83 protein-coding genes and 1 pseudogene are annotated in these 92,645 nt (G+C 65.4%); 51 read left to right on the forward strand and 33 right to left on the reverse strand.

Features of this window, described 5'->3' with window-relative positions:
- Positions 1–320 precede the first annotated feature (320 nt).
- Entirely contained in the window at positions 321–1,091 is a 771-nt protein-coding gene (locus tag IE083_RS07145; protein WP_189352925.1) for a TatD family hydrolase, read from the forward strand.
- 83 nt (positions 1,092–1,174) lie between these two features.
- On the opposite strand, the gene IE083_RS07150 is transcribed toward IE083_RS07145, so the two are convergent.
- Complete coding sequence (locus tag IE083_RS07150; RefSeq protein ID WP_308426736.1) at positions 1,175–3,037, reverse strand: TolC family outer membrane protein; 1,863 nt, start codon at positions 3,035–3,037, stop codon at positions 1,175–1,177.
- A gap of 244 nt (positions 3,038–3,281) precedes the next feature.
- On the opposite strand from IE083_RS07150, the gene IE083_RS07155 reads away from it, so the two are divergent.
- Positions 3,282–3,908 carry a transglutaminase-like cysteine peptidase gene (locus IE083_RS07155; RefSeq protein ID WP_229799650.1) on the forward strand — a complete coding sequence of 209 codons (627 nt, stop codon included), beginning with the start codon at positions 3,282–3,284 and terminating at the stop codon, positions 3,906–3,908.
- A gap of 11 nt (positions 3,909–3,919) precedes the next feature.
- Positions 3,920–5,833, forward strand: a complete 1,914-nt coding sequence (locus IE083_RS07160) for a bifunctional diguanylate cyclase/phosphodiesterase (RefSeq protein ID WP_189352928.1) — start codon at positions 3,920–3,922, stop codon at positions 5,831–5,833.
- Positions 5,834–5,949: 116 nt separating this feature from the next.
- Here IE083_RS07160 and IE083_RS07165 read toward each other — a convergent pair.
- The 3 genes and pseudogenes from IE083_RS07165 to gcvA form a co-directional block, all read right to left on the reverse strand.
- Positions 5,950–6,421, reverse strand: a pseudogene (locus IE083_RS07165) (hypothetical protein); the annotation flags it as partial.
- Positions 6,422–6,546: 125 nt separating this feature from the next.
- A complete protein-coding gene (kup, locus tag IE083_RS07170) occupies positions 6,547–8,412 on the reverse strand; it encodes a low affinity potassium transporter Kup (RefSeq protein ID WP_189352930.1) in 1,866 nt (621 codons plus the stop codon).
- Between the two features lie 170 nt (positions 8,413–8,582).
- Positions 8,583–9,464, reverse strand: coding sequence for a transcriptional regulator GcvA (gcvA, locus tag IE083_RS07175; RefSeq protein ID WP_189352931.1), 882 nt, complete (start codon positions 9,462–9,464; stop codon positions 8,583–8,585).
- Positions 9,465–9,542: 78 nt separating this feature from the next.
- Between gcvA and IE083_RS07180 the strand changes: the two genes are divergently transcribed.
- The 6 genes from IE083_RS07180 (at position 9,543) to IE083_RS07205 (ending at position 15,321) form a co-directional block, all read left to right on the forward strand.
- Positions 9,543–10,094 carry a chromate transporter gene (locus tag IE083_RS07180; protein WP_189352932.1) on the forward strand — a complete coding sequence of 184 codons (552 nt, stop codon included), beginning with the start codon at positions 9,543–9,545 and terminating at the stop codon, positions 10,092–10,094.
- A complete protein-coding gene (locus tag IE083_RS07185; RefSeq protein WP_189352933.1) occupies positions 10,091–10,615 on the forward strand; it encodes a chromate transporter in 525 nt (174 codons plus the stop codon). The genes IE083_RS07180 and IE083_RS07185 overlap by 4 nt, the downstream gene beginning before the upstream one ends.
- 126 nt (positions 10,616–10,741) lie before the next feature.
- Positions 10,742–12,448 carry a proline--tRNA ligase gene (locus IE083_RS07190; protein ID WP_189352934.1) on the forward strand — a complete coding sequence of 569 codons (1,707 nt, stop codon included), beginning with the start codon at positions 10,742–10,744 and terminating at the stop codon, positions 12,446–12,448.
- An 8-nt stretch (positions 12,449–12,456) separates the two neighbouring features.
- On the forward strand, positions 12,457–13,080 hold the full coding sequence (locus IE083_RS07195) for a lytic transglycosylase domain-containing protein (RefSeq protein ID WP_189352935.1): 624 nt from the start codon (positions 12,457–12,459) through the stop codon (positions 13,078–13,080).
- A 74-nt stretch (positions 13,081–13,154) separates the two neighbouring features.
- Positions 13,155–13,976 carry a class I SAM-dependent methyltransferase gene (locus IE083_RS07200; protein ID WP_189352936.1) on the forward strand — a complete coding sequence of 274 codons (822 nt, stop codon included), beginning with the start codon at positions 13,155–13,157 and terminating at the stop codon, positions 13,974–13,976.
- 298 nt (positions 13,977–14,274) lie between these two features.
- Positions 14,275–15,321, forward strand: coding sequence for a DUF418 domain-containing protein (locus IE083_RS07205; protein WP_189352937.1), 1,047 nt, complete (start codon positions 14,275–14,277; stop codon positions 15,319–15,321).
- Positions 15,322–15,402: 81 nt separating this feature from the next.
- Here the strand turns inward: IE083_RS07205 and IE083_RS07210 are convergent, their stop codons facing one another.
- The 5 genes from IE083_RS07210 to IE083_RS07230 form a co-directional block, all read right to left on the reverse strand.
- Positions 15,403–15,663, reverse strand: coding sequence for a GIY-YIG nuclease family protein (locus IE083_RS07210; RefSeq protein ID WP_189352938.1), 261 nt, complete (start codon positions 15,661–15,663; stop codon positions 15,403–15,405).
- Positions 15,664–15,685: 22 nt separating this feature from the next.
- Entirely contained in the window at positions 15,686–16,867 is a 1,182-nt protein-coding gene (locus tag IE083_RS07215; RefSeq protein ID WP_189352939.1) for an aminotransferase class I/II-fold pyridoxal phosphate-dependent enzyme, read from the reverse strand.
- Between the two features lie 170 nt (positions 16,868–17,037).
- Positions 17,038–18,174: a c-type cytochrome biogenesis protein CcsB gene (ccsB, locus tag IE083_RS07220; RefSeq protein ID WP_373295175.1), complete on the reverse strand. Its 1,137-nt coding sequence runs from the start codon at positions 18,172–18,174 to the stop codon at positions 17,038–17,040.
- The gene (locus IE083_RS07225; protein WP_189352940.1) at positions 18,171–20,192 is read right to left on the reverse strand and encodes a cytochrome c biogenesis protein ResB; all 2,022 of its coding nucleotides are present in this window, start codon (positions 20,190–20,192) and stop codon (positions 18,171–18,173) included. The genes ccsB and IE083_RS07225 overlap by 4 nt, the downstream gene beginning before the upstream one ends.
- A gap of 72 nt (positions 20,193–20,264) precedes the next feature.
- Positions 20,265–20,882, reverse strand: a complete 618-nt coding sequence (locus tag IE083_RS07230) for a c-type cytochrome (protein ID WP_189352941.1) — start codon at positions 20,880–20,882, stop codon at positions 20,265–20,267.
- Between the two features lie 100 nt (positions 20,883–20,982).
- Between IE083_RS07230 and yihA the strand changes: the two genes are divergently transcribed.
- A complete protein-coding gene (gene yihA, locus IE083_RS07235; protein WP_189352942.1) occupies positions 20,983–21,624 on the forward strand; it encodes a ribosome biogenesis GTP-binding protein YihA/YsxC in 642 nt (213 codons plus the stop codon).
- A 174-nt stretch (positions 21,625–21,798) separates the two neighbouring features.
- On the opposite strand, the gene gabP is transcribed toward yihA, so the two are convergent.
- On the reverse strand, positions 21,799–23,202 hold the full coding sequence (gene gabP / locus IE083_RS07240) for a GABA permease (protein WP_189352943.1): 1,404 nt from the start codon (positions 23,200–23,202) through the stop codon (positions 21,799–21,801).
- A gap of 197 nt (positions 23,203–23,399) precedes the next feature.
- Between gabP and pdxR the strand changes: the two genes are divergently transcribed.
- On the forward strand, positions 23,400–24,926 hold the full coding sequence (pdxR, locus tag IE083_RS07245) for a MocR-like pyridoxine biosynthesis transcription factor PdxR (protein WP_229799643.1): 1,527 nt from the start codon (positions 23,400–23,402) through the stop codon (positions 24,924–24,926).
- Between the two features lie 50 nt (positions 24,927–24,976).
- Here pdxR and IE083_RS07250 read toward each other — a convergent pair whose 3' ends face one another.
- From IE083_RS07250 to IE083_RS07260, 3 genes are read right to left on the reverse strand one after another with little or no spacing between them, the layout of a single operon-like run.
- Positions 24,977–25,828 carry a septal ring lytic transglycosylase RlpA family protein gene (locus IE083_RS07250; RefSeq protein WP_189352944.1) on the reverse strand — a complete coding sequence of 284 codons (852 nt, stop codon included), beginning with the start codon at positions 25,826–25,828 and terminating at the stop codon, positions 24,977–24,979.
- 40 nt (positions 25,829–25,868) lie between these two features.
- On the reverse strand, positions 25,869–26,333 hold the full coding sequence (gene trmL, locus IE083_RS07255; RefSeq protein ID WP_189353000.1) for a tRNA (uridine(34)/cytosine(34)/5-carboxymethylaminomethyluridine(34)-2'-O)-methyltransferase TrmL: 465 nt from the start codon (positions 26,331–26,333) through the stop codon (positions 25,869–25,871).
- Between the two features lie 38 nt (positions 26,334–26,371).
- Entirely contained in the window at positions 26,372–27,196 is an 825-nt protein-coding gene (locus tag IE083_RS07260) for a ComF family protein (protein ID WP_229799644.1), read from the reverse strand.
- Here IE083_RS07260 and bioB point away from each other — a divergent pair.
- From bioB to IE083_RS07295, 7 genes are all read left to right on the forward strand, one after another.
- Positions 27,152–28,135, forward strand: a complete 984-nt coding sequence (gene bioB, locus IE083_RS07265; RefSeq protein WP_189352945.1) for a biotin synthase BioB — start codon at positions 27,152–27,154, stop codon at positions 28,133–28,135. The genes IE083_RS07260 and bioB overlap by 45 nt on opposite strands.
- A 113-nt stretch (positions 28,136–28,248) precedes the next feature.
- Positions 28,249–29,400, forward strand: a complete 1,152-nt coding sequence (gene bioF, locus IE083_RS07270; RefSeq protein ID WP_189352946.1) for an 8-amino-7-oxononanoate synthase — start codon at positions 28,249–28,251, stop codon at positions 29,398–29,400.
- A 240-nt stretch (positions 29,401–29,640) separates the two neighbouring features.
- A complete protein-coding gene (locus IE083_RS07275; RefSeq protein ID WP_229799645.1) occupies positions 29,641–32,370 on the forward strand; it encodes a bifunctional diguanylate cyclase/phosphodiesterase in 2,730 nt (909 codons plus the stop codon).
- A gap of 67 nt (positions 32,371–32,437) precedes the next feature.
- Complete coding sequence (gene bioH, locus IE083_RS07280) at positions 32,438–33,202, forward strand: pimeloyl-ACP methyl ester esterase BioH (RefSeq protein WP_189352948.1); 765 nt, start codon at positions 32,438–32,440, stop codon at positions 33,200–33,202.
- Positions 33,199–34,104: a malonyl-ACP O-methyltransferase BioC gene (gene bioC / locus IE083_RS07285; protein WP_189352949.1), complete on the forward strand. Its 906-nt coding sequence runs from the start codon at positions 33,199–33,201 to the stop codon at positions 34,102–34,104. Before bioH ends, bioC begins: the two co-directional genes overlap by 4 nt.
- Positions 34,105–34,115: 11 nt before the next feature.
- Positions 34,116–35,006 carry a patatin-like phospholipase family protein gene (locus IE083_RS07290; protein WP_189352950.1) on the forward strand — a complete coding sequence of 297 codons (891 nt, stop codon included), beginning with the start codon at positions 34,116–34,118 and terminating at the stop codon, positions 35,004–35,006.
- Positions 35,007–35,045: 39 nt separating this feature from the next.
- Complete coding sequence (locus IE083_RS07295) at positions 35,046–35,693, forward strand: glutathione S-transferase family protein (protein ID WP_189352951.1); 648 nt, start codon at positions 35,046–35,048, stop codon at positions 35,691–35,693.
- A 61-nt stretch (positions 35,694–35,754) separates the two neighbouring features.
- Here IE083_RS07295 and dinB read toward each other — a convergent pair whose 3' ends face one another.
- The 3 genes from dinB to IE083_RS07310 all read right to left on the reverse strand — a co-directional run bounded on the left by dinB (position 35,755) and on the right by IE083_RS07310 (position 40,200).
- Positions 35,755–36,825, reverse strand: a complete 1,071-nt coding sequence (gene dinB, locus IE083_RS07300; RefSeq protein WP_189352952.1) for a DNA polymerase IV — start codon at positions 36,823–36,825, stop codon at positions 35,755–35,757.
- 18 nt (positions 36,826–36,843) lie between these two features.
- Entirely contained in the window at positions 36,844–37,143 is a 300-nt protein-coding gene (locus tag IE083_RS07305) for an Rdx family protein (RefSeq protein WP_189352953.1), read from the reverse strand.
- Positions 37,144–37,467: 324 nt separating this feature from the next.
- Positions 37,468–40,200, reverse strand: coding sequence for a bifunctional diguanylate cyclase/phosphodiesterase (locus tag IE083_RS07310; RefSeq protein ID WP_189352954.1), 2,733 nt, complete (start codon positions 40,198–40,200; stop codon positions 37,468–37,470).
- Positions 40,201–40,342: 142 nt separating this feature from the next.
- On the opposite strand from IE083_RS07310, the gene IE083_RS07315 reads away from it, so the two are divergent.
- On the forward strand, positions 40,343–41,503 hold the full coding sequence (locus IE083_RS07315) for a glycerophosphodiester phosphodiesterase (protein ID WP_229799646.1): 1,161 nt from the start codon (positions 40,343–40,345) through the stop codon (positions 41,501–41,503).
- Positions 41,504–41,568: 65 nt separating this feature from the next.
- Here the strand turns inward: IE083_RS07315 and IE083_RS07320 are convergent, their stop codons facing one another.
- Together IE083_RS07320 and IE083_RS07325 are read right to left on the reverse strand one after the other, a co-directional pair.
- Positions 41,569–43,179 carry a methyl-accepting chemotaxis protein gene (locus tag IE083_RS07320; RefSeq protein ID WP_189352955.1) on the reverse strand — a complete coding sequence of 537 codons (1,611 nt, stop codon included), beginning with the start codon at positions 43,177–43,179 and terminating at the stop codon, positions 41,569–41,571.
- Between the two features lie 181 nt (positions 43,180–43,360).
- On the reverse strand, positions 43,361–43,822 hold the full coding sequence (locus tag IE083_RS07325) for a copper chaperone PCu(A)C (protein ID WP_189352956.1): 462 nt from the start codon (positions 43,820–43,822) through the stop codon (positions 43,361–43,363).
- Positions 43,823–44,009: 187 nt separating this feature from the next.
- Between IE083_RS07325 and IE083_RS07330 the strand changes: the two genes are divergently transcribed.
- The gene (locus IE083_RS07330) at positions 44,010–44,732 is read left to right on the forward strand and encodes an AzlC family ABC transporter permease (RefSeq protein ID WP_189352957.1); all 723 of its coding nucleotides are present in this window, start codon (positions 44,010–44,012) and stop codon (positions 44,730–44,732) included.
- Positions 44,729–45,049: an AzlD domain-containing protein gene (locus tag IE083_RS07335; RefSeq protein WP_189352958.1), complete on the forward strand. Its 321-nt coding sequence runs from the start codon at positions 44,729–44,731 to the stop codon at positions 45,047–45,049. Before IE083_RS07330 ends, IE083_RS07335 begins: the two co-directional genes overlap by 4 nt.
- On the opposite strand, the gene IE083_RS07340 is transcribed toward IE083_RS07335, so the two are convergent.
- The 6 genes from IE083_RS07340 to IE083_RS07365 form a co-directional block, all read right to left on the reverse strand.
- Positions 45,006–45,455 carry a putative zinc-binding protein gene (locus tag IE083_RS07340; RefSeq protein WP_189352959.1) on the reverse strand — a complete coding sequence of 150 codons (450 nt, stop codon included), beginning with the start codon at positions 45,453–45,455 and terminating at the stop codon, positions 45,006–45,008. The two genes, IE083_RS07335 and IE083_RS07340, sit on opposite strands and share 44 nt — an antisense overlap.
- Before the next feature lie 70 nt (positions 45,456–45,525).
- On the reverse strand, positions 45,526–46,623 hold the full coding sequence (gene rodA / locus IE083_RS07345; RefSeq protein ID WP_189352960.1) for a rod shape-determining protein RodA: 1,098 nt from the start codon (positions 46,621–46,623) through the stop codon (positions 45,526–45,528).
- Positions 46,604–48,556 (reverse strand): penicillin-binding protein 2, encoded by a 1,953-nt coding sequence (mrdA, locus tag IE083_RS07350; protein WP_189352961.1) that lies wholly within the window; start codon positions 48,554–48,556, stop codon positions 46,604–46,606. Before mrdA ends, rodA begins: the two co-directional genes overlap by 20 nt.
- Positions 48,557–48,561: 5 nt before the next feature.
- On the reverse strand, positions 48,562–49,065 hold the full coding sequence (mreD, locus tag IE083_RS07355; protein WP_189352962.1) for a rod shape-determining protein MreD: 504 nt from the start codon (positions 49,063–49,065) through the stop codon (positions 48,562–48,564).
- Between the two features lie 67 nt (positions 49,066–49,132).
- Entirely contained in the window at positions 49,133–50,029 is an 897-nt protein-coding gene (mreC, locus tag IE083_RS07360; protein ID WP_189352963.1) for a rod shape-determining protein MreC, read from the reverse strand.
- Between the two features lie 44 nt (positions 50,030–50,073).
- Positions 50,074–51,117 carry a rod shape-determining protein gene (locus tag IE083_RS07365; RefSeq protein WP_189352964.1) on the reverse strand — a complete coding sequence of 348 codons (1,044 nt, stop codon included), beginning with the start codon at positions 51,115–51,117 and terminating at the stop codon, positions 50,074–50,076.
- 482 nt (positions 51,118–51,599) lie between these two features.
- On the opposite strand from IE083_RS07365, the gene gatC reads away from it, so the two are divergent.
- The 19 genes from gatC to lpxC all read left to right on the forward strand — a co-directional run bounded on the left by gatC (position 51,600) and on the right by lpxC (position 72,917).
- The gene (gene gatC / locus IE083_RS07370; protein WP_189352965.1) at positions 51,600–51,887 is read left to right on the forward strand and encodes an Asp-tRNA(Asn)/Glu-tRNA(Gln) amidotransferase subunit GatC; all 288 of its coding nucleotides are present in this window, start codon (positions 51,600–51,602) and stop codon (positions 51,885–51,887) included.
- Positions 51,888–51,960: 73 nt separating this feature from the next.
- Positions 51,961–53,412 (forward strand): Asp-tRNA(Asn)/Glu-tRNA(Gln) amidotransferase subunit GatA, encoded by a 1,452-nt coding sequence (gatA, locus tag IE083_RS07375; protein WP_189352966.1) that lies wholly within the window; start codon positions 51,961–51,963, stop codon positions 53,410–53,412.
- 67 nt (positions 53,413–53,479) lie between these two features.
- Positions 53,480–54,907, forward strand: coding sequence for an Asp-tRNA(Asn)/Glu-tRNA(Gln) amidotransferase subunit GatB (gene gatB / locus IE083_RS07380; RefSeq protein WP_189352967.1), 1,428 nt, complete (start codon positions 53,480–53,482; stop codon positions 54,905–54,907).
- A 243-nt stretch (positions 54,908–55,150) separates the two neighbouring features.
- Positions 55,151–55,597: a division/cell wall cluster transcriptional repressor MraZ gene (mraZ, locus tag IE083_RS07385; protein WP_189352968.1), complete on the forward strand. Its 447-nt coding sequence runs from the start codon at positions 55,151–55,153 to the stop codon at positions 55,595–55,597.
- Positions 55,594–56,553 carry a 16S rRNA (cytosine(1402)-N(4))-methyltransferase RsmH gene (gene rsmH / locus IE083_RS07390; RefSeq protein ID WP_189352969.1) on the forward strand — a complete coding sequence of 320 codons (960 nt, stop codon included), beginning with the start codon at positions 55,594–55,596 and terminating at the stop codon, positions 56,551–56,553. Before mraZ ends, rsmH begins: the two co-directional genes overlap by 4 nt.
- Entirely contained in the window at positions 56,550–56,828 is a 279-nt protein-coding gene (ftsL, locus tag IE083_RS07395; RefSeq protein ID WP_189352970.1) for a cell division protein FtsL, read from the forward strand. Before rsmH ends, ftsL begins: the two co-directional genes overlap by 4 nt.
- On the forward strand, positions 56,825–58,579 hold the full coding sequence (locus IE083_RS07400) for a peptidoglycan D,D-transpeptidase FtsI family protein (RefSeq protein WP_189352971.1): 1,755 nt from the start codon (positions 56,825–56,827) through the stop codon (positions 58,577–58,579). Before ftsL ends, IE083_RS07400 begins: the two co-directional genes overlap by 4 nt.
- Complete coding sequence (locus tag IE083_RS07405; protein ID WP_189352972.1) at positions 58,576–60,066, forward strand: UDP-N-acetylmuramoyl-L-alanyl-D-glutamate--2,6-diaminopimelate ligase; 1,491 nt, start codon at positions 58,576–58,578, stop codon at positions 60,064–60,066. Before IE083_RS07400 ends, IE083_RS07405 begins: the two co-directional genes overlap by 4 nt.
- Positions 60,050–61,420, forward strand: a complete 1,371-nt coding sequence (locus tag IE083_RS07410) for a UDP-N-acetylmuramoyl-tripeptide--D-alanyl-D-alanine ligase (protein WP_189352973.1) — start codon at positions 60,050–60,052, stop codon at positions 61,418–61,420. The genes IE083_RS07405 and IE083_RS07410 overlap by 17 nt, the downstream gene beginning before the upstream one ends.
- Before the next feature lie 5 nt (positions 61,421–61,425).
- On the forward strand, positions 61,426–62,508 hold the full coding sequence (gene mraY, locus IE083_RS07415; protein ID WP_373295177.1) for a phospho-N-acetylmuramoyl-pentapeptide-transferase: 1,083 nt from the start codon (positions 61,426–61,428) through the stop codon (positions 62,506–62,508).
- A 10-nt stretch (positions 62,509–62,518) separates the two neighbouring features.
- Positions 62,519–63,883, forward strand: a complete 1,365-nt coding sequence (gene murD / locus IE083_RS07420) for a UDP-N-acetylmuramoyl-L-alanine--D-glutamate ligase (RefSeq protein ID WP_189352975.1) — start codon at positions 62,519–62,521, stop codon at positions 63,881–63,883.
- Complete coding sequence (ftsW, locus tag IE083_RS07425; RefSeq protein ID WP_189353003.1) at positions 63,883–65,046, forward strand: putative lipid II flippase FtsW; 1,164 nt, start codon at positions 63,883–63,885, stop codon at positions 65,044–65,046. The genes murD and ftsW overlap by 1 nt, the downstream gene beginning before the upstream one ends.
- A 182-nt stretch (positions 65,047–65,228) precedes the next feature.
- On the forward strand, positions 65,229–66,320 hold the full coding sequence (murG, locus tag IE083_RS07430) for an undecaprenyldiphospho-muramoylpentapeptide beta-N-acetylglucosaminyltransferase (protein WP_189352976.1): 1,092 nt from the start codon (positions 65,229–65,231) through the stop codon (positions 66,318–66,320).
- 37 nt (positions 66,321–66,357) lie between these two features.
- On the forward strand, positions 66,358–67,752 hold the full coding sequence (gene murC / locus IE083_RS07435) for a UDP-N-acetylmuramate--L-alanine ligase (RefSeq protein ID WP_189352977.1): 1,395 nt from the start codon (positions 66,358–66,360) through the stop codon (positions 67,750–67,752).
- A 50-nt stretch (positions 67,753–67,802) separates the two neighbouring features.
- Positions 67,803–68,714, forward strand: coding sequence for a D-alanine--D-alanine ligase (locus tag IE083_RS07440; protein WP_189353004.1), 912 nt, complete (start codon positions 67,803–67,805; stop codon positions 68,712–68,714).
- Positions 68,704–69,432, forward strand: a complete 729-nt coding sequence (locus IE083_RS07445) for a cell division protein FtsQ/DivIB (protein ID WP_189352978.1) — start codon at positions 68,704–68,706, stop codon at positions 69,430–69,432. The genes IE083_RS07440 and IE083_RS07445 overlap by 11 nt, the downstream gene beginning before the upstream one ends.
- A 42-nt stretch (positions 69,433–69,474) precedes the next feature.
- Complete coding sequence (ftsA, locus tag IE083_RS07450; protein WP_229799651.1) at positions 69,475–70,686, forward strand: cell division protein FtsA; 1,212 nt, start codon at positions 69,475–69,477, stop codon at positions 70,684–70,686.
- A 48-nt stretch (positions 70,687–70,734) separates the two neighbouring features.
- A complete protein-coding gene (gene ftsZ / locus IE083_RS07455; protein ID WP_189352980.1) occupies positions 70,735–71,907 on the forward strand; it encodes a cell division protein FtsZ in 1,173 nt (390 codons plus the stop codon).
- 98 nt (positions 71,908–72,005) lie between these two features.
- Positions 72,006–72,917 carry a UDP-3-O-acyl-N-acetylglucosamine deacetylase gene (gene lpxC, locus IE083_RS07460; protein ID WP_189353005.1) on the forward strand — a complete coding sequence of 304 codons (912 nt, stop codon included), beginning with the start codon at positions 72,006–72,008 and terminating at the stop codon, positions 72,915–72,917.
- 68 nt (positions 72,918–72,985) lie between these two features.
- On the opposite strand, the gene asd is transcribed toward lpxC, so the two are convergent.
- The 3 genes from asd to IE083_RS07475 all read right to left on the reverse strand — a co-directional run bounded on the left by asd (position 72,986) and on the right by IE083_RS07475 (position 75,288).
- Entirely contained in the window at positions 72,986–73,831 is an 846-nt protein-coding gene (gene asd, locus IE083_RS07465; protein ID WP_189352981.1) for an archaetidylserine decarboxylase, read from the reverse strand.
- A gap of 147 nt (positions 73,832–73,978) precedes the next feature.
- A complete protein-coding gene (locus IE083_RS07470) occupies positions 73,979–74,518 on the reverse strand; it encodes a CNP1-like family protein (RefSeq protein ID WP_189352982.1) in 540 nt (179 codons plus the stop codon).
- A complete protein-coding gene (locus IE083_RS07475; protein WP_189352983.1) occupies positions 74,515–75,288 on the reverse strand; it encodes an NRDE family protein in 774 nt (257 codons plus the stop codon). Before IE083_RS07475 ends, IE083_RS07470 begins: the two co-directional genes overlap by 4 nt.
- 88 nt (positions 75,289–75,376) lie before the next feature.
- Here IE083_RS07475 and IE083_RS07480 point away from each other — a divergent pair, with 88 nt between their 5' ends.
- The 7 genes from IE083_RS07480 to oppF all read left to right on the forward strand — a co-directional run bounded on the left by IE083_RS07480 (position 75,377) and on the right by oppF (position 82,509).
- Positions 75,377–75,607 (forward strand): sulfurtransferase TusA family protein, encoded by a 231-nt coding sequence (locus IE083_RS07480; RefSeq protein ID WP_189352984.1) that lies wholly within the window; start codon positions 75,377–75,379, stop codon positions 75,605–75,607.
- Positions 75,608–75,652: 45 nt separating this feature from the next.
- A complete protein-coding gene (gene pyrC / locus IE083_RS07485) occupies positions 75,653–76,684 on the forward strand; it encodes a dihydroorotase (protein WP_189352985.1) in 1,032 nt (343 codons plus the stop codon).
- Between the two features lie 228 nt (positions 76,685–76,912).
- A complete protein-coding gene (locus tag IE083_RS07490; RefSeq protein WP_229799647.1) occupies positions 76,913–78,520 on the forward strand; it encodes a peptide ABC transporter substrate-binding protein in 1,608 nt (535 codons plus the stop codon).
- A gap of 145 nt (positions 78,521–78,665) precedes the next feature.
- A complete protein-coding gene (locus IE083_RS07495) occupies positions 78,666–79,586 on the forward strand; it encodes an ABC transporter permease subunit (RefSeq protein WP_189352987.1) in 921 nt (306 codons plus the stop codon).
- Between the two features lie 20 nt (positions 79,587–79,606).
- Entirely contained in the window at positions 79,607–80,521 is a 915-nt protein-coding gene (locus tag IE083_RS07500; protein ID WP_189352988.1) for an ABC transporter permease subunit, read from the forward strand.
- A gap of 10 nt (positions 80,522–80,531) precedes the next feature.
- On the forward strand, positions 80,532–81,530 hold the full coding sequence (locus IE083_RS07505; protein WP_189352989.1) for an oligopeptide/dipeptide ABC transporter ATP-binding protein: 999 nt from the start codon (positions 80,532–80,534) through the stop codon (positions 81,528–81,530).
- Positions 81,523–82,509, forward strand: coding sequence for a murein tripeptide/oligopeptide ABC transporter ATP binding protein OppF (oppF, locus tag IE083_RS07510; protein WP_189352990.1), 987 nt, complete (start codon positions 81,523–81,525; stop codon positions 82,507–82,509). Before IE083_RS07505 ends, oppF begins: the two co-directional genes overlap by 8 nt.
- 252 nt (positions 82,510–82,761) lie before the next feature.
- On the opposite strand, the gene secA is transcribed toward oppF, so the two are convergent.
- The gene (gene secA / locus IE083_RS07515) at positions 82,762–85,470 is read right to left on the reverse strand and encodes a preprotein translocase subunit SecA (RefSeq protein WP_189352991.1); all 2,709 of its coding nucleotides are present in this window, start codon (positions 85,468–85,470) and stop codon (positions 82,762–82,764) included.
- 230 nt (positions 85,471–85,700) lie between these two features.
- Between secA and IE083_RS07520 the strand changes: the two genes are divergently transcribed.
- Complete coding sequence (locus IE083_RS07520) at positions 85,701–86,129, forward strand: DciA family protein (RefSeq protein ID WP_047965945.1); 429 nt, start codon at positions 85,701–85,703, stop codon at positions 86,127–86,129.
- 30 nt (positions 86,130–86,159) lie between these two features.
- The gene (locus tag IE083_RS07525; protein WP_229799648.1) at positions 86,160–87,563 is read left to right on the forward strand and encodes a DUF3422 family protein; all 1,404 of its coding nucleotides are present in this window, start codon (positions 86,160–86,162) and stop codon (positions 87,561–87,563) included.
- A 244-nt stretch (positions 87,564–87,807) separates the two neighbouring features.
- Here IE083_RS07525 and IE083_RS07530 read toward each other — a convergent pair whose 3' ends face one another.
- A complete protein-coding gene (locus IE083_RS07530) occupies positions 87,808–88,356 on the reverse strand; it encodes a YfaZ family outer membrane protein (RefSeq protein ID WP_189352992.1) in 549 nt (182 codons plus the stop codon).
- A gap of 27 nt (positions 88,357–88,383) precedes the next feature.
- Entirely contained in the window at positions 88,384–89,016 is a 633-nt protein-coding gene (locus tag IE083_RS07535; RefSeq protein ID WP_189352993.1) for a YceH family protein, read from the reverse strand.
- A gap of 126 nt (positions 89,017–89,142) precedes the next feature.
- On the opposite strand from IE083_RS07535, the gene IE083_RS07540 reads away from it, so the two are divergent.
- Positions 89,143–89,907 carry a TlyA family RNA methyltransferase gene (locus IE083_RS07540; RefSeq protein WP_189352994.1) on the forward strand — a complete coding sequence of 255 codons (765 nt, stop codon included), beginning with the start codon at positions 89,143–89,145 and terminating at the stop codon, positions 89,905–89,907.
- A 4-nt stretch (positions 89,908–89,911) separates the two neighbouring features.
- On the opposite strand, the gene IE083_RS07545 is transcribed toward IE083_RS07540, so the two are convergent.
- Entirely contained in the window at positions 89,912–90,397 is a 486-nt protein-coding gene (locus IE083_RS07545; protein WP_189352995.1) for a universal stress protein, read from the reverse strand.
- A 169-nt stretch (positions 90,398–90,566) separates the two neighbouring features.
- Here IE083_RS07545 and IE083_RS07550 point away from each other — a divergent pair, with 169 nt between their 5' ends.
- Positions 90,567–90,896 (forward strand): hypothetical protein, encoded by a 330-nt coding sequence (locus tag IE083_RS07550; protein ID WP_189352996.1) that lies wholly within the window; start codon positions 90,567–90,569, stop codon positions 90,894–90,896.
- Between the two features lie 61 nt (positions 90,897–90,957).
- On the opposite strand, the gene IE083_RS07555 is transcribed toward IE083_RS07550, so the two are convergent.
- Together IE083_RS07555 and IE083_RS15790 are read right to left on the reverse strand one after the other, a co-directional pair.
- The gene (locus IE083_RS07555; RefSeq protein ID WP_189352997.1) at positions 90,958–92,310 is read right to left on the reverse strand and encodes a glutamine synthetase family protein; all 1,353 of its coding nucleotides are present in this window, start codon (positions 92,308–92,310) and stop codon (positions 90,958–90,960) included.
- A 48-nt stretch (positions 92,311–92,358) separates the two neighbouring features.
- Positions 92,359–92,645, reverse strand: a 287-nt coding sequence (locus IE083_RS15790) for a hypothetical protein (RefSeq protein ID WP_229799649.1), incomplete at its 5' end; no start/stop codon positions are given.

Here is a 92,645-nt window from a genome sequence, read left to right on the forward strand (position 1 = left end):
CTCATCTCACCCCCATCCTCCAGACCTGCCCGCCGTTGCACTTACTCCCTGAATTCGCCCGATAGAGGCCACGCCACGAAAAAGTCCAGAGCAGTTCAAGGAAGTCCAGAAACCCGCACAGCGCAAGGCTATGCGGGTTTTTTGTTGTCCGCTTTTCGCCGTGCGGTACTGGCCTTCTCCAATATGTGGCCGCTTACGGTCGGCTATAAACACAGCGCAGGGTGCGGATTGCGGCCACGCCCCGATGAGGCTACGCGGCTCGCGCCCCGCTGCGGACGTCGCCGCGGCGGCGTGCTTATCCATCCGGAACAGGATTCCCCATGTCACTTGTCGATACCCACTTGCATCTGGATGCGGCGGAGTTTGCGGCCAACCGTGCGCAGCTGTGGCAACAGGCGCGCGCCGGCGGCGTCAGCCATGCCATCGTGCCGGCGGTGATGGCGGACACCTTCGACGAGGTGCTGGCGATGCGGGAACAGTTCGGCGTCGATGTCGCCTTCGGCCTGCATCCGCTGTATCTGGCGCAGCATCGGGACGAGCACCTGGCACTGCTGGCCGACTACCTGACGCGGCAGCGTCCGGTCGCGGTCGGCGAGTGCGGGCTGGATTTCTTTGTGCCGGGGCTGGATCCGCAGCAGCAGGAATACTGGCTGCAGGCACAGCTGAAGCTGGCGCGCCGCTTCGAGTTGCCGGTGATCCTGCACGCGCGCCGCTCGCACGACCGCATCCTCAAATACCTGCGCCAGCATAAGGTGCCCGGCGGCGTGGTGCACGCGTTCAACGGCAGCGTCCAGCAGGCGAATGCCTTCATCGAGCTGGGTTTCTGCCTCGGTTTTGGCGGCGCGATGACCTACCAGGGCTCGCAACGCATCCGCAGGTTGGCCGCAACGCTGCCGCTGTCGGCGATCGTGCTGGAGACCGACGGTCCGGACATCCCGCCGGAGTGGGCACCGGCGGTGCCGAACACGCCGGACAACCTGCCTCGCATTGCGGCGGTGCTGGCCGCGCTACGCGGCGTGCCGCTGGCCGACATCGCCGCCGCGACGGCAGCGAATGCGGCACGGGTGTTCCCGGCCATGCGGGTCCCGTAGCGCCCGCGCCGACCGCCCGCGCGGCGGACGTAAAAAAAGTGGCCGGATGAACCGGCCACTTTGCGTTGGGCGTACTACCTTACTTATGGTTTCGGCTTGGCGACGCGACGCTTGATGGCGGCCTTCGGCTTCACCGCACCCATCGGCGCCTGTTCCTGGAAGGTCACCACCACGCGGCGGTGGCTCGGATCGGTCGGGGCCAGGTTAGGCAGCAGCTTGCTGCTGCCGTAGCCGACGCTGTCCAGACGGTCCGCCGGCACCCCCTTGGTGATCAGGTAGTCGCGTACCGCGGCGGCGCGGCGCTGCGACAGCGGCAGGTTGTGGCTGGCGCCACCGGTGGTGTCGGTGTGGCCTTCCACCACGAAGCGCTTGCTGCCCAGTTCCGGCATCAGCAGGGTGCTGGCCAGCTGGTCCAGGGTCGCATTGCTTTCCGGACGGATGCGCGCCGAATCCAGGTCAAACTGGACCTGCACGTTCACCGAGACATTGCGCTCGATGGCCGACGGGGTGGTCTTGGCGACGATGGTGTCGTCGGTGAAGGACTTGGCGGCTATCTTGCTCTTGTCCAGCGGCGAGGCCGGGGTGTAGTCGGACGGGCAGGCCGGCACGGTCAGGTCGTCGACGCTGGCCAGCGAGCTGTCCTGCGGCTTGATCTGCAGCACCTCCAGCAGGCGGCCGGATTCGCCCAGCACGCGGTAGATCGCCAGCTGCTGGTTCAGCTCGGCGTTGAGCAGCTCGCGGCGGGCGTCGAACAGCTCGTTTTCGCTGTCCAGCAGGTCGAGCAGGGTGCGCTGGCCGATGTCGAACTGGCGGCGATAGGCGTCGCGCGCCTTTTCGGTGGACAGCTGGTGCTGGCGCAGCGCGTCGAGCTGGCTGCTCAGCTTCGATACGTCGTTGTAGGCGATGCTGACCTGCTGGCGCATGTCGCGGCAGGCCTTGATGCCCAGTGCCTCGGCTTCGCTCTGGCGCTCGGCGGAGGAGGCCAGACGGGCGCGGTCGGCGCCGCCACGGAACAGGTTCATGTTCAACACCAGTTCCACCGCCTGCTGCGAATTGCGGCCGCTGATGCCGTCCTCGTTATTGGTGACGTCCTTGGTGGCGCGCAGGTCCAGTGTCGGCGAGAAGGCGCCGCGACGGACGCGGACATCCGCTTCGGCCGCTCGGTAGAAGGAACGGGCAGCCAGCAGCATCGGGTTGTGCTTGTCCGCCAGCAGCATCAGCTGGTCGCCGGCCGGCAGCAGGCTCAGGTCCAGCACCGGCAGTTTCAGCTCGGCCGGCGGTGCCGCACCGATGATGCGGGCGTAACGTGCCGAGACATCGTGCAGGTTGGAGATCTCGTTGATCAGGTTGGATTCGGCCAGGCCGAGACGGCCATTGATCTGTTCCAGGTCCACGCGGCGGCCGACGCCTTGCGTCACGCGCTGCAGGATCTGTTCGTAGATGCCCTTGTGGATGGCGTAGTTGTCTTCGGCGATCTCGACCAGCTTGCTGTAGCGCACCACGTCGATGAAGGCGCGCGACGCTTCCAGACCCTGCTGTTCGGTGGCGGCCAGGTACTCGAAATAGCGGGCGCGGCTGGTATAGTCCATCTGCTTGACCTGGTTCACGGTCATGAAGCCCTGGAACAGGTTCTGGTTCAGCGTGGCGGTGTAGCCGTGGCGGCTGAACGAGCTGCTGGCGACGGAGCCGTCTGCCAGTGGTTCGCGCAGGCGTTCACGGCCGGTGTTGTAGCTGAGGTCGACGGTTGGGAAGAAGCCGGCGCTGGCGATGCCCTTCTCTTCCGCGGTGGCGCGGAAGTTGTACCACTTCATGCCGACTTCCGCGTTGTTCTGCACCGTTTGTGTGATGGCATCCTTTAATTCGAGTGCAAAGGATGTGGAAGGGATAACCATGGTCAATAATGCGGCCAGGGTACAACCGTAGAGGTGGTTGCGGCAGAAGTTCATGATAGCCTCGACATGCCAGTAATTATTAATCGGACAGTTGCAAGTAATTCAATATTACTTGTAAGACAATGTATTGTCGGAAGTGATTTAAGCAGTGTCAAGGGAAACATAGTTCACCATTGACGATATAGATAGGCGGATTTCCACACAGGTCACGGCCCGCATGCTTGGCAACAGCTCCATTCACAAGATCGCAGTCTGTGCGGCGACGCTGCTCCGGTGTTGGCGGAAAGCCTTGCTGGCAGTGCTTTTGCTGCCGGCTCTGGCCGGACTGGTGCTGGCGGAGCTGAGCGCGGAGCGGGTGCAGCAGCTGTACGGCATTCAGGCGCTGCGCGTTTACCGCGACTGGCAGCAATTGCTGTTGCAACTGCGTCGCGATGGCAATGAGATCAACCGGATACAGAGTGTAAATCAATTCTTTAATCAGAAGTTGAAATACATTGAAGATGCGGAGCTGTGGCGGCAGGCCGACTACTGGGCGACACCACTGGAAAGCATGGCCAAGGGTGCCGGCGACTGTGAGGACTTTGCGCTGGCCAAGTATTTCACCCTGCGTGAGCTGGGCGTGGCGCCGCAGAAGCTGCGCATGGTCTATGTCCGTGCCCGTATCGGCGGTCCGGCCAGTCCCATCACCCAGGCGCACATGGTGTTGACATACTATGCCGAACCGACGGCCGAGCCGCTGGTGCTGGACAGCCTGATTTCCGGCATCAAGCCGGCCTCGCAGCGCGGCGACTTGCAGCCGGTGTTCAGCTTCAACGCCGACGGCATCTGGGTCGGTGCGGGTGCGGCCCCCAATTCCAGTGTCGACCGGCTGACCCGCTGGCGACAGTTGATCGACAAAATGAAGGCCGAAGGCTTCATTACCTGAAAGCGGCACCGATGAAACGCGTTTCCCTGATTCAACAGCTCTGGTTTCTGGTGGTGGCGGCGGTGGTGCTGGCGGCGGCGGGCAGCCTGACCGCCAATCTGTTCAACGCCCGCAACTATCTGCAGCAGCAGCTGGCGGCGCAGAGTGCCGATGCGGCCAACTCGCTGGCGCTGCTGATCACCCAGAACCAGGCCGATCCGGCGATGGGCGAGACGCTGATCAACGCCGCCTTCGATCAGGGCCACTTCCGCCGCATTTCCTGGGTCGGCGCCGACGGCAAGCCACGGGTGCAGCGCGTCAATGCCTACCAATCCGGCAGCGCACCGGCGTGGTTCCGCAATATCTTCACCCTGGCGCCGACACCGGCGCGGGCGATGGTCAGCAGCGGCTGGATGCAGGCCGGCTCCATCGAGGTGGAGAGCGAGGCCGGCTACGCCTACGCCTCGCTGTGGGAAGGCGCGCTGCAGGTGTCGTTCTGGGTGCTGATCGCCGGGCTGGCGGTGGGCGCCATCGGCTCCTTCGGCGTCAATACCATCCGCAAGCAGCTGCTGGGCGTGGTCAACCAGGCCAAGGCGATTACCCAGCGCCGCTTCGTCACCATCCCCGAGCCGCCAGGCCCGGAAATGGGGCGGCTGGCACAGGCGATGAATGCGATGGTGACCCGCGTCAAGATGATGTTCGAAGAAGAGGCCGCGCGGCTGGAGGTGTTGCGCCGCCAGGTTAACTTCGACAGCGTCACCGGGCTGGCCAACCGCCAGTTCTTCATGGGGCGCCTCGGTACCGGCCTGCAGGAAAGTGAAGACGAGCGCGGCGTGCTGCTGCTGATGCGCATCGAGGCGCTGGCCGACATCAACAGCAAGCTGGGCCGGCCGTTGACCGACGAGATGCTGGGGCAGTTCGGCGCCGTGCTGCGCGATGCGCAGCGCTTCGGTGTCGACAGCCAGGCCGGGCGCCTCAACGGCGCCGATTTCGCGCTGCTGTTGCCGGCGAGCCAGGCCGAGGCCGCCAGCCTGCAGCAGCTGCACGACGAGCTGCACGCGCTGCTGAGCAGCTTTGCCGCACAGCCAGTCGCCCTGGCGATGGCGGCAACCGACCTGCGCGACGGCGACACCGTGCGCGACATCATGTCGCGGCTGGATCAGGCGCTGGCGCAGTCCGAGTTTGCCGCCGGCGTGCGTATCGAGATGGCCGGCAGCAACGTCGACAAGCCGCTGGCGCCGACCGCGGAAGTGTGGGGCGGCATGCTCGATCAGGCGCTGCAGGGCGACGGCTTGTGCCTGGTGCGTTTCGCGGTGCGCGACCGCCATGGTGCGCTGTTGCACGAGGAGGCGCCGCTGCGCCTGCGCCAAGGTGAGGTATGGCTGCCGGCTGGCCAGTTCATGCCGATGGCGATCCGTATCCGGCGCGTGGCGGGGCTGGATCTGGCGGCGGTGGCGATGGCGCTGCGGCAGCTGGCGACCGAGCCGGACTGCCCCGGCATCGCCGTCAATCTGGCGGCGGAATCGCTGGCCAGCGAGGACTTCCTGCGCCAGCTGGTGGCGCAGATCCGCGAGCACGGCCACAGCGCCGCACGGCTGTGGCTGGAGATGCCAGAGGCCGGTATCGTGCCGCGCTTCGATGCGTTCCGTGCGCTGTGCCTGGCGCTGGCCGAGCTGCCGTGCAAGCTGGGTATCGAGCACTTTGGCCGCCAGTTCAGCCTGATCGGGCAGCTGCACGACCTGGGTATCGACTATCTGAAGGTCGACGGCAGCTTCGTGCAGGACATCCACCAGCATGCTGGCAACCAGGTGTTCCTGAGGGGGGTGTGCAATATTGCGCACAATATCGGCCTCGGTGTGATCGCCGAAGGGGTGATGCAGGAGCAGGAGCTGCAGGTACTGTTCGGGCTGGGCTTTGACGGCATCACCGGCCCGGCAATCCGTTAGAACCACCCCTTGCAAGGTCTTGATTTCGAGGCCTTGAGAATCCTGGCGGTTGCCACGCGCGTGCGCGATGCTGCCCTCTACGTAGCTTTTGGGTGCGCTGAGTTTGGACCCACGCTTTTGGAGTACGCACTCCAGGCGCCGGACTCGGCCAGTCTGGGATGGCGCGCGTGTTCGCGCACGATGAAGCTCGCGCCGCGCATGCTCAGGCCCTGCAGGATGGTCTGGGTACAGAATGCCGATTGCCGATCCATACTTGCTGTGTCTGGGCGCTCTGAATCAGCGCCGCCACCCCCATGCGCACGCTTTGATGCGCATCCTCGCAGGCGATGATATTCGCACACCAACTCGCTGTCGGGGTCGTAAACCACCAGGGTGTGGCCCGGCAAGGCTGCACCACGAAGGCAGTTGTTCGTGCAGTTTGCGGGCGGCGGCGTGCAGTGATGGGCGCAGCCCCAGCACCACCAGCATCATTAGCTCGACCACGGTGGAAAACAACAATTCGCGTGGATACTGGCGCTGGCGATGCTGCTCGAATACTTCATCGGTCCAGCCTGCGGGCAGTGCCTTGTCCAGCAGCAGGTGTGCCATCACGCTTGCTGGTGCTTGTTGCTCGAACCTTTCCACGACTGCTTGCCAGACCATCCTGCCCCCTGATTTCAGAAAACCAGGAGATTACCCGACTTGGCTTGCAAAGACCTTGAAAGGGGTGGTTCTTACAGCTCGACCTGCGCGCCCATCTCCACCACGCGGTTGGTCGGGATCTGGAAGAAGTCGGTGGCGCGCAGTGCATTGCGGCTCATCCACACGAACAGGGTTTCGCGCCACGGCGACAGGCCTTCGCGTTCGGTCTGGATCAGCGTCTCGCGCGACAGGAAGAACGAGGTGTCCATCAGCTCGAAAGCCAGGCCCTGCGCCGCGCACAGGTCGAGGATCTGCTGCACGTCCGGCGTTTCCTTGAAGCCGTAGTAGGCCATCACCCGCCAGAAGCTGTCGGACAGCTGCAGGACTTCCACCCGTTCGTCTTCCTCGACATAGGGGATGTCCTCGCCGCGGATGGTCATCAGCACCACGCGCTCGTGCAGCACCTTGTTGTGCTTCAGGTTGTGCAGCAGCGCGTGCGGCACGCCGTGGGTGGAGTTGGTGAGGAACACCGCGGTGCCCTGCACCCGCTCCGGCGGGTAGGCTTCCATGTTCTCGACAAAGCCGTCCAGCGGGATCGCCATCTCGTTCAGGCGCTGCATCAGCAGCTTGCGGCCCTGTTTCCAGGTGGTCATCAGGATGAAGGCGCCGATGCCGATCAGCAGCGGCAGCCAGCCGCCGGCCAGGATCTTCACCACGTTGGCGAGGAGCAGCGGCAGGTCGATCACCAGCAGCGCGACCAGCAGCGGCGCCACCAGTGCCAGCGGCCAGTTCCAGCCGCGCCAGGCGACGGTGCACACCAGGATGGAGGTGATCACCATGGTGCCGGTGACGGCGATGCCGTAGGCACCGGCCAGCGCACTGGAATTCTGGAACATGATCACCACCATGATCACCGCTGCCAGCAGGCCCCAGTTGATCAACGGGATGTAGATCTGGCCGATCTCGTTGTCGGAGGTGTGGGTGATTTCCATGCGCGGCAGGTAGCCCAGCTGCACCGCCTGGCGGGTCAGCGAGAACACGCCGGAGATCACCGCCTGCGACGCGATCACCGTGGCGCAGGTGGACAGGATCACCAGCGGCAGCAGCGCCCATTGCGGCGCCAGGTGGAAGAACGGGTTGGCGCGCGCCTCCGGGCTGGCGAGGATCTCGGCGCCCTGGCCGAAGTAGTTCAGCAGCAGTGCCGGCAGCACGTAGAAGAACCACGCCAGCCGGATCGGCCTGGCGCCGAAGTGGCCCATGTCGGCGTACAGCGCCTCGGCGCCGGTCAGCGCCAGCACCACCGAGCCCAGCGCCAGGAAGCCGATGGCGCCGTGGCTGAACAGGAAGTCGATGCCCCACAGCGGGTTCAGCGCCGCCAGCACCTGTGGATTGCGCAGGATGCCGAGCACGCCGAGCGCGGCCAGCGCCGCGAACCACAGCATCATCACCGGGCCGAACAGCTTGCCGACACTGGCGGTGCCATGCTTCTGGATCAGGAACAGACCGATCAGCACCGCCAGCGCCAGCGGCAGCACATAGGGCTTGAACGCGGGGGTGATCACCTCCAGCCCTTCCACCGCCGACAGCACCGAAATGGCCGGCGTGATCACCACCTCGCCGTAGAAGAAGCCACCGCCCATCAGGCCGATGGCGGCCAGCATCCAGCCGCGCGGGCCGACGCAACGCCGCGCCAGCGCCATCAGCGTCAGGATGCCGCCCTCGCCGCGGTTGTCGGCGCGCAGCACGAAGCTGAGGTATTTCAGCGACACGACCAGGATCAGGCCCCAGACGATCAGCGACAGGATGCCCAGCACGTTGGCCGGCGTCACCGCCAGGCCGAGGTGGGGGCCGAAGCATTCTTTCAGGGTGTAGAGGGGGCTGGTGCCGATGTCCCCGTACACCACGCCCAGCGCCGCCAGCGTGATACCGGCCAGCGCCTGTTTATTTTGAGCCTGCATGATTTTGTGTGTTTTTTGGTGGGTGACGCCGCCACGGATGTTGCAGCGCAGTATCGCGAACCGCGGGTGAGCGCGAAGCTTACTCTTGTGCCCTGCAATGTGCCACGCGGCGCCCGCTTTTGTAGCGCAATTGTGGGCGCAGTGTAGAGCCGATGCGACAGGCGGCAAGGTTAATTGCCGCCTTCTTCCTCCAGCCAGGCGCAGAAATCGGCGCACAGCGGGTCTTCCGCCAGCGTCAGCGGCAGCACCCAGGAATAGCCGCGCGCCTTCACCCGCGGCCCGTCCAGCGGCGCCACCAGCTTGCCGCTGGCGATCAGCGCGTCGGTCACCGGCTGCGCGCTGAGCGCCACCCCCAGGCCATCGACCGCCGCCTGCAGCGCCAGATAGTAGTGGTCGAAGTGCTGGTGCGCCGCCGCCTGCAGCGCCGGGCTGCCTGCCGCCGCCAGCCAGCGCTCCCACGATACCGGCCGCGTTTCCGAGTGCAGCAGCGTGTGCCGCGCCAGGTCGGCCACCGTCGCCAGCGGCTTGTCTGCCAGCAGCGCCGGGCTCAGCAGCGGCTGTTCGTGCTCGGTCAGGAACGGGTGCGACACGAAGCCGTGCCAGTGGTCATGGCCGCGGCGCAGGGCGATGTCGAAATCGGCATGCTGGTCGTGGATGATGGTGTCCGAGGTCGCCAGCCGCAGCTCGACGCCGGGATGGCGCAGCTGGAAGCGGGTCAGCCGCGGCAGCAGCCAGTGCATCGCCAGCGTCGGCGTGGCGTTGATGCGAAACTGCCGCGTGCGGCCCTGGGTCAGCCGCTCGGTGGCGGTGGCGATGCTGTCGAACGCGGTCTGCAACACCGGCAGGTACTGGCGGCCGTTGTCGGTGAGCAGCACGCGCTTGCCGACGCGGTCGAACAGCGCCAGCCCCAGCCATTCTTCCAGCTGCTTGATCTGGCGGCTGATGGCGCCGTGGGTCACATGCAGCTGCTCCGCCGCGGCACTGAAACTGCCGCAGCGCGCCGCGGCTTCAAAGGCGCGCAAGGCATTGAGAGGGGGAAGTCGCCGGTTCATGCTTGTGAGCATAGCGCACAAGCGAAGTCGGAAAAACTCGTTTGTCGCCACCTCCGCTTCCGCACTACGCTACCGGTCATGGAAACACACAACATCCCCACCCGCCGCGAGCTGTTCACCGGCTTTTTCGGCATCGGCATCATCGGCTTCGGTGGCGTGCTGCCGCTGGTGCACCACATGCTGGTGCTGCGCAAAGGCTGGCTGAGCGACGCCGAATTCACCGAGCTGCTCGGTCTCGGCCAGATCCTGCCCGGCCCCAACGTGGTCAACCTCAGCGTCGCCGTCGGCGGCCGCTTCCACGGCGCCAGTGGTGCGCTGCTGGCGTTCAGCGGCCTGCTGCTGGCGCCGTTCTGCATCGCCATGCTGCTGGTGTCGCTGTACCAGCAGTACCGCGGCCTGCCGGCGCTGCAGCAGGTGCTGGCCGGGCTGGCACCGGCGGCCACCGGCCTGATCTTCGGCATGGGGCTGCGACTGGCCGCCAGGCTGGAGCGCAGCAGCTGGTGCATCGCGCTGGCGGTGGCCACCTTTGTCGCCATCGGCCTGCTGCACTGGCCGCTGTTGCCGATCTTGCTGGTGATGGTGCCACTGGCGGTGACGCTGGCCTGGCACCTGCAGAAGGAGCCGACATGAGCGCGATGCTGCTTGCCCTGTTCCTGGTATTCGGCCAGCTGTCGCTGATGGCGGTCGGCGGCGCCAACGCGGTGGTGCCGGAAATGCTGCGCATGGTGGTCAACGAGCACGGCTGGATGACGGCGGCGGAATTCACCGCGCTGTTCGCCATCGCGCAGTCGGCACCGGGGCCGAACGTGCTGATCGCCAGCCTGGTCGGCTGGCAGATGGCCAGCCTGCCCGGCGCCGCCATCAGCCTGATCGGCATCTGCGGCCCGTCCTCGATCCTCAGCTTCTACGTCGCCAGACTGTGGCAGCGTTTCCGCGATTACAAGCTGTGCCACGCCATCCAGCGCGGCTTCGCGCCGCTGTCGATCGGGCTGGTGCTGGGCGGCGCCTGGCTGCTGGCCGGCATCGCCAACACCGGCTGGAGCGCGTGGCTGCTGTGCGCCGTCAGCGCGCTGATCGCCTGGCGTACCAGCCTGCACCCGCTGTGGCTGCTGGGCGCCGGCGCCGTGGCCGGGCTGCTGGGCTGGGTGTAGCCGTCCGGCGCATCACCGGTAGCGCAATTGCAAGGTTGGCCGCAGCTGCGGCCAACCTTTCCGCCGTCTGCCCTAAACGGCTACAATCAGCGCTATTTCGCCGAAATCTCAAGGATAACCAACACCATGCGCGCCTCGCAGTTTTTCATCTCCACCCAGAAAGAAGCCCCCGCCGACGCGGATATCGTGAGCCAGAAGCTGATGCTGCGTGCCGGCTTCATCCGCAAGGTCGCCGCCGGTGTCTACTCGTGGATGCCGATGGGCCTGCGTTCGCTGAAGAAGGTCGAGAACATCGTGCGCGAGGAAATGAACCGCGCCGGCGCCATCGAGATGGTGATGCCGGTGGTGCAGCCGGCCGGCCTGTGGCAGGAAACCGACCGCTTCGACAGCATGGGTGCCGAGCTGCTGCGCTTCAAGGACCGTCACGACCGTGATTTCGTGATCCAGCCGACCTCGGAAGAAGTGGTCACCGACATCGCCCGCGCCGAGCTGCGCAGCTACCGCGCGCTGCCGAAGAACTTCTACCAGATCCAGACCAAATTCCGCGACGAGCGCCGTCCGCGCTTCGGCGTGATGCGCGGCCGCGAGTTCACCATGAAGGATGCCTACTCCTTCGACCGCAGCGCCGAAGACGCCGGCAAGAGCTACGACAACATGTTCGCCGCCTACTGCCGCATCTTCGACCGTCTGGGCCTGACCTACCGCGCGGTGGCGGCCGATACCGGCGCCATCGGCGGTGACCGTTCGCACGAATTCCAGGTGATCGCCGAAACCGGCGAAGACGCCATCGTCTACTGCCCGACCTCCGACTACGCCGCCAACATCGAACTGGCGGAAGCGGTAGCCCCGGCCGGCGAGCGTCCGGCTGCTGCGGCCAAGCTTGAGAAGGTGCACACCCCGAAGGTGAAGACCATCGCCGAGCTGGTGGCTTTCCTGAACATCGACATCACCGCAACCGTGAAGGCGGTGGTGGTGGAAGGCGAAAAGGGCGAGGCGGTGCTGATGCTGGTACGCGGCGACCACGAGCTGAACGAAGTGAAGGCAGAGAAAATCGCCGGCATCAAGAAGCCGCTGACCTTCGCCGCGCCGGCCGTGATCAAGGACGCCTTCGGCGCCAACCCTGGCTCGCTGGGCCCGGTGGGCTTTAGCGGCCGCGTGATCGCCGACCGTACCGTGGCCAAGATGGCCGATTTCGTGATCGGCGCCAACGAGGACGACCAGCACTACACCGGCGCCAACTTCGGCCGCGACTGCGCCGAGCCGGAAGTGGCCGATCTGCGTAACGTGGTGGTCGGCGACGTGTCGCCGTGCGGCAACGGCGTGCTGGACATCCAGCGCGGTATCGAGGTCGGCCACGTGTTCTACCTCGGCACCAAGTATTCCAAGGCGATGAACGCTACCTTCCTCGACGAAGACGGCAAGCCGAAGCACTTCGAGATGGGCTGCTACGGCATCGGCGTGAGCCGCATCCTCGGCGCCGCCATCGAGCAGAACTACGACGACAAGGGCATGATCTGGCCGGACGCGATCGCGCCGTTTGCCGTGGTGATCTGCCCGGTCGGCTACGACCGCTCCGAGGGCGTGAAGGCCGCCGCCGACGCGCTGTACGCCGGCCTGCAGGACAAGGGCGTGGACGTGATCATCGACGACCGCGGCGAGCGCCCGGGCGCGATGTTCGCCGACTGGGAGCTGATCGGCGCACCGCACCGCGTCACCATCGGCGATCGCGGCCTGAAGGAAGGCAAGGTCGAGTACCAGCATCGCCGCGATGCCGAATCCACGCCGGTGGCGCCGGACGCGGTGCTGGACTTCGTGCTGGGCAAGCTGGCCTGATTGCGGCCATGAACGCGCCGCGCCTTGCCTGCCTGCTGCTGTTCACGTTGGCCGCCGTGCCGGCGTGGGCGGGCGCGCAGCGCGAAGAGGCGCTGGCGGCCAACGTGGCGTCGGCGATGTCGCGCAGCATTGCCGACATCAACGCGCCACGGCTGGTGTTCGACAACCCGCACGAGGGCGCGGCGTGGCTGGCGGAGATGTCGCGGCGGCTGCAAAAACGCATCCCGGATCAATGGCTGCGTGAGCGGCTGCTGACCGCAGTGCAGTACGAGGCGACGCGCGCCGGACTCGACCCGCAGCTGGTGCTGGGGCTGATCCAGGTCGAGAGCGGCTTCAAGAAGTACGCGATCTCGCCGGTCGGTGCGCGCGGCCTGATGCAGGTGATGCCGTTCTGGGTGCGCAGCATCGGCGCCAGCGGCCACAACCTGTTCGAGCTGACGCTGAACCTGCGCTACGGCTGCACCATCCTGCGCCATTACCTCGACATCGAGCGCGGCAACCTGTTCCGCGCGCTGGGGCGCTACAACGGCAGCCTCGGCCGCGCCGAGTATCCCAATCTGGTGGTCGGCGCCTGGCGCAGCCACTGGCAGTGGACGCCGCCGGCCGGCCTGCAGCAGACCGCCGGCCACTGAACCGGCCGCGCCTGGCGCCATGCTTCCGGCCGCAAGCCCGTGCTTGCGGCCAACCTTTTTATACGGACACCGCGATGAGCCTGATCCCCGAAATCAAACCGCAGCAGTCGATCGAACTGCTGAAAGAACTGCACATCCTTACCCGTGACGGCAAGATCAACCAGGACACCCGCCGCAAGCTGAAGCAGGTGTACCACCTGTACCAGTTCATCGAGCCGCTGATGGCCGACGTGCTGGCGGAGAAGGGCAGCCTGACGCTGGCCGACCACGGCGCCGGCAAATCCTACCTCGGCTTCATCCTCTACGACCTGTTCCTGAAGGACAAGGCCGCCGCCCACGTCTACGGCGTGGAAACGCGGCAGGAGCTGGTGGACAAGTCGGTGGAGCTGGCGCAGCGGCTGGGTTTCGAGGGCATGAGCTTCCTCAACCTCACCGTCGAGCAGTCCATCACCTCCGACGCGCTGCCGCCGCAGGTGGACATCATCACCGCGCTGCACGCCTGCAATACCGCCACTGACGACGCCATCCGCTTCGCGCTGGCTAAGGACGCCAAGTACATCGTGCTGGTGCCGTGCTGCCAGGCCGAGGTGGCCGCCGTGCTGCGCCGGAAGAAGAACGAGACCTTCGGCAAGACCGCGCTGTCCGAGCTGTGGCGCCACCCGATCCACACCCGCGAGTTCGGCAGCCAGCTCACCAACGTGTTGCGCTGCCTGCAGCTGGAAGCGCGCGGCTACCAGGTCACCGTCACCGAGCTGGTGGGCTGGGAGCACTCGATGAAGAACGAGCTGATCATCGCCAAGAAGGTCGGCGGCGCGAAAAAGAGCGCGCGCGAACGGCAGGAAAGCATCCTGCGCGAGCTGAACCTGGAAGAGCTGCGCCAGCGCTTCGCGTATTGAGTCCGGGCTTGCGGCCAACGTTGGCCGCAATCAAATGTGCAAGGGCAAGCCGGTGGCTTGCCCTTTTTGCCGTGGTGCGGGCACGGCGATGCGCGGCTACCACGGTATGCAATGCCGGAATGGATACAAGGCGAGCATGAGCTGCGGCCGGTAGGCCAGGCAGGTCTTTTTATTTTACTGTCATGGCGTTAGCATGGCTGTCGCTGCATGAATGTTGTTCCCTGCCGCACGGCGCCGTGTCGGGTTACGCTGCGGCAGCTATCCGGCAAACTGCCGGGCGCGAACTGGAGAGGTGACGATGCGCAACACAACGGCACGACTGGAGGGGCTGGATCTGGCGCGCTGCCTGGCGCTGATTGGCATGGTACTGGTCAATTTCCGTATCGCCATGGGTGTGGAGCAGGGCGGGCCGGACTGGCTGCAGCTGGCTTTCGACGCCCTGCATGGGCGGGCTGCGGCGACTTTCGTGGTCCTGGCCGGCATCGGCCTGGGGCTGGCCACGCGCCATCTGGACTGGTGGGCGGCACAACGGCAGACCGTACGCCGTGCCGCTTTCCTGCTGGTGGCCGGCCTGCTCAACGTGATGCTGTTTCCGGCCGATATCATCCATTACTACGCGGTGTATTTCGTGCTCGGTGCGCTGTGCCTGCGTTTGCCGGGATACGCGTTGTGGGGGCTGATTGCGGCATTGGCGACCGGCTTCATTGCCTTGCTGTTCATGCTTGATTATGACCGTGGCTGGCACTGGGCAGACTACAGCTATCCCGATTTCTGGCTGCCGGCCGGCTTTCTGCGCAACCTGTTGTTCAATGGCTGGCATCCGGTATTGCCGTGGCTGGGCTTCGTGCTCTACGGCTTGTGGCTGAGCCGCCAGCCGCTCGCCGAGACCCGCGTGCAGCGTTATCTGGTGCTGGGTGGTGTGCTGGCGGTCCTGGCCGGCCACGCGCTGTCATGGGCCCTGCGTACGCTGTGGCCGCAGCCGGCCCTGGCACCGCTGTTCGGGGTAATGCCGGTGCCGCCGGTGCCGCTTTACCTGGTGGCGGGCGGCGGCGTGGCCAGCATGGTGATCGGAGCGGCGCTGTGGCTGGCGCAACGTTGGCCGCAAGGTGCGCTGCTGGCTTGGCTGGCCCCGGCCGGGCGGCAGACGCTGACACTGTATATCGCACATATCCTGCTTGGCATGGGGGTGATGGAGGCCACGGGCTGGTTGCAGGGCCGTTCACTGGCACAGGTGCTGCTGGCCGCAGCGCTGTATTGCCTGGCCGCGCTGCTGTTTGCCCGGCTCTGGTCGCGCCGCTTTGCCCGCGGCCCGCTGGAGGCACTGATGCGGCGCTGTTGCGGCTAGGGTCTGTTAATACTTGTTTTTCGCTGCGATAAAACAAGTGTTAACAGGCTCTGGAGCGTTTGGTGCTCAGTGAAGCAGACGTCAACAAGTCCTGGGCAGCTGTGCCGCCAGCCAGGCGCGCTTCTGTGCCGTGCTCATCGCCTTTACCGCCAGCTCGGCGCGCAGCGCGGCGCCCTTGTCGGCAAATTCCAGTACCAGCGCGATGCGCTCGGGCGGAAAGCTGCGGGTGTAGCGCGCGCCCTTGCCGGCGACATGGGCGGCGTAGCGCCTGGCCACGTTATTGCTGATGCCGGTGTACAGGCTGCCGCCGCGGCATTCCAGCACGTACAGATACCAGCTCATCGCTTGCGGCCAACCCTGGTGCTCACTCGGCCAGCGCCTGCTGCAGGTCGGCGATGATGTCGCGGATGTCTTCGATGCCCACCGAGCAGCGCACCAGCCCGCCGGGAATACCCAGCGCGATGCGTTCCTGTTCGCTGCACTCCACGTGGCTGGTGGTGCTGGGCACCCCCAGCAGGGTATCCACCGTGCCCAGCGTGGCGGCGCGGATCAGCAGCTGGCAGCGCGGCAACAGGCGGCGCACGGCGGCAAAACCGCCGGCCAGCTCGAAGCTGAGCACGCCGCCGAAGCCTTGCATCTGCGCGCGGGCGATGGCGTGCTGCGGGTGGTCCGGCAGGCCCGGGTAGTTCACCTGCGCCACCGCCGGCTGCTGTTGCAGCCACTGTGCCAGCGCCAGCGCGTTGTCGTTGTGCTGGCGCATGCGCAGCGCCAGCGTCTTGATGCCGCGCAGGATCAGGAACGCGCTCATCGGGTCGAGGCAGGCGCCGTGGATCTCGCGGTAGTGGCGGATGCGGTCGGTCAGCGCCTGGCTGCCGCAGACGATGCCGCCCATGGCATCGGCGTGGCCGCCGAGGAACTTGGTGGCGCTGTGCAGCACCAGGTCGGCGCCCAGCGCCAGCGGATTCTGATTCACCGGGGTGGCGAAGGTGTTGTCGATCACCACCAGCGCGCCGGCGGCATGGCCGGCGGCGGCCAGGCGGCGGATGTCCTGCACCTTGAGCAGCGGGTTGGTGGGCGACTCCAGGTACAGCAGTTCGCAGCCGCCGGCCAGCGCGGCCTCGAAGGCGGCGGCGTCGGTGGTGTCGCACAGCGTCACCTGCACACCCCATTGCGGCAGGGTGTGCTGCAACAGGTAGTGGCTGCCGCCGTAGGTGTCCTTGCCGGCCACCACCCGCGCGCCGGGCTTGAGCAGCGCCATCAGCGTGCTGCTGATCGCCGCCATGCCGCTGCCGAAGCTCACCGCTGCCGCCGCGCCTTCCAGCGCCGCCAGCTTGGCTTCCAGCGCCAGGCTGGTGGGGTGGGCGGTATTGCGCGCGTACAGCGGGCCGGGCACCTCGCCGCGCGCCACCTGCTCCCAGCTGTCCACATCCGGGTAGCCGTGGGCGATACCGAACTCGATGGGCACCGCCAGTGCGGCGTGCGGGCGGAAATCGTCTTCGCCGGCGCGGACGGCGAGGGTGGCGGGGTGCAATGGTGGCTGGGTCATCGGTGCTTCCTGATGGTGGCGTCGCCGGTGTTGTCCGGCGGCGAAGGGTTGAGCGTGGCAGTGTGCAACGATTGGCGGCCACGGTAAAGCCGGTCGCCAAACGCCACGACCCGGCACAGGGCCGGGTCGCGGGGGTGACCAGGTTGGCCGCATGCGGCCAACCTGGTGTGTTACAGCGTGCCGTAGGAGTGCAGGCCGGACAGGAACATGTTGACGCCGATGAAGGCGAACGAGGTCACCAGCAGACCGACCACCGCCCACCATGCCAGCGGTTCGCCGCGCCAGCCCTTGACCAGGCGCATGTGCAGCCAGGCGGCGTAGTTCAGCCACACGATCAGCGCCCAGGTTTCTTTCGGGTCCCAGCTCCAGTAGCCGCCCCAGGCGTCCGCCGCCCACATCGCGCCGAGGATGGTGGCGATGGTGAAGAACAGGAAGCCGACGGCGATGGCCTTGTACATCACCTCGTCCAGTATCTCGGCCGAGGGCAGGCGGCTGGCGAGGATGCCGCGGCGGATCAGCAGCTGCGCCACGCCTATCATCGCCGACATCGCGAACGCGCCGTAGCCGACGAAGTTGGCCGGCACGTGGATCTTCATCCACCACGATTGCAGCGCCGGGATCAGCGGCTGGATCTCGTGCGCCTGGCGCTCGAAGGTGTACCACAGGATGAAGCCGACCGCGGCGCTGATCACCAGCAGCACGAAGGCGCCAACCTGGCGTACCGCGAACTTGGCCTCGTAGTACAAATACATCAGCGCGGTGATCAGACAGAACAGGATGAACACTTCGTACAGGTTGGAGACCGGGATGCGGCCAACGTCCGGCGCGATCAGGTAGCTCTCGTACCAGCGGGTGAACAGCCCGGCCAGCGCGAACACCGCCGCCGCCCAGGTCAGGCCGCGGCCCATGCGCATCAGCAGGCCGGCGCGGGAGAGGGTGCCGGCCCAGTACAGCACGGTGGCGAGAAAGAACAGCGTGCACATCCACATGAACGACGACTGGCTGGACAGCAGGTACTTCAGGCCGAAGCTTTCCGCTGCGCGCGCCAGGTTGTGGTCATACAGCTGGATCGCCAGCAGCGACACCGCCCCGGCCAGCGGGAAAAACCAGCGCCAGCTCGGCCAGAACCAGCCCAGTGCCACCAGCCCGATGCTGCTGCCCACCAGGATCAGCTGTTCGTAGTAGTCCATCGCGCTGCCGTACAGGCTGAAGCTGTAGCCGGCCGCGACGATGATCAGCAGCGCGTACAGCCAGTCACCGGCGGCCAGACGCTTGTACAGCGGTTGTTGCAACACCATTTCCATCATGCTTCTCCAGCCTGTTTGTTCAGATAGCCGAGCATGTGCTCGAAGTCCTGGTCCAGATCGCGGTTGTGGCGGTTGGAGGTCATCGCCAGACGGGTGTCGTCGCGCTGCAGCAGCAGCCAGACGCGCACTTCGCGCACGTAGAACATCAGGATGATGCCGATCACCAGCAGCAGCGAACCAAGGTAAACCACGTTCTTGCCCGGCGAGCGCGTCATTTGCAGGCCGGAGGCCTGCACCTGCTCAAAGCCGCTCATTTCCAGGTACACCGGCGCCGCGTAGTCCTGCAGCGCGCTGGCGCTGACCAGGCTGTCGAGCAGGAAGCGGTAGTGCTTGGCGTCCTGCGGCCACGCTGGCAGGCCGGCACGGGCCTGTGCCACGTCCATCACATCGACCACCGCGCCCTGCAGGATCTTGATGTAGGTCTGCGCGATCGCCTGGCGCTTGTCGGCCGGCACCTTGTCGTCGAGGAACTGCTCCAGCGCGCCAAAGCCGCCCTGGGCAAAGCGCGACAGCACCCAGCGCACGCTGTCGGAGAATTGCTGCTGCATCGCCGGGCTGATCGCCTGGCCCTGCATCGCCTTGGCGGTGGTGCGCGCGCGGATCTCGTCGTACAGCGCCGGGTTCTTCAGCGCCGCGTACAGGCGCATGAAGCTGGCGATGCTCATGTCCTTGTCCAGCGGAATGCGCAGGTACTGGAACGGTTGCGATACCTCGCTGCGCACGCCGGCCACCTGGTACCACGCGCCGTCCTGCTGTATCGGTGCCATGTAGTGCTGGTATTCGCGCGCCTGGCCGTGCTGATCGCGCAGCTTGAAGCTGATCGACGGACCGATGTTCTTCAGGTCCTTGGTGTCCTGCCGCACCGAGCGCACATCGTTGAGGCGCTGCGCCAGCGACTTGTCGCCGCTGCTCGGCGTGCCGGTGTTCTCCACGTTGAATACGCGCAGTTCGCCGAATTCCAGCCGGTAGTCGCGGCCGTTGACCTTCAGCGGCTGCGCGCCCAGCGAGTTGCCCTTGATCTCGGTCGGTGCCGCCTGCGGGGTCTGCAGGTTCCATGCCTTCAGCTGCAGCGGCGAACCGCCGTCGCCGAAGCTGGCCTGGTAAATGGCCACGCCGTCGACCACCAGCGGGTGGTTGACCTTGATGGTGTGCTCGGAGGTCTTGCCGCTGTCCTTGTCGGTGATGACCAGGTCACTGGCAAACAGCTTGGGCATGCCGTTGCCGTAGTAGTCGACGTGGAATTTCTTCAGCGTGACGATGAACGGCAGCTCCTGCACCAGGTAGCCGTTGCCGCTGTTCATGAAGATCACGTCGGCACTCTTGCCCTCCGGCACCGTCACGCTGCCGCGGAACGACAGGTTGGCCGCAGTCAGCCGGCTTTGCTGTGGAACCTGCGCCTGCGGCAGGTCGCGCGTTTCCGGCGTGATGCTGCCGGTCAGCTCGCCAAGCTTGAGCGGCAGGTTGCCGTCCATCAGGCCGCCGATGCAGATCACCACCATTGCGATGTGGGCGAAGAAGTAGCCCAGCTTGTTGGCGCTCCCCTTCTTCGCCGCCAGCAGTACGCTGCCGTCGTTGCGCGCCGCGCGCTTCACGCGCAGGCCGTGGCCTTGCAGCAGGCGCATCGCTTGCGGCTCGTCCAGCGTCAGCGCCAGCTGCCGGCTGTGGCGCATCGCGCGCAGCGAGTTATCGGTGGCATGCTCGCGGAAGCTCTTCATCTCGCGCAGGAAAGTCGGACCATTGCGGATGATGCAAAGCGTGGTGGACAGCACCAGGAAGGCAAGGATCAGCAGAAACCACGACGAGTGGTAGACGTCGTACAGGCCCAGCTTTTCGAAGGCGACAAACCAGAACTGGCCGAATTCGAAGGCATAGTTGGGGTAAGGCTCGTTCTGCTTGAGCACGGTGCCGATGATCGAGGCGATGGCCAGAATGGTCAGCAAGCCGATGGCAAAGCGCATCGAGCTGAACAGCTCGTAGGCATGGTAAAGATTTGATGCTGAAGGCTTATTGGGTTTCATGTGTTTTGACGTACGACAAAGGGGGGCATGAAGGCCCCCCTTTTGGAACGTGACAGCAGCAAAAAGTTGCGCTTAACGCAGGCCGGAAATGTACTCTGCTACCGCTTTCATGTCGGCATCGGACATGCGCATGGCGACATCCGCCATCACCGAATTCTTGCGCATGGTGCCGGCCTTGAAGTCGTTCAGCTGCTTGACGATGTAGGCCGCATGCTGGCTGCCCAGGGCCGGGTACTGGGCCGGGAAGCCCTTGCCGGCAGGGCCGTGGCAGGCCATACAGGCCGGAATGCGGGTTACCGGATTGCCGGCCTTGTACAGCTTCTGGCCGGCCGGCAGCAGGGTTTTGTCGCTGGCCTGGCGTGCCTTGAGTTTTTGCGTGCTGAAATACTCGGCCACGTTTTTCATGTCGGCATCGGACAGGGCGGCAGACATGCCCATCATGATCGGGTCGTTGCGTTGGCCGCTCTTGAAGGCCTTGAGCTGGCTTTCGAGGTATTGGGCGTGCTGGCCGGCCAGCGACGGATTGGCGGAGGCCACGCTGTTGCCGTCGGCACCGTGACAGGCGGCGCACACCTGCTCGGCAATCACTTTGCCTTTGGCGGCATCGCCACGGCTCACAGCTGGGGTGGCGGCCAGTGCGCTACCGGCAAGGGTAGCGGCAGCGATCGCCAACAGCATCTTACGTTTCATGGTCACTCCTCAAGAGAGATTGCGTAAATATCTGTAAAGTCTGTAAAGATGGCAATTTCAAACCTGCTATTCTATATCAACCGACTTTGCACTTACTACTATGACGATCTTTCAGAACGCCCGCTTTTTTACCACCGTGAATCACCTCAAGGATTTGCCGCCGACCCGTGCCGAGATCGCCTTTGTCGGGCGTTCCAATGCGGGCAAATCCAGTGCCATCAATGCCCTGTGCAACCGTACCCGGCTGGCCTTCGTGTCCAAGACACCGGGGCGGACGCAGCACATCAATTTCTTCGACCTGGGCCAGGAGCGCTATCTGGTCGACCTGCCCGGCTACGGCTATGCCGAGGTACCGGAGGCGGTGCGTGCACACTGGGTGGAACTGCTGGGACAGTACCTGCAGTCGCGCACCAGCCTGATCGGCCTGTTACTGATCATGGATTCGCGCCGGCCGCTACGCGATCTGGACTGGAAGATGATCGAGTTTTTCCGTGAAACCGGCCGGCCGGTACATATCCTGCTGTCCAAGGCCGACAAATTATCGCGCCAGGAGCAGCAAAAAGTCTTAGCCTCGGTCAAAAAAGAACTGCATGACTACCCGCAAATCAGCATTCAGCTGTTTTCCGGCTCAAAAAAGACGGGTATTGCCGAAGTAGAGCAGCAGGTACAGGGCTGGTTTGCTGCCGGAGCCGGAGCCGCCGCTGAAGAAAATGGTGGTGAGGCCGGAACTTTGCCCGGGTAGACCGTCAAACCAGGCAGGTGTTCACACCGTCCTGCTTCACCTCCCTGAGCAGGAGCCTGCAAAGGTATTGACCCCGGCCCGTGCCGGGGTTTTTTCTTGCCGGCGCCGTGTGCTGGCAGCATGAAAAAAGCCCGTCTGCAGCGGGCAGACGGGCAAGCGTGGACAAATGCAGGTTCAGCCGGCGTTGGCCGCAGCCAGTGTCGGGCTGCTGTGGCGCCAGCCGGTGCCCAGCAGGCGCGAGCGGACCCAGCCTACCAGCAGCAACAGCATGGTCAGTACGCCGGTACTGAGCACCTCGATCTGGTGGTCGGGGCGGAAGGCCATGATCACCAGCACCGCGGCGATGAACAGGATCACCGCCCAGGTCAGCCACGGGAACAGCCACATCTTGAAGGCCGGGCTCTCGCCGCGGGCAATCAGCTGCTTGCGCATGCGCAGCTGGGAGATGGCGATCGCCATGTAGACCAGCAGCGCAATGGCGCCGGAGGTGGCCAGCAGCACGTTGAATACCGCTTCCGGTACCAGATAGTTGGCGATCACCATCAGGAAGCCCACCACCATCGAGCCCAGCACCGCGTTTTGCGGCGTGCCGTTGCCGGCGGTCTTGTTGAACATCTGCATCGCATCGCGACGGGTGGCCAGCGAGTACAGCATGCGCGAGGCGGTATACAGCGCCGAGTTCAGGCAGCTGGCTACCGAAATCAGCACCACCACATCGACGATGGCCTTGGCGTTGGGGATGCCGATCAGCTCCAGCGTGCGCTGGTAGGAGCCGGACGAGGCCAGCAGCGGGTCGTTCCATGCCACCAGCGACGTCACAACGAAGATCGAGCCGAGGTAGAACAGGCTGATACGCCACACCACCGAGTTGGTGGCCTTGGTGATCTGCTGCTGCGGGTTGTCGGACTCGGCTGCCGCGATGGTGACGATTTCGGTACCGAGGAAGGTGAACATGGTGGTCAGCATTGCGCCCAGTACCGCACCGAAACCGTTGGGCATGAAGCCGCCGTGGGCAAACAGTCGCGACACGCCGCTGGTCTGGCTACCCGGAATCAGGCCCATGATGGCGGCGGCGGCAATGGCAAGGAAGGCGACGATGGCGACCACCTTGACCAGCGCGAACCAGAACTCGAATTCGCCGTAGTTCTTGACGCTGAACAAGTTGGTGATGGTCAGCAGCACGGTGATACCCAGGGCAAACGCCCATAGCGGCACGCCGGCAAACCAGGCGTGCAGGATGGTGGCGGCGGCGGTGGCCTCCAGCGGGATCACCAGCACCCAGAACCACCAGTACAGCCAGCCGATCAGGTAACCGGCCCAGTGGCCGATGGCGCGGTCGGCATAGGTGGAAAACGAGCCGGTATCGGGCGAGGCCACGGCCATCTCGCCGAGCATGCGCATGACCAGGATCACCAGCAGGCCGGCGATGGCGTAGGCGATCAGCACTGCCGGGCCGGCTTCGGCAATGGCGTGGCCGGAGCCGACAAACAGGCCGGCGCCGATTACGCCGGCGATGGACAACATGGTGACGTGACGTTCCTTGAGCCCGTGGCTCAGTCCTGGGGATGAAGCACTCATTGAATCAGATTCTCCGTTGGCGGCTGCCTGGTGACCGTGCGCGGACGCGCCGATACCGTTATTGGGTTGCTGGGGAGTGCAGGGCAGCCGTGATTGTTGTTGCAAGCAAAAGCCGGCGGCAGTGTAAGCGCTGATTGGTGATAAAATTAGACCCAATCCTGTTTTTTTAATAGAACCAATCTGCGCGGTTTCCTGTCATGGCGTCCCCGTCCTCCCCTTTCCAGATCGCGCGGCAGCAAATGCTGGCCGACCTGCTGCTACAGCACTTCCGCCGCGACAGCGCCGAATCCAACACCCTGCAGCTGTACCGCCTGCTGCGCGACGGCATCCTGCAGGAGGTGCTGCCGCCGGGGCTGCGGCTGCCCTCGTCGCGGCAGTTGGCGCAAGATCTGGGCGTTGCGCGCAACACCGTGATCCACGTCTACGAACGGCTGGTGGTGGAGGGCTATCTGGCAGCCGGGGTTGGCCGCGGCACCTTCGTACTGGATACCGGGCCGGAGCTCCTGCCCGGGCGCGAGCCGGCGGCGGCCAGGGGTAGCGCCGACAGCCTGGCCGAGATCTCGCGGCGCGGCACGCAGCTGGTGGCGCAGGCCGGCGCCGGCGACAAGCAGTGGGGCGCCTTCATGCCGGGGGTGCCGGAGGTGCGCACCTTTCCGTCGCGCACCTGGATGCGGCTGCACAACCGCCAGTGGCGCAAGCCGCAGCCGGACTTGCTGACCTACTCCGTCGGCCCCGGGCTGCCGGCGCTGCGCAGCGCGCTGGCCGACTACCTGCGCAGCTCGCGCGGCGTGATCTGCACGCCGGAACAGATCATCGTCACCAACGGCTCGCACGCGGCGTTGCAGCTGATCGCGCTGCTGCTGGGCGATGTCGGCGATAGCGCGTGGGTGGAGAATCCGGGTTACTGGGGTGTGCACAGCGTGTGGCGCAGCAGCGGGCTCGACACGCAGCCGGTGGCGGTGGACGGTGACGGCCTGCAGGTGGAGGAGGGCGCGCGGCTGGGGGCGCCGAAGCTGATCTACGTGTCGCCGTCACACCAGTACCCGCTGGGCGCGGTGATGAGCCTGGCGCGGCGGCGGCGCTTGCTGGCCTATGCCCGCCGCCACGACAGCTGGATCGTGGAGGACGACTACGACAGCGAATTCCGCTACGGCCGCTCGCCGCTGCCGTCGCTGCAGGGGCTGGACCGCCACGGCCGCGTCATCTACCTGGCTACTTTTTCCAAGGTGATTTACCCCGGTCTGCGGCTAGCCTACATGGTGGTGCCGGAAGCGCTGGTCGCCAGCTTCCAGACCGGGCTGTCGGAGCTGTTCCGCGGCGGGCAGTACCTGACGCAGGCGGTGCTGGCGGATTTCATCGCCGAGGGCCACTTCGTGTCGCACATCCGCCGCATGCGCCATCTCTATGCGCTACGGCGCGAGACGCTGCTGGCGGCGATCGCCGCGCATTTTGGCGCGCGGCTGCCTATCCATGACGGCGCCGCCGGCCTGCATCTGGTGCTGGGCCTACCCGATGGCTGCGACGATCACGCCATTGCCGAGGCCGCGTTGCAGCAGGGCATCCTCACCCGGCCGCTGAGCGCCTATTACCGCGGCGCGGCGCCGGCGCAGCAGGGCCTGCTGCTGGGCTATGCCCACGTGCACGAGCAGGATATCGCCGCCCATTTCGCCACCCTGGCCGCGGTGATCAAGGCGGCCGGCATCAGTCTGCCGTCGTCGCCATGAAAAACCGCCCGGCTACGCGGGGGTAGGCAGGCGGTGCTGGCACAGCGGGCTTAGCGGGTGATCACCGGCGCCACGCTGAGTGCGTTGGCGACGGCCAGCGCTTCGTGGTCGCCCTGGAACGGGCCCATGCGGATGCTGTAGATGCCCTCGTGATTGACGATAGCCAGCTTGTCGTCGTGCAGGCTGTCGTCGGCCAGCAGCTTTTTCAGCTCGGCCTCGGCACGGGCCAGCCGCGAGAAGTTGCCCAGCTGCAGGTACAGCGGATCGCTGGCGGCGGCCTGCATCGCCGGCGGCTTGGTGGCGATGCGCTCGCTGCCGGTGACCGGAAACACACGCTCGATCAGCACCTCGGCCGAGCCGCGGTTGATGTAGCCCAGGCGATGGGCGGCAGCGTAGCTGAGGTCCATCAGCCGGCTCTTGTGGAACGGGCCGCGGTCATTGATGCGCACGATCACCGATTCGCCATTGCTGACATTGGTGACGCGGGCATAGCTCGGGATCGGCAGCGTCGGATGCGCCGCGGTCATCGCGAACATGTCGTAGCGTTCGCCGGAGCTGGTCTTGCGCCCGTGGAACTGTTTGCCGTACCAGGAGGCGCGGCCGGTCTTGCGGTAAGGCTTGGCGCTCTTGTCCGGGCGGAAGCTCATGCCCAGCGCGGTGTAGGGCAGGTTGGCCGCAGCGATCAGCGGTTCTGCCTGGGGAACGGCGTCCGGAACCAGGTCCAGGTTAACCGGGATGTTGCTGCCCGGGCCGTCATTCTGAAAGTAGGCGCCTGTGTTGGCAGGCGATTTTTTGGTCGTGACCTTGGCTGTCTGGGTGGCAGTTGCCGGTCTGACGGTGGTACAGGCCACCAGTACAGCACTGATGAACGCAAGCCACAGCCATCGGTAAAAAGGTCGCATGAACCTCTCCTATGCTGTTGCGCCAACTCAGTGAACTGGCTCAGATCCCTCCGGCAAAACCGTGTTGACGCCAGGCCTCGAACACGAGGACGGCGACAGCGTTAGAGAGATTGAGACTGCGTGATTCGGCCCGCATCGGCAACCGCACCCGCTGGGCAGTCGGGAGACTGTCCAGGATTTCCTGGGGCAAGCCGCGTGATTCAGGTCCGAACAGCAAAACATCGCCGGGTTGGAAGGCGATGCGGTCGTGCCGCGTGGCGCCCTTGGTGGTGGCCGCGAAGATGCGGCGCGGGCCAAGGTGGGCCAGACAGGCTTCCCAGTTCTCGTGGACCACCATGCGGGCGTACTCGTGATAGTCGAGTCCGGCGCGTTTCAGTTTGGCGTCTTCGAGCGGAAAACCCAGCGGTTTGACCAAGTGCAGTTCACAGCCGGTGTTGGCACAGAGTCGAATAATATTGCCCGTATTGGGCGGTATTTCCGGCTGGTAGAGAACAACAGTAAACATCGTTGCGGGGTGAATAATCCGGTAAATCAACAGGTTGGTCAAATTTTGTGGTCGGAGGCCCTGGCAAGCACCCAGGCTTCGACCCGTTTTGCGCCCGCTTTTTGCAGCGCCTTGGCCAGCGCATCGAGGGTGGCGCCGGTGGTGGCGACGTCGTCGACGATGGCGATGGAAAGCCCGTCACAGCGGCGCTTTACGCAAAAAGCATCGCGTACATTGCGCAGCCGATGACGACGGTCGAGCGCGGCCTGTGGCGCAGTGTTGCGTTTGCGCACACACAAGTCGTGGGCGATGCGGCCGCCGATTGTAGCAGCGACTGCCTGCGCCAGGGCATCCGGCAGGTTAAAACCGCGTTCCGCCAGCCGTGCCGGCGCCAGCGGCACCGCGACCACCAGGTCGATTTCCGGCCGCTCGTGCGTGCTTTGCAGCTGCTGCCGTAACAGGTTGGCGAGCGCGCCCTGCAATGCCGGCTGGCGGCCGTATTTGCAGGCGCCGATCAGGCCGTCGAGCGGGTAGTCGTAGCCGTAGGCGGCGTGCAGGCGCACAAATGCCGGCGGCCTGCGCAGGCAATGGCCGCAGGGCACCAGGCTGCTGGCCGCCGCCGCGGCGCACACCGGGCAGCGCGTGGCGGCGGGGCTCGCCAGCGCGGCGGCACAGGCCGGACAGACGCCACCGGCACACGGACGTTGGCCGCACAGCTGGCAGTGCTGCTCAAAAACAAGGCAATTGTTAAGTAACGACGCAATCGCGTTTGACAGCATGGTCGGCCCTCGCGCAAGATTCGCCCAGTTTTGACTCTCAGACAGTGACGATAGCCCACCATGACCCAGGCCACCATCCAATTCCAGTGTTCCGCCACCCCGCATCCCGAATCCGCACTGTGGGGCCGGCAGGAAGTCGAGGCGCTGTACGACCTGCCGTTCATGGAACTGGTGTTCCGTGCCGCCGAGGTCCATCGCCAGCACTTCGACCCCAGCCGCGTGCAGCTGTCGACGCTGGTGTCGATCAAGACCGGCGGCTGTCCGGAGGACTGCGGCTACTGCCCGCAGTCGGTACACCATGAAACGGCGGTGGAAAACCAGCCGATGATGACGGTGGACGAGGTGGTGGACGCCGCGCGCCACGCCAAGGCCAACGGCGCCGGCCGTTTCTGCATGGGTGCCGCCTGGCGCGGCCCCAAGGATGCCGACCTGGAAAAGACGCTGGACATGGTGCAGCGGGTGAAGGCGCTGGGCCTGCAGACCTGTGCCACCTTCGGCTTGCTGAAAGACGGCCAGGCCGAGAAGCTGAAGGATGCCGGCCTCGACTACTACAACCACAATCTGGACACCGCGCCGGACAAGTACGCCGACATCATCCAGACCCGTGACTATGAAGACCGTCTCGCCACGCTGGGCAAGGTGCGCGGTGCCGGGCTGTCGGTGTGCTGTGGCGGCATCGTCGGCCTCAACGAGACCCGCGAGCAGCGCGCCGGCTTGATCCTGCAACTGGCCAACCTCGACCCGCAGCCGGAGTCGGTGCCGGTAAACAATCTGGTCAAGGTGACCGGCACGCCGCTGGACGGCGCCGAGTCGCTGGACTGGACCGAGTTCGTGCGCACCATCGCCGTGGCGCGGCTGACGTTGCCGAAGAGCTATATCCGCCTGTCGGCCGGACGCCGCGAGATGCCGGAAGCGATGCAGGCGCTGTGCTTCCTGGCCGGTGCCAACTCCATCTTCTACGGCGACAAGCTGCTGACCACCGGCAACCCGGACGTCGACGCCGACCGCGCGCTGATGGAGAAGCTGGGCCTGCAGCCGCTGTAAGAGCCTGTTCTCGATCGGCTGCGCCTAGGCGATACTGCCGTGGCATCATCGAAAAGCACCTTGCCGCCGGCGGGTGCTTTTTTCATCAATCAAGCTAAGGAAAGGTTGGCCGCATGCGTCCCGATCAACTCGCCGGCGCGCTGTCGCAACTGCAGGCCGGACACTGTCTGCGCCAGCGTGCGGTACTGGACAGCCCGCAGGGGCCGCGCGTCAGCATCGGCGGCCGCGACTATCTGGCCTTCGCCAGCAACGACTACCTGGGCCTCGCCAATCATCCGGCGCTGAAGGCGGCGATGTGCGAGGCGATCGGAAGGTGGGGCGTCGGCGGTGGTTCCTCGGCACTGGTGGCCGGCCACTTCGCCATCCAGGAGCAGGCGGAGCGGGCGCTGGCCGAGTTTGTCGGCTGCGAGGCGGCGCTGCTGTTCGGCTCCGGCTATGCGGCCAACCTTGGTGTGGTCGGCAGCCTGGTCGGTCGCGGCGATGCCATCTTCGCCGACAAGCTCAACCACGCCTCGCTCAACGACGCCTGCCAGCTGTCGCGCGCCGAATTCAAGCGCTTTCGCCACAATGATCTGGCGCATCTGGCGCAGCTGTTGCAAAACACGCCTGCGCAATCGCGGCTGATCGTGGTGGATGCGGTGTACAGCATGGAAGGTGACGAGGCACCGCTGGCGGAACTGCTGCAGCTGGCGGAGCGCTATGATGCATGGCTTTATATCGACGATGCACACGGTTTCGGCATCCTCGGCGACGGCTGCGGCGCGCTGGCCCTGCACGCGCTGCAGCATCCGCGCGTGGTGTACATGGCCACACTGGGCAAGGCGGCCGGGGTGGCCGGCGCCTTCGTCGCCGGTAGCCGCCAGCTGATCGACTGGCTGGTAAACGCGGCGCGTACCTATATTTTTACCACCGCCCATCCACCGGCACAGGCGGCTGCGGTGCTGGCCAGCCTGCAACTGATCAGGCAGGAATCGTGGCGCCGCCGCGTGCTGCAACAACATGTTTCGGCACTGCGCACCGCGCTGGCGGAAACTTCTTTCCGGCTCTGCCCTTCCCGTATGCCAATTCAAGCGATTATCATTGGCGGCAACGAGGCTGCCGTGCAGGTGGCAGGAGCATTACAGGATTTGGGGATTCTGGTTCCCGCCATCAGGCCTCCCACGGTGCCGGCAGGAAGCGCGCGTTTGCGTGTGTCGCTGTCGGCGGCGCATTCCGGACAGGATGTTTCACAACTGGCACAGGCGCTGGTCAGGCTGTTGCGCTGACCCGGCCGCTGTCGTTGCCCTGCCCGGTGTGCCCCATAACAATAAAATCGCGGTTGCGATGCGTGGCCGCGTAGTGGGCTCAACCAAAATCGTATGAATAGCACGGCTGATATTCTGTTTCCGCCCGAAGACGCCGCCGAAGCTGCCCTGGATTTCCTGTTTTGCTGGCAGCAACCCGTCGGGGCAAGCATTTGGGGAAAACCGGGAGAAGTGTGGCGTTGCCTGGCGCAGCGGGGGGATGTGTCCGCCCTGCCGACGCCCAAGGCGGATGCCCCGCTCCCGCTGCTGGATGCTGCGATCTGCTGCCAGGTACTGGGCAGTCATGAGCAGCCGCTCGGCTTTCTGTTCTGGCATGGCGGTACCGTCAACAGGCGTACCGCGCAGCTGGCGCTGCTGCTGACCGGACACCTGACCAGCGCCCGCCTGCGCAACGACCTGAGTGCGGCGCGCGTCACCCACAACATCCTGCTCGACATCAACCGTCTCGCCAGCGAGTCGCAGAACGTCGAACACTTCCTGTCCCGTCTGCACCGCGCCGTGAGCCGGCTGATGCCGGCCGACAACTTCTATATCGCACTGCTGGACGAGGACGGCGGCACGCTGCGCTTTCCCTATTTCGCCGACGTAATGGAGCCGCGGCCGCCGCGGCCGGACGAGGTGTTTCCCTGCGGCGGGCAGGCGCTGTCGCTGACCGCCTGGCTGTGCCGCCAGCACGCCTTCATGCTGCTGTCGGGCGTCGAGATCGACAAGCTGCGCCGGCAGTACGGCGTGGTGATGTCCGGGCTGATGCCGGCGTGGTGGATGGGGGTGCCGCTACTGGATGCCGCCGGCAAGGCGGTTGGCGCGGTGGTGGTGCAGAGCTATGACGTGCAGCAGCGCTTCGATGCTGCGGCACAGAATGCCTTCCTGTTCATTGCCCACCATATCGCCAGCGCGCTGGAGCGGCTGGCGCACCGCGCCGAGCTGGAGCACAAGGTGTGGCTGCGCACCGCCGAGCTGGAAGGCATCAATATCCGTCTGCATGCCGAGGTGGCCGAGCGCAAGCGTACCGAGCAGCTGCAGAGCGTGCTGTTCCGTATCGGCGACATCTCCAATACCAGCCTGTCGATGGAGGCCTTCTTCGTCGGTCTGCACCGGCTGCTGTCCGAATTCATCGACGCCAGCAACTGCATGGTGTGTCTGCACGACAGCGTGCGCAACGAGCTGAGCTTTCCCTATTGTTCCGACCTGTACCTGACCGACCCGCTGCCGCAGCGCCCCGGTCGCGGCCTGCTGGAACAGGTACTGCACAGCGGCCGGCCGCTGCTGCTGGCCGAAGCGGCCGGCCACACGTTGCTGGCCGGTGACGATCACGACATCGCGGCGCCGGTCAGCTGGCTGGGCGTGCCGCTGTACAGCGGCAACGAGCTGCGCGGCGTACTGGCGGTGCAGAGCTACGAGCCGGGCGTGCACTACTCCTACCGCGACCAGGAACTGCTGGAGTTCGTCGCCAACCACATCGGCAGCGCGCTGGCGCGGGTACAGGCACTGGACGACCTGCAGCGCGCCTATGCCGATCTGGAACAGCGCGTGCTGGAGCGCACCAACGAGCTGGATGCCGTCAACGCCCAGCTGCAGCACGACAGCCTGCACGACCCGCTGACCAAGCTGCCCAACCGCAGCTACTTCTCGCGCGTGCTGAAGCGCAACTGGGACCAGTTCCAGCTCGATCCGGCGCAGCGCTTCGCGGTGGTGTTCATTGACCTTGACCGCTTCAAGCTGGTCAACGACACCCTCGGCCACCTCGCCGGCGACCACCTGCTCACCGAGGCCGGGCAGCGCATCCGCAGCTGCCTCGGCTACGCCGACTTTCTCGCCCGCCTTGGCGGCGACGAGTTCGCAGTGCTGCTGTCCGGCATCGATTCGCTGGAAGAGTGCGAGCGGCTGGCGCGGAGCCTGGTTGGCGAGTTCGAGCGCCCGATCATGCTGTCCGGGCGCGAGCTGTTTACCACCGTCAGTGTCGGCCTGGTGCTGGCCGACAAGGAACACTACTCGCGCGCGGAAGACCTGCTGCGCGACGCCGACCACGCGATGTACCGTACCAAGCAGCGCGGCCGCCACGGCTATACCCTGTTCAACCACGAGTTGCGTCGTGACCAGGCCGACCAGCTGGCACTGGAAGCCGAGCTGCGCCACGCGCTGGAAAACCGCCACGAGCTGGTGCCCTACTACCAGGCGATCGTGGACAGCCACAGCGGCAGGCTGGCCGGTTTCGAGACCCTGGTGCGCTGGCACCACCCGCAACGCGGCCTGATCGCACCCGGCGTCTTCCTGCCGATGGCGGAGGAAAGCGGCCTGATCCTGAAGCTGGACCGCTACATGATCGAGCATGCCTGCGCACAGCTGGCGCAGTGGTATGGCAGCGGCCGTATCGACCATGCGGTATGCCTGCACATCAACCTGTCCTCGGCGCACTTCCACGATCCGGGGCTGGTCGGCTGGCTGCAGGAGCTGATGCAGCAGCACGCACTGCCGGTGGGCACCCTGCACCTGGAAATCACCGAAAGCGCGCTGATCGACGTGCCGGACGTGGCGATCGAGGTGATGCGGCAGCTGAAGGAGCGCGGCATCTGCCTGGCACTGGACGACTTCGGCACTGGCTACTCGGCGCTGTCCTACCTGCACCGCTACCACTTCGACGTGCTCAAGATCGACCAGGCCTTCGTGCGCGACATCCACTGCCACGAGGAATCCTCCGCCATCGTGCGCGCCATCCTGGCGCTGGCGGCGGCACTGGGGCTGGAGGTGGTGGCGGAAGGGGTGGAAACCATGCTGCAGGTGCAGACCTTGCGCCAGCTCGGCTGCCCGCGGCTGCAGGGCTACTACTTTGCGCGGCCGGCACCGGCGGCGGAGCTGGACTGGCCGCGGCTGGCCGGCATGCAGCAGGAGCTGGCCCATGCCGGCGACGGCTTGCTGCCGCAGCCGGCATGAGTGCAACGGGCTTTCTTTCCCGGTGCGCTATTGCGAAAATCGGGTTTTGCCCCATTTGCACTAGTCGATGACCCTGTTTATAGAATCCCGCGGCCGTGGCCCGGACCTGGTGCTGCTGCACGGCTGGGGGCTGCACGGCGGCGTGTTCGAGCGCGTTGCGGCCAACCTTGAAGCCGACTTCTGCCTGCACCTGGTCGATCTGCCCGGCCACGGCGCCAGCGCCGCGGCCGCACAGTTTGACGCGGCGGCGATTGCCGACGCGCTCGCCGGCCACTTTCCGTTGCCGGTGCATGTGCTCGGCTGGTCGCTGGGCGGCCTGATCGCGCAGCACTGGGCGGCGCAGCATCCGCAGCAGGTGCGCAGCCTGGCGCTGGTGGCCACCAGCCCGCGCTTCGTGCGCGACGACGCTTGGCCGCATGCGCAGGCGCGCGCAGCGATTGAGGGCGTCGGCGCCAATCTCGACACCGCGTTCGAGCTGACGCTGGAGCGCTTTCTCGCACTGCAGATGATGGGCGCGCCGGCGGCCCGCGACACGCTGAAGGCGCTCAAGGCGCAGCTGTTTGCCCACGGCCGGCCGCAGGGCCTGCTGCCGGCGCTGCACTGCCTGCTGCACGCCGATGCGCGCGCGCTGGCACCGGCCATCGCCTGTCCGGTCGGCCTGTTCTACGGCGCGCGCGACGCGATCACCCCGATCGGGGCCGGGCGCTGGCTGGCTGAGCAGCTGGCCGACGCCACTTTTTACGACTTTCCCCAGGCTTCGCACGCGCCGTTTCTGTCGCATGAAACGGACTTTGTCGAAGCCCTGCGACTACACCTGGAACAGCACGCATGAGCGAAGCGTTTTACACCGACAAAGACCGCGTTCGCGCCTCGTTCGAGCGGGCGGCCACCAGTTACGACTCCGCCGCGGTGCTGCAGCGCGAGGTGTCCGACCGCATGGCCGAGCGCCTCGACTACATCAAGCTGCAACCGGCGGTGATCCTCGACGCCGGCAGCGGCACCGGCTACGGCGCGGCGATGCTGCGCCAGCGTTATCCGCAGGCGCGGGTGCTGGAGCTGGACCTGGCGCATGGCATGCTGTGCGCATCGCGCGAGAAGCAGCGCGACGGCCAGGGCATGCTCGGCCGCCTGTTCCGCCGCCAGGCACCGTGGCAGCTGTGCGCCGATGTCGAGCGCCTGCCGCTGGCCGATAACAGCGTCGACATGATCTGGTCCAATCTGGCGATCCAGTGGGTCAACGTGCCGGACCGCGTGTTCGCCGAATTCCGGCGCGTGCTGAAGCCGGAGGGCATGGTGATGTTCTCGACGCTGGGGCCGGACACGCTGACCGAGCTGCGTGCCGCCTTCGGCGCGGTGGACGGCGCCACCCACGTCAACCAGTTCATCGACATGCACGATCTGGGCGATGCGCTGATGCACTGCGGCTTCTCCGAGCCGGTGATGGACATGGAAAAGATCGTGATGACCTACGACAGCGTGCGCGAGGTGATGCACGATCTGAAGGCGATCGGTGCCCACAATGCAACTGCCGGCCGCAATCGCGGTCTGATGGGCAAGCACACCTGGCAGCGGATCTGCGACGCCTACGAAACGCGGCGTCGCGACGGCCTGCTGCCGGCAAGCTATGAAGTGCTGTACGGCCACGCCTGGAAGGCGCAGCCGAAGAAAAAACCGACTATCCTGGCGGACGGCAGCCAGGTGATCGAGTTCACCCGTTCCCCACCCAAGCAGTGAGAGCCTTGCCCATGTGGTCTGTATCCAGAATTGCAGCCAGTGCTGCAATTTTTTTATTGGCGGCGTGTACCACGCCGACCCCGCCGGTTTCGGTGCCGAAACCGGCACCGAAACCAAAAATCGCGCTGGCGCTGGGCGGCGGCGCAGCCAAGGGCTTCGCCCACGTCGGCGTGATCCGCGTGCTGGAGCAGAACGGCATCGTGCCCGACATCATCACCGGCACCAGCGCCGGCAGCATCGTCGGCGCCATCTATGCCTCCGGCGTCGACGGCGAAGCGCTGCGCTACCGTGCGCTGCGCATCAACGAGAGCGACCTGCGCGACTTCACCTTTTCCACCTCCGGCTTCCTGAAGGGCGAGAAGCTGGCGGCGCTGGTCAACCAGCAGGTGGACGGCAAGAAGATCGAGCAGCTGTCGCGCCGCTTCGGCGCGGTGGTCACCGATCTGGACAGCGGCGCGCGGGTGGTGCTCAAGAGCGGCGACACCGGCACCGCGGTGCGCGCCTCGGCGGCGATACCCAACGTGTTCCAGCCGGTGACCATCAACGGCCGCCGCTATGTCGACGGCGGGCTGACCAGCCCGGTGCCGGTGATTGCCGCCCGCGAGATGGGTGCCGACATCGTGATCGCGGTCGACATCTCGGCCAAACCCAGCGGCAAGAGCGCGCTCGGCTTCCTCAGCCTGCTCGACCAGAGCCTCAACATCATGAGCCAGGCGGCGCTGGCGCAGGAGTTGAAGCAGGCCAACGTCACGCTGCGGCCGCGGGTATTGCACATCGGCTCCGCCGATTTTGACGAGCGCGGCGCGGCGATGCTGGAAGGCGAGAAGGTGGCGCGCGAAGGGCTGCCGGTGATCCGCCAGGCCATCGCGCGCTGGGCGACGGCGCGCAGCGCGGCCAAGTGATGCCATAATGCCGCCACCGGCAATCACTGGAGTTTCCGCATGATCACCCTGTACGGTTCCACGCTGTCGCCCTGGTACAACAAGGTCAAGGTGGCCTTGCTCGAAAAGGGCGTCAACTTCGAGGAACGGCTGCAGCGCCCGTCGCAGGACGAGGCGGTGCTGGCGGCCAGCCCGATGGGCAAGATTCCCTACGTCGACATCAACGGCTTCAGGCTGGCCGAATCCGGCGCCATCGTGGAGTGGCTGGAGGACGCCTACCCGACGCTGTCGTTGCTGCCGCCGTCGACCAACGGTCGCGCCCGCGCCCGCGAACTGGCGCTGCTGATCGAGCACTACCTGATCGCCCCCAGTGCGCCGCTGGTGCGCCATGTGCTGTTCGGTGCCCCGCTGACGGAGCAGGACAAGGCCGAGGTTGCGGCCAAGCTGGCACGCGGTGCCGCCGCACTGGCGCGGCGCATGGTGCCGGAGGGCAACTGGCTGTGCGGCGACGATTTCAGCGTCGCCGACATCGCGCTGGCGGTGGCGCTGCCGCATCTGGGCGATCTCGGCAGCACGCTGCTGGGCCACGACCCGCTGGCCAGCCTGCCCTTGCCGCCGCAGTACCACGAGCGGCTGGCGCAGCGCGCCAGCGTGGCGCGCATGTGGCACGACCGCGAGCAGGCACTGCGCAAGTTCCTGCCGCACTGAGCGACCGCGGCGGTGTCACCCGGCAGCCATCCAGCCTCGCGGCGGATGGCTGTTTTGCCGTCTACGGCAGCCCTTCTTCGAACAGCGGCAGCTGCTGCGCCGCCGGGCTGTCCTCGCGCAGGCGCACGCCGACGCCGAGCAGGCGCACCGGCTTGTTGCCGCGGGCGAAACCGGTGTGCAGCAGCTGGCGGAATACGTCTGCGGCCAACGTTTGGCCGGCCAGCTCGACCGTGGTCTGGCTGAAGTCGGCAAACTTGATCTTGACGTTGAGGCCGCGAAACGGCGGCGAGCCGATGCGCTGCAGGCGCTGCGCCAGTCGTGCCAGCAGTGGTTCCAGTTCGGCCTCGCAGCTGGCGAGATCGGGCAGGTCGCGGGGATAGGTCTCCTCCACGCTCACCGATTTGCGCTCGCGCGAGGGTTCCACCGCGCGGTGGTCGATGCCGCGCGACAGGTCGTACAGGGTTTTGCCGAACTTGCCGAAGCGCTGCAGCATCTCCAGCAGCGGCAGCCGCTGCAGGTCGCCGCAGCTGTGCAGGCCCTGTGCCTTCAGTTTGGCGGCGGTGACGGCGCCGACGCCCCAGATCTTTTCCACCGGCAGGGTCTCGACGAAGGCGGCGACGTCCTGCGGCCGGATAAGCCATTGCCCGTCCGGCTTGTTCCAGTCGCTGGCGATCTTGGCCAGGAACTTGTTGGGGGCGATGCCGGCGGAGGCGGTGATGCCGACCTCGTCGCGGATGGCGGCGCGGATTTCTGCCGCCATCAGGCTGGCGCTGCCGTGGCAGTGCGGCTGGCCGCTGACGTCGAGATAGGCCTCGTCCAGCGACAGCGGCTCGACCAGTTCGCTGTAGCGGTGGTAGATCGCCTGCACCGCGAGGCTGGCCTGTTTGTAGCGGGCAAAGTCCGGCGGCACGATCAACAGCGCCGGGCAGCGGCGCAGCGCCAGCGACGACGGCATCGCCGAGTGCACGCCGTAGCGGCGTGCCTCGTAGTTGCAGGTGGCGATCACGCCGCGCTGCCCCGGCTGGCCGCCGACGGCGAGCGGGATGTCGCGCCACGCCGGGTTGTCGCGCATCTCCACCGCGGCGAAGAAGCAGTCGCAATCGATGTGGATGATCTTGCGCTGGGTGCTCACCTTGCGGCCAACCTTGTGTCAGCCGCCGCGCTCGCTGTGGCCGAGACCCTTGTCCGGTGCGATGCGGTCGCGCAGCAGCTGTTTCAGCTGCTTGATGTCGGGAAAGCCGCCGTCGCAGGCGCGGTCCCACAGCAGCTCGCCGTCGACGCGGATCTGGAACACGCCGCCGCTGCCGGGTTGCAGCGCGACTTCGCCGAGTTCCTTTTCGAAGGTGGTCAGCAGTTCCTGCGCCATCCAGGCGGCACGCAACAGCCAGCGGCAGCCGGTGCAATAGCGGATGGCGACAACGGGCAACAGCGGGGAAGTGTCAGGGGTCATGAAGGTTGGCCGCAAGCAAAAAGGCCATGGTAATGCCGAATACGGAAGGGGGAAACCCGAAGGGACGCTGCACCGCTGCCTTGCTTCGCAAATCTCTGTGTTGTTGTGTCGCGGCTCTTTGAAGAGCTGTGTTTTCTCCTCCATCACCCGGCTAGCTGTGTAAACCTGGCGCTGTGCGTGGAGGCAGCGGTGCAAGCGCAGGGCCAGTGTGCATCAAGCCGCTACCTTGGGGAAGCATGGTGCGTGATTGTCCGACAATGCTGCTTTGCACCATGTTACATCTTTACAACGTTTGCTTACATTTTTTGATAGTGCCGCCTGCGGCTACAGTTCCAGCGCCGGATTATCGATCAGGAAACGCTCCATGTCGCCCGCCGGCAGCGGCCGGCTGATCAGGTAACCCTGCGCGTAATCGCCGCCATGCTCGGCCAGAAAGCGTGCCTGGCGGATATTCTCGATGCCCTCGCCGGTGACCGAGGCGCCGAGGGTGTGCCCCATCGCCACGATCATGCGCACCAGATTGCTGCTGCCGCTGCTGTCCGGCACCTGGTCGAGGAACTGCTTGTCGATCTTCAGCTTCTCGGCGGGGAAGCGGCGCAGGTAGCTGAACGAGGCGTAGCCGGTGCCGAAATCGTCGATGGCGATGCCGATGCCCTGCGCGCGCAGTTTGTGCAGGTTGCTGTCGATGGTCGGCGTGTTGCGCAGTGCCAAGCCCTCGGTCACTTCCAGTTCCAGCGCGTCACCGGGCAGGTGGTGGGTGGCCAGCTGGCTGGCAACCACTGCGGCAAAGCGCGCGTCCTCCAGTTGCACCAGCGACACGTTGACCGAGATCACGAACTGGCTGAGGTAGCGCGCGCGCCACTGCACCGCCTGGCGGATGGCCTCGCCCAGCACCCACTCGCCGATGTCCTTGATCAGCCCGGTTTCCTCGGCCAGCGGGATGAAGTCGCCCGGCGGGATGCGGCCCAGATCGGGATGTTCCCAGCGCACCAGCGCCTCGGCGCCGGCAACGCGGCCGTTCTTCAGCGATACGTAAGGCTGGTAGTGCAGGCTCAGCTCGCCGCGTGCCACCGCCTGGCGCAGATCGTTCTGGATGTGGTGACGGCGGCGCCAGTTGTCGTTCATCTCTGGGCGGAAGCGCACCCAGTTGCCGGCCGGGTCGTTGCGCGAGACCTGCAGCGCCAGTTCGGCGTGCTCCAGCAGGCTGTCGGCATGGATGGTGTCGTGCGGATAGATGCTGAGGCCGGTGCTCAGGCGCAGGAACAGCTGCTGCTCCTGCAGCAGCAGCGGTTGCCGCAGTTGGTCGCACACCTCGTCGGTGCGGCGGCTGATGCCGAGTTCGTCCTCGTCCAGCAGCAGCATGGCAAAGCGGTTGTCGGCGTGGCGCGCCACCATCTCGCCGTTGCGCGCCAGCTTTTCCAGGCGCTCGCCGAGCAGGCGTATCAGCTGGTCGCCGCTGTCGCGACCGTACAGCTCGTTGATGTTGGCGAGGCCTTCCAGCGACAGCATCATGCAGCCGACCGGCCGCTGGCGTGCCTGGCTGTTTTCGCGCTGCTGGATCAGCTCGTCCAGCTGCATCTGCAGCCGCGTGCGGTTGGGCAGGCCGGTGGCGCGGTCATAGTAGAACTGGCGGTACAGCTCGCCCTCGGCCTGCAGCCGGGCTGAGGATTCCATCACCAGTGCGATGATGTCGGCGGCAGAACAGATGAAATTGATGTCTTCCTGCTGCCAGGCGCGGTGGCGGGTGCGGCTCTCGGCACAGATGATGCCGTGCCGCAGACCGCCGACCATGATGCTGGCGTCGAGCAAGGCCCTGATGTCGCGCTCCGCCAGATGGGCGCGCAGCGACAGCAGCCGCTCGTCCTGTAGCGGCTGCACGCTATTGAGGTAGCGCTGTTCGCGCAGCGCGCCGAAGTAGTCGGGGTGCTGCTCCAGCTGCAGCACGTCGCCGCTGAAACGCAGGCTGTCGCCGGTATCGACACCGGCAAGGCAGAGCAGGCTCTGCTGGTCGGCACTGAACTGCCACACGCTGACACGGCTGGCGCCGAGGGTCTGCGCCAGCAGCGGCAGGATCTCGTCGATGTATTCCTGCAGCACCTGCGTTTCGCCATGCCGTGCCGCCACCAGCTGTTGCAGCGCGCGGCCTTGCTGCTCCAGCCGCTGCGAACGGCGCACGTTGGCCTGCTGTTGCAGGTAGCCGGCACGCACGATCAGCGCGGCCAGCAGCAGCATGGCGGCCAGCAGCAGCAGGCTCTGCGGCAGCAGCCGCTGCAGTACCGCGTCGCCGGGGCGTTCATTGTCCCACTCCAGCAGCCCCAGGACCTGACCCTGGCTGTTTTCCAGCGCCAGCGCCGCACTGTGTTGCTGCGTGGCAGAGAAGTTCAATGACAGCCGGTGCAGCGAGTTGTTGGCCGCCATTTCCTGCAGCAGATGCGAGTCCAGCGCACGCGCAAACAGCAGGTAGCGGGCGCGGCCGTCGGGTGAGGCGCCGGACTCCAGCGCGATGCGCTGGATCGCCACCAGATAGATGACGCTTTGCGGCTGGCCGCTCAGGGCATTGCCGCGCTGCAGGCGCAGCAGCAGATTGGGGCCGGTATCGGTCCGCTTGCGATCATAGCGGTCGGCCTGGCGCAGCAGGCTCCGCCACTGCCGTGTTCCCAGTGCCAGCAGCTGCTGTGGCTGCTGGCTGGCCACGCCGCGGTCCAGCGCGTACAGCACGCCGCCGCCGGCGTCGATCAGCAGCGCCAGATCGACATCCAGATTCTGGTACACCGAGCCGGTAAGGTTGGCCGCAAGCCAGGTCTTGTCCATTTGCGGCGCCTGGCTCTGGCGGTACATCTCGTCCCACACCGCGTAATCGTTGAGTGTCTGACTCAGCGTCTTGCGCTGGCGCAGCAATTCCCGCTCCAGGCTCTTGCGGGTGAGGGTGGCGATTTCCTCGTCGACCTTGTCGGCGGCGTTGTTGGCCAGTTGCCACAGTCCGGCCAGACCGACCAGCAGGATGACCACCAGCAACAGGCCGGGGCGCAGCTGGAATCTTGTCAGGAATGGATGCATGTCTTGGCAGTATCGGGTGCCGGCGCGGGCAGGGTGGTAGCCGAGTCATCGCCGTTACATATTTCGGTCAATAAAATGTCATGTTGTTCTGTCACGCTGGCAGCCGCGATTTCACATAGACGCTGTTCAGGGAGTGTAGTCAATGAAAACCATGTCTTTGCGCCTGCCGTTGCTGGTCATCCTGCTGTCGGGGCCGGTGCTGGCCGCCGCCCCGTCCCCGTTTCCGACACTGGACGGCAAGCCGCCGCTGGTGGTGGCGCACCGCGGCGCCTCCGGCTACCTGCCGGATCACACCCTGGAAGGATACGCCAAGGCGATCGCGCTGGGCGCCGATTATATCGAGCCGGACCTGGTCAGCACCAAGGACGGCGTGCTGATCGCGCGCCACGAGCCGAACCTGAAAGACACCACCGACGTCGCCCGCCATCCGGAATTCGCCGCGCGCAAGCGCACACTGAAGGTGGATGGTAATGAAGAAGAAGGCTGGTTTGCCAGCGACTTCACCCTCGCCGAGATCAAGACCCTGCGCGCGGTGCAGCCGCGCGGCGACCGCAGCAAGGCCTTCGACGGCCAGTTCCTGATTCCGACCTTCGATGAAGTGCTGGCGCTGCGTGCGCAGAAGTCGCAGGAGCTGGGCCGCGACATCGGCATCTATCCGGAAACCAAGCACCCGACCTGGCACCGGCAGCTGGGCCTGGCGCTGGAAAAACCGCTGGTGGCGATGCTGGCCAAATACCGGCTGAACCGCAAGAATGCGCCGGTGTTCATCCAGTCGTTCGAGGCGGCCAACCTCAAGGAACTGCGTCAGCTGACTCCGAACAAGCTGGTGTACCTGCTCGACGCCAACGACGTGCGCCCGGACGGCAGCATCGATACTGTCCGTCCCTATGACCATGTGGTCGCCGGCGACGCGCGTACCTACGCCGACATGCTGACCCCGGCCGGACTGAAGGAAATCCGCACCTTCGCCGACGGCATCGGCCCGTGGAAACCGTATCTGATCAGCTGGCAGGCGATGACCGGCAAGGCCGGCAAGGCGGTGGACGTCAACGGCGACAAGGTGATCGACCAGCGCGACATGACACTGCTGGAGCCGAACAGCGTGATCCGCGACGCGCACAAGCTGGGATTGGTGGTGCATCCCTACACCTTCCGTAACGAGGCCAAGCACCTTGCGGCCAACTTCATGGACCGGCCGGCGGAAGAGTACCGCCTGTTCTTCGCCGCCGGTGTCGACGGCGTGTTCACCGACTACGCCGACACCGCGCTGGCTACCCGCCGCCTGATGCAGCAAGGCCAGTAAGCATAGCGCCGGTAATGACAAGGGCCGCCCGACCGGGCGGCCCTTTTGCATTGTGCGCTACCGGCTCAGACGCGGTACCGCGATACTTCGTGCTCCATGTCCTGCGACAGCTCCTGCAGACGGTTGGCCAGTTCGGTGACGTGGCTGGCGGCGGCGGAATTCTCCTCCGCCATCTGCGCCACGGTTTCCACCTGCTGCGAAATGCTGTTGGCGGCGCTGCCCTGCTCGCGGATGGCGCTGCTGATTTCGCCGACCAGATGCCGGTTGCGGCCGGCGACATCGGAAATCGACTGCATGGTGCTGTGTGCCTTGATTGCCTCGCCGACGCCGCTTTCCACATTGAGCACGACGCCCTGCATCCGTTCGGCGGCGGCGCCGGACACGCTCTGGATCGCGTTGATGATCTGCGCGATTTCCTGTGTCGACAGCGAGGTGCGCTCGGCCAGCTTGCGTACCTCGTCGGCGACCACGGCAAAGCCGCGGCCCATCTCGCCGGCACGGGCGGCCTCGATGGCCGCATTCAGTGCCAGCAGGTTGGTCTGGTCGGCGATATCGCGGATCACGCTGATCACGGTGGCGATTTCGCGGGTACGCTCCGCCAATTGCTCCATTTCATCGGAGGCGCTGCCGACGGCCCCGGCGATGCTTTCGATGGATTGCGTAGTGCCGCCGATCACCTGCTCGCCCTGCTGCGCGCGCTCGCCGGTATCCTGCGCCAGGTTGTTGGCCTCGTGGGCCCGCTCGGCAACATGGTTGATGCTGACGGTGACCTGCTCCAGTGCCGCCGCCATGGTGGCGGCGGATTCGCTCTGTGCGGTAGAGCCGGAGGCAACCTGTTTGGCGGAGCCGGCCAGCTCGGTGGCCGATTGCGATACCTCGCGCGTGGCGCTGATGACGGTACGCAGGCTGTCCTGCAGCCTGGCGACCAGCCGGTTGAAGGCGGTCAGCATCTGCGCGATTTCATCCTTGCCCTGTACCTCGCAGCGGGTGCTGAAATCCAGTGTTTTGGCCAGATGGCCGATGCTCTGCTGTGCACGGCTGACGCTACCCACTACCTGGCGGTAGATGCGCCAGCCGACAATACAGAGCAGCAGGATGGCTGCCGCGGCCACTGCGGCGGCAATCAGCCCGGCCTGCCGGTTGATCTCCATGGCCTGCTGCTTGGCGTTGTCGGCCAGTTGCTGGTTGAACTGGATATGCTGTCTGGCAAGGTCGTTGATGCGCAGGGCGGTTTCCCGCACGTCGCGTACCAGCTGCTGTGCTTCTTCCTTGCGGTTGTTGCGCGAGGCGTCCAGGATCGGCGCATAGGCACGGTTCAGCTCGGCGAGGCCTTCCTTCAGCTTGCGGTGATAGTCGCGATCCTGCTCGTTGACGATCATCGGCGCGTATTTGTCCAGCGCGGCGGCGGCTTGCTGGCTGCTCTGGGCAAAGGCCTGTGCGATCTCGCTCATTCTGCCATCGTCGTTGCTGACGATATGCGCCAGCAGCGAGATACGCTGCTCCTTCAGTGCGCTGTCGAGGGTGGCCAGGGTTTGTATGCTCGGTACGGCGTTGTCGCTGATGTTTTCCAGCTCGGCATGGAGGCGGTCGAGTTGCAGCAGGCTGGTGGCGGCGAGGCTCAGCAGGCCGGCGATGGCCAGTGCGATCAGCAGGCCAAGTTGTTGCGATATTTTCATGAACAGTTCCCACGGGTTGGAGTTATTGCTCCAGTGTATGGGGATGTAATATGAAAAACAATTATGCCAATGGCAATGTTGCGCTTTGTTGACAGTGCCGGAGAAAGTCTGCGGCCAACCCTGGCTGAGCAAGGTTGGCCGCAAGGACGGGCGGGGCGGGTGGTGCGTGATGGCGGGCGGCTCAGTGGCCGGCAGGATGGACGGGGGCCATGCCGCTTTCCACCTTCACTTCCACGGTGACCTTGCCGGCCTTTTCAAACTGCAACTGCAGCGGGAAGCGGTCGCCGCTGACCGCCTGTTTCGGTACCTGCAGCAGCATCACGTGCAGGCCACCCGGTGCCAGCGTGACGGTGCCGCCGGCCGGCAGCGCGATGCCGCCGGCAACTTCGCGCATGCGCATCACGCCGTTGTCGTTGATGTGCTGATGCAGTTCGGCGCGTGCCGCTTGCGGCGTGCTGGCCGCCAGTAGCCGGTCGGCGCCGCCGCTGTTGCTGATGGTCATGAACACCGCCGCAGTCGGGCTGCTGGCCGGCATCGCGCGGCTGTAGGGGTGGCCGACATTGAGCGGGCCGACGCTGTAATCGTGGGCGAGGACGGGGAGCGACAACAGGCCGGCAAGGGCGGCAAGGGCAAGTTTTTTCATGATGTCCGGGTAGTGGTTACGGTGGCGCCGAGCGTAGCATGCAGTTGCCGTGGCCGGCTGCGGCAAAATGTCGCAGGGCCTGATTGCGGTGCCGTGATACGGGTGCAAGGTTGGCCGCAACATCGTTCAAGACGCCGCCGCGGGCGATGACCCTATAATGCGGCCAACCTTTTACTGTGGAGCAAGCATGTCGCCACGACTTCCCCCGCTGCTGGCCGGTGCCCGCGATTCGCTGCCGATGCTGGTCGGCGCCGCACCGTTCGGCGTCATCTTCGGCACGCTGGCGATCGCCACCGGCATTCCGGCGTGGGCGACGCTGGCGCTGTCGGCGCTGGTGTTTGCCGGCTCGTCGCAGTTCGTCGCCGTCAGCCTGATCGGCAGCGGCGCGGCGCTGCCGGTGATCTGGCTGACCACCTTTGTCGTCAACCTGCGCCACGCGCTGTACAGCGCCACGCTGCTGCCCTATGCCCGCCACCTGCCGGCGCGCTGGCGCTGGTCGCTGGCGTTCTGGCTCACCGACGAGACCTTCGCCGTGGTCGAGCACCAGCTGCGGCAGCAGGACAACGAGTTCGACGGTGCCTGGTACTGGCTGGGCTCGTCACTGGCGATGTACGGCAACTGGCAGCTGTGGACCATCATCGGCGTGCTGCTGGGGCAGAGCGTGCCGGGCCTCGCCGATCTGGGGCTGGATTTCGCGATGGTGGCCACCTTTGCCGCCATCGTCGCGCCGCAGCTGAAAAAGCGGCCGGTGCTGGTGGCGGCGCTGCAGGCCGGGGTGGTGGCGCTGCTGGCGCGTGAGCTGCCGTTCAAGCTGGGGCTGATGCTGGCGGCGCTGGCCGGGGTGGCCGGCGGCGTGCTGGCCGAGCGGCTGGCGACGAGCAGCAAGTCTGAGATGAAGGAGACGACATGAGCCTGCAACTGCTGCTGACCATTGCCGGCATGGTCGTGGTCACCTACGGCATCCGGCTGAGTTTTCTGGTGTTCGGCCACAAGCTGAGCTTTCCGGCCTGGCTGTCGCGTGCGCTGCATTATGTGCCGGCGGCGGTGCTGACTGCGCTGATCGTGCCGATGGCGCTGGCGCCGCAGGGCGCCATTGACCTGTCTCCGGGCAATGCCTACCTGCCCGGCACGCTTGCCGCGGCGGCGGTGGCGTTCTTCAGCCGCCATACGCTGGCGGCAATCATCAGTGGCTTCGTGGTGTATGGCTTGTGGCGCTGGCTGTCTTGATGCGGCCGGCCTGGGCGGGGGCCTGCCCGTCTGCATCCTGCTGCAGTGCCTGTGCTGCCGTCACCATCAGCGGCCACAGCCGCTCGGCATCGGCGTTGTCGAAATCGGCATGCTTGCGCTTGATCACGCCGTGGTCGGACAGCTCGATACTGTGGTCGGCCTGCAGCCCGGCCTGGCGCAGACAGCCTTGCACGCAGCGTAGCGGACAGCCATCCAGCGCCAGGATGCGGCGGCCGCTGCGTGCCTGCCGCAGCAGTGTCGGCACCTGGCCGCCGACGCCGGCGATGCAGGACATCTCGGCATGGCCGGCGCGGGTGAGACGCAGGGCAAAGTGGTTGGCCAGCTGTGCGGCACTGGAACAGCCGGAACAGGCGTAGACCAAGGGCAACGAGGGATCGGGTTTCATGGCGGCCAGCGTAGCATGCCGCGCCCGGGTGTGCCATCGGTCATGTGGCTTAGAACAACTTGCGGCCAAACTAGCGGCGTTGCAGCTTGCCGATGCCCATCAGCATGCCAAGGCCGATGGCCAGCGATACGGTGGCGGTACCGCCGTAGGAGAAGAACGGCAGCGGTACGCCGACCACCGGCAGGATGCCGGCAACCATGCCCATGTTGACGAATACGTAGACGAAGAACGACAGCGTGATGGCGCCGGCCAGCAGCCTGCCGTACAGCGTCGGCGCGCGCGCGGTGATCAGCAGGCAGCGGCTGATGATGCCGAGGTACAGCGCCAGCAGCAGCAGGTTGCCGGCGAGGCCGAACTCCTCGGAATACACCGCGAAGATGAAGTCGGTGGTGCGCTCCGGGATGTAGTCGAGATGGGTCTGGCTGCCGGCCAGCCAGCCCTTGCCCCATACCCCGCCGGAGCCGATGGCGATCATTGACTGGATGATGTGATAGCCGGCGCCGAGCGGGTCTTCCATCGGGTCGATCAGGGTCAGCACCCGCTTGCGCTGGTAATCATGCATCAGGTTCCATACTACCGGCAGGCTGGCGAGGAAGGTGATGCCGCCGCCGATGATGACTTTCCACGACAGCCCGGCGAAGTACAGGGCAAAGAAGCCGGCGCCCATCACCAGTGTGGCGGTACCGAGGTCGGGCTGTTTCAGGATCAGCAGGCCGGGAATCACGATCAGCACCGCGGCCACCACGTAGTGGCGCCAGTTCAGCGTGGTTTCGTATTTCTGGAAGTACCACGCCAGCATCATCGGCAGTGCGATCTTCATGATTTCGGATGGCTGGATGCGGGCGATGCCGATATTCAGCCAGCGGGTGGAGCCGTTGACGGTGATGCCGAACAGCTCGACGCCGACCAGCAGCAGTATGCCGGTCGCATACAGCGGCAGCGCCATGTGCATCACCGTCTGCGGGCTCAGCCGTGCCAGCAGCCACATGATGATGAGCGACAGCACGGTATAGACCAGCTTGTTGTCGATCTTGGCCCAGCTCTGGTTGGAGGCGGAAAACAGTGCCACCATGCTCAGCACGAACACGCCGGCGAGCAGCGCCAGCAGCCAGCCGTCGAGCGGGTCCATGATGGTGCGGCTGAGGCGCTTAATGAGCGACACTTGCATCTTGCTTTCCTGTTACCGAGGGCGGGAAGGTTTCCAGCTGGCTGCGGATGTCGTCCGGCAGCTTGCCGGTCAGGTAGTAGTCGAACAGCGCGCGCGTGATCGGCGCCGCGGCAGCGGCGCCGAAGCCGGCGTTTTCCACGATTACCGCCACCGCGATCTTCGGCTGTTCCACCGGGGCGAAGGCGATGAACCATGAGTGGTCGCGGTGCTGCTCGGCCAGTGCGCCGGCATTGTACTTGGCGCCCTGCTTGATCTGTACCACCTGCGCGGTGCCGGTCTTGCCGGCCATCGAGTACTGCAGGCCCTGGCCGAGGCGGGCGCCGGTGCCGCCCGGCTGCATCACTGCCTGCATGCCTTGCTTGATGTAGTCGTAGTGCTGCTGCCTGAACGGCAGCTGCTTGTACGGTGCGGCCTCGATCAGGCGTGTCCTGCCGTTGCGCGCGTCGGTGATGCTCTGTACCAGGTGCGGGTGGAAGGCACGGCCGTTGTTGGCCAGGACTGCGGTGGCATTGGCCATCTGCAGCGGGGTATAGGCGTTGAAACCCTGGCCGATGCCGATGCTGACCACGTCGGCCGGCAGCCAGCGGCGGTGTTCGTTGCGGTAGCGCGGGCCGGCAAAGCGCCGCGCTTTCCACTCCTTTGACGGCAGCACGCCGACCGCCTCGCCATCGAGGTCGATGCCGGTACGGCTGCCGAGACCGAACTGCGCCAGCAGCGGGTGGATGCGGTCGATGCCCATGTCCCATGCCAGCTTGTAGAAGAAGGTGTCGCTGGATACCGCGATGGCGCGGGCCAGGTTGGCGGAGCCGTTGCCGCGCGGGTTGGAGTCGCGGAACTGGTGGCTGGAGCCGGGCAGGGTGAAGTAGCCCGGTGCCGGACGGACTTCGTTCGGGCCGATGGCGCCGGCGTGCAGTGCCGCCATGCCCATGAAGGGCTTGAAGGTGGAACCGGGCGGATACATGCCGCGGATGGCGCGGTTGATCAGCGGCCGCTGCCAGTCTTCGTTCAGGCTTTGCCAGCTCTGGCTGTCGATACCGTCGATGAACAGGTTGGGGTCGAAGCTGGGCTTGGACAGCAGCGCCAGTACGCCGCCGTTCTGCGGGTCGATGGCGACCAGTGCGCCGCGACGGGCGCCGAACAGCTTGTCGGCGACATCCTGCAGGTGGATGTCCAGCGCCAGCTGCAGCGTGTTGCCGTGCACCGGCGCGGTGCGCCGTAGCGAACGCACCGCGCGGCCGGCGGAGTCGGTCTCGATCTCCTCGAAGCCGTTCTGGCCGTGCAGCTCGCCCTCGTACACCGCTTCCAGCCCCAGCTTGCCGATGTGGGTGGCGCCGCGGTAGTTGGCCGCATTCTCGTCTTCGGCCATGCGTTCCTTGTCGCGCGGGCCGATGCGGCCGATGTAGCCGAGCACGTGGCTGGTCAGCTCCTTGTACGGGTAGTCGCGGTACAGCCGCGCCTTGACCTCGACGCCGGGGAAGCGCCACAGGTTGGCCGCAACCCTGGCCGCCTCGATGTCATCCATTTTCAGGCGCAGCGGCACCGGCTCGAAGTCCTTCGATTCGGACTGGAATTTCTGGAAGCGTTTCAGGTCGCGCGGTGTGATGGTGACAATCCGGCCCAGTGCCCTGATGGTGGCATCCAGGTTGTCGATCTTGTCCGGGGTCAGCTCCAGGGTATAGGAGGCGTAATTGCGTGCCAGCTCGATGCCGTTGCGATCGACGATCAGGCCGCGGTTGGGTTGTACCGGCACCAGCGAAATGCTGTTGTTTTGGGCGAGGGTGGTGAAGTGCTCGTACTGGAATACCTGCAGCCAGACGAAACGCGCCACCAGCAGCAACAGCATCAGCACCATGAACAGATAGGCGACCAGCAGCCGCCAGTACAGCTGACGCTCTTCGGTTTGCGGGTCTTTCAGGCGTGCGGCTTGTTTCATGGCGCCTAATGCCGTTCACTGCGGTAGGGCAGCAGCATCAGCTTGGTCAAGAGCGGCCACAGCAGCGCGCCGATCAGTGCCGGCAGGAAATAGCCGAGGCCGGGCAGTGCGGCGCCGACGCTCCAGCGTGCAATCGCCATCAGCAGCTGGATCAGCAGCATCAGTACCAGGATCACCAGTGTCTGCTGGCCGAGGTTGAACATCACCAGCTGTTGCTGGCGCAGCAGGATCAGGTAGGCGCCGACGGAATAGGCCAGCGCATGCTGGCCGAACATGCCGGTGGATACCACGTCGGCTAGGAGGCCGATGCCGAAGGCCATGCCGATGCCGATGCGGCGCGGCTGGTTCATGCTCCAGTACAGGATCAGGAGCGCGACAAAATCGGGCAGCCAGCGATTGGAGCCTTGCGGCAGGGGCAGCAGCTCCAGCACCAGTGCGACGGCAAAGGTCAGCGTGATGAAGTGGCGCTTGACCGGTTTGAGCAGTTCTTGCGGGCGGTCGTAGTTCATGATGGTCGGGCCTGCTGGCGACAATGGCGCAGCCAGGCATGGCCGCCGGAGTGGAGGGTGTCACGCATCATGGTGATTTCTTGTCGGCCTTGGCGGTGTCGGCAGGGGCTTCCGCCACCGGTGGTGCCACCGGCAGGTGCCGGTTGGGCATGATCACCACGAAGCGGCTGGACTGCACGCCGGCGATCACCTCACTGCGCACGCGGGCAAAGGCGGCACCGCCAAGACGGTCGATCTGCTTCACCCGTGCCACCGGAATGCCCTGCAGATAGACGCCGTCTATGCCGGAGGTGACCAGCAGGTCGTTCTCGCGGATGTCGGTGCTGATCGGCAGGTAGCGCACTTCCACTCCGCCGCCGAAGCCGTACAGCAGGGCGCGATGGCCGGTGCGCTGGATCATTACCGGCACGATGTAGTGGCGGTTGATCACCTGGGTGACTTCTGCGCTTAGCGGCTGCACGCGCGTCACCTGGCCGATGAGGCCGTTTTCGTCGATGACGGCCTGGCCGCTGGCGACACCGCTGCTGCTGCCCTTGTCGATGATCAGGCGATAGGCAAACGGATCGCGCCCGGTGTACAGCACTTCGGCCACCACGCCGGCATGCGACGGCTGCGCCGCCAGTGCATTGAGCTGGCGCAGCTGCTGCAATTCCTTTTCCAGCGACGACATGCGCATCAGGTGCGAGGACTGGATCAGGTCGCGTTCGCGCAGCGCGTCGTTCTCGCGCTTCAGTGCCGCCTGTGCGGTAAAGAAGTCGCCGACCTGCATGGTGAGGTTGAGCGGCACGTTGGCCGCACGCTGCAGCGGGTACAGCACCACGGAAATGGCATCGCGCGCCTTTTCCATCAGGCCGTACTGGCTGTCGCCGACCAGCAGCGCCAGCGAGGCGAGCACGCACAGGAACAGGCGACCGCCGGGGGGCAGTCCCTGGTTGGCAAAGCTGGGGGTGTTGGCAAAATTCATGCAGCACAATGTCACCCCTTGCGGGGTGACGTCTGGTCAGGAAATCAGGGAACGCTGGTGAAAATGGTGCCGACCTTGTCCATCTTTTCCAGCGATTTGCCGGAGCCGCGCACCACGCAGGTCAGCGGTTCTTCGGCGATGAATACCGGCAGACCGGTTTCCTCGGCCAGCAGACGGTCGATGTCCTTCAGCAGCGCACCGCCGCCGGTCAGCACCATGCCCTTGTCGGCGATGTCGGCGCCCAGTTCCGGCGGGGTCTGTTCCAGCGCGATCTTCACCGCGGACACGATCTGGTTCAAAGGCTCGGTCAGCGCTTCCAGGATCTCGTTGCTGGACACGGTAAATGCACGCGGGATGCCCTCGGCCAGGTTGCGGCCCTTGACTTCCATTTCCTTCACTTCGGCGCCGGGGAAGGCGGAGCCGATGGTTTTCTTGATTTCCTCGGCAGTGGCTTCGCCGATCAGCATGCCGTAGTTGCGGCGGATGTAATTGATGATGGCTTCATCAAACTTGTCGCCGCCGACGCGTACCGAATTGGAGTACACCACGCCGCCCAGGCTGATCACGCCGACCTCGGTGGTGCCGCCGCCGATATCCACCACCATCGAGCCGGTCGGCTCTTCCACCGGCAGGCCGGCACCGATGGCGGCGGCCATGGTTTCCTCGATCAGCTCGACGCGGCGGGCGCCGGCGGCCAGCGCCGAATCCTTGATTGCACGGCGCTCGACCTGGGTCGAGCCGCACGGTACGCAGATCACGATGCGCGGACTGGCGGTAAAGAAGCGGTTGGGGGTGACTTTTTTGATGAACTGTTTCAGCATCTGCTCGGTGACGGTGAAATCGGCAATCACGCCGTCCTTCATCGGGCGGATGGCCTGGATGCTGCCCGGCGTGCGACCCAGCATCTTCTTGGCTTCGAGGCCGACGGCAAGGATGGATTTCTTGTTGCTGGGAGCATCATTGTGAATGGCAACCACGGACGGTTCGTCCAGCACGATGCCCTTGTTGTGCATGTAGATCAGGGTGTTGGCCGTACCGAGGTCGATAGCCAAGTCGTTGGAAAAGTATCCGGTGAGCGAGCGGAGCATGGGGGTCGGTCCTGAAATGTTTTTGAACGTTGCCTTATCGAAAACGGCGGCACGCGTAATTAAATCGTGTTTGGGACCGGGCCGACAGGTAAAGATTCACTGCCGGTTGCGGCCCCGGTTGCCAAGCAGGCCTGGCCCCTTGGTTCTTGGGCCAGGGCCTGTTAACACTTGTTTTGTCGCAGCGCAGGCTGGAGAAGCCTTCAAATGCAAGGCGGAGGGTGCCGCGCCTGGTTATTCCAAGTGCAAACCCGACAACGCCGCAGTTGATGGCTGATCCAGCCTGCCCTTCGGGGCCGGTTTTGCCCGGCGCATCGCTTTGTCAAACGGCCCTGGCAGGGAATGACCCTGCGGCGGGCCGTTTTTCGCGCGCTGCATCCGGGCAAAACCGGCCGCTGCGATAAAAGCAAGTGTTAACAGGCCCTAAGTAACCAATTATGATACCCTACAAAGCTTGAAATATTAAGGATTTTGACGAGGACGCCATGTCGTTGAGCCATCAGGATGTTGCACGCATTGCGCGCCTGTCCCGCATCGCGGTGACGGACGCCGAAATCGACGCGGTAAGCCGCCAGTTGAACGGTATTCTCGGCCTGATCGAACAGATGCAGGCGGTCGATACCGACGGTATCGAGCCGATGGCGCACCCGCAGGATGTCAGCCTGCGCCTGCGCGAGGACGTTGTCACCGAGCCGAGCCGGCGCGAGGCGTGCCAGGCGGTGGCGCCGCAGGTGGAAAACGGCCTGTTCCTGGTGCCGAAAGTCATCGAATAAGCCGCTGCGGCCAACCTTTGCCGTATCTGCCCTGCCGCCGAGGCAGGCCCTCTCTACGGAAGCTCTCTACACGATGATTCACGCTACGCTAAAACAATTGTCGCAACAGCTGGCCGACAAGCAGGTTTCTGCCGTCGAGCTGGCCACCGGATACCTGCAGCGTATCGACGCGCTCAACCCGCAGCTCAATGCCTTCATTACCGTTGACCGTGACAAGACCCTGCTTGAAGCCGCCGCCGCCGATGCGCGCCGTGCCGCAGGCCTGGCCGGTGTGCTGACCGGCGTGCCGATCGCGCACAAGGATATCTTCTGCCAGCAGGGCTGGAAGACCAGCTGCGGCTCGAAGATGCTGGACAACTTCGTGTCGCCCTACGACGCGCACGTGATCGAGCAGTGCCAGGCCGCCGGGCTGGTAACGCTGGGCCGCACCAATATGGACGAGTTCGCGATGGGCTCATCCAACGAGAACAGCTACTACGGCGCGGTGCGCAATCCGTGGGATCTCGCCGCCATCCCTGGCGGTTCCTCCGGCGGTTCCGCCGCTGCCGTCGCCGCGCGGCTGGCACCGGCGGCGACCGCCACCGATACTGGCGGCTCCATCCGCCAGCCGGCCAGCCACTGCGGCGTGACCGGCATCAAGCCGACCTACGGCGTGGTGTCGCGCTTCGGCATGGTCGCCTACGCCAGCTCGCTGGACCAGGGTGGGGTGATGGCGCAGACCGCCGAGGACTGCGCGCTGATGCTGAGCGTGATCGCCGGCTTCGACGAGCGCGACTCCACCAGCCTGGAGCGCGCCCGCGAGGACTACAGTCGTGATCTGGCGCAGCCGCTGGCCGGCCTGCGCGTCGGCCTGCCGCGCGAGTACTTCGCCGACGGCCTCGCCGCCGACGTTGGCCGCATCATCGACAACGCGGTGAGCGAGCTGAAGAAGCTGGGTGCCGAGGTGGTGGAGGTCAGCCTGCCCAACACCCGGCTGTCGATTCCGGCCTACTACGTGATCGCGCCGGCGGAAGCCTCCGCCAACCTGTCGCGCTTCGACGGCGTGCGCTATGGCCACCGCGCCAGCGAGTACAAGGACCTGGTCGACATGTACGAGAAGTCGCGCGCCGAAGGCTTCGGCAGCGAGGTGAAGCGTCGCATCATGGTCGGCACCTACGTGCTCTCCCACGGCTACTACGACGCCTACTACATCAAGGCGCAGAAGATTCGCCGCCTGATCGCCGACGATTTCAAGGCCGCCTTTGCCGGTTGCGACGTGATCCTGGGCCCGGTGGCGCCGACCGCCGCCTTCAATCTGGGCGAGAAGTCCGGCGACCCGGTGCAGATGTACCTGTCCGACATCTACACGCTGTCGGTGAACCTCGCCGGCCTGCCGGCGATGAGCGTGCCGGCCGGCTTCAGCGACAACGGCCGTCCGGTCGGGCTGCAGATCATCGGCAACTACTTTGCCGAAGCCAAGATGCTGAACGTGGCGCACCAGTTCCAGCAGGTCACCGACTGGCACGGCAAGGCCCCAGCCCTGTAATTACGCGATCAACAAAGGTTGGCCGCAGCCTGCGGCCAACCTTTAAAACAAGAAGGATTTTCCAAACATGAAATGGGAAGTCGTTATCGGTCTTGAGGTGCACGTGCAGCTCAACACCGTTTCCAAGATTTTCTCCGGCGCCAGCACCGCCTTCGGCGCCGAACCGAACACCCAGGCCTCGCTGGTGGAACTGGCGCTGCCTGGCGTGCTGCCGGTGCTGAACAAGGCGGTGGTGGAGAAGGCGATCCGCCTCGGCCTGGCGCTGGATGCCACCATCAACCAGAAGAACGTGTTTGCCCGCAAAAACTACTTCTACCCCGACCTGCCCAAGGGCTACCAGATCAGCCAGATGGAGCTGCCGATCGTCGAACACGGCAAGCTGAACATCCTGGTCGGCGACGAGGAGAAATCCATCCGCGTCACCCGCGCGCACATGGAAGAAGATGCCGGCAAGTCGCTGCATGAAGACTTCCACGGCATGACCGGCATCGACCTCAATCGCGCCGGCACGCCGCTGCTGGAGGTGGTGTCCGAACCGGACATGCGTTCGGCGGAAGAGGCGGTCGCCTACGCCAAGGCATTGCACACGCTGGTGACCTGGCTGGGCATCTGCGACGGCAACATGCAGGAAGGCAGCTTCCGCGTCGACGCCAACGTGTCGGTGCGCCCGTTCGGCCAGGCCGAATTCGGCACCCGCCGCGAGGTGAAGAACCTGAACTCGTTCCGCTTCCTGGAGCAGGCGATCAAGTACGAGACGCAGTGGCAGATCGAAACCATCGAAGACGGCGGGAAGGTGCAGCAGGCGACGGTGCTGTTCGATCCGGATTCCGGTGAAACGCGCATGATGCGCAGCAAGGAAGACGCGCACGACTATCGTTACTTCCCGGACCCGGACCTGCTGCCGGTGCGCATCAGCAACGAGCAGATCGCGCGCGTTCGCAGCGAGATGCCGGAGTTGCCGGCGCAGATGAAGGCGCGTTTTGTCGACGCTTTCGGTGTCACCCCGTACGACGCGGCGGTGCTGACCGGCAGCCGCGCGCTGGCCACCTATTTCGAGTCGGTGGCGACGGCCTCCGGCCAGGGCAAGCTGGCCGCCAACTGGCTGGGCGGCGACGTCGCCGCGCGCCTCAACCGCGAGGGCAAGGACATCGCCGAGCTGCCGATCAATGCCGAACGCTTGTCCGGTCTCTTGGTACGCATTGCCGACGGTACCTTGTCCAACAAGCTGGCCAAGCAGGTATTTGATGCGATGTGGGACAGCGAGCTGTCTGCAGACGTCATCATCGAGCGCGATGGCCTGAAGCAGGTGTCCGATGTCGGCGCCATCGAGAAGATGGTGGAAGAGGTGCTGGCCGCCAACCCGAAAGCGGTGGAAGAATTCCGCGCCGGCAAGGAAAAGGCGCTCAACGCGCTGGCCGGACAGGTGATGAAGGCGTCCAAAGGCAAGGCAAACCCGGCGCAGGTGCAGGAAATCCTGAAGCAGAAGCTGGCGTAAGCCCGTAAAAACAGCGGGCGCCCCGTATTTGGNTTGACACTCTGCCTGCAGAGGATGCTGTAAGCCGCTGATTTCTCTTGTTTTCCCTTTGCTTTGACCTGCTCTAAGTCTTTGTCGCGAAAGGCGAAATGCCACAAATCAATATTGACCGGCTGATGTCGTTTCCCTATAGTGGCGAAAAGTGGGGCAATGTGGGTAATTGTGGAGTGTCAGCGCATTAATTTCAGGTGATGTGACAACAAAATGATCGGCGGCGTAAGCATTGTCTCTCTCGATAGCAAGGGGCGTCTGGCCATTCCGGCCAAGCACCGGGAGACACTGTTGTCCGCGTTCGGCCATCGCCTGGTGATCACGCTGGAATCGTCCGAGCACCTGCTGTTGTACCCCGAAGCCAACTGGAAACCGGTGGAAGAGCGCTTGCTGAAGCTGCCGGCCGCCAATCCGGCCCTGAAGCGCTACCAGCGCCTGATGCTCGGCCACGCCGACCTGCTGGAGATGGACGCCGCCGGCCGCATCCTGCTGCCGGCGCGGCTGCGCGAGCTGGTCAAGCTGGACAAGGAAGTGGCGCTGGTGGGGATGGGTAACCGATTTGAATTGTGGGATGCCGCCCAGTGGGACGAGCAGACCAATGCTGCGCTGGCGCTTGATCCGGCCGAACTGGCGCAGCACCTTGGAGATTTCACACTTTGACCGACGCAGTTTTTGTTCACCGCACGGTGCTGCTCGACGAAGCCGTAGAGGCGCTCGCCATCCGCAAGGATGGCGTTTACGTTGATTGCACCTTCGGGCGCGGCGGCCACAGTCGCTTGATTTTGTCGCAGCTGGGCCCGACGGGCCGGCTGATCGCCTTCGATAAGGACCCGGAGGCGATTGCGGTCGCCACCGCACTGGCGGCCAGTGATGGCCGTTTTACCATCGTGCACAACGGCTTTGCCGCCTTTGCCGCCGAGCTGGACGCGCTGGGCGTGGCCCAGGTCGACGGTGTGTTGATGGATCTGGGGATTTCGTCCCCGCAAATTGACGACGGACGCCGCGGTTTCAGCTTCCGTTTTGACGCGCCGCTGGACATGCGCATGGATACCACCCGCGGCCAGACGGCCGCGCAGTGGCTGGCCACGGCTGACGAGGCGGATATTGCAGAGGTTATCAAGACTTATGGTGAAGAGCGGTTTGCTCGCAAGATCGCAGCAGCCATTGTTGCGCACAGGGCTGAACGTCCCCTCGAAACGACGCGTGAGCTCGCTGTGCTCGTTGGGAAAAACGTCCGTACTCGCGAACAGGGTCAGGACCCCGCGACGCGAACCTTCCAGGCGATCCGGATCTACATCAACCGCGAGCTGGACGAGCTGAAGGAAATCCTGCCGCAAACGGTGGCAAGGTTGGCCGCAGGCGGCCGCCTGGCGGTGATCAGTTTTCACTCGCTGGAAGACCGCATCGTGAAGAATTTCATCCGCGATGCCAGCACCACCGACAAGCTGCCCTCGTGGGTACCGGTGCGTGCCTGCGACATTCCCGAGGCGGCGATCAGGCCGGTGGGCAAGGCAGTCCGCTGCGGCGAGGCGGAAGTGGCCGCCAATCCGCGCTCGCGCAGCGCAATCATGCGCGTGGCCGAGCGCATCGGCGGGCAGTGGCAGGGCGCAAAGTGAGCCTTAACAAGCTGAATGCAGTACTGCTGCTGCTGCTGGTCCTGTGTGCGATATCGGTGGTGAGTTCCACCCATGTGGCGCGCAAGCTGTATTACGAGCTGGAAAAAGAACAGAAGCTGGCGCGCCAGCTGGATGTGGAGTACGGGCAGTTGACGCTGGAACAGAGCACCTGGGGCGCGCATGCGTTGATCGAAAAGACTGCCGCCGCGCGCCTGCAGATGCTGACGCCGAGCCAGCGCCAAGTGCATGTGATCACGCCTGAGGGCGTGCGATGAGACGGGTGTACACGCCGCGCTACCAGCAGAACCTGAAGCCGGCGATGCGACTGGCGCCAGGGCGGGTCTCCGTGGTGCTTTCCTTGCTGGGGCTGCTGCTGCTGGCCTTGCTGGCACGGGCGATCTACCTGCAGGTGGTGCAGCAGGATTTCCTGCAGAACCAGGGCGATGCGCGCTTCCGCCGCACGCTGTTGCTGGAGGCCAATCGCGGCGAGATTGCCGACCGCAACGGCGAGCCGCTGGCGATCAGCACCCCGGTGCAGTCGATCTGGGCCAGCCCGGTAGACATGGATCTGCGCACGGTGCCGGCCGCCAAGCTACAGCAGCTGGCGCGGCTGCTGGAAATGCCGCTGGATGAAGTGAAGCGCAAGCTGTCGGACAACAAGCGCGAGTTCGTCTACCTTAAGCGCCAGATCAGTCCGGCGCTGGCGCAGCAGGTGATGGCGCTGGAGATCCCGGGGGTGGCGAAGCAGCAGGAATTCCGCCGCTACTATCCGGCCGGCGAGATGCTGGCGCACGTGGTCGGCTTTACCGGCGTGGACGGCAAGGGACAGGAAGGTTTCGAGCTGACGCGCGAGAAGATGCTCGCCGGCCGGCACGGCAGCCGCACGGTGCTGAAGGACCGCCGCGGCCACATCGTGGAAGACCTGGCGGTGATCGAGCCGCCGCGTGACGGCCAGACGCTGCAGCTGTCGATCGACAAGCGCATCCAGTACCTCGCCTACCGCGAGCTGAAGGCGGCGATGGATGTGAACAAGGCGAAAGCCGGCGGCGTGGTGGTACTGGATGCCCGTACCGGCGAGGTGCTGGCACTGGCCAACACCCCGTCGTACAACCCAAACAACCGTGCGGTGCTGGAGCCGGAAATGCGGCGCAACCGCGCGGTGGTGGACATGTTCGAGCCCGGCTCGACCATGAAGCCGTTTCCGATCGCGATGGCGCTGGATGCCGGCAAGGTGACGCCGGACACGGTGTTCGACACCCAGACCTACCGCATCGGTCCGGCCACGGTGCGCGATACGCACCCGAAGCCGGTGATGACGGTGACGCAGATCATCCAGAAATCGTCGAACGTGGGTTCGTCGAAGATGGCGGCGATGTTCTCGCCGGAGGAAATGTGGACGTTTTACCGGCAGGCCGGCTTCGGGCAAAGCCCGCAGACCGGTTTTCCGGGGGAAAGCGCCGGTCGCCTGCGCGACTGGCAGAACTGGCGCCCGATTGAGCAGGCCACCATGTCGTTCGGTTATGGCGTGTCGGTCAGCCTGTTGCAGCTGGCGCGTGCATATACGGTGTTCACCAATGGCGGTGCGCTGTTGCCGGTGTCGTTTACCCGCCTGAGCGTGCCCTTGCCGGGCAAGGGCCTGATCAAGCCGGGCACGGCTAAAAAGATGCGCGACATGATGGTGACCGTGACCGAAGAGGGCGGTACCGCGGTGCGCGCGCAGGTGCTGGGCTATCACGTTGGCGGCAAGTCCGGTACCGCGCGCAAGCTGGTCGGTGGCGCCTATGCGGCCAACAAGCATATCGGCCTGTTTGTCGGTTTTGCGCCGGCGACCACGCCACGGCTGATCGTGGCGATGATGATTGATGAACCGGGTGCCGGTGCCTACTACGGTGGCGCGGTGGCCGGGCCGGCGTTTTCCAACATCATGGCCGGCAGTTTGCGAATCCTGGGGGTCGAGCCGGATGCTCCCTCCAACAATACATTGATTCCGGAACACCAGATTTCGGAAGTGCGGGAAGAAACATGAAAACAAGCTTGATCGACTTGCCTGACTGGGACCCTGCCGTGTTGCAGGGTTTGGGCGTCGCCATCTCCCGCGTCGAGGCGGACAGCCGCCGCGTATTCCCCGGCGACGTGTTCCTTGCCTGCCGTGGCGAGTACAGCGACGGCCGTGACTTCATCGCCGCCGCGCTGGAAAAGGGCGCCGCCGCGGTGCTGTGGGACGATGCCGACGGCTTCCAGTGGAATCCGGCGTGGCAGGTGCCCAACCTGGCGGTGCCGCAGTTGCGCGAGCGTGCCGGTATCGTCGCCGCCCACGTCTATGGCTACCCCAGTCGCGACATGGCGGTGATCGGCATCACCGGTACCAACGGCAAGACTTCGATTTCGCATTGGCTGGCGCAGGCCTATGCGCTGCTGGGCGAGAAGGCGGCGCTGATCGGCACCGTCGGCAACGGTTTTTACGGCGAGCTGACGCAGGCCACCCATACCACCCCCGATCCGGTCACCGTGCAGCAGAAGCTGGCGGAATACCGTCGCCAGGGCGCCAGCGTGGTGAGCATGGAAGTGTCCAGCCACGGCCTCGACCAGTTCCGCGTCAACGGCGTGGCCTTCCGCAGCGCAGTGTTCACCAACCTGACCCGCGACCACCTCGACTACCACGGCACCATGGAGGAGTACGGTGCGTCCAAGGCCAAGCTGTTCCACTGGCAGGGGCTGCAACACGCGGTGATCAATGCCGACGACGCCTTCGGTCGTACCCTGGCCGCCGGCATCGACGCCAGCAAGACCCGCGTGATCAGCTACGGCCTGGAGCAGGGCGACGTTCGTCCGCTGAGCCTTGCGGCCAACCTTGACGGCCTGCAGCTGACCGTGACCACGCCGTGGGGCGAGGCCGAGATCAAGAGCCCGCTGCTGGGGCGTTTTAATGCAGCTAACATGCTGGCTTGCCTGGCGGTGCTGTGTGCCAACGGCGTGACCCTCGACGACGCCGCGCGCGTGCTGGGCAAGATCCAGCCGGCACGCGGCCGCATGCAGCGCATCGGCAGCAGCCTGGAACCGCTGGTGGTGGTCGATTACGCCCATACCCCGGACGCGCTGGACAAGGCGCTGGCTGCCCTGGCCGAGATCCGCCCTGCCGACAGCAAGCTGTACTGCGTATTCGGCTGCGGCGGCGACCGCGACAAGGGCAAGCGCCCGCTGATGGGCGGCATCGCCGAGCGCATCGCCGACGTGGCGGTGGTGACCAGCGACAACCCGCGCAGCGAAGACCCGCAGGCCATCATCAATGACATCCTCGCCGGCATGCAGGCACCGGGCCATGTCGAAATCGACCGCGCCGCCGCCATTCACTGGGCGGTGCTGCAGGCGCGCGTCGGCGATGTGGTGCTGATCGCCGGCAAGGGCCACGAGGAATATCAGGACATTGCCGGCGTGAAGCAGCCGTTCTCCGATTTCCGCGTTGCCGAAGATGCGCTCACTGCCTGGGGGGCCCACAATGCTGACGCTGAGTGAGGCCGCCCGCATCCTGTCCGGCACACTGGCCGGCAGCGACGCCGTGTTCAACCGCGTGGTCACCGACAGCCGTGCGGCGCAGGCCGGCGACCTGTTCGTGGCGCTGAAGGGCGACAACTTCGACGCGCACGACTTCGTGCCCGAGGTGCTGGCCCGCGGCGCCTACGCGCTGGTGCGCCGCGACTTCGCGCCGGCCGCCGGCAGCGTGATCCGTGTCGATGACACCCGTCTGGCGCTGGGCACCCTGGCCGCAGCCTGGTGCGCGCGTCTGGACGTGAAGCGCATCGGCATCACCGGCTCCAACGGCAAGACCACGGTCAAGGAAATGGTGGCCGCCATCCTGCGCGTCCATGCCGGTGACGCCGCGGTGCACGCCACCGCCGGCAACTTCAACAACGACATCGGCCTGCCGCTGACACTGCTGGCGCTCACCGCCGCACACCGCTACGCGGTGATCGAGATGGGCATGAACCACCACGGCGAGATCCGCTACCTCACCAGCCTGGCGCGGCCGCAGGTGGCGCTGGTCAACAATGCGCTGCGCGCGCACGCCGGCCACTTTGCCGGCACCGCCGACATCGCCCGCGCCAAGAGCGAGATTTTCGAGGGGCTGACTGCCGACGGCGTCGCCATCATCAACGCCGACGACAGCGAGCGGGCGCTGTTCGCTGCTGCTGCTGGCCGCCGCCGTTGCGTGCGTTTCGGGCTATCGGCCGGTGCCGATGTCCGCGCGCGCGATATTGTTCTGCTGCCGGATGCCAGCCGCTTCGTGCTGGTCTGCCCGCAAGGCGAGCAGGCGATCGAGCTGCCAGCCGCCGGCGAGCACAATGTGCGCAACGCGCTGGCCGCCGCTGCGGTGGCGCTGGCGCTGGAGGTGCCGCTGCTCACCATTGCCGCCGGTCTTTCCGCCTTTGCCGGTGTCAAGGGCCGCCTGCAGCGCAAGCGCGCCGCCAACGGTGCCACCGTGATCGACGACAGCTACAACGCCAATCCGGATTCGATGAAGGCCGGCATCGACGTGCTGGCCGCCTATCCGGCACCGCGCATCTTCGTGATGGGACAGATCGGCGAGCTGGGCGACACCGCACCGGCACTGCACGCCGAAGTCGGCGCCCACGCCCGTGCCCGCGGCATCGAGCAGCTGCTGTGCCTGGGCGAGCTGAGCCGCCATGCGGCCAACGCCTACGGTGCCGGCGCCGAGTATTTCGACGACATCGCCGCGCTGCTGGCGCGGCTGGATGCCGTGGTGACCCCGGCCAGCACGGTGCTGGTCAAGGGTTCGCGCTTCATGCGCATGGAACGGGTCGTTGCCCATCTGGTAACCCCACAACAACAAGAAAACGGGAAGGGCTAAACGTGCTGCTGTTACTGGCTGAACTGCTAAAGGACCACATCCGGGCTTTCAACGTCCTCAACTACGTCACGCTGCGTGCGGTGATGGCGGCGTTGACGTCGCTGGTGATCTCGCTGTGGCTGGGGCCGTGGGTGATCGCCAAGCTGACCGAACTCAAGGTCGGCCAGGCGGTACGCAGCGACGGCCCGCAGACGCACCTGGTGAAGACCGGCACCCCGACCATGGGCGGCACGCTGATCCTGCTGGCGATGAGTGTCACCACCCTGCTGTGGGCCGACCTGTCCAACCAGTACGTGTGGCTGCTGCTGGCGGTGACGCTGGGCACCGGCGCGCTGGGTTTCTACGATGACTGGCGCAAGGTGGTGTACAAGGACCCGAACGGTGTCTCCGCCCGTTTCAAGATGGCGTGGCAATCGACCATCGCCATTGCCGCCGGCGTGTTCCTGATCACCACCGCCAAGCTGCCGGCCTCCACCGAGTTCATCATCCCGTTCTTCAAGAACGTGATCTATCCGCTGGGCGGCATCGGCTTCTGCGTGCTGACCTACTTCGTCATCGTCGGCACCTCCAACTCGGTCAACCTCACCGACGGCCTCGATGGCCTCGCCGCGCTGCCGGTGGTGATGGTGGCCGCCGGTCTGGCGATCTTCGCCTACGTTGCCGGCCACGCCGTGTTCTCCAAGTATCTGGGCATGCCCTTCGTGCCGGGTGCGCACGAGGTGGTGGTGTTCTGCGCCGCCATCTGCGGCGCCTGCCTCGGCTTTCTGTGGTTCAACGCCTACCCGGCGCAGGTGTTCATGGGCGACGTCGGCGCCCTGGCGCTGGGCGCCGCGCTGGGCACCGTCGCGGTGATCGTACGGCAGGAGATCGTGCTGTTGATCATGGGCGGCCTGTTCGTGATGGAGGCACTGTCGGTGATGATCCAGATCGCCTCGTTCAAGCTCACCGGCAAGCGCGTGTTCCGCATGGCGCCGCTGCATCACCACTACGAGCTGAAGGGCTGGAAGGAAACCCAGGTGGTGGTGCGCTTCTGGATCGTGACCATGATGCTGGTACTGGCCGGCCTCGCCACCCTGAAACTGCGGTGAGGACTACGTGATGCGCTTCGATAACCGTCACATCATCGTCGTGGGCTGCGGCGACACCGGCGTCTCCGCCGCGCACTGGCTGATCGCGCACGGCGCGCGCGTCACCATCGCCGACAGCCGCGAGGCACCGGCGGGCGCGGCGGCGCTTGCGGCCAACCTTGGCGTGGATATCCGCCTCGGCGCCTTCGGCGACGCCACCTTCCGTGACGCCGACATGCTGATGGTCAGCCCCGGCGTTAGCGTGCGCAGCCCGGCCATCGCCGCCTTTGCCGCCGCCGGCGGCGAGGTGGTCGGCGACGTGGAACTGTGGGCACGCGCCATTGCCGGCAGCGGCGCCCGGGTGATCGCCATCACCGGCTCCAACGGCAAGAGCACCGTTACCAGCCTGGTCGGCCACCTGTGCGCGGCCGCCGGCCTCGACACCGTGGTGTGCGGCAACATCGGCCTGCCGGTGCTTACCGCGCTGGCCGAGCGCGAAGCCGGCGGCAAGCGGCCGGATGTGTGGGTGGTCGAGCTGTCCAGCTTCCAGCTGGAAACCACGCGCAGTCTGGCAGCCGACGCCGCCGCCGTGTTGAACATTTCCGAAGACCACCTCGACCGCTACCACGACCTGCTGGATTACGCGCACAGCAAGACTGCGATCTTCAACGGCGGCGGCGTGCAGGTGCTGAACCGCGACGACGCCTTCTGCCGCGCCATGGCACGCGCCGGGCGGCGGGTGGTGTGGTTCTCGCTGCGCGAAGACGCCGATTACGCACTGCAACAGACGGCCGGCCGTTACCGACTGGCCATTGCCGGGCAGGCGGTATTCGACTGCGCCGACATGTCGCTGCAGGGCCTGCACAATGCGGCCAACGCGCTGGCGGCACTGGCGCTGTGCGAGGCGATCGGCCTCGCGCGCGAACAGCTGTTGCCGGCACTGAAAACCTTCCGTGGCCTCGCGCACCGGGTCGAGTTCGTTGCCGAGTTCGGCGGCGTGATGTACATCGACGACTCCAAGGGCACCAACGTCGGTGCCACCGAAGCGGCGCTGAACGGCATGACCCGCAAGGTGGTGCTGATCGCCGGTGGCGACGGCAAGGGCCAGGACTTCGCGCCGCTGGCTGCCGCCTGCGCCCGCATCGCCCGCGCCGTGCTGCTGATCGGCCGCGATGCGCCGGCCATCCGCGCCGCGCTGGCCGACTGCGGCGTGCCATTGACCGATTGCACCACGCTGGAGCAGGCAACGCGCGAGGCGGCAAGGTTGGCCGCAAGCGGCGACGTGGTGCTGCTGTCGCCGGCCTGCGCCAGCCTGGACATGTTCAAGAACTACGCGCATCGCGCCCAGGTATTTGTCGATACCGTCGCGCAGCTGCAAGCGGAGTGCCTGTCGTGATGAACGCCGTGCGCCGCCGCTACCAGCACAGCACCGCCATCACCGTGATGGACGAGGCGCTGATGTGGGCGATTGCGCTGTTGCTGTCGGTCAGTCTGGTGATGGTGTACTCGGCGTCGATTGCCTATGCCGAGGCCGATCCGGATATCAACAACCGCTATCACTACCTGTTCCGCCACATGGTGTACATGACCATCGCGCTGGCGGGGGCGGGGGCTACCTTTCTGGTGCCAACCGCGAGGTGGCAGCACTATGCTGGCGAGTTTTTCCTGCTTGCCTGCCTCTTGCTGATCCTGGTGCTGATTCCGGGCATCGGCAAGGTGGTCAACGGTTCGCGGCGCTGGATCAACCTGTTCTTGCTGAACCTGCAGCCGTCCGAGGTGATGAAGCTGGCGGCAGCCATCTACGCGGCCGACTATACGGTGCGCAAGGCGGCCAAGCTGCACAGCTTCCGCCAGGGTTTCCTGCCGATTCTGGTGGCCATCGTGTTCGTGGCCATGTTGCTGCTGCTGGAGCCGGACTTCGGTGCGCTGATGGTGGTGATGAGCATCACCATGGGCATCGTGTTCCTCGGCGGCATCAATATGCGCATCTTCGCCGGCCTGGCCGGCATGGCGGTGGTGGCCATCGCACTGCTGATCATCACCTCGCCGTACCGGCTGAAGCGGGTGCTGGGCTTTCTCGACCCGTGGGACGATCCGTACGGCAAGGGCTACCAGCTGTCGCACTCGCTGATCGCCATCGGCCGTGGCGAGTGGTTCGGTGTCGGCCTCGGCGGCAGTGTGGAAAAACTGTTCTACCTGCCGGAAGCGCATACCGACTTCATCATGGCGGTGATCTCGGAGGAGTTCGGTTTTGTCGGCATCTGCATGGTGCTGGGGCTGTACGCATGGATCGTGCGCCGTGCTTTCCATATCGGCACCGAGGCGAAAAAGCTGGAACGCTACTATCAGGCGCTGGTGGCACAGGGTATCGGCATCTGGCTGGGCATCCAGACCTTTTTCAACGTCGGCGTGAACATGGGCCTGCTGCCGACCAAGGGCCTGACCCTGCCGCTGATGTCGTTCGGCGGCTCGGCGATGTTGTGCAACCTCGCCTCGCTGGCGGTGCTGCTGCGCGTGGATTATGAAAACCGCCGCCTGATGCGCGGCTTCAAGGTTTAAGGCCGCGTATCAGGCTGCCGCAAGGCAGCAAGCCGCGTAGCGGCGCAGCCGGCGGTTTGTCCGAGCGGCGGTAGCCGCGAAGGAAAAACGGACAGCAAGGTTTAAGCAATCACGCTGCGGCCAACGTTGGCCGCAGCCAAACGGAATAACGGGCTACGGTCCGGAGCAAGAGAAAGCAAGAGATGACTAAACGCACGGTGATGGTAATGGCGGCAGGCACGGGTGGACACATCGTCCCCGGCATCGCCGTTGCCCGCGAGCTGCAACGGCGCGGCTGGCAAGTGCTGTGGGTCGGCACCGAGCGTGGCATGGAAAACAGGCTGGTGCCGCCGACCGGCATCCCGCTGATCCGGCTGGCGTTCCACGGCGTGCGCGGCAAGGGTTTGCCGGGCTCGGTAAAAGGCGTGCTGCAGCTGGGCGCCGCCTTTGTGCGCAGCCTGAAGCTGATGTTCGAACACCGCCCGGACGTGATTCTGGGCATGGGCGGCTACGTGTGCCTGCCGACCGGTCTCGCCGGCGCGCTGCTGTGGAAGCCGCTGGTGATGGTCAACGCCGACGCCGGCCTGCTGCTGAGCAACAAGGCGCTGTTGCCGTTTGCCGACCATCTGGCCTGCGGCTTTGACGGCGAGGCCGCCCGGCTGAACAAGGCGGTGGTCACCGGCAACCCGGTGCGCGCCGAGATCGAACAGATGACGCCGCCGGCCGAGCGCTTTGCCGGCCGTACTGGCCCGCTGCGGGTGCTGGTGGTGGGCGGCAGCCTGGGCGCCAAGGTGCTGAACGACACCCTGCCGCAGGCGCTGGCGCTGCTGCCGACCGGGGCGCGGCCGCTGCTCACGCACCAGACCGGCGACAAGAATTTCGACGCGGTGCAGCAGGCGTATGCCGTTGCCGGGCTGAAGGTTGGCCGCGACGTTACCCTGCTGCCGTTTATCGACAATATGGCCGCGCTGCTGGCCGACTGCGACGTGATCCTGTGCCGTGCCGGCGCGATCACCATCAGCGAACTGTGCGCCGCCGGCGTGCCCAGCATCCTGGTGCCGCTGGTGGTGTCCACCACCTCGCACCAGCGCGACAACGCGGCGTGGATGGCGGCCCATGGCGCGGCCATCCATCTGCCGCAACAAGACATGAATCCGCAGCAACTGGCCAGCCTGCTGGCGGGGCTGACCCGTCCGCAGCTGCTGCAGATGGCCGAACAGGCACGCCTGCTGGCCAAGCCGGCCGCGGCGGCCAGAGTGGCCGACCTGTGCCAGGCGCTGGCGGATACCGAATAGGACTAGGCCCGACGGGGCCCGAGCAAGAGAAGACACCATGAAACATCGCGTCAAACACATACACTTTGTCGGCATCGGCGGCGTCGGCATGTGCGGCATCGCCGAGGTGCTGCTGAACCTGGGCTACACCGTGTCCGGTTCCGACATGGCCGACAACGCCGCCACCAAGCGCCTGACCGAGCAGGGCGCGCGCATTTTCTTTGGTCATGACGCCACCTACATCCAGGGTGCCGACGTGGTGGTGACCTCCACCGCGGTGAAGGCCGACAACCCGGAAGTGCAGGAAGCGCAGGCCAACCATGTGCCGGTGATTCCGCGCGCGATGATGCTGGCCGAGCTGATGCGCTTCAAGCAGGGCATCGCCATCGCCGGCACCCACGGCAAGACCACCACCACCAGCCTGACCGCGTCGGTGCTGGGTGCGGCCAACCTGGATCCGACCTTCGTGATCGGTGGCAAGCTGACCGCGGCCGGCACCAATGCCCGCCTCGGCAGCGGCGACTACCTGGTGGCCGAGGCCGATGAATCCGATGCCTCCTTCCTCTACCTGCAGCCGGTGATGTCGGTGGTGACCAATATCGACGCCGACCACATGGACACCTACGACCACAGCTTCGATAAGCTGAAGCAGGCCTTCGTCGACTTCATCCACCACCTGCCGTTCTACGGCCGTGCCGTGCTGTGTGTCGACGACGAGCACGTACGCAGCATCGTGCCGCAGCTGAAAAAGCCTGTGACCACCTACGGTCTGGATGACAGCGCCGATGTCTACGCCGAAAACGTGGTCGCCGATGCCGGCCAGATGCACTTCGACGTGGTGGTCAAGGCCGATGGCCTGCGCTTCCCGGTGACGCTGAACATGCCGGGCCGCCACAACGTGCTCAATGCGCTGGCGGCCACCGCCATCGGTCTGGAGTGCGGCGCCGAGGTGGAGGCGATCCAGCGCGGTCTGGCCGAGTTCGCGGGTGTCGGTCGCCGCTTCCAGCGCTACGGCGAACTGCCGGCCAAGGATGGCGGCAGCTACACCCTGATCGACGACTACGGCCACCATCCGGTGGAAATGGCGGCGACGCTGGCCGCGGTGCGCGGCGCCTTTCCGGACAAGCGGCTGGTGCTGGCGTTCCAGCCGCACCGCTACAGCCGCACCCGCGACCTGTTCGAGGACTTCGTCAAGGTATTGAACGGCGTGGACTGCCTGCTGCTGGCCGAAGTGTACGCCGCCGGCGAGGCGCCGATCGTGGCGGCCGACGGTCGCGCACTGGCGCGGGCGGTACGGGTCGGCGGCAAGGTGGAGCCGGTGTTCGTCGAGCAGATCGCCGACATGCAGCAGACCATCAGCGACATGGTGCGTGACGGCGACGTGGTGATCACCATGGGCGCCGGTTCCATCGGCGGCATCCCGGCCCGGCTGGTCGCGGCGAGCAAGGCATAACCCAGGACAAGGTTGGCCGCGTGCGGCTCACGCGGCAGCAAGGAAACATGATGAAGCAATTTGGCAAGGTGGCAGTGGTGATGGGCGGCAGCTCCGCCGAGCGCGAAGTGTCGCTGATGAGCGGCAACGGCGTGCTGGCCGCGCTGCAGAGCAAGGGCGTCGATGCGCACAAGTTCGACCCGTCGGAGAAGCCGTTGTCGGCGCTACAGACAGAAGGCTTTGCCCGCGTGTTCAACATCCTGCACGGCCCGTTCGGCGAGGACGGCACGCTGCAGGGCGCGCTGGAGAGCATGGCGATTCCCTATACCGGCTGCGGCGTGATGGCATCGGCGATCTGCATGGACAAGTGGCGCACCAAGCTGCTGTGGAAGGGCGCCGGCCTGCCGATCCCGGATTTCGAGCTGCTGAGCGACGACAGCGATTTTGACGCCATCGAGGCCCGCCTCGGTCTGCCGATCTTCGTGAAGCCGTCCACCGAGGGCTCCAGCATCGGCGTCACCAAGGTGAAGGAACACGGCGGCCTGAAGGCGGCGTACGCCGAGGCGCACCAGTACGACGAGATCGTGATCGCCGAGCAGTTCATCGGTGGTGGCGAGTACACCTGCGCCATCATCGACGGCAAGGCCTACCCGACCATCAAGATCGAGCCGGCCACCGAGTACTACGACTACCAGGCCAAGTATTTCCGCGACGACACCGTGTATCGCTGCCCGTCCGGCCTTGCGGCCAACGTCGAGCAGCGTGCGCGCGAGCTGGCGCTGCAGGCGTTCCGCGTGCTGGGTTGCCGCGGCTGGGCGCGCATCGACTTCCTGATGGACGAGGCCGGCGGCATCTACCTGCTGGAGGCCAACACCAATCCGGGCATGACCAGCCACAGCCTGGTGCCGATGGCGGCGCGGGTCGAGGGACTGTCCTACGAAGATCTGTGCCTACAGGTGCTGGCGGCAGCTCATGTGGGATAACCATGCGGTACTGCGCGCGCTGGCGAACATGCTGTTGCTGGCTGCGCTGCTGATGTTGCTGTACAGCGCCGGGGTGTGGTTGACGCACTCGCCGCTGTTTCCGGTCAAGCGGATCGCGATTGGCGGCCAGTTCGTGAAGGTGACACCGGTGCAGTTGAAGTACATCGCGCAGCACGAGCTGTCCGGCACCTTTTTCACGCTGGACATCAACAAGACGCGCGGTGCGTTCGAGAAGCTGCCGTGGGTGCGCGAGGCGCAGGTGCGGCGCACGTGGCCGGACCGCCTGCAGATCACCATCGCGGAACACGTCGCGGTGGCGCGGTGGGGCGAAAGCGGTCTGATCAGCAAGGAAGGCCGCTGGTTCGATGCGGCCAGTGACCAGCCGCTGCCGGTGCTGTTCGGGCCGGCGGGCAGTGAAAAGGAAATGGTACAGGCCCTGCACGCGTTCGGGTCGGTACTGGCACAGGCCAGGCTGAAAGTGCGGCAATTGTGGTTGAGCGAGCGCCGCGCCTGGAAGATGGAACTGGATAACGGGGTAATGCTGGAACTGGGACGCGGCCCGGTGACGGAGCGGCTGGCGCGGTTTGTCGAATACTGGCCGCGCAGCCTGGCCGCCATGCCGTATCGCATCGAGTACATCGACCTGCGTTACCCCAATGGATTTGCCGTGAAGATGCCGGAATACCAGGCAAGCACGGCAACAGCAAACAAGCTTTGAGTGTTGGAGCGACAGGTGAGCAAACCTAAAGAAAGCAAGAACATGCTGGTCGGTCTGGATATCGGGACCTCGAAGATCGTCGCGATCGTCGCCGAGGTGCTGGAAGAGGGCCAGATCAACATCATCGGCATGGGCCAGGTGCCGTCGCGCGGCTTGAAGCGCGGCATGGTGGTCAACATCGAATCCACGGTGCAGGCGATCCAGCGTGCGCTGGAAGAGGCCGAGCTGATGGCCGACTGCAAGATCCACCAGGTGTTTACCGGCATCGCCGGCAGCCACATCAAGAGCGTCAATTCGCACGGCATGGTGGCGATCAAGGACCGCGAGGTGACGCCGATGGACATCGAGCGTGTGATCGAAACCGCGCGCGCGGTGACCATTCCGCCGGATCACCAGGTGCTGCACATCCTGACCCAGGAATACAGCATCGACGGCCAGGAAGGCGTGCGCGAGCCGCTGGGCATGAGCGGCGTGCGGCTGGAGGCCAAGGTGCACATCGTCACCGGCGCGGTATCTGCCGCGCAGAACGTGGCCAAGTGCGTGCGCCGCTGCGGGCTGGAAGTGTCCGACCTGGTGCTGCAGCCGATGGCGTCGGCGATGGCGGTGCTGTCCGAGGACGAGAAGGAACTCGGCGTCTGCCTGATCGACATCGGCGGCGGCACCACCGACATCGCGGTATACACCAACGGCGCGATCCGCCACACCGCGGTGATCCCGATCGCCGGTGACCAGATTACCAACGACATCGCGATGGCGCTGCGCACCCCGACCAAGGAAGCGGAAGACATCAAGATCCAGCACGGCGTGGCGCTGGTGGCGCTGGCCGACGCCGCGCAGATGATCGAGGTGCCGGGCGTCGGCGAGCGCGGCCCGCGCCAGATGTCGCGCGCCACGCTGGCCGAGGTGATCGAGCCGCGGGTGGAAGAACTGTTCCAGCTGGTGCAGCAGGAGCTGCGCCGCAGCGGTTTCGAGGAAGTGTTGTCCTCCGGCATGGTGATTACCGGCGGCGCCAGCCTGATGCCGGGCATGGTCGAGCTGGCCGAGGAAGTGTTCCACATGCCGGTGCGTATCGGCGTGCCGAAGTATGTCGGCGGTTTGTCGGAAGTGGTGAAAAATCCGCGCTTCTCGACCGGCGTCGGCCTGTTGCAGTACGGCAAGGACCAGATGACTCCGCGCGCCCACCACAAGGTGGACGATGGCGGTGTAGGACAGATGTTTCAAAAAATGAAAGCCTGGTTTGCCGGAAATTTCTGAGCCTGACCAGGGTCTCGGGTTCGCTCATCTTTTAACAGGAGAGAAAAAATGAGCATGGTATTCGAAGTAATGCAGGAAACCGCCTCCGAGGCGGTGATCAAGGTGATCGGTGTCGGTGGTGGTGGCTGCAACGCCATCGACAACATGATCGACAATCTGGTGAACGGCGTGGAATTTATCTGCGCCAACACCGACGCCCAGGCGCTAAAGCGCAACAAGGCCGCGCAAAAGCTGCAGCTGGGTAACAACCTGACCCGCGGTCTGGGGGCCGGTGCCAATCCGGAGGTTGGCCGCAGCGCCGCGCTGGAAGACCGCGAACGCATCGCCGAGATGCTGCGCGGCGCCAACATGGTGTTCGTGACCGCCGGCATGGGCGGCGGTACCGGCACCGGCGCCGCGCCGGTGGTGGCGGAAGTGGCCAAGGAAATGGGCATCCTCACCGTCGGCGTGGTGACGCGTCCGTTCGACCACGAAGGCAAGCGCATGCGCGTGGCGGGCGACGGCATCGAGCTGCTGAAGAAGCACGTCGATTCGCTGATCGTGATCCCGAACGAGAAACTGATGGACGTGCTGGGTGACGACGTATCGATGCGCGATGCCTTCCGCGCCGCCGACGACGTGCTCAAGGGCGCCGTGGCCGGCATCTCCGAGGTGATCACCTGCCCCGGCCTGATCAACGTCGACTTTGCCGACGTGCGCGCGGTGATGGGCGAGATGGGCCTGGCGATGATGGGCTCAGCCTTCGCCTCCGGTATCGACCGCGCCCGCGTCGCCGCCGAGCAGGCGGTGGCCAGCCCGCTGCTGGACAACATCACGCTGGAAGGCGCCCGTGGCGTACTGGTGAACATCTCCACCGCGCCGGGTTGCCTGAAGATGAGCGAATACCGCGAAATCATGTCCATCATCCGCCAGTACGCCGACGACGATGCGCAGGTGAAGTTCGGTACCGCCGAAGTGGAAGACATGCCGGAAGACACCATCCGCGTGACGCTGATCGCGACCGGCCTCGGCCAGAAGCCGCAGACCGGCCGTGACGAGCGCCCGGAGTACATCAAGATCGTGAAGACCGGCACCGACAATATCGCGATGGAAGTGGACTACGACATTCCGCCGGTGATCCGCAACAACCGTCGTCGTGCAACGGGCCCGGCCGACTTCTCCGATCCGTCGGTCAGCGAGTCGTTCGATATCCCGGCCTTCCTGCGCAAGCAGGCAGACTGATAGCGCAGACCTATAGTCGGTATCCGGTCAATCAATAAAGCACTAGCGCGAGCTGTGCTAGAATCGGTGTCACTGTAACGGCTTGAAAGCATGTGATGATTTTGCAGCGCACCTTGAAAAAAGCGATCAGCGCGACCGGCGTCGGCCTGCATTCGGGAGAAAGGGTGAAGCTGACCCTGAACCCGGCGGCGCCCGATACCGGCATCGTGTTTCGCCGTACCGACCTGCCCGAGCCGGTCAGTGTCAAAGTGCATCCTTCGCTGGTGAACGATACGCGCCTCTCCTCGACGCTGGTCTCCGGGACCGGCGTGCGTATCGGCACCATCGAACACCTGATGTCCGCCTTTGCCGGGCTGGGCATCGATAACCTGCTGATCGACGTCACCGCGGCGGAGATGCCCATCATGGATGGCTCCGCCGCACCGTTCATCTTCCTGCTGCAAAGTGCCGGCATCGTCGACCAGGACAAGCCGAAGCGCTTCATCCGCGTCAAGCGGGTGGTCGAGGTGGTGGAGGGCGACAAGTGGGTGCGGCTGGCACCGCACGACGGCTTCAGTGTCGAGCTGTCGATCGAGTTCAACCATCCCGCGTTCAACCGTGCGCCGCAGACGGTGCACATCGATTTCGCCCACCGTTCCTACATCGACGAGATCAGCCGCGCGCGCACCTTCGGCTTCATGCACGAGGTCGAGTACATGCGCAGTCACGGTCTCGGCCGCGGCGGCAATCTCAACAACGCCATCGTGATCGATGACGAATACGTGCTCAATCCGGAGGGGCTGCGCTTTCCGGACGAGTTCGTGCGCCACAAGATCCTGGACGCCATCGGCGACCTGTACATCGTCGGCCATCCGCTGATCGCCGCCTTCAGCGGCCACAAGTCCGGCCATGCGCTCAACAACAAACTGCTGCGCGTGCTACTGGAGACGCCGGACGCGTGGGAGTTCGTCAGCTTCGGTGACGAGCACGACGTGCCGTCCAGCTTCCACCGCCTGCCCGACGTGGCCTGAAGGTTGGCCGCATGAAAAAACCGCGCTGCGAGTGATCGCCGCGCGGTTTTGCGTTGGGGCCGGCCGTCTTAGCGCGGCGTGCTCATCGCCTCGCCCAGGCGTACCGGCTTGGCCGGCGCCCACGCCGGATTGAACGCCATGCCGTGTTGCGGGAACAGCAGCACCACGGTGGAGCCGAGCAGGAAGCGGCCCATTTCCTCGCCCTGCTTGAGGGTGATGTGCTGGCCGGCGTAGGACCACTCGGTGACCTCACCGCGGCGCGGCGGATTGACCACGCCGTGCCAGGTGGTGGCCATGCTGCCGACCACAGTGGCGCCGACCAGGGTCAGCACCATGGGGCCGAACGCGGTGTCGAACACGCACACCACGCGCTCGTTGCGGGCGAACAGGCCGGGCACGCCGCGCGCGGTGGTCGGGTTGACCGAGAACAGCGCGCCGGGCACGTAGATCATGCGCTGCAGCGTGCCGTCGCACGGCATGTGGATGCGGTGGTAGTCGCGCGGGCTGAGGTAGATGGTGGCGAACTGGCCGTTGGCGAACTGTGCGGCCAACGTGGCGTCGCCGCCGAGCAGCGCGGTGGTGGAGTAGCGATGGCCCTTGGCCTGGAAGATCTGGTCCTGCTCGATGCGGCCGAACTGGCTGATGGCGCCGTCCACCGGGCAGGTCAGTGCCGCGTCCGCCTGCGGGCGCACGCCGTCGCGCAGCGCGCGAGTGAAGAAGGCGTTGAAGGTGTCGTAGCTGGCGATGTCCGGGTTGGCCGCTTCCTCCATGTTGACCTGGTAACGGCGCACGAACCAGCGGATCAGGCGCGTGGTGCGCTCGCCGCCACGTGCGTTGGCGATCCGGCCGGCAAAGGCGGTCAGCGCCTGCTTGGGCAGCAGGTATTGCAGCAATACGGCAAGACGATCGGACACGATGACACCCCGGCTGAAAAAACAGCGGCAGATTATACCGGTGCCGCCGCCGCCGGCGGAAAAAACCGTGCCGCCGCACGCGGTCGGGCAGGTGTCATCCGTAGCGTGCCGGTTTTGCCGGGCCGGGGTGCTCATGGCGGCGGCCGCTTACTTCTTGCGCGGTTTGGCGTCCGGCTTGTTCAGGTTGGTAAGCAGCGCTTCGGCATTGCCGGGTGCCAGGCCGTCCGGGCACAGGTTCTTCAGCATGGTCTGGCGGAAAGGATCGCCAAAGCTGGCCTTCTGCCACTTGGCGCGTGTCGATTCGATCCAGCGCTTGCCCTCGGGGTCGGCAAAGCCGTAGCTGCGCAGGCTGCGCTCGTTGCAGTGCGCGCCTTCGCGGCTGATGTTTTCCGCACCCTTGCTGCTCAGCTGGCGCAGGGTAAAGCGGGTAACGCCATCGCTGCCGATCTGGATCGAGCCGGCGTCGATGAACACGCGCTGCTTGACCTCGCCCGGCATCCCGATCTCGCGCCAGTCGAAGCTGTCCGGATAGTCGGGTAGCGGCGCGCTGGCTTCCTGCCACGGGGCTTCTTCCTCGTACCAGTTCTGCTTGTTGTGGACCGGGCGGTCTTTGCCCAGGGTGCCGGCCAGCGCAAGGTTGGCCGCAACGGCGATGACAAGGGCGGGGGCAAGGTATTTCACGATCATGGGTTCCTGTTGGGAGTGAGGCGCATGCTCTGGCGACGGCGACCGCTTTCACGGCCGCCCAGTCCCCAGCTGACTTCGGTAAAGCTTAATTCACCGCGTGCGTTCAGCATCAGCACCGACGAGGCGCGGGTGCCGTAGTCACGGCCGTTGATGAACACCGGCGACAGCATTTTTTCCAGCGCCAGGCCGACGCCGGTATTGGGCAACTGTTCCACCGGTGCCGGGGTCGGGTCGCTCAGCCAGCGCAGCACCTCGTTTTCCGCCGGTGGCCGTGTCTGTTGCTGCAGGCGTGTGCGCAGCTGTTCGCACTTGAACCAGCGGCTGTTCATGTCGGCATTGGACAGCACGTGGATGCCCGGCGGCACGCGGTTGAGCATGCCGCTGCGGCTGTTGAAGTGCAGCAGGTTGCGGACTTCGCCGAACAGCAGGTTGAACGGTGCGAACTGGCCGTGCTCGGCCTTGAGCCAGGCGGCGAATTCCAGCGCCGACTCGTTGCCGCTGACGAAGCGTTTGACCAGCTCGCCGCGCGAGCGCGCCGCGCTGCGGGCGTGGCCCTCGCGGATGTGGGTGACGGCGGCAAAGCGGCCGCGCACGTCCATCGCCAGCCAGCTGCCGCCGGCTTGCAGGTCGCGGCCGCCGAGCACGTCCGGATGCTCCGGGCGCCAGAAATCCAGCGCCGCGGTGGGGCGGGCGTAATACTCGTCACGGTTGGCCGCCACCAGCAGCGGCCCGCAGGCGGCACTCTGGTAGGCGAGGGCGATCACACACATATAATGGTATTGCGCACTTGGGCAATCCGCCGGCGCACCTTAAAATAGACCGCTTCATTGTAACGTGTAATGGCAGGGGATAGTTTTCATGCAGCCAGATCTTCACCTCGACCTGTCCGGTCTCAATTGTCCGCTGCCGATCCTGCGCGCGAAAAAGGCGCTCGCCGGCCTGAGCAGCGGCCAGGTGCTGTCCGCCATCGCCACCGATCCCGGTGCGCCGAAGGATTTCGAGGCCTTTTGCCGTCAGACCGGCAATGCGCTGCTGGCGTCGTCCACCACCGAGGATGGCCGCTTCCTGCTGGTAATCCGCCGCAAATAAGGCTGCGCCAGTGCTGCCGGCTTTTTACTCAAGAAAGGTTTTGCCATGCAACTGACCCTTACCCGCCCCGACGACTGGCACCTGCACATCCGCGATGGCGAGGCGCTGGCGGCGGTGCTGCCGGACACCTGTCGCCAGATGGGGCGCGCCATCATCATGCCCAACCTGAAGCCGCCGGTCACTACCGTCGAGGCCGCCGCCGCCTACCGCGAGCGCATCCTGGCCGCGCGCCCGGCCGGCAGCACCTTCGAGCCGCTGATGACGCTGTACCTGACCGAAACCACCACCGCGGAAGAAGTGCGCAAGGCCAAGGCGTCCGGCTTCGTGCACGGCATCAAGCTGTACCCGGCCGGCGCCACCACCAACTCCGACGCCGGCGTGCGCGACGTGAACAACGCGATGGCGGCGCTGGAGGCGATGGCCGACGTGGGCATGCCGCTCCTGGTGCACGGCGAAGTGACCGACCCTGCCGTGGACGTGTTCGACCGCGAGGCGGTGTTCATCGACACCGTGTTCGAGCCGCTGCTGCAGCGCCTGCCAACCCTGCGCACGGTGTTCGAGCACATCACCACCCGGCAGGCGGCGGAGTATGTCGCCGGTGCTGCGGCCAACGTTGCCGCCACCATCACCGCCCACCACCTGCTGATGAACCGCAACGCGCTGTTCAGCGGCGGCATCCGTCCGCACCACTACTGCCTGCCGGTGCTCAAGCGCGAGCGGCACCGCGAGGCGCTGCTCAAGGCGGCGACCAGCGGCAGCGACAAGTTCTTCCTCGGCACCGACAGCGCGCCGCATGCGCGCCACACCAAGGAAAACGCCTGCGGCTGCGCCGGCATGTACACCGCCCATGCCGCCATCGAGCTGTACGCCGAGGCATTCGAGGCCGCCGGCGCGCTGGACAGGCTGGAGGCGTTCGCCAGCTGCAACGGCCCGGCGTTCTACGGCCTGCCGCGCAACAGCGACACCATCACCCTGGTGAAGGAAAGCTGGCAGGTGCCGGCGGAAATCGCCTACGGCAACGACACGCTGGTGCCGCTGCGCGGTGGCGAGCATGTGTTTTGGAAATGCCTGGCATGAGCACGGCTCATGTCTTGGCATAACGTAGTGCTTTTGCACAAATTCTGTGAGAGAAATGCCACGCTTTTCGCTTGTCGTGGTGGCTAGTTCATGTTTTAGTGCTTGTGGCGCACTTTATGGCTGGGCATAATTGGCTCGCCTTTGCGTATTGTATCCATATCGTGCTGAGGGCCAGCCTGTGGTTGGCCCTCGTCGTTTCAAGGAGAGCAGGAGAATATGAAAAAAACCATGACAATCAGTGTGTTGGCAGCATCCGTTGCCTTGGGTCTGGGCGTGTCCGGTGCCGCGTTTGCCGCCAAGGTACCGGCAGGTGTCCAGCTGGCCGCCAAACAGGAACTGATCCGCAACAACGGTTCCGAAGCCGAATCTCTTGACCCGGCCCTGGCCGAGTCCGTGGGTGCCAACAACATCGCCCGTGACCTGTTCGAAGGCCTGACCGCTACCGACGCCGATGGCAAGGTGGTGCCGGGCGTGGCCGAATCCTGGAAACAGACCGATCCGACCACCTGGGTATTCAAGCTGCGCAAGAATGCCAAGTGGTCCGATGGCAGCAGCGTTACCGCCGATGATTTTGTCTATGGCATCCGCCGCTTCCTGGATCCGAAAACCGCCTCTCCTTATGCCACTACCTACGGTATTTTCCTGATCAACGGCAAGGAAGCCGCCGAAGGCAAGAAGCCGCTGACTGACGTGGGCGTGAAGGCGACAGACAAGTACACCCTGGAAATCAAGACCCCGTATCCGGTGGCCTTCATGCCGGAGCTGGTGTCCAACACCCAGCTGGGCCCGGCGCCGAAGCAGGCGATCGAGAAATTCGGCAAGGACTGGACCAAGCCGGGCAAGCTTGTCGGCAACGGCGCCTTCGTGCTGAAAGAGTGGCTGGTAAACAGCAAGCTGATCATCGAAAAGAGCGCCACCTACTGGGATAAGGGTAACGTACAGCTGACCAAGGTGACCTACCTGCCGATCGAAGACGGTTTTGCCGACGTGAAGATGTTCCAGTCCGGCGAAAACGAGTGGGTGTACCAGCTGCCTCCGGGCACCTACGCCAAGTACAAGGCCGAGCTGCCGAAAGACATCCGCAATGCCCCGATGCTGGGTCTGCGTTACTACGGCCTGAATGCCAAAGACCCGATGATGAAGGACATCCGCGTGCGCAAGGCGCTGTCCATGGTCATCGACCGCGACATCCTGTCCTCCAAGATCACCGCCGACGGCCAGGTGCCGGCTTACAGCGTCGTGGTGCGCGGCACTGCTGGCTCCGACGTGACCAGCTACGACTGGGCAAAATGGCCGATGGCACAGCGCGTGGCCGAAGCCAAGAAGCTGCTGGCTGCCGCCGGTGTGCAGCCGGGCGCCAAGATCAAGTTCACCTACAACACCAGTGAATACCACAAGAAGATGGCGATCTTCGCCGCTTCCGAGTGGAAATCCAAGCTCGGCCTGAACACCGACATGGAAAACATGGAGTTCAAGGTGCTGCTGAAGAAGCGCCATGATGGCGACTACCAGATCGCCCGCAACGGCTGGGTTGCCGACTACAACGACGCCACCACCTTCCTCGCGCTGGTGCAGTGCGGCAACGACCAGAACGACAACGGCAACTGCAATCCGAAGGCGGAAGAACTGATCAAGCAGGGCAGCCAGAGCCAGGATGCGGCCAAGCGCAAGCAGCTCTTGACCCAGGCTACCAAGATGATCATGGACGACTACCCGATGATTCCGCTGCTGCAGTACACCGTACCGCGCCTGGTGAAGTCCTACGTTGGCGGCTACTCCACCAAGAATCCGATGGACCGCTACCGCAACAAGGACCTGTACATCATCAAGCACTAAGCTGAGTTGATGGCAGTTTGACGGGGCTTGCCCCTGATGTGCGCAGACCGGGTGTGCCCCTGACGGGGCCACCCGGTCTGGTTTGAAGCGATCGCGATTGCTGCATTGCCGCAATGCAAAGCACTATCCGTCCTGGAGTACTCCCATGTGGTCTTACGCTTTTCGACGCGTGTTGATGACAATTCCCACCCTGTTGCTCGTCATCACCGTCTGTTACCTGATGCTGCACGCCACCCCCGGTGGTCCGTTCGATACCGAACGCAAGATTTCCGCCGCAGTGCTGGCCAACCTGCAGGCCAAATACCATCTGGACCTGCCGCTGTGGCAGCAATACCTCTATTACCTGAAGAGCCTGCTGCAGGGTGACCTGGGCGCCTCTTTCCGCTACGCCGACTGGAGCGTGAACGACCTGGTGGCCAATGCGCTGCCGGTATCGCTGGCCATCGGTGGCGGCTCGCTGCTGCTGTCGGTGTTCATCGGCGTCGGCCTCGGCATCATTGCCGCGCTGCGCCAGAACAGCATCATCGATTACCTGGTGATGCTGGTCGGCAACCTGGGCAGTGCCTTCCCGTCCTTCATCATCGGCCCGGTGCTGATCATGGTGTTCGCCATCTGGCTGAAGGTGTCGCCGGCCGGCGGCTGGAACGATTTCCAGATCAGCTACATGCTGCTGCCGATGGCGCTGCTGACCTTCATAAACGTGTCCACCATCGGCCGCGTGATGCGCGGCAGCCTGATCGAGGTGCTGAACTCCAACTTCATCCGCACCGCCAAGGCCAAGGGCCTGCCGATGCACACCATCGTGTTCCGCCATTCGCTGAAGCCGGCGCTGATGCCGGTGGTGTCGGTGCTGGGGCCGCTGGCCATTTCGTCGATTACCTCGGCGGTGGTGACCGAATCGGTGTTCTCGCTGCCGGGCCTGGGCAAGCTGATCATCAATGGCGCCTCCAACCGCGACTACACCCTGGTACTGGGGCTGGTGGTGCTGGTCACCGTGGTGGCCGTGGTCCTCAACCTGCTGGTCGATCTGGCGTATGCGCTGCTTGACCCGAAAATCCGCTACTGAGCATCGCAAGGAAACCGAACATGTTGAGAAGTAAACAGAAAGCCGCGGCCGAGGCCATTGCGGCCAACGTTGGCGCGGTGGCGGTCGATGGCCGCAGCCCGTGGCGCGACGCGCGCGAACGCTTTTTCCGCAACAAGGCCGCCGTGCTCAGCCTGGTGATCCTGACCCTGATCACACTGGCCTGTGTCTTCGGCCCGATGCTGCTGCCGCACAGCTATGAAGATACCGACTGGGATGCGATGAGTATGGCGCCCACCCTGCTGAACAGCCACTACTTCGGCACCGACGAACTGGGCCGCGACCTGCTGGTGCGCTGCCTGATCGGCGGCCGCATCTCGCTGATGGTGGGCCTGATGGCCACCATCGCCTCGGTCACCATCGGTATCGTGTGGGGCGCCACCGCCGGCTTCCTCGGCGGCAAGGTCGATACCCTGATGATGCGCATCGTCGACATGATGTACGCCGTGCCCTACCTGCTGATCGCCATCCTGATGGTGACCCTGCTCGGTCGCGAGTTCTACCTGGTGGTGCTGACCATCACCGTGTTCTCGTGGATGGACATGGCGCGCGTGGTGCGCGGCCAGACGCTGTCGATCAAGTCCAAGGAATACATCGAGGCCGCCCGTGCCATCGGCGTATCCACCGGCAGCATCATCTTCCGCCACGTGGTGCCGAACCTGCTGGGCATCGTGGTGATCTATACCACGGTGACCGTGCCGGGCGTGATCCTGACCGAATCGGTGCTGTCCTTCCTCGGCCTGGGCGTGCAGGAGCCGATGACCAGCTGGGGCGTGCTGATCGAAGACGGCACCGGCGTGATGGAAACCACCCCGTGGATTCTGCTGTTCCCGGCGGCGATGCTGTCCATCACCCTGTACTGCGCCAATTATATCGGCGACGGCATGCGCGACGCACTGGACCCGAAGGATCGTTGAGGACTACACCATGAGCCTGTTGCAAGTAAAAAACCTGGGGGTACAGTTCCAGACCCCCGATGGCTACGTGTATGCCGTCAACGGAGTGAACTTCGAACTGGAAAAGGGCCAGACCCTGGGCATCGTCGGCGAATCCGGCTCCGGCAAGAGCCAGAGCGTGCTGGCGATGATGGGCCTCTTGGCCAAGAACGGCAAAGCCAGCGGCGAAGCGCTGTACAACGGCCAGAACCTGCTGACCATGAGCCCGAAACAGCTCAACGGCATCCGCGGCGACCGCGTGTCGATGATCTTCCAGGACCCGATGACCTCGCTGAACCCCTACCTGACGGTAGAGCGCCAGATGACCGAGGTGCTGCAGCTACACAAGAACATGACCCGCCGCGAAGCGAAAAAGCGCGCCATCGAACTGCTGGAAGCGGTACGCATCCCGGAAGCGGCGCGCCGCATCGACATGTACCCGCACGAGTTCTCCGGCGGCATGCGCCAGCGCGTGATGATCGCCATGGCGCTGCTGTGCGAGCCGGAAGTGCTGATCGCCGACGAACCGACCACCGCACTGGACGTGACCGTGCAGGCGCAGATCCTCAGCCTGCTGAAGGACCTGCAGCGCGATTTCGGCACCGCCATCATCATGATCACCCACGACCTGGGCGTGGTGGCCGGGCTGTGCGAAAAAGTGATGGTGATGTACGGCGGCCGGGTAATGGAATACGGCAAGTCCGACGACCTGTTCTACAACCCGACGCACCCGTACACCATCGGCCTGCTGGGTGCGCTGCCGCGGCTGGACCACGATGGCGACACGCTGGTGAGCATTCCCGGCAACCCGCCGAACATGGCACACATGCCCAAGGGTTGCCCGTTCTCCGAACGCTGCGCCCATGCCAATGCGCATTGCGTGGAAGTGTTGCCGGCACTGGAAGCCGCCGGTAACCAAACATCCATGCTGCGTGCCTGTCACAAGTCGGTCGCTGAACTGCAGATCATCAAGGAGAAGGCATATGCCTGAACGCAAGCCCATCCTGTCGGTCCGCGACGTCAAGGTGCACTTCCAGGTGAAGAGCAGCAACGCCTGGCCGTGGACCCCGAAGAAAACCCTGAAGGCGGTCGATGGCGTCAGCTTCGACCTGTACGCCGGTGAAACCCTGGGCGTGGTCGGTGAATCCGGCTGCGGCAAATCCACCCTGGCGCGTGCCATTCTCAATCTGCACCCGGCCAAGTCCGGCGAAATCGTGTGGATGGGCCGTGACCTGCGCCAAGGCACGGACAAAGACTGGCTGGCGGTGCGCCGCGACATCCAGATGATCTTCCAGGATCCGCTGGCGTCGCTGAACCCGCGCATGAACATCGGCCAGATCATCGGCGAGCCGCTGCGCGTGCATCGTCCGGAGCTGTCCGGCACCGAGGTGGACAAGCGCGTGCGCGCGATGATGGCCAAGGTCGGCCTGCGTGAGCAGATGATCAACCGCTACCCACACGAGTTCTCCGGCGGCCAGTGCCAGCGTATCGGCATTGCCCGCGCGCTGATCCTGGAACCCAAGCTGATTATCTGCGACGAGCCGGTATCGGCGCTGGACGTGTCGATCCAGGCGCAGATCATCAACCTGCTGAAGGACCTGCAGCGCGAGATGGGCCTGGCGCTGATCTTCATCGCCCACGACCTGGCGGTGGTGAAGCACATTTCCGACCGCATCCTGGTGATGTATCTGGGCCGCGAGATGGAGCTGGCGGAGAAGCACGCACTGTACGACGCGCCCAGCCACCCGTACACCCGCGCGCTGCTGTCGGCGATTCCGATTCCGGACCCGAAGCTGGAAAAGAACAAGCAGATCCAGATCCTGCAGGGCGACCTGCCCAGCCCGATGAACCCGCCGTCCGGCTGCGTGTTCCGCACCCGCTGCCCGCTGGCAGAGGCGCAGTGCGCCGGCGAGCGGCCGGCGTTGCGCCGCCTGAGCGCCGACACCCAGTCGTCCTGCCTGCTGGCCTGAGGCAAGCTTGCGGCCAGGCGTGCCGACACCGCCCTGTCGTCGCCCCCGCGACGGCAGGGTTTTTTCATGACTGAGGAGATGAGCGGACGCGCGGGCTTGTCCTGTGCCGCAGGCGGGCAAGGTTGGCCGCCAGCGCAATCACGGTGCGCAGTGCGGCCAACCTTGTTTCGTGCGCGCTGACCGCCGGCGCGGCAGCATGAAAAACGCCGCCGTGACGGGATCACGGCGGCGTGGTGAGGGGCTGGCCAGGGTTCAGCTCAGCTGGCCATGGCACTGCTTGTAGCGCTTGCCGCTGCCGCACGGGCAGGCGTCGTTGCGGCCGACGCGCAGGCCCTGGGCCGCCAGCGCGGCGGCGGAGAACGGGTTGTCGTCGCCGGACACCGCCGACGGCAGCTCGTCGTGGTGCAGCTCCATGCCGGAGACCTGGTGCGGGGCCACCGCTTCCACGTCGGCTTCGCTGCGCACCTGCACCGTCATCAGCACGCCGACCACGCTGCGCTTGATGCGGTCCAGCATGCCGGCGAACAGTTCGAACGCCTCGCGCTTGTACTCCTGCTTCGGGTTCTTCTGCGCGTAGCCGCGCAGGTGGATGCCCTGGCGCAGGTGGTCCATGGCGGCGAGGTGTTCGCGCCAGTTGTTGTCCAGCATCTGCAGCACCAGACCGTGCTCGAACTGGCGCATCGCCGCTTCGCCGGCCTGGCCGACCTTTTCCTGGTAGGCGGCCGCGGCCAGTTCCACGATGCGCTGCTTGATGTCCGGAATATCCAGCGTCGGCTGCTCCTGGATCCACTGCGCCACCGGCGCGGCGAGCAGGAATTCGCTTTCCAGCGCCTTTCCCAGGCCCGGCAGGTCCCACTGTTCTTCCATCGATTCCGGCGGCATGTACTGGTCGACGAGGTCGGACAGCACGTCGTCGCGCATGTTGCTGACGATGGCGGACACGTCCTGGTCTTCCAGGATCTCGTTGCGCTGCTGGTAGATCACCTTGCGCTGGTCGTTGGCGACGTCGTCGTACTCCAGCAGCTGCTTGCGGATGTCGAAGTTGCGGCCTTCCACCTTGCGCTGCGCGTTCTCGATGGAGCGGGTCACCCAGGCGTGCTCGATGGCCTCGCCGTCCGGCATCTTCAGCTTGTCCATGATCATCGCGACGCGTTCGCCGGCGAAGATGCGCAGCAGCGGGTCTTCCAGCGACAGGTAGAAGCGGCTGGAGCCGGGGTCGCCCTGGCGGCCGGCACGGCCGCGCAGCTGGTTGTCGATACGGCGCGATTCGTGGCGTTCGGTACCGATGATGTGCAGGCCGCCGGCGGCCAGCACCTGTTCGTGGCGCTGTTTCCAGTCGGCGCGGATGGCGTCGATGCGCGCGGCCTTGTCGGCGTCGGACAGCGACTCGTCGGCTTCCACCGCCTTGATTTCCGGCTCCGGATTGCCGCCGAGCACGATGTCGGTACCGCGGCCGGCCATGTTGGTGGCGACGGTGATCACGCCGGGACGGCCGGCCTGCACGATGATGTCGGCTTCACGCGCGTGTTCCTTGGCGTTGAGCACGTTGTGAACCAGGCCGGCGTCGCCGAGCAGCTTGGCGACGATTTCCGAGTTCTCGATGCTGGTGGTGCCGACCAGTACCGGCTGGCCGCGTTGCTGGCAGTCGCGGATGTCGGCGAGGATGGCCGCGTACTTCTCGCGGCTGGAGCGGTAGATCTTGTCCTGGCTGTCCATGCGCACCATTGGGCGGTTGGTCGGGATCACCACCGTCTCCAGGCCGTAGATGCTCTGGAATTCGAAGGCCTCGGTATCGGCGGTCCCGGTCATGCCGGACAGCTTGCCGTACAGGCGGAAGTAGTTCTGGAAGGTGATCGACGCCAGCGTCTGGTTCTCGCGGTTGATCTGCACGCCTTCCTTGGCTTCCACCGCCTGGTGCAGGCCGTCGGACCAGCGGCGGCCGGACATCAGGCGGCCGGTGAATTCGTCGACGATGATCACCTCGCCGTCCTGCACCACGTAGTGCTGGTCGCGCATGAACAGCGCGTGCGCCTTCAGCGCGGCGCCGAGGTGGTGCATCAGCGAGATGTTGGCCGCCGAGTACAGGCTGTCGCCGTCCTGCAGCAGGCCCATCTCGGCCATGATCTGTTCCGCGCGCTCGTGGCCGGCTTCGGACAAGAGCACGCTGTGCGCCTTCTCGTCCACCCAGTAGTCGCCGTCGCCGTCTTCGGTTTCCTGCTTCTGCAGGCGCGGCGGTACCTGGTTGATCAGCTGGTACATGGCGACGTTGTCGTCGGCCGGGCCGGAGATGATCAGCGGCGTGCGCGCCTCGTCGATCAGGATGGAGTCCACCTCGTCGACCACGGCGAAGTTGAGCCGGCGCTGCACCTTCTCGCCCAGCGAGAACACCATGTTGTCGCGCAGGTAGTCGAAGCCGAATTCGTTGTTGGTGCCGTAGGTGATGTCGCTGGCGTAGGCGGCCTTCTTGGCGTCGTGCGGCATCTGGCTGAGGTTGACGCCGACCGACAGGCCGAGGAAGTTGTACAGCCGGACCATGATGCCGGCATCGCGGCTGGCCAGGTAGTCGTTGACGGTGATCACGTGCACGCCGTTGCCGGACAGTGCGTTCAGGTATACCGGCAGGGTGCCGACCAAGGTCTTGCCCTCGCCGGTACGCATCTCGGCGATCTTGCCCTGGTGCAGCACCATGCCGCCGATCAGCTGCACGTCGAAGTGGCGCATGTTCAGCACGCGGCGGGAGGCTTCGCGGCAGACGGCGAACGCCTCCGGCAGCAGCGCGTCCAGCGTTTCGCCCTTGGCATGGCGCTCCCGGAATTCGGTGGTCTTGGCCGCCAGCGCTGCGTCGGACAGCGCGGTCATGGTGCTTTCCATGGCGTTGATGCGCGCCACAACCTGTCGGTATTCCTTCAGCAGGCGTTCGTTGCGGCTGCCGAATACTTTCTTAAGGAGCGTCGAAATCATTGTCTGAACATCCAGCGGCCAGCGGGCCGAAAAAAATGGCTTAAAGTGTAGCACACGAACAAGCGGCATAGATGGGGCCGCTTCTGCGCGCAAGATACATGACGATGAATTGCATGCCGCCTGCCCGCCGTTGCGGCCAACCTTGCACCCGCCGCATCGCGCTGAGGATGGCAGGGCGGGCGGGGCGGTTTGGCGCTAAACTGCGCTTATCCCTTTTGTCCGATCCGATCATGAGCAGCCTGCATCTCACCGCCTTCAGCCGCCGCGACAAGCAGCTGGCCGACCTGACCGCCGCCGCCCACGCCATCCTGGCGCTGGACCGTGCGTTCAAGCGCCTGCTGCCGGGGCAGCTCGGCCAGTTCTGCCAGGTGGCCTGCGTGCGCGACGGCGAACTGGTGGTCTATGCCCACAACAGCACCGTGGCCGCGCGGCTGAAGCTACTCGGCAACAGCCTGCTGGCGCCGCTGCAGCGCCAGGGCCACCCGCTGCGCAGCCTGCGCGTCAAGGTGCTGCCGACACCGCCCAAACTGCGCAAGCCGAAATCCTTTGCCCTGTCCGAGGCCGGCGTCAGCGCCTTCGACGACGCCGCGCGCCAGATCCGCAACCCGGTGGTGCGCGAGGCGATGCTGGCACTGTTGGCCCACCACAAGCCGCGCTGAGAACGCGCCGGGTGCTCGGCATCGGCGGCTGTGGTTTTCCCGGGCGATTACCGTGCCGCCATCGCCGGCACGCTGGCGAAGACCGGTGTCGCCGTTTATGCTGCGGTGCAGATGCCGACAGAGCATCCTCAACCGGACATTGCCCAGATCATGACAACCCTCACCAGCCACCCGTTGCGACGGGTGCTCAATGACGAAGCCCATGCCCGCCCCCCGGTCGCCATTGCGTCGCCGGCGCGGCTTTCCACGCTGACGCTGCTGTTCGGCGACGACGACACCGCGCAGCGCGCCGCCTTCGTCGAGCTGTTCCACCGCCTTGGCCTGCCGCTGCCCGATCCGCGCAGCGCGCACCATACCGGCATCGCCGGCGACCTCACCGTGCGCTGGGCGCTGCATACCGAATTCGTGCGCTACACCTTCATCCTGTCCGGCGACTGCGTCGACCCGTTCGAGCGCACCGCGCTGGACCGGCTGCCGAAGGACTGGCTGGCCAGCCTGCCCGGCGAGCTGATGGTGGCGATCCACGCCGTGCTGCTGCCGGCGTCGCAGGAGGCGCCGGCCAGCGAGATCTCGCAGCGCTGGTTCGGCGGCCACGACCTGATCGGCGCCGAGATCGGCGACAACAACGGCGTCGCCTACACCGACCTGCGCCTGCACCCGGACGCGCGGCTGAGCGAAGGCTTCAGCCGCTACGTGGTGATCGACCGCAACATGGGGCCGTCGCAGTCCGGACGCATGTTGCAGCGCCTGTTCGAGATCGAGACCTACCGCCTGCTGGCGCTGCTGGCGCTGCCGGAGGCGAAGCGGCAGGCACCGGAATTGAGCCGCCTCGGCACCCAGCTGCGCAGCGTCACCCAGCGCATGGCGGAGCAGAGCGACACCGACGCGCTGCTGCTGGACGAGCTGACCGATCTGGCGGCGCAGGGCGAACAGCTGATCGCCGAGAGCCAGTACCGCTTCGCCGCCGCGCGCGCCTACTACAAGCTGGTGGAGCGGCGCATCACCGAGCTGCGCGAGAGCCGGCTGCCGGGGCTGCAGCCGTTCCGCGAATTCATGGAGCGGCGGCTGGTGCCGGCGATGGAGACCTGTGACACCGCCGCCCGCCGCCAGGAACGGCTGATGACGCGGCTGCAGCGCAGCACCGCCTTGCTGCGCACGCGGGTGGAGGTGATGCACGAGGCGCAGAACCGCGCGCTCTTGGCGAGCATGAACAAGCGCGCCGCGCTGCAGCTGCGCTTGCAGGAAACGGTGGAAGGGCTGTCGGTGGGGGTGCTGACCTACTACGCGATCGGCCTGCTGTCCTATCTGTTCAAGGCCGGCAAGGCGCTGGGCGCGCCGATCAATGCCGAGCTGGCCACCGGGCTGTCGGTGCCGCTGGTGGCGCTGGCGGTGTGGTGGGGCATGCGGCGGCTGAAGCGCACCGTGCTGCACTGAGTCATCATCCTGGTGGCCAATGCGCCAAGGTTGGCCGCAACGCAAACCGGCCCGACAGCGTGTGCTGTCGGGCCGGTTTGTCATCGGGTGCTGAGAACCTGTTCACGATCTCGCGCGCTCACGCGAGACAAGGCGAAAACGGCTGAGGAAGCGGAGTTGACATGGGGTAAATGAGCATTCCGAAGCCGTACTCACCGTGTAACGTTTCACGACGCGCAGCAGATCGTGAGCACGTTCTGAGCGATCAGAATGCGACGCTGACCCCGGCGTAGGCGCCGTCGGCGATGCTGCGGTCGCGCTGGCTGTCGTTGCGCTTGATCTCGAACACGCGGTAGCCGGCCTCGACGCCGACCAGCTTCAGCGGGCTCCAGCGCAGGCCGACCATGCTGTCGCTGACCGATTTCACGCTGCCGCTGGCGGCCGACGACGGCGCGTAGAAGCCCTGCGCGAACAGCTCGGTGCTGGCCGGCAGGTCGATGGTCAGGCGGCCGCCGACCATGGCGGCGCTGGCGTAGCCGTCCGATTCCAGATAAGCCAGCTTGCCACCCAGATCCAGACGCAGCAGCGCCGGTACCGGCAGGCCGAACAGCACGCCGACGGCGCTGGCCTGCGGCTTGTCGTCCTGCGGCGCGGCCTTGCGCGCCACGATGTGGTCGATGCTGATGCCGGGGCCGAGGCCGGTCGGCATGCGGGTGAGGAAGTCGTAGTCACTGCCGCGGGCGAGGGTGGTGTCGCCGGCAACGGCGGACAGCGGCAGGCAGGCGGCAAGGGCCAGCAGGGCAGGTTTCAGCATGATGTTCTCCGGGAAAGGGAGACGATGTTACGCCTGTCCGGTGCCGCCTTCCAGCTCGGTGACGCGCTGCAGCAGGCTGGCGACAGTCTGTTCCAGCGCGCTGACCCGTTCGGCGAGACTGTCGTCGCTGGCGCTCGCCGTCGCAGGGGCGGCGGCCACGGCCACCGGATGCAGAGTGTGCACCCAGCGCGCCTCGCGTTCGCCCGGCTGCCGTGGCAGCTTCAGCACCAGCGGCGGGTACTTGTCGGCCAGCGCATTCAGCGCGGTATCGACTTCCTCGACGCTGCCGAAGCTGTACAGGCGTCCGGAACGGGTGCGCAGCTCGGCCGCGGTCTGTGCGCCGCGCAGCATCAGCAGCGCCAGTGCGGCCAACCTGGCGCCGTCGATATTCCACGCGTAGTTGAGGCGGTGTTCGTACTTGGCGACGCGGCTGCCGGCCGGCAGCCGTTCGTTGACCAGCTTGGCGGCGAGCAGGCTGTCCAGCGTGGCGCTGAGATCGGCCTCGCTCAGCTGCAGCACCGGCTCGCGGCTGGTCAGCTGGTTGCAGGCGGCCAGCAGTGCGTTGAGGGTCAGCGGATAGCTGTCCGGGGTCAGCGCCTGTTTCTCGATCAGCGCGCCGAGGACGCGTACCGCGTGCGGTTCCAGTGTCAGGGTGTCCATTTTGTTCTCCTTGTGGCCATGGCTGCGGCCATCATCGCATCTTATGGTGGCACTGCGGCAGTCTTGACAGTCCGCGGCGCATTGCGCACCCTTGCCGCCCGATAGCCTGTTTGTGGAGCGCGCCTGATGCAACGTGTTGATTTGTTACTGGTCGAACTGGGTCTGGCGCCATCGCGCACCGCGGCGCAGGCGCTGATCGCCGCCGGGCGGGTCAGTGTCGACGACGGCGGCCAGTGGCGCGACATCGGCAAGGCCAGCCAGAAGCTGCCGGCCGACAGCCGCTTCGTGATCGTGCCGGACGAGGCCGACCGCTATGTGTCGCGCGGCGGGCTGAAGATGGCTGGGGCGTTGGCGCAGGCCGGTTTGCAGATCGACGGCTGGACGGCGCTGGATGTCGGGCAGTCCACCGGCGGTTTTTCCGATTGCCTGCTGCAGGCCGGTGCACGGCGGGTGGTGGGGGTCGATGTCGGCCACGACCAGCTGGCGCCAAGGTTGGCCGCCGATCCGCGCATCGTCGCCTTCGAGGGCGTCAACGCCCGCGCGCTGGACCACGCGGCGCTGCTGGCCGCCAACGACGGCGCAGCGTTCGACCTGATGGTGTGCGACGTATCGTTCATCTCGCTGGTGCTGGTGTACCCGTCGGCGCTGCCGCTGATCCGGCCGGGCGGCTACCTGCTGAGCCTGGTCAAGCCGCAGTTCGAGGTTGGCCGCGAAGGGCTGGGCCATGGCGGTATCGTGCGCGACGCGCAGCTGTACGGTGGGGTGGAGCAGAAGATCAATGCCCTGGTGGCCGAGCTGGGCTTCCGGCGCCTGGCCTGGTTCGACAGCCCGATCAAGGGCGGCGACGGCAACCGCGAGTTTTTCATCTTCGCGCAGCGCCATCCCGCCTGAGCGCTCAGCCTATGCTCGGCAGCGGGTTGTCGTCGTCTTCCGGATTGCGTACCACCAGCAACGGCAGCGTGGTCTTGCGCATGATTTCCTCGGCAAAGCTGCCCATCAGCAGGTGGCGCCAGCCGCGATGGCCGTGGGTGCCGATCACCAGCAGGTCGCTGGCGATCTGGGTGGCGCAGTCGACCAGCACCTGCGACATGCTGCTGCCGCCTTCCGGCGCCTCCAGCAGGAAGCTGTCCGCCTGGCTTACCCCCATCTGCCGCGCGTAGTCGGCGGCTTCGTCGAGGATGGCCTGGCCGCGGCCGCGTGCCTCCGCCTGCAGTGCGCCGCTGTCGAGCAGGCCGACGCTTTCGATGGCGAAATCGTGCAGCGATACCACATGCACCAAGGACAGGCGGGCCTTGCCGGCGGCGGCAAGACGGACCGCCTCGATCAGGGCCGGGCGGGCGTTATGGCTGCCGTCGAGGGCAACCGTCAGATGCTGGTACATGCGTTTCTCCTTTGCGGATGAGGGCGTCTGGGCCAGGGCGGCAGTGTAGCGCGCTGGGGCCGGCTGATGCGTAAGGGGCGAGCCCTCATGTCATTTATAGGTGTTTTCACGTATAGGTTTGCCGATGGTTGCGGGTTAACATTTCGCCACCAATTCAGGAGGATATGCCGTGTTCGCTTGGTTCGCTCTCTCTGCCCTGCTGTTGTTTGCGGTCCTGTACTGGCTGTTTTTTGTCGGCCCGGCGCGACAGCGTGCCCGGACCGCCGCCCGTGCCGGTGCGGCGCGCCGCGTGGTATATGCACAGACACAGGCACTGCAGCAGGATGTCTGTCTTACCGATCCGGCCTATGGTGTCTTGCTGCGCCTGGCACATGGCGACCGGCAGAAGGTCGAATCCTGGATCATCGAAGTGCAGCGCAAGATGCCGGGCCATTCGCGCAGCGAGGCCATCGCCTTGCTGGCCGAGCGTGCAGCGGCACCGCAGGCCGCCACGGCGTAAGAACCTGTTCAAATCAGCACAGGCCACGGCATTGCCGTGGCCTGTGTCATTGCCGCCGCCGTCAGGCCAGTAGCGACAGGTAGCGGCGCTCCCACGGTGTGATCTCGCCGTGAAAATGCTGCAATTCCACTTCCTTCACCGCGGCATAGGCCAGGCTGAATGCCTCGCCGAACAGGCGGCTGACGCTGTCGGCACCCTGCATCGCCGCCAGCGCCGCATCCAGCGTATTGGGCAGCAGCTCGCTGTCCGCCTGCTTGAACACGTTGCCCTGCGCTGGCGCGCTTGGCTGCAGGCTGTCCTCGATGCCGAGCAGGCCGGCGCCGAGGCTGGCCGCCAGCGACAGGTAGGGGTTGGCGTCGCAGCCGGGCAGGCGGTTTTCCACCCGCCGCGCCTCCGGGCCGCCCTGCGGGATGCGCAGCCCGACCGAGCGGTTGTCCAGCCCCCACGACACGTTGACCGGTGCCGCCAGCCCCTTGACGAAGCGGCGGTAGGAGTTGGGACTCGGGCAGAACATTGGCATCAGCTTGGGCAGATGGGTCTGCAGGCCGGCGATGAAGTGGTGGAACAGCGCGCTCTCATTGCCGTGGCGGTCGCTGAACACATTGCTGCCGTCGTGGCCGACCAGGCTCTGGTGCAGGTGCATCGAGCTGCCCGGCTGGCCGGCCAGCGGCTTGGCCATGCACACCACGTTGAGGCCGTGACGGTTGCCGGTTTCCTTAAGCAGGGTCTTGAACAAAAAGGTCTGGTCGGCCAGCGCCAGCGCGTCGCCGTGCTTGAGATTGATCTCGAACTGGCTGGGGCCCATCTCGTGCACCCAGGTATCGGTGGCGATGCCGAGCAGCTCGCAGCCGCGGTAGACGTCGTCGAAGAACGCCTCCAGATCGTTGAGGGTGGTAAAGCTGAACGAGTCGAAACCGAGCTCGCGCCGGCCGCTGCGCAGCGGCGGTGCCTGGAACGGCTGCGCCGGATCAGGGTTGGCCGCAAAGATGTAGAACTCCAGCTCCGGTGCCACCACCGGCTGCAGCCCGCGCGCGGCGTAGCCGGCCAGCACCCGCTTCAGCGCCGAGCGTGGCGCGAACGGGGTCAGCGCGCCATCCAGATCGACACAGTCGCACAGCACCAGCGCGCGCGGCGTACTGGCCCACGGCACCGGGCGCAGCGTGGACAGGTCCGGGCGCAGCGTGGCGTCGGGGTCGTTCTCGCCGTAGAAGCGGTAGTCGGGGAATTCGCCGACGCAGCTCTGGATCGCCACCGCGCGCGCGATGCGCAGCGTCTGGCCGCCGATGAAGGCCTCGCGCGGCAGCGTCTTGCCGCGGGCAAAACCGCTGACATCGGCAAAGCACAGCTCCACGTCACGGCAGCCGCGCTCGCGCAGCCACTGGCTCTGTTCGGTATTGGGTATGACTGGGTGCATGCACGGCTCCTGAACGGGATGGCGGGGCGCAAGCGCGGTGCCAACGGGTCAGACGATTATGCCTGTGCCGCCATACAGGGCAAGTATTTTGTTCCGCTTGGCGGTACGTTGTTTCAATAAATGGAAATAAACTGTGCATTGCTGCCAAAAACGGGGTTTGCCCTGCCGGGCAGCCTGTGGTGCGCCACTTTCACTGTCACGGCATGACGGCACGTGCAATGGTGCACAATCTGTCCACCGCAGACTGTGGATAAACGGGGCGGGCACCGGCGTGGGCGATAGAGTCCACGGAAGTGGTGTAAATGCAGACAGATGGTAGGAGGCCATCGACGAAC

Origin of the sequence: Vogesella fluminis, from assembly GCF_014652335.1 — a bacterium.
In the GTDB taxonomy this organism is placed as follows: domain Bacteria; phylum Pseudomonadota; class Gammaproteobacteria; order Burkholderiales; family Chromobacteriaceae; genus Vogesella; species Vogesella fluminis.

Bases quoted from the DNA above. Each gene is read 5' to 3' on its own strand.
- IE083_RS07145 (WP_189352925.1), top strand. From the start codon at position 321: ATGTCACTTGTCGATACCCACTTGCATCTGGATGCGGCGGAGTTTGCG.
- IE083_RS07150 (WP_308426736.1), bottom strand. From the start codon at position 3,037: ATGAACTTCTGCCGCAACCACCTCTACGGTTGTACCCTGGCCGCATTA.
- IE083_RS07160 (WP_189352928.1), top strand. From the start codon at position 3,920: ATGAAACGCGTTTCCCTGATTCAACAGCTCTGGTTTCTGGTGGTGGCG.
- kup (WP_189352930.1), bottom strand. From the start codon at position 8,412: ATGCAGGCTCAAAATAAACAGGCGCTGGCCGGTATCACGCTGGCGGCG.
- gcvA (WP_189352931.1), bottom strand. From the start codon at position 9,464: ATGAACCGGCGACTTCCCCCTCTCAATGCCTTGCGCGCCTTTGAAGCC.
- IE083_RS07180 (WP_189352932.1), top strand. From the start codon at position 9,543: ATGGAAACACACAACATCCCCACCCGCCGCGAGCTGTTCACCGGCTTT.
- IE083_RS07185 (WP_189352933.1), top strand. From the start codon at position 10,091: ATGAGCGCGATGCTGCTTGCCCTGTTCCTGGTATTCGGCCAGCTGTCG.
- IE083_RS07190 (WP_189352934.1), top strand. From the start codon at position 10,742: ATGCGCGCCTCGCAGTTTTTCATCTCCACCCAGAAAGAAGCCCCCGCC.
- IE083_RS07195 (WP_189352935.1), top strand. From the start codon at position 12,457: ATGAACGCGCCGCGCCTTGCCTGCCTGCTGCTGTTCACGTTGGCCGCC.
- IE083_RS07200 (WP_189352936.1), top strand. From the start codon at position 13,155: ATGAGCCTGATCCCCGAAATCAAACCGCAGCAGTCGATCGAACTGCTG.
- IE083_RS07205 (WP_189352937.1), top strand. From the start codon at position 14,275: ATGCGCAACACAACGGCACGACTGGAGGGGCTGGATCTGGCGCGCTGC.
- IE083_RS07210 (WP_189352938.1), bottom strand. From the start codon at position 15,663: ATGAGCTGGTATCTGTACGTGCTGGAATGCCGCGGCGGCAGCCTGTAC.
- IE083_RS07215 (WP_189352939.1), bottom strand. From the start codon at position 16,867: ATGACCCAGCCACCATTGCACCCCGCCACCCTCGCCGTCCGCGCCGGC.
- ccsB (WP_373295175.1), bottom strand. From the start codon at position 18,174: ATGATGGAAATGGTGTTGCAACAACCGCTGTACAAGCGTCTGGCCGCC.
- IE083_RS07225 (WP_189352940.1), bottom strand. From the start codon at position 20,192: ATGAAACCCAATAAGCCTTCAGCATCAAATCTTTACCATGCCTACGAG.
- IE083_RS07230 (WP_189352941.1), bottom strand. From the start codon at position 20,882: ATGAAACGTAAGATGCTGTTGGCGATCGCTGCCGCTACCCTTGCCGGT.
- yihA (WP_189352942.1), top strand. From the start codon at position 20,983: ATGACGATCTTTCAGAACGCCCGCTTTTTTACCACCGTGAATCACCTC.
- gabP (WP_189352943.1), bottom strand. From the start codon at position 23,202: ATGAGTGCTTCATCCCCAGGACTGAGCCACGGGCTCAAGGAACGTCAC.
- pdxR (WP_229799643.1), top strand. From the start codon at position 23,400: ATGGCGTCCCCGTCCTCCCCTTTCCAGATCGCGCGGCAGCAAATGCTG.
- IE083_RS07250 (WP_189352944.1), bottom strand. From the start codon at position 25,828: ATGCGACCTTTTTACCGATGGCTGTGGCTTGCGTTCATCAGTGCTGTA.
- trmL (WP_189353000.1), bottom strand. From the start codon at position 26,333: ATGTTTACTGTTGTTCTCTACCAGCCGGAAATACCGCCCAATACGGGC.
- bioB (WP_189352945.1), top strand. From the start codon at position 27,152: ATGACCCAGGCCACCATCCAATTCCAGTGTTCCGCCACCCCGCATCCC.
- IE083_RS07260 (WP_229799644.1), bottom strand. From the start codon at position 27,196: ATGCGGGGTGGCGGAACACTGGAATTGGATGGTGGCCTGGGTCATGGT.
- bioF (WP_189352946.1), top strand. From the start codon at position 28,249: ATGCGTCCCGATCAACTCGCCGGCGCGCTGTCGCAACTGCAGGCCGGA.
- bioH (WP_189352948.1), top strand. From the start codon at position 32,438: ATGACCCTGTTTATAGAATCCCGCGGCCGTGGCCCGGACCTGGTGCTG.
- bioC (WP_189352949.1), top strand. From the start codon at position 33,199: ATGAGCGAAGCGTTTTACACCGACAAAGACCGCGTTCGCGCCTCGTTC.
- IE083_RS07290 (WP_189352950.1), top strand. From the start codon at position 34,116: ATGTGGTCTGTATCCAGAATTGCAGCCAGTGCTGCAATTTTTTTATTG.
- IE083_RS07295 (WP_189352951.1), top strand. From the start codon at position 35,046: ATGATCACCCTGTACGGTTCCACGCTGTCGCCCTGGTACAACAAGGTC.
- IE083_RS07305 (WP_189352953.1), bottom strand. From the start codon at position 37,143: ATGACCCCTGACACTTCCCCGCTGTTGCCCGTTGTCGCCATCCGCTAT.
- IE083_RS07310 (WP_189352954.1), bottom strand. From the start codon at position 40,200: ATGCATCCATTCCTGACAAGATTCCAGCTGCGCCCCGGCCTGTTGCTG.
- IE083_RS07315 (WP_229799646.1), top strand. From the start codon at position 40,343: ATGAAAACCATGTCTTTGCGCCTGCCGTTGCTGGTCATCCTGCTGTCG.
- IE083_RS07320 (WP_189352955.1), bottom strand. From the start codon at position 43,179: ATGAAAATATCGCAACAACTTGGCCTGCTGATCGCACTGGCCATCGCC.
- IE083_RS07325 (WP_189352956.1), bottom strand. From the start codon at position 43,822: ATGAAAAAACTTGCCCTTGCCGCCCTTGCCGGCCTGTTGTCGCTCCCC.
- IE083_RS07330 (WP_189352957.1), top strand. From the start codon at position 44,010: ATGTCGCCACGACTTCCCCCGCTGCTGGCCGGTGCCCGCGATTCGCTG.
- IE083_RS07335 (WP_189352958.1), top strand. From the start codon at position 44,729: ATGAGCCTGCAACTGCTGCTGACCATTGCCGGCATGGTCGTGGTCACC.
- IE083_RS07340 (WP_189352959.1), bottom strand. From the start codon at position 45,455: ATGAAACCCGATCCCTCGTTGCCCTTGGTCTACGCCTGTTCCGGCTGT.
- rodA (WP_189352960.1), bottom strand. From the start codon at position 46,623: ATGCAAGTGTCGCTCATTAAGCGCCTCAGCCGCACCATCATGGACCCG.
- mrdA (WP_189352961.1), bottom strand. From the start codon at position 48,556: ATGAAACAAGCCGCACGCCTGAAAGACCCGCAAACCGAAGAGCGTCAG.
- mreD (WP_189352962.1), bottom strand. From the start codon at position 49,065: ATGAACTACGACCGCCCGCAAGAACTGCTCAAACCGGTCAAGCGCCAC.
- mreC (WP_189352963.1), bottom strand. From the start codon at position 50,029: ATGAATTTTGCCAACACCCCCAGCTTTGCCAACCAGGGACTGCCCCCC.
- IE083_RS07365 (WP_189352964.1), bottom strand. From the start codon at position 51,117: ATGCTCCGCTCGCTCACCGGATACTTTTCCAACGACTTGGCTATCGAC.
- gatC (WP_189352965.1), top strand. From the start codon at position 51,600: ATGTCGTTGAGCCATCAGGATGTTGCACGCATTGCGCGCCTGTCCCGC.
- gatA (WP_189352966.1), top strand. From the start codon at position 51,961: ATGATTCACGCTACGCTAAAACAATTGTCGCAACAGCTGGCCGACAAG.
- gatB (WP_189352967.1), top strand. From the start codon at position 53,480: ATGAAATGGGAAGTCGTTATCGGTCTTGAGGTGCACGTGCAGCTCAAC.
- mraZ (WP_189352968.1), top strand. From the start codon at position 55,151: ATGATCGGCGGCGTAAGCATTGTCTCTCTCGATAGCAAGGGGCGTCTG.
- IE083_RS07400 (WP_189352971.1), top strand. From the start codon at position 56,825: ATGAGACGGGTGTACACGCCGCGCTACCAGCAGAACCTGAAGCCGGCG.
- IE083_RS07405 (WP_189352972.1), top strand. From the start codon at position 58,576: ATGAAAACAAGCTTGATCGACTTGCCTGACTGGGACCCTGCCGTGTTG.
- IE083_RS07410 (WP_189352973.1), top strand. From the start codon at position 60,050: ATGCTGACGCTGAGTGAGGCCGCCCGCATCCTGTCCGGCACACTGGCC.
- murD (WP_189352975.1), top strand. From the start codon at position 62,519: ATGCGCTTCGATAACCGTCACATCATCGTCGTGGGCTGCGGCGACACC.
- ftsW (WP_189353003.1), top strand. From the start codon at position 63,883: ATGAACGCCGTGCGCCGCCGCTACCAGCACAGCACCGCCATCACCGTG.
- murG (WP_189352976.1), top strand. From the start codon at position 65,229: ATGACTAAACGCACGGTGATGGTAATGGCGGCAGGCACGGGTGGACAC.
- murC (WP_189352977.1), top strand. From the start codon at position 66,358: ATGAAACATCGCGTCAAACACATACACTTTGTCGGCATCGGCGGCGTC.
- IE083_RS07440 (WP_189353004.1), top strand. From the start codon at position 67,803: ATGAAGCAATTTGGCAAGGTGGCAGTGGTGATGGGCGGCAGCTCCGCC.
- IE083_RS07445 (WP_189352978.1), top strand. From the start codon at position 68,704: ATGTGGGATAACCATGCGGTACTGCGCGCGCTGGCGAACATGCTGTTG.
- ftsA (WP_229799651.1), top strand. From the start codon at position 69,475: ATGCTGGTCGGTCTGGATATCGGGACCTCGAAGATCGTCGCGATCGTC.
- ftsZ (WP_189352980.1), top strand. From the start codon at position 70,735: ATGAGCATGGTATTCGAAGTAATGCAGGAAACCGCCTCCGAGGCGGTG.
- IE083_RS07470 (WP_189352982.1), bottom strand. From the start codon at position 74,518: ATGATCGTGAAATACCTTGCCCCCGCCCTTGTCATCGCCGTTGCGGCC.
- IE083_RS07475 (WP_189352983.1), bottom strand. From the start codon at position 75,288: ATGTGTGTGATCGCCCTCGCCTACCAGAGTGCCGCCTGCGGGCCGCTG.
- IE083_RS07480 (WP_189352984.1), top strand. From the start codon at position 75,377: ATGCAGCCAGATCTTCACCTCGACCTGTCCGGTCTCAATTGTCCGCTG.
- pyrC (WP_189352985.1), top strand. From the start codon at position 75,653: ATGCAACTGACCCTTACCCGCCCCGACGACTGGCACCTGCACATCCGC.
- IE083_RS07490 (WP_229799647.1), top strand. From the start codon at position 76,913: ATGACAATCAGTGTGTTGGCAGCATCCGTTGCCTTGGGTCTGGGCGTG.
- IE083_RS07495 (WP_189352987.1), top strand. From the start codon at position 78,666: ATGTGGTCTTACGCTTTTCGACGCGTGTTGATGACAATTCCCACCCTG.
- IE083_RS07500 (WP_189352988.1), top strand. From the start codon at position 79,607: ATGTTGAGAAGTAAACAGAAAGCCGCGGCCGAGGCCATTGCGGCCAAC.
- IE083_RS07505 (WP_189352989.1), top strand. From the start codon at position 80,532: ATGAGCCTGTTGCAAGTAAAAAACCTGGGGGTACAGTTCCAGACCCCC.
- oppF (WP_189352990.1), top strand. From the start codon at position 81,523: ATGCCTGAACGCAAGCCCATCCTGTCGGTCCGCGACGTCAAGGTGCAC.
- secA (WP_189352991.1), bottom strand. From the start codon at position 85,470: ATGATTTCGACGCTCCTTAAGAAAGTATTCGGCAGCCGCAACGAACGC.
- IE083_RS07520 (WP_047965945.1), top strand. From the start codon at position 85,701: ATGAGCAGCCTGCATCTCACCGCCTTCAGCCGCCGCGACAAGCAGCTG.
- IE083_RS07530 (WP_189352992.1), bottom strand. From the start codon at position 88,356: ATGCTGAAACCTGCCCTGCTGGCCCTTGCCGCCTGCCTGCCGCTGTCC.
- IE083_RS07535 (WP_189352993.1), bottom strand. From the start codon at position 89,016: ATGGACACCCTGACACTGGAACCGCACGCGGTACGCGTCCTCGGCGCG.
- IE083_RS07540 (WP_189352994.1), top strand. From the start codon at position 89,143: ATGCAACGTGTTGATTTGTTACTGGTCGAACTGGGTCTGGCGCCATCG.
- IE083_RS07545 (WP_189352995.1), bottom strand. From the start codon at position 90,397: ATGTACCAGCATCTGACGGTTGCCCTCGACGGCAGCCATAACGCCCGC.
- IE083_RS07555 (WP_189352997.1), bottom strand. From the start codon at position 92,310: ATGCACCCAGTCATACCCAATACCGAACAGAGCCAGTGGCTGCGCGAG.